Origin of the sequence: Streptomyces sp. NPDC001852 (genome assembly GCF_042891825.1) — a bacterium.
In the GTDB taxonomy this organism is placed as follows: Bacteria; Actinomycetota; Actinomycetes; order Streptomycetales; family Streptomycetaceae; genus Streptomyces.
The window spans coordinates 225,175-336,115 of sequence record NZ_JBIATN010000004.1 but is presented as its reverse complement, the minus strand read 5'-3'; the positions used below and the strand labels follow the sequence as shown (position 1 = coordinate 336,115).

The following is a 110,941-nucleotide window of genomic DNA, read 5'->3' as shown; positions in this document are numbered from 1 at the left end:
ATGGAGACGCCGTACCAGATCTTGCGCTTGCCGACGAAGTCGTACGAGATCTCGCCGCGGTGCAGTCGAGCGCCGAGGTTGCCGAGTTTCGACATCGCTCAGGCCTCCTTCGGGTCGACAGGGCCGGCGGCGGGACCGGCGGGACGGCGGGTGCGGCGCAGCGGTGGCTTGGCACCCAGGCTCTGCGGGTCGAGACCGGACCACTTGTGGCCGTTCGCGAAGAACTTGCGGCGGGCGAGGAGCGTCATCAGCGGCTTGGTGAACAGGAAGACGACGACGACGTCGAGCAGGGTGGTCAGGCCGAGCGTGAACGCGAAGCCCTGGACCTTGCCGACGGTCACGATGAACAGGACGGCGGCGGCCAGGAACGACACGAAGTCGGAGACGAGGACGGTGCGCCGGGCGCGCGGCCAGGCCCGCTCGACGGCGGGGCGCAGCGAGCGGCCCTCGCGGATCTCGTCCCGGATGCGCTCGAAGTACACGATGAACGAGTCCGCGGTGATACCGATGGCGACGATGGCACCGCAGACGGCCGGCAGGTTCAGCGCGAAGCCGATGGCCGGACCGAGCAGCGACATGATCACGTAGGTGAGGATCGCCGAGACGACCAGGGAGGCCATGGCGACGACCGACAGGCCGCGGTAGTAGGCGACCAGGTAGATCACGACCAGGGCGAGTCCGATCGCACCGGCCAGCAGACCGGCGTGCAGCTGCTCGCCGCCGAGCGCGGCGGTGACGGTGGTGACGGACTGCTCCTGGAAGGAGAGCGGCAGGGCGCCGTACGACAGCATGTTGGCGAGGCTCTGGGCGTCCTGCTGGGTGAAGCTGCCGGAGATCTCCGCCTGGCCGCCGGTGATGGCCGACTGCACGAACGGGCTGGAGACGACCTCGCCGTCGAGCACGATGCCGAACTCGTTCTGCGGGGACTGGTTCTTCGCCAGCTCACCGGTGATGTCCGCGAACTTCTTGGCACCGCTGGAGCTGAAGGTCATCTGGACCTGCCAGCCGGAGGCGCCCTGGGTGTCGAAGACGGCCTGCGCCTTCTTCACCTCGGTGCCGTCGACGGCGGCCGGGCCGAGCACGTACTTGTACCAGACCTTGTGGATCTGGCCGCAGGCGATGGTGGGCTCGCCGGGCTTGGCGGCGCCTCCGACCTTGGCCCGCTCGGCGGGCTTGGTGCAGTCCAGGGCGGCGTACTGGGCCTGCAGCTTGGCGGCGGCCGCGCCGGCGCCGGAGGAGGCCGACGGGGTGGCCGAGGGGGTGGCCGACGCCTTGGGGCTGCCGGAGGCGGACGTGCTCGGCGTCGGGGTGGAGCCCGCCTTCAGCGCGTCGGTGACGGCGCGGCCCTGGGAGGTCGCCGAGGCCTTGGGGGACGCGGTGGAGGACCCCGAGGAGGACGACGCCTTCTCCTTGGGGGAGGAAGAGGCGGAGGGGCTCGTGCTCGGCTTGGAGCTGCCGCTCGGGGAGGCGCTCGGCGACGGGCTCTGCGTGGCGCCCACGCTGGGCTGGCTGGCCAGGACCGGGCGGAAGTACAGCTTGGCGGTGGTGCCGACCTGCTGCTGGGCTTCCTTGGAGTTGGTGCCCTTGGGGATGTTGACAATGATGTTGTCGGTCCCCTGGGTCTGCACCTCCGCCTCGGAGACGCCGAGGCCGTTGACACGGCGGTTCATGATGTCGACCGCGGTGTCCATGTTGGCCTTGTTGACCGCGGACCCCTGGTCGGCCTTCGCCTTGAGTGTGATGCTCGTGCCACCGGCGAGGTCGATGCCGAGACGCGGAGTCTTGTTCCCGGACAGGAACATGCCTCCGGTGAGCGCCACGATGGCGATCAGGATGAGGGCCAGCGAGCGCCCTGGCTTGCTCTGGGCGCTCGCGCTCCGGCCCCTCTTAGGTGCTGCCACCTTCTCGTACTCCCTCTCGGGCCGCCCCACGCGGTCGGCGCGGTCGGCCATGACATGGTGTCGGGCTGTTCCGTACGGGAAACAGACGCCCGGTGGTGCGCGGGGCGCGATTATGCCGCGCGGCGCACCACCGGGGCGTGACTACTTCGCGTCGGAGTCGCCGTCGGTCTTCTTCGGCTCGGCGTCCGCCTCGGCCTCGGCGGCCTCGGCCGTGTCGGCGCCGTCCTCGTCGGCGTCCTTCTTACCGAGGTCGACGGCCTTGTCGTCGGAGGCGGCGGCAGCGGGCGAGTCGGACTCGTCGGTCTCGGTGAGGGAGGAGGCGTCGTCCGGGACGATGTCGGCGTCGGACTTCAGGTCGTGCTCGATGCCGTGGACGATGCGGTTGTACTCGTCGTCGGTGAGGACGGCGCCGATCGCGTTCTTGGCGAAGAGGAGCTCGACGCCCGGGCCGGCGTCGAGGAGGACCGTGTCCTCGTTGACCTCCTTGACCGTCGCGTACATCCCCCCGATCGTGCGGACACCGGAGCCGGGCTGCATCTCGTTCCGCATGTTGGCAGCCTGCTGCTGCTTCTTCTTGGCCGAGCGCGTCATGAGGAACATGGCCGCGATGAGCACGATGAAGGGGAGAAGGGTAAAGGCATTCACGGGACGGGGTTTCCTTCGCGCGACCGCGACGGAGAGCGGCCTGTTGATGGGGGTGTGGGTCGGCGCCGCCCGCAAAGGCGGCATCGGCGGAGTCTAAGCGAGTCCGCGTGCATGGAACAACGCTCAGCATGGCACCTGAGTTCCTGCCCGGGCCAATGCCCTCGCCGTCCCAGGACATCATCGCGCCGTCAGCCCCCGAACAGGTCCTGTTGTCCGTTTCCTCCGGTCGTCCCCCCGCTCGCCGAGGGCGGCGGGGTCAGACCGAGGTGAGCCCAGGCGGCCGGCGTGGCGACCCGGCCGCGCGGGGTACGGGCCAGCAGTCCCTCCCGGACGAGGAACGGTTCGGCGACTTCCTCGACGGTCTCCCGCTCCTCCCCCACCGCGACGGCGAGCGTGGACAGGCCGACCGGGCCGCCGCCGAAGAGCTTCAGCAGGGCCTGGAGGACGGCGCGGTCGAGGCGGTCGAGACCGCGCGCGTCGACCTCGTAGACGGCGAGGGCCGCCCCGGCGATCTCACGGGTGATCACGCCGTCCGCCTTGACCTGCGCATAGTCGCGGACGCGGCGCAGCAGGCGGTTGGCGATGCGGGGCGTGCCCCGGGAGCGGCCGGCGATCTCGGCGGCGCCGTCCGGCTCGATCTCCACGTCCAGCAGGCTCGCCGAGCGGTGCACGACCCGCTCCAGCTCGTGCGGCTCGTAGAACTCCATGTGCGCGGTGAAGCCGAAGCGGTCGCGCAGCGGGGGCGGCAGCAGGCCCGCGCGCGTGGTGGCGCCGACCAGGGTGAACGGCGGCAGCTCCAGCGGGATCGCGGTGGCGCCGGGGCCCTTGCCGACGATGACGTCGACACGGAAGTCCTCCATCGCCATGTACAGCATCTCCTCGGCGGGCCGGGACATGCGGTGGATCTCGTCGAGGAAGAGGACCTCGCCCTCCTGGAGGGAGGAGAGGATCGCGGCGAGGTCGCCGGCGTGCTGGATGGCGGGGCCGGAGGTGATGCGGATGGGGGCACCCATCTCGGCTGCGATGATCATCGACAGGGTGGTCTTGCCGAGACCGGGCGCGCCGGAGAGCAGCACGTGGTCGGCGGTGGCGCCACGCGCGCGTGCGGCCCGCAGGACGAGGTCGAGCTGTTCGCGGACCTTCTCCTGGCCGATGAACTCGCCGAGGTCCTTGGGGCGCAGCGCGGCCTCGACGGCCTGGTCCTCCCGGTCGGCGGACGCACCGACGAGCCGCTCGGAGGCGGGGGTGTCGGTCGAGTCGTCCCGGTTCATGTGCATGTGCCTCGATCGTCGTGGGGTCAGCGGGCGCGGTTCAGGGTCTGGAGGGCGGCCCTCAGCAGCTGTCCGACCTGCGGGGTGCCGCCCGCGGCCTCGGCCTGGGGAGCCACCGCGGCAACGGCCTCGTCGGCCTCGCGGGTGGCGTAGCCGAGGCCGATGAGGGCCGCGTGCAGCTGGTCGCGCCAGCCCTGGGTGACCGGGGCGCCGACCGCGGGTGCGCCGATGGGCTCGCCGAGCCGGTCCTTGAGCTCCAGCAGCAGCTTCTGCGCGCCCTTCTTGCCGATGCCGGGGACGGCGGTGAGGGCCTTCTCGTCACCGGTGGCGACGGCGCGGCGCAGCGCGTCCGGGGTGTGCACGGCGAGCATGGCCTGGGCCAGGCGCGGGCCGACTCCGCTCGCGGTCTGGAGCAGTTCGAAGACCTGGCGCTCGTCGTCGTCGGCGAAGCCGTACAGGGTCAGCGAGTCCTCGCGGACGACGAGCGAGGTGTGCAGCTTGGCGGGCCGGCCCATGCGGAGCGTGGACAGCGTGTTCGGCGTGCACTGGACGGCCATGCCGACGCCGCCGACCTCGACGACCGCGGCGTCGGGGGCGAGCGCGGCGACCGTGCCGCTGACGAAGGCGATCATGCCGTACGGCCTTTCGTTGCGTGGACTGTGTGGCGGGCGACCGCCTGCTGGAGCCGGTTCTGGGCGGGGGCGCGCCAGATGTGGCAGATGGCGAGCGCGAGGGCGTCGGCGGCGTCGGCCGGCTTCGGGGGCGCGGAGAGCCGGAGCAGCCGGGTGACCATGGCGCCGACCTGGGCCTTGTCGGCGCGTCCGGAGCCGGTGACGGCGGCCTTGACCTCGCTCGGGGTGTGCAGTGCGACGGGGATGCCGCGCCGGGCCGCGCACAGCATGGCCACGGCGCTGGCCTGGGCGGTGCCCATCACGGTGCGCACGTTGTGCTGGCTGAAGACGCGCTCGACGGCGACGAACTCGGGGCGGTGCTCGTCCAGCCACTGCTCGATGCCCTGCTCGACCGCGAGCAGGCGGTGGCTGAGATCGGCGTCCGCGGGCGTGCGCACGACGCCGACGCCGAGCATGGTCAGCGGGCGGCCCGCGACCCCCTCGACGACGCCGACACCGCACCGGGTCAGCCCGGGGTCCACCCCCAGTACGCGCACCGCGCCCCCTCCCTTCGCCGACTCGCTCAGCTGTTTGTGCAGGCTATCGGTTGCCACTGACAACGCCGCGCACCGGCGCCCGGCACGGCGACGGGCCGACGGGTTGTCCCGTCGGCCCGTGAGACCTGCGAAGCCCGCGGCAGCGTCAGGCGTCGACCTTCTCCATGATCTCGTCGCTCACGTCGAAGTTCGCGAAGACGTTCTGCACGTCGTCGCTGTCCTCGAGCGCGTCGATCAGCTTGAAGATCTTCTTGGCGCCCTCCTCGTCCAGCTCGACCTGCATGGTCGGGACGAAGTTGGCCTCGGCGGACTCGTAGTCGATGCCGGCCTCCTGGAGGGCGGTGCGGACCGCGACCAGGTCGGTGGCCTCGCTGATCACCTCGAAGTTCTCGCCGAGGTCGTTGACTTCCTCGGCACCGGCGTCCAGGACGGCGCCGAGCACGTCGTCCTCGGTCAGCTCGCCCTTGGGGACGATGACGACGCCCTTGCGGTTGAACAGGTAGGACACCGAGCCCGGGTCGGCCATGGAGCCGCCGTTGCGGGTCATGGCGACGCGGACGTCGGAGGCGGCGCGGTTGCGGTTGTCGGTGAGGCACTCGATGAGCACCGCGACACCGTTCGGGCCGTAGCCCTCGTACATGATCGTCTCGTAGTCGGCGCCGCCGGCCTCGAGACCGCCGCCGCGCTTGATCGCGGAGTCGATGTTCTTGTTGGGCACCGACTGCTTCTTGGCCTTCTGGACGGCGTCGTAGAGCGTCGGGTTGCCGTCGAGGTCGACGCCGCCCATACGCGCCGCGACCTCGATGTTCTTGATCAGCTTCGCGAAGAGCTTGCCGCGCTTGGCATCGATCACGGCCTTCTTGTGCTTCGTCGTGGCCCATTTAGAGTGGCCGGACATCTGCCTGTCTCCTTCGCGTAACCAATCTCTGTACGAACGTCAGAGATCCTACAAGGACTCTCACGCCCGGTCGGCGCGCACCATGTCGACGAAGAGGGAGTGCACGCGGTGGTCGCCGGTCAGTTCCGGGTGGAACGACGTGGCGAGCGCGTTGCCCTGGCGGACGGCGACGATGTGGCCGTCGTGCTCGGCGAGCACTTCGGCCTCGGCGCCCACGGACTCCACCCAGGGGGCGCGGATGAAGACGCCCTCCACAGGATCGCCCGTGATGCCCTGCACGTCGACCGCGGCCTCGAACGACTCGTTCTGCCGGCCGAAGGCGTTGCGGCGCACGATCATGTCGATGCCGCCGATCGTCTCCTGGCCCGAGCGCGGGTCGAGGATCTTGTCGGCGAGCATGATCATGCCCGCGCAGGTGCCGTAGACGGGCATGCCGTCGGCCACGCGCGCGCGGAGGGGCTCCATCACGCCGAAGAGGACGGCCAGCTTGGAGATGGTGGTGGACTCGCCGCCGGGCAGGACGAGGCCGTCGACCTCGGCGAGTTCCTCGGGGCGCCGCACCGGCCTGGCCACGGCGTCGGCCGCGGCCAGGGCGATGAGGTGCTCCCGTACGTCGCCCTGGAGGGCCAGGACGCCTATGACGGGTGCGTCAGTCATGTGTTTCGTGCAGTCCTCTGGGGTGGGATTACCAGCCGCGGTTCGCGTAGCGCTCGGTCTCGGGGAGGGTGTCGCAGTTGATGCCGACCATGGCCTCGCCGAGGTTGCGGGACGCGTCCGCGATGATCTTCGGGTCGTCGTAGAAGGTGGTGGCCTTCACGATGGCGGCGGCGCGCTTGGCCGGGTCGCCGGACTTGAAGATGCCGGAGCCGACGAAGACGCCCTCGGCGCCGAGCTGGCGCATCAGGGCCGCGTCGGCCGGGGTGGCCACGCCGCCGGCGGAGAACAGCACCACCGGGAGCTTGCCCAGCTCGGCGACCTCCTTGACCAGCTCGTACGGGGCGCGCAGCTCCTTGGCGGCGGCGTACAGCTCGTGGTTGTCGAAGCCGCGCAGGCGGGCGATCTCGTTCTTGATCTGGCGCAGGTGGCGGACGGCCTCGACCACGTTGCCGGTGCCGGCCTCGCCCTTGGAGCGGATCATCGCGGCGCCCTCGGCGATGCGGCGCAGAGCCTCGCCCAGGTTGGTGGCACCACACACGAACGGCGTGGTGAAGGCCCACTTGTCGGAGTGGTTGACCTCGTCGGCCGGGGTGAGGACCTCGGACTCGTCGATGTAGTCGACGCCGAGGGACTGCAGCACCTGGGCCTCGACGAAGTGGCCGATGCGGGACTTGGCCATGACCGGGATCGAGACGGCGTTGATGATGCCCTCGATCATGTCCGGGTCGGACATACGGGCCACGCCGCCGTCCTTGCGGATGTCGGCCGGGACCCGCTCCAGGGCCATGACGGCGACGGCGCCCGCGTCCTCGGCGATCTTCGCCTGCTCCGGCGTGACGACGTCCATGATCACGCCGCCCTTGAGCTGCTCGGCCATGCCGCGCTTCACGCGCGCGGTGCCGGTCTCGGGAGCCTGGTTCTCGATGGTGGACACGGGTGACCTCACTGATGGGAAAGAGGGTTTTCTGCACCGACGAGGAAACGCGAGTGGACCAGGCCACAGCAAGGGCCAATGGCAAGCCGGTGGATCCTTTTGGTCCAGGGAGGGTTCCCCCGGGGTTCAGGAGGCCCGCTCCACCAGGGCAGCGGGAGGCTCGTCGTCCATCTCGAAGGCCAGCGGGAACGGGGCGTGGCCGGCCAGCCGGAACCAGCGGACCTTGCGGTGTTCGCGGAGCCTGCGGGCGGCCCCCACGGCGTCGTTGTGGAAGCGGCGGGCCATCGGGACCCGGCGGACGGCCTCGGCCAGCTCACGGGCCGCCTCCTCGCCTCCGGGGGCCTCGCGTACGGCCTCCACCTGGGCCGGGTCCGCGAAGACCGCGCGCAGCGCCTGGCTCAGCTCGCTCTCGGCGACCTCCCGCTGCTCCTCCTCGGCCTGCCGGGCGGCGTGTGCGGCCTCGTACAGCACGATCGAGGCGGCCGGGTCCAGCACGCCCGAGGTGGCCAGTTCCTGCGCGACGGAGGCCCGGCGCAGCAGCTGCGCGTCGAGCGCGGCCCGCGCGGCGTCCATCCGCACGTGCAGCCGGTCCAGCCGCCCGGCGGTCCAGCTCAGGTACACGCCGATCGCGACGAGTGCGACGAGGATCCAGATGAGGGTTGCGGTCACGGCCGAAGGCTATCGGCTGGGGCATGCGCCCCCTGAGCCGGCCGAAGGCCATCGACCGGGGTGCGCACCCCTCCGAGACGGCCGAGGGCCGTGGGCATGCCCTGCGCCGGACGGCGGCTCAGTCCCGCGCCAGCCCGAAGCGCGCGCGCAGTCCGGTCCGCTCGTCCGTGGCCACCGCCGCCGTACCGGTCGTGACGGTCTCGTACACCGAGAGGATGTCCGCGCCGACCGTCGACCAGTCGAAGCGCCGTACGTGGGAGCTGCCGCGGTCGCGCAGCTCGGCGCGGCGCTCCGGGTCCGCCAGGAGCCGTACGGCGGCCTCGGCGAGCGCGCCGGCGTCCTCGTTGGCGAAGACCTCGCCCGCCTCGCCCTGGTCGAGGACCTGTACGAAGGCGTCCAGGTCGGAGGCGAGGACGGGGACGCCCGCCGACATCGCCTCGACCAGGATGATGCCGAAGCTCTCGCCGCCGGTGTTGGGCGCGACGTACAGGTCGACGCTGCGCAGGAAGCGCGCCTTGTCCTCGTCGCTGATCATGCCGAGGAACTCGACGCGGGCGCGGAGCTCCCGCGGCAGCTCCTCGACGGCCGCCTCCTCGTCGCCGCGGCCCGCGACCAGCAGCCGGGTCTGCGGGCGGGCCGCCAGGATCTTCGGCAGGGCCCTCATCAGCACGGGCAGGCCCTTGCGGGGCTCGTCGATCCGGCCCATGAAGCCGATGGTGTCGCCCTGCCACTCCGGCTTCGGCTCGGCCTTGGCGAAGAAGTCCACGTCGACGCCGTTGGGGATGACCACCGCGTCCCCGCCGAGGTGCTCGACCAGCGTCCGGCGGGCGTACTCGCTGACCGCGATCCGGGCGCTGATCTTCTCCAGGGCGGCCTGGAGGATGGAGTACGCGGCGATCATCGCGCGCGAGCGGGGGTTGGAGGTGTGGAAGGTGGCCACGATCGGACCGGAGGCCGCCCAGCAGGTCAGCAGGCCCAGCGAGGGCGAGGTCGGCTCGTGGATGTGGACCACGTCGAAGGCGCCCTCGTGCAGCCAGCGCCGTACCCGCGCGGCCGACAGGAAACCGAAGTTCAGGCGGGCCACCGAGCCGTTGTACGGCACCGGGACCGCGCGGCCGGCCGAGACGACGTACGGCGGCAGCGGAGTGTCGTCGTCGGCCGGGGCGAGCACGGAGACGTCGTGGCCGAGCCGGAGGAAGTACTCGGCGAGGTCGCGGATGTGGAACTGGACGCCGCCGGGCACGTCCCAGGAGTACGGGCAGACGATCCCGATTCTCACGAGGGTCCCTTCGCGGGGTCGAGGTCGGCGAGCCACAGCCGCTGCAGCATGTGCCAGTCCTCCGGATGGTCGGCGATCCCGGTGGCGAAGGCGTCGGCCAGCGCCTGTGTCATGACAGACGTCTTCTCGGCCCGGGTACCTGACTCGGGTACCTCGACCGGGGGGTGGACCCGGCCCTGCATGACGGGCGAGTCGTCGTACCAGAGCGTGACGGGGAGCAGCAGCGCCCCGGTCTGCTGGGCGAGCAGGGCCGGGCCCGCGGGCATCCGGGTCTTCTCGCCGAAGAAGTCGACCTCGACGCCGGAGGCGGACAGGTCCCGGTCGGCGACCAGGCAGACCAGGCCGCCGTCGCGCAGCCTGCGGGCCAGGGTGCCGAAGGCGGAGCCACCACTGTGCGGCAGGACCTCCATGCCGAGGCCCTCGCGGTAGGCGACGAAACGGTCGTACAGCGTCTCGGGCTTGAGCCGCTCGGCGACCGTCGTGAACGGCGTCTCCAGCTTGGTCGTGACCCAGGCGCCGGCCAGGTCGTAGTTGGCCATGTGCGGCAGCGCGAGGATCACGCCCTCGCCGGCGGCCAGTCCGTCGGTCAGGAAGTGGATGTCCTTGGCGTCGAAGCCCGACTTCACGCGCTCCCGGCTCCAGGCGGGCAGCCGGAACGACTCCATCCAGTAGCGCAGGTAGGAGCGCATGCCCGCGCGCGAGAGCTCGGCCAGGCGCTCCGGGCCGGCGCCGGGCAGCACGCGCGCGTAGTTCGACTCCAGGCGCTGTACGCCCTTGCCGCGCTGCTTCCAGGTGACGTCGGCGATGGTCCGCCCGAGCCGGACCGCGACCGGCTCGGGGAGCTTCTTGACGGTGCTCCAGCCGAGCCCGTACAGCGCGTCCGTGAGCCGTTCCCCGGCGCTCACTTCGCGGCCTCGGCGTTCTGCTGGGCCGCCGCCTCCGCCTCCGCGGACTCTCGGCGGACGGTGACGACCCGCTGGATGAGCGTGACGAGGCTGCCGACGGCGACGATCCACAGGGCGATCGGCAGCAGCCACTGGATGCCGGGCACACCGAACGTGTGCAGGCCCGCCAAGCCGGCCGCGACCAGCGAGATCACCAGCCGCTCGGCGCGCTCGACAAGGCCGTTGACGGCGACGGGAAGCCCGATCGACTCGCCGCGCGCCTTGGTGTACGACACCACCTGGCCGCTCGCCAGGCAGAAGATCGAGACGGCGCACAGCGCGTTGTCGTCGCCGTTGCCCGCGTACCAGAGGGCGAACCCGCCGAAGATCGCACCGTCGGCGACCCGGTCGAGGGTGGAGTCCAGGAAGGCGCCCCAGCGGCTGGAGCGGCCCAGCTGACGGGCCATGTTGCCGTCGACCAGGTCGGAGAAGACGAACAGGGTGATCACGACCGTGCCCCAGAAGAACTCGCCCCGGGGGTAGAAGACCAGTGCGCCCGCGACCACACCGGCCGTGCCGATGAGGGTGACCGTGTCGGGGCTGACGCCCCGCCGGATGAGAAACGCGGCGAACGGTGTGAGGACACGCGTGAAGAATGCACGCGCGTACTTGTTCAGCATGGCCTTCCCGACGGTCGGTGTCGCCGCGGCCCTGGTGGCCTCCGGCTGGCCCATCGTAGCCACGCGCGCGTGCGCGTGGCGGGCGGGCACCCGCAGCCCGTGGTGCGAACCGGCGCGCGCCGCCGTGCGCGGGGCGTGCGTGGCGCGTTCGGCGTGCGCGGTTGTCGTTCGTATGGACGCAGCGTGACGGGAGTGGAAAGCTCGAATAACCGCGGGCGTCGCCGGAGCCGCCAGTGCACGCGGGTCCCGCGTGTCCGCGCCCACAGTGACCTCACCGTGCACGGGAGGCAGGATCATGGGCGACAAGACTCAGACACACCACCCCGGGGCCGCCGGCAGGGCTCTTGAGGCCGACCAGCCCGCATCCGTACGGAACGTGGTGCTGGTCGGCCACTCCGGTTCGGGCAAGACGACCCTGGTGGAGGCCCTCGCGCTGACCGCGGGGGCGGTGAACCGGGCGGGCCGCAAGGAAGACGGCGGCACCGTCTCGGACTACGACGAGATCGAGCACCGGCAGCAGCGCTCCGTACAGCTCTCCCTGGTGCCGGTCGCATGGGACGGCATCAAGATCAACCTGCTCGACACCCCCGGATACGCCGACTTCGTCGGGGAGCTCAGGGCCGGTCTGCGCGCCGCGGACGCGGCCCTCTTCGTCGTCTCGGCCTCGGACGGCGTGGACGGCTCCACCCGGATGGTCTGGGAGGAGTGCGCGGCCGTCGGCATGCCGCGCGCGATCGTGATCACGCACCTGGAGGCCGCGCGCGCGGACTTCGAGGAGATGACCCGGATCTGCGCGGAGGCCTTCGGCGGCGACGACCCCGACGCGGTACTGCCGCTGTACCTGCCGCTGCGCGGCCCCGAGGGTCCCGACGGGCACGCGCCCGTGACCGGGCTGGTCGGGCTGCTGTCGCAGAAGCTGTTCGACTACTCGACCGGGGAGCGCAAGGAGTCCGAGCCCGGCGAGGACCAGCTGCCGGACATCGAGGAGGCCCGCAACCGGCTCATCGAGGGGATCATCGCCGAGAGCGAGGACGAAACCCTCATGGACCGCTATCTCGGCGGCGAGCAGGTCGACGTCAAGACCCTGATCCAGGACCTGGAGCGGGCCGTCGCCCGCGGCACGTTCTTCCCCGTCCTGGCCGCCGCCCCCGCCGCCGAGGGCGCCAAACACGGCCTCGGCACGGTCGAGCTGCTGGAGCTGGTCACGGGCGGCTTCCCGACCCCGTTCGAGCACCCGCTGCCCGACGTCACCACGATCGACGGCAAGGCCCGCGAGCTGAAGCCGTGCGACACCGGTGGCCCGCTGGTCGCCGAGGTCGTCAAGACCTCCTCCGACCCCTACGTCGGCCGCGTCTCCCTGGTCCGCGTCTTCTCCGGCACCCTGCGACCCGACCAGACGGTGCACGTCTCCGGGCACGGGCTGACCGACCGCGGACACGAGGACCACGACGTCGACGAGAAGGTCGGGGCCCTGTCCATGCCGTTCGGCAAGCAGCAGCGGCCGGTGACGCACGCCGTCGCCGGCGACCTGGTGTGCGTGGCCAAGCTCGGCCGGGCCGAGACCGGGGACACGCTCTCCGCGAAGGACGACCCGCTGCTGATGGAGCCCTGGCGGATGCCCGACCCGCTGCTGCCGCTCGCCATCCAGGCGCACAGCAAGGCCGACGAGGACAAGCTCTCGCAGGGCCTGTCCCGGCTGGTGGCCGAGGACCCCACCATGCGGCTGGAGCAGAACCAGGACACCCACCAGGTGGTCCTGTGGTGCCTGGGCGAGGCCCACGCGGACGTCGCCCTGGAGCGGCTGCGCAGCCGCTACGGCGTCCAGGTCGACGTCGTCCCGCACAAGGTCTCCCTGCGGGAGACGTTCGCGGGCAGGGCCTCCGGGCGCGGGCGGCACGTGAAGCAGTCCGGCGGGCACGGGCAGTACGCCATCTGCGAGATCGAGGTGGAGCCGCTGCCCGGCGGCTCGGGCATCGAGTTCGTGGACAAGGTGGTCGGCGGGGCCGTACCCCGCCAGTTCATCCCGTCCGTGGAGAAGGGCGTACGCGCGCAGGCCGCCAAGGGCGTCGCCGCCGGATATCCGCTGGTGGACGTGCGGGTCACACTGCTGGACGGCAAGGCGCACTCGGTGGACTCCTCGGACGCCGCCTTCCAGACCGCGGGCGCGCTCGCGCTGCGCGAGGCCGCGGCCGACGCGAGGATCCATCTGCTGGAGCCGGTGGCCGAGGTGTCCGTGCTGGTCGGCGACGACTACGTGGGCGCCGTCATGAGCGACCTGTCCAGCCGGCGCGGCCGGGTGCTCGGCACCGAACAGGTGGGCTCGGGGCGGACCGTGATCAAGGCGGAGGTGCCCGAGTTCGAGATCGGCCGGTACGCGGTCGACCTGCGCTCGCTGTCGCACGGCACGGCACGGTTCGACCGCGTCTACGCCCGGCACGAGCCGATGCCGCCGCAGATCGCCGAACGGATTCGCGAACAGGCGGGTGACAACGCGTAGTTCGGCACCCGCGAGCCGGGTGCGCGGGCGGACGGCTTCGGCCGTCCGCCCGCCGGTTGTCGGTGGCGGCGGATACGCTGATCACCTGATCGCGTCGTGCCGCAGTCGTCCGGTTGTGACGGGTAGTCGGCGCGACGGCCTGTTCAACAGGTGTGCGGAGCAGGGAAGTCGGGAAGGCCGCAGAAGCGACACCGGCGGTGATGGGGGCGGTAATGTCGTTGGGAACGGAGTGGGACGGGCCCCAGGTGCCCGTCTCGGGCGACGCGAGTCAGGCGGCGACCGCCGCGCTGGCCTCCGCGGCGTACCGGGACAGCCCGATGGAGGAGATCAAGAAGGCCGACAACGAGTGGCACGAGTCGACCCTCAAGCCCGGCAGGATCGCGCTGCTGCGGCCCAATCTGGGTGAGGCGTTCTCGCGGGCCGTGGTCGCCCGGATGCTCGCTCCCGGCCGCAAGCCGCTCATCCAGTCCTTCGGGTCCGAGCCGCAGTTCGTCGTCGAGCACTGCCTCGCGGCCAACAACATCCGCCGGGAGCGCGACAACCGCCTGACCACCGTGACGGTCCTGTGCGGTGTGCTCTTCCTGCCCGGGCTGATCGCCTGGCTGCTCGTCTTCCAGCTGCGCACGTTCGTCGCCACCCGCGAGGACAGGCGGGCGGGTGCGCTCGCCACCGCCCTGCTCCTGGGGGTCGGCCTGCTCGCCGCGCTGTTCCTGATCAAGATGCCGTTCACCGGCTTCTGGGCGTGGTACGCCCGGGCGTGCGTCGCGCTCCCGGTGCTCGGCTGGTTCTGGGCCAAGCAGATCTGCGAGCGCACGGCCAAGGACCTGCGGGCCCGCTGGGCCGGCCTGCTCTCGGGCACCAGCGTCGGTGCCAAGGTCCCCGAGGCCGTGCCGCGCGGACCCAACCAGACGGCGGCCGAGGAGCTGCGCCAGTCGCTGGCCCGGCTCAGCGCCGAGCAGCAGTCCAACTCGGTCTTCTACGCCGGCCCCAAGGGCATACTCGGCATGGGCACCCGCTGGGGCGCCTGGCAGCTCGCCGAGGACCTGGTGCCCGCCGACCCGACGCGGGAGATCCACCCGTTCCGCAGCTGGGACGTCATACGCGCGATCCACGACCAGCTCGCCCTGCTGGAGCGCGGCCCGCTGAACACCGGCGGTTTCCCCAAGCCGTCCATCAAGCACTGGATCGTCACGCCGATCGGTGAGAAGGCCGCGGAGGTGTCCCGGCCCGAGGGCACCGACGTCGAGGCCTTCCAGGTCAAGCCGCACGCGATACAGGAGATCTGCAACAAGCAGCAGTTCGGCAGCGGCGACCGGCACTATCTGGGCGTGCAGTGGACGCTGTGGGACGGACAGCTGGTGCTCACCATGCTGATCACGGTGACGGTGCTGCACGAGACGCTGCGCATCGAGGTGACCGGGCACGCGCTGGGGCCGGTGAACTCTCTGTTCACCTCCAAGCCGGAGCCGCCGAGCAAGGAGGTCGCCAAGTCCCTCAAGCCCTGGGAGACCAGGAAGATCATGCTGCCGCTGGTCACCACGGACGAGGTGGTCCGGCTCGCCACGCGCGCACCGCTGAGCTGGTACCCGCCGCTGCTCAACTGGCTCGGCGGCTCGCTCGTCCTGCCCGAGCCGTTCGGTCTGCGGCACGCCTGGGCCGACCAGCCCTGGCGGCACCGCTTCATGGCCGACGACGCGCTGCGTGCGGCCACACCGGTGCTGCGGGTGGTGCACTCGGCGGCGATCAGAGTGCTGGAGGAGAACGGCGTGGACACGGAGAAGTTCGGCACCCGGTCGGGCGTCCTCAGCGGCTTGGTGCAGGACCCCACGCCGAAGAAGGCCGATCTGTACGACGCGTGAGCGGTGCCCTCGGCAGAGGGCACCCCGCGGCTACGCCGGCCAGGCCTCCGCCAGCATCTTCCGGGTGTCGGCCAGCAGCTGCGGCAGCACCTTCGTGTGGCCGACCACCGGCATGAAGTTCGTGTCGCCACCCCAGCGCGGCACGATGTGCTGGTGCAGGTGGGCGGCGATACCGGCGCCCGCGACCGTGCCCTGGTTCATGCCGATGTTGAAGCCGTGGGCGCCGGACGCGGTGCGCAGGGCCGTCATCGCCTGCTTGGTCAGCTCGGCGAGCTCCGCGGTCTCCGGGCCGGTCAGGTCCGTGTAGTCGGCCACATGGCGGTACGGGACGGTCATGAGATGGCCGCCGTTGTACGGGTAGAGGTTGAGGACCGCGTACACGTGCTCACCGCGCCGGACGATCAGTCCGTCCTCGTCGGACTTGGCCGGGATCGCGCAGAAGGGACAGCCGTCCTCGGCCCCGGGACCGCTCGGCTTGCCCTCGCCCTGGATGTAGGCCATCCGGTGGGGCGTCCACAAGCGCTGGAACGCGTCCTGCGTCCCCACTCCGATCTGCTGCTCCGGCTCACTCGTCATGCTAGGCAGCATATGGCTTCGCCCGTTCGCGGCGTGTCGCCGGGGCGGCGGGAAGAAGGCCACCGGCCAAGCTTGGCCGGTGGACGACGACAGCCGGTCGGCGCGCTGGACGCAGCGCACCGAGATCCCCCTCTTCGTGGCGTCGCTGGTCTTCCTGGCCGCGTATGCCACGCATGTCCTGGCCACGGACATGCCCGCGTTCTGGCATGTCGTGTGCCGGTGCGTGATGCTCGGCCTCTGGCTGGTGTTCGCCGCGGACTACGCGGTGCGCTGGCGGCTCAGCGGACAGGGCGTCCGGTTCGTCCCCACGCACATGCTGCACACGGTGGTGGTCATCCTGCCCCTGCTGCGCCCGCTGCGGATGGTCCCGCTGTACGACGCCATCCAGCGGAAGGCCGGACAGCCCCGGCTCGCGCTGCACGCGCGGGTGATCTCCTACGCCGGCCTGTCCACCGTGCTGCTCGGCTTCTCCGGCGCGCTCGCGGTCTACCAGGCGGAACGCGGGGCGCCCGGCGCCACCATGCGCACGTTCGGGGACGCCGTGTGGTGGGCCGCGTCGACCCTCACCACGGTCGGCTACGGGGACATCACCCCGGTCACCGCCCTGGGCCGGACGATCGCCACCGGGATGATGATCGGCGGCCTGGCCCTGCTCGGCGCGGTGACGGGCTCGTTCTCGTCCTGGCTGATGCAGACCTTCACCCGCGAGGGAGACGAGAGGCCCCCGGGAAGCTGAGTCTCCCGGGGGCCTTCGTACGCTGCGGGGCGCCGGATCAGACCTGGGCCCGCTCCTGGACGACCTGCGCGATCTTCGCGATGGCCTCGTCGAACGGGATGCCGTTCTCCTGGGAGCCGTCGCGGTAGCGGAAGGACACCGAGTTGTTCGACATGTCCTCGTCGCCCGCGATGACCATGAAGGGCACCTTCTGCTTCTGGGCGTTGCGGATCTTCTTCTGCATGCGGTCCGAGGAGGAGTCCACCTCGACGCGCAGGCCCTTCTTCCGGGCCGCCGCGGCGAACTTCTCCAGGTACTCCACGTGTGCGTCGCCGATCGGGATGCCGAGCGCCTGGACCGGGGCCAGCCAGGCCGGGAAGGCACCGGCGTAGTGCTCCAGGAGGACGGCGAAGAACCGCTCGATGGAGCCGAACAGCGCGCGGTGGATCATGACGGGGCGCTGCTTGGAGCCGTCGGGGCCCGTGTACTCCAGGTTGAAGCGCTCGGGCAGGTTGAAGTCGAGCTGGATGGTCGACATCTGCCAGGTGCGGCCGATGGCGTCCTTGGCCTGGACGGAGATCTTCGGGCCGTAGAAGGCGGCGCCGCCCGGGTCCGGGACCAGGGGCAGGCCCTGCTTCTCGGCGACCTGGCGCAGGGTCTCGGTCGCCTCCTCCCAGACCTCGTCGGAGCCGACGAACTTCTCCGGGTCCTTGGTGGACAGCTCCAGGTAGAAGTCGGTCAGGCCGTAGTCGCGCAGCAGGCCGAGGACGAAGGTGAGCGTCTTGTCCAGCTCCTCGGACATCTGCTCACGGGTGCAGTAGATGTGCGCGTCGTCCTGCGTGAAGCCGCGGGCACGGGTCAGGCCGTGCACGACGCCCGACTTCTCGTACCGGTACACGGTCCCGAACTCGAAGAGGCGCAGCGGCAGTTCGCGGTAGGAGCGGCCGCGCGCGTCGAAGATCAGGTTGTGCATCGGGCAGTTCATGGGCTTGAGGTAGTAGTCCACGCCCTCGTCGAGCTGCATGGGCGGGTACATGCCCTCGGCGTACCAGTCCAGGTGCCCGGACGTCTCGAAGAGCTTCCCCTTCGTCGCGTGCGGGGTGTAGACGAACTCGTAGCCCTCTTCCTCGTGGCGGCGGCGCGAGTAGTCCTCCATCACCCGGCGGATGATGCCGCCCTTGGGGTGGAAGACCGCGAGGCCGGAGCCGATCTGCTCCGGGATGGAGAAGAGGTCCAGCTCGGTGCCGAGCTTGCGGTGGTCGCGCTTCTCGGCCTCGGCGAGGAAGTCCAGGTACGCCTTCAGCTCCTCCTTGGAGGGCCAGGCGGTGCCGTAGATGCGCTGGAGCATCGGGTTCTTCTCGCTGCCGCGCCAGTAGGCGGCCGCGTTGCGCATCAGCTTGAACGCCGGGATGAGCCGGGTGGAGGGCAGGTGGGGACCGCGGCAGAGGTCCTTCCAGCACAGCTCGCCGGTCTTGGCGTCCAGGTTGTCGTAGATCGTCAGCTCGCCGGCGCCGACCTCGACGTCCGCTCCGTCGTCGTGCGACGCCGAGCCCTTGAGGCCGATCAGCTCCAGCTTGTACGGCTCGGCGGCCAGCTCCTCACGGGCGGCCTCGTCGGTGACCACACGGCGGGAGAAGCGCTGCCCGCGCTTCTGGATCTCCTGCATCTTCTTCTCGATGGCCTTGAGATCCTCAGGCGTGAACGGCTTCTCCACGTCGAAGTCGTAGTAGAAGCCGTCCTTGACGGGCGGGCCGATGCCCAGCTTGGCCTCGGGGAACAGCTCCTGCACGGCCTGCGCCATGACGTGCGCGGTGGAGTGGCGCAGGATGTTCAGGCCGTCCTCGGACGAGATCTCGACGCCCTCGACCTCGTCACCGTCGGACAGCGCGTACGCGAGGTCCTTCAGCTCACCGCCCACGCGCGCGGCGATGATCGAGCGCTCGCCCGCGAAGAGGTCGGCGGCCGTAGTGCCCGTCGTCACCACGCGTTCTTCCCGCTCGGAATCGCGTTGGATGATCACACGGACGTCTGACACCGGTCTCTCCTGACTGAAGGTGGGGTGCGGCGCCATACCAGGAGCGCGCGCACAGGCGATCGTACCGACCTCACGGCACCGACCGCGAAACGGTCACCCTCGGTCCCCTGTCCGACACTCCTCAGTCCTCGTCCCCGTACGCCTCCCCGCAGGCCTCCTCGAAGAAGTCGAGGTTCTCCTGCAGGGACTTCAGCAGCCGGTCCCGCTCACCCTCGTCCACCTGCACGGGTACGACCCCGGAGGCGCCGGTGAGCCGGCGGAAACCGCCCCGGCGCTCCAGCCGGCCGTGCACGCGCACCGGGAGCCCGACGAGGTGGGCGTGGCCGGCGATGCGGTAGTCCTCCTCGTCCAGGGTGACGCGGACGTGCGGGACGTCGGCGCCGGCGAGGACACGCAGCCGTACGGCGCCCTCGCCGCCGGGTCCGGAGCGGCGCATGCGGACGACGGCGCCGGTGATGCGGACCGGTACGGAGGGTTCCTCGCGCAGGTAGCGGGCGGCGGCCTCGCGCAGCACGGGCAGGTCGCCGGGTGAGAACTCGACGGGTTCGGCGCAGGGGGCGCAGCCCTCGGGGACGCCGGCGCCGGGCGCCCAGGCGACGGCGATCCGGGCGCCCTCGGTGCCCCGCACGAGCGCGGCCAGCGCCTCGGTCAGTTCGCGGCTGACGCCGGCCTCGATCGCCCCGTCGAAGGCGTCCATCCCGCCGGTGGCCCGCTGGTAGTCGACGGCCTCGCGGGCGGCGCACAGGGCCTGGTGCAGGCGGACGGCGAGCGGGCGGCCGAGGGGCACGGGCACGAAGGCGGTGAGGTGCCGGTCCTCGGCGGCGGGCCCGATGAGGACGTCCTCCAGCAGCGCGGCGGCGGCGCGGCGGTGGCGGGCGCCGTAGTAGCCGGCACGCGCGCGTGTGGCGAGCGCGGCGGCGAGCAGCATCTGCCGGGCGGCGCCGCGCAGTTGCTCGTCGGCCGTCCAGGGGGCGGAGCCGACGGGGCCGCCCGGGGTGTCGCGCCACCAGCGGATCTCGTCGCTGGGCACGGCGAGGGAGATCAGCACCTCGCGGGCGGCGGGCGTCCCGCTGCGTGCGAGGGCGTCCAGGGCCTCGCCGAGCAGGTCGTCGCTGTCGGGGAAGGCGCGGGTCTCCGGCACCAGCAGGCTGGTCCCGCCACCCCCGGGTCCCGGCGGGGTCCAGCGGCCGTAGCGTCCGGGGGCCCCGCCGCGCCGCTGCCAGCCGTGCCGGTGCAGCAGGGCGCCGAGCACGGCGGGGTCGACCTCGGTGGGCTCCGGGGGCCGGTTCCAGGGGAGGTCGTCGGGATGCGGCCGGACCTGGCGCGGCAGCTCCTCGTACGGACGGCTCCTCATGGCCTGCCTCCCGTTCCGACCCGCGTCATGATCTCGCAGAGCGCCCGGTCGTCGAAGATGCGCGTGGTCGGGATCCGCACGGTGGTCCGGTGCCGGCCGGTGATCGGGTGGCCGGCCAGGTTGACCCAGTAGCAGCAGTGCCTGAGGTCGAGCCGGTCGTGGCTGGCACGCAGCCAGTCGTCCTGCGAGCGCGGGACGAGCATGACGACCAGGATCTTGTGCACCGAGACGGGTGTGCGGGCGAGCTTGCGCAGATGGTCGTTGTCGAGGGTGAAGGAGAAGGTACGGCCCGGGGGGTTCGGCGCGACCTGGTACGTGGCCTTGAGCTGCACCTTGATGGTGACCTCGTCGTCGACGGTGTGTCCGGGCGCGCTGTGGCTGACGTGCCAGTCGATGCCGTTGTCCGGGAATGGCTGGGACAGCGAGCAGCCGGCCGCGGCGGCGACCGCGTGCAGATAGCCGACCTGCAGTGTCTCCATGCAGGCGGTGGTGGCGAGCGTGCCGCGAAGGGGGCCCGTGCGATCGGGCAGCAGCCCGCCCCGCTCGGGCTGCGCAATGGCCATGACCAACAGCCTTCCAAGCCAAGAGTTTCCCCGCTGCGGGCCGCTGAACAGCAAAGACCCGTACTCCTGTTGTCTCCTCCCGGCGTACGGCGCAAACGGCCCGGGTATCACCAAACGGGCAGAAGACGGAACGTCACCTGCCCCGGGTGAACGAGGAGTTGGGTTGGGATGACGTACTGGTACGAGGGGCCGCTGGCCGCCTTCGACACGGAGACGACGGGCGTGGACGTCGAGACCGACCGGATCGTGTCGGCCGCCGTCGTCGTCCAGGACGCGCCGGGCACCCGGCCGCGGGTCACCCGCTGGCTGGTGAACCCGGGGGTGCCGGTGCCCGAGGAGGCCACGGCGGTGCACGGGCTGACGGAGGAGCACCTGCAGCACAACGGCCGCTGGCCGGCGCCGGTGATGTACGAGATAGCCGAGCAGCTGGCGGAGCACGCGGCGATGGGCCGCCCGCTGGTGGTGATGAACGCGCCCTTCGATCTCACCTTGCTGGACCGGGAGTTGCGCCGGCACCGGGCGTCGTCGCTGGACCACTGGTTCGAGTCGACGCCGCTCAGGGTGCTGGACCCGCGCGTGCTGGACAAGCACCTGGACCGCTACCGCAAGGGCCGCCGCACGCTGACCGACCTGTGCGAGCACTACGGCGTGACGCTGCAGGGCGCGCACGACGCGGCGGCCGACGCACTGGCCGCGCTGGACGTCGTACGCGCCCTGGGCCGCCGTTTCGCGACCCGGCTGGAGCGCCTGTCCCCCGCCGAGCTGCACGCCCTCCAGGCGGGCTGGCACGCGGCGCAGGCCCGCGGGCTCCAGGCCTGGTTCGCACGCAGCGGCTCGGAGGAGATCGTCAGCACGGACTGGCCACTCAGGCCGGAGCTGCCGGCGGCGGCGTGAGCCCGCTGAGCACGCAGAAGGCCGGTCCGCTGCTGCGGACCGGCCTCTCCCGGTGGGCGATACTGGGTTCGAACCAGTGACCTCTTCGGTGTGAACGAAGCGCTCTCCCACTGAGCTAATCGCCCGGGAACGCACTGAACAATACAGGTCCCGGCGACGATCCTTCAAACCGCTTGCAGATGGCGCAGCAACCCGCGCCGCCCGGACCGCATCATCAGGCGGTGGTTGGCGCGGAAGACCGGGCGGCCGGGTACGGCGAGCCGGCGGAGCAGCGGCTTGTGCACGTGCACTTCCTGGTCGTAGCGGGCCAGGGTCCCGGAGCCCTCGGCGGTGACCGTCCAGCGCGCCCAGCCCTCGATGTCACCGGAGAGGGTGACCTCCAGCACACCGGCGTCGGCGTCGGGGTGGATCCGCCGTGCCGTGAAGGTCATGTCGTACGGCAGGACCGACCGGATGGTGATCACCCCGGTGTCCTCGTCGAGCCTCGTCACCGAGCGGACCTGCGGCCACCAGCCCGGATAGTCCTCGGGCCGCTCCAGCACCGCGTACACGGCGGCGGGCGGGGCGGGCAGGGACCACAGGCTGCGGAAGCGGTAGTGGGTCCAGTCCATGGGAGGAGTCTGCCCCGGCCGGGCGGGGATCTGAGTACGCGTACTCATGCACCGCGCCGTACGCCGGGGCAGACTCTGTGGGCGAGCGCCGCCGCCCGTGCGACGGCGCTCCCCCAGCTCGGCCTAGGGCATCCGGTCACCGAGCAGCGCCAGGTTCTCGATGGCCGCGAGGCCGTAGAGCGCGGTGTCGTTGCTGGACACCCAGCTCGCCACTCGATGGTGTCGGCACCGGAGGGGTGCGGGGTGATCTCGCCGAGGACGCCCGCCTTGGCGGTGTCGGCCTCGTACTGCGCGATCTCCTTGTTGACCGGGTCCGTCGGCTTGTACGCGTCGTACTGCTCGGTGCCGGCGAGGATGCCCCGGTCGTAGCCCATGATCTTGCCGACCTCGGGGTCGTGGACCATGAAGTCGATGAACCGGGCGACCTCCTTGGGGTGGGAGGTGTGGGCGGAGGCGCTGAGCATCAGGGAGGCGAGGTACTGGCCGGTGTGCTTGCCGTCCGTGGTGGGGATGGGGGCGAGGCCGTAGGTGCTGTTGCCCTCGCTCTCGTAGCGGACGGTGAAGTTGTCCCAGGTGAACTCCGAGGCGCCGTGGCCGGCGGAGAGCGAGGACTTGGGGCTGTCCTGCTGGACGACCTTCGGATCCGTGACGATGCCCGCCTTGACGCGGTTGTAGCCGTCGGTCCACCACTCCGTCAGATCGGCCTTGTCGAAGCCGAGTCCGTCCTTGGTGTAGAACGCCTTGCCGTTCTGGCGGAGGTAGAGGTCGTACAGGTACATGATGGTGAAGTAGCCGGTGTCCCCGGGGACCTTCGTCCTGTCGCGGACGGTCTTCAGATCCTTGAAGTAGTCGTCCCAGGTCCATCCCGTGTGCGGCTCGACGCCGGCCTTCTCGAACACCTTCTTGTCGACGACGAGCGCCATGGTGTTGGAACCGACGGGAATTCCGAGCTGTTTTCCGTCGACCTCGCCGACCTTCGTCACGCCGTCGCGGAAGTGATCCAGGGTCAGATTGCCTGCCTGCACCTGGGACTTGAGGTCGAGGAGAATTCCCCGCTTGTCGTACTTCCGGAGAAAGGTGACGGCATTTTGGAAAACATCCGGGGGATTTCCGCCGGCGGCCTGGGTCTGGAACTTCTCCCAGAAGGACGCGTAGGTCTGGAAGTCGGTCTTGACCTTGATCTTCGGGTACTTCTTCTCGAAGAGGGCGATGGTCCGGTTGATCTTCTCGGCCCGCTCCTCGGCGCCCCACCAGGAGTAACGGATCGTCACCATCCCATCCCCGGAACCGCTTCCGCCGTCACACCCGGTCGGCGCGGCGAGCCCGAGCGCGACCGCGGAGGCCCCGGCGGCCTTCAGGATCGTTCGCCTCTCCAGATTCCTGCTGGTTCCCATGGTGGGGCCCTCCCGCAGTGTCGTCGCCGCCTTCATGAATCGTTTCAAGTAAGCGCTTGCTGGCACAAGTGACGGAGGGGCTCGGGGTGCGTCAATGAGTCGGACAGGATTTTCTTCGGGGCGGGGCGGGCGGTGGAGCCGACCTGTCGGCCGTTCGCGCAGGTGAGCGGGGTACGACCGACGGACCGAACGGGACGGACACGGTGAGCGGGAGTCAGCCGGGCGGAGCGGCGAGCCGGTCGGGCGGCCATGCGGGTGCGTGCCAGGCCCTTCACGTTCGGGTCTCCGCGAAGACGGCCCGGTGCTCACCCCCGCCTGCGAGCGACACGCAGCCGCAGGTGCGGGGTGGCGGCGATGTGCGAGCCGTCGTGAGGACCACGAAGCGGGTCAGGGCCAGGTCGATGCCCTGGCCCCCGTGAACGGGCGGAAAGGCGTCCGGCGCGGCCGGGCACCACGACGAAGGCGACCCGATACCGGTCGGACCGGTCCTTGACCAGCGCACCGACGACGGTGCGGACGGCAGACCGCGGTCCACTTCACCCGCACGTCGCCCGATCTTCGGCGGCAGCCCCAGCCGCCCGTTGCCCAGCGGCTTGAACCGGTCCGAGGAGGGCGGACCGGGCGGTCTCCGGTCGCCCTTGCGGGAGGTGCGCCTCGCAGGTGTCGCCGCGGCGCCGCCCCGCGCGCTTGCCGGTGCTGGAGTCCTCGTGCGCCTTGCACGGCTTGTCGAAGTCCCGGAGGGTCTGCGTTCGCCGGCGCCTTGTTCCCCTGCTCGTGGGGCCACACCTCGGTCGAGCGGCCGCCGGAGCGGCGCCCGCCGCGATGCCCTGCGGGTGGCCTGTTGCGACAGGAGAGCCGCCGACGGTTCGCGCATGGGTGCGGGGGCGCATACGCCGACGGCCCACCTGCTGTCTCGCAGGTGGGCCGTCGGTCCGGGTGGGCGATACTGGGTTCGAACCAGTGACCTCTTCGGTGTGAACGAAGCGCTCTCCCACTGAGCTAATCGCCCGGGCGCAGGAAGAACATTACCCCATGTCAGGGGGTGCCTCCGACCACAGGCCGGCGCGGCGGGCGACCGGGCGGCGGGGCCGCGTCACTGATCCTTGATCTTCCACGGCATGACGAGGCCGAACTGCCCCACGTAGATCCCGACCAGCACGGCCACGATCACCAGCCCGATCGCGGTCAGTGTGATGTTGCGGCGGCGCACGCGGGGATCGAGGGCCCGCTGGGCGGCCTCGGTGACCTTGCGCTTGGTCCAGCGGAGCGCGAGCTGAGCCCAGACGAACTCGGTCGCCCAGATCGCCATGCCGCCGAAGATCACCACCCAGCCGGGTCCCGGCAGCGGCAGCATGACGATGCCGGCGACGACCACCGCGAGGCCGACCACGAAGACGCCGACCTGCCAGCTCAGGTGCAGCAGCCGGCGGGCCCTGACGAATTCCGGCGCCCGGGAGCCGAGCCCGTCACCGGTCCCACGCCCGTTGTTGTGCCCTGGTTCGCGCCGGTCCGTCCTCGCCCTGTCCGCCGCCATGACGACCTCACCCGGCTCGTCACTCCCCGTATTCATACAGACAAACCCTACCGGAGTGAATCCAGTCACCGGAATGGTCGTAGATCTCGTACGAGTTCTCGGCCGGAAGAGTTACGTAAAGACACGCAAAACCCTCAGAGGGGTTTACAACGGCATCGTAGGTGGCATGTCGATTTCGCCGACGTGCGAATCCCCGAGCGCACACTGAGCGAAAGGCCCTGGCGCTTATGAACACCACGGTCAGCTGCGAGCTGCACCTGCGCCTCGTTGTGTCGAGCGAGTCCTCCCTGCCTGTCCCCGCAGGCCTGCGGTACGACACGGCCGACCCCTACGCCGTGCACGCCACCTTCCACACCGGAGCCGAGGAGACCGTCGAGTGGGTGTTCGCCCGCGACCTCCTCGCCGAGGGGCTCCACCGGCCCACCGGAACCGGCGACGTCCGTGTCTGGCCGTCGCGCAGCCACGGTCAGGGCGTCGTGTGCATCGCCCTCAGCTCCCCGGAGGGGGAGGCCCTGCTCGAGGCCCCGGCGCGGGCCCTGGAGTCCTTCCTGAAGCGAACCGACGCCGCCGTGCCGCCCGGCACGGAGCACCGGCACTTCGATCTGGATCAGGAGCTCTCGCACATCCTGGCGGAGAGCTAGGTCGCGGCCGAAAGCAGCCCGGCGCCGTCCACTCGGGGAGACGGCTCGGGCCAAGACAACCGCATACGGCACAGCCCGGCGCCGTCACCGTGAGCGATTCACGCGCGACGGCGCCGGTCTGTGCCCGAAGGTTCGTCGTGGCCATGACCTACGCGCGCCGCCCCGGGCGGGAACCACCCCGGGCGCGGAGGCGTTCTACGGGCAGCGAGGTCCGGCGGAGGCCGGTGCGGTGGGCGGGGTTGTCGCTACCATCGGCCACCATCGGCGGGCGTCGGCCCGACCCCCAGGCCAGGGAGCGAAACGTGCTGATCACCCACGACACCCGGTGCGCCCTCGACACCGTGGTGGATCTGGTGAACACCGCGCCGGAGGACGACGCGGCGGCCGACGGACTGCCCGATGTCCCGGCGCTCGCGGATTTCGTACGAAACCACGAGATCAGCGATGTGGGTGTGCTGTCGGAGTTCGATCTCTCGGCGGTGCGCAGGGTCCGGGGGCGCTTCGCGGCGATCTTCGCCGCGCCCGACGCCCGCTCCGCCGCCGGGCTGATCAACGAACTGGTCGCCGCGGCGGGCACCACCCCGCGCCTGACGGACCACGACGGCTACGACTGGCATGTGCACTACTTCGCACCCGGCGCCTCCGTGGCCGACCATCTCGCCGCCGACTGCGGGATGGCGCTCGCGTTCTTCGTGGTGGCCGGGGAGCAGGAGCGACTGCGGCGCTGCGAGGCACCGGACTGCCGGCGCGCCTTCGTCGACCTCTCCCGCAACCGCTCGCGCCGTTACTGCGACAGCCGCACCTGCGGCAACCGGCTGCACGTGGCCGCGTACCGGGCGCGCCGCAAGGAAGCGACGGGGTGATCGCTCGGGAGAGCACCGCAGGGGTTGCTGCGGGCGCCGGGTGGGGGTGCGTTGCGGCTGGCCGCGCCCACGCTGCCGGCGCATCGCCGTCGGCCGGAGGCCTGGGCGACGTCGGTCCCGGCGGGTGGCGCCGGGACGGACGTGTACGGCTCACAGCAACAGCAGGTCGTGCAGCGCAGCCATGAGGAGCAGACACCCGATCACCGCAAGGAAGATCATCAGCGGTGGCTGGGATAGGGCGAAGAGGCACCCGCGCGGCTCGTCCTTCGGCGGCGCGGCCTCGCTCTGTCTCGTGTCCAGCATCTCGCCGCAGATCATGGCGCAGGAGAGGCCCCTTGCGCGATCAACACACCCGCGTTATGCGGGAGTTGCCGTATAACGCGCCGTACCGTCCGACTTGCTTCGGGTTGTGAACGCTTCCGGACGTCCGCACGACGCTCTGTGTCGTTTCAGTCCGAGAGGGTCACTCCGGGCACGGCGTCATATGCCGTGCTTCTTGAGGATGGCCTCGATGTCGCTGAAGTCCTCGGTGGAGCCCTTGGCACGCGGGGCGGCGGAGCCCGTCGCGGGCCGGGTGCCCGGGCCCAGGGAGGGCGCCGAGGCCCCCGGGGCCACGGCCTCGGACCGGTCGCCCCCGGCCGCCCTGCGCTCGGCGCGGGTGCCACCGCGCCGGCGTTCGACCGCCCGGGTGCCCGCGAACAGGAGCCAGGCCGCGCCCAGCACCCCGAAGCCCGCCCAGGCGGTGGGGCTGAAGGCGGTGTCGGCGAGCCAGCCGACGACCCCGGTCATCACCAGGCCGACCGGCACCAGCGAGTAGGCCGCGATGCGGGTCGCCGCGAGGAAACGCCTGCGGTAGGCCGTGACCACCGCGATGCCCAGGCCCGCCGCGGACACGGCGGAGCAGACGGTCTCGGCAATCATCCGGTCCTCCTGGCGGGCTCGGTCGGGTGGAAGGCAGGTCCGGCGAACGCGGCACACCGGCACGGCGCACCGCCTCCGTCCCCTCCATCCTGCCCCTACCCGTCCTCGCGATGCCACGCCCCCGCGGGACATCAGGGACATCTCCGGGTCGTCTCCTACCGGAGTGCCGGTGCGGTCCCGTACGGCCCGTGCCGTCCCGATTGGGTCGCCCGCGTCCGGCCTGGAAGACTGGTCGTCATGAGCGACTCCTCCCCTGCACGCACCGATGCCCTGGTCCTCGACGTCTGGTGCGAACTGCAGTGCCCCGACTGCCGCACCGCCCTGGACGACGTCCGCGCCCTGCGGGCACGCTACGGCGACCGGCTGGAGCTGCGGCTGCGGCACTTCCCGCTGGAGAAGCACCAGCACGCCTTCGCCGCCGCGCAGGCCGCCGAGGAGGCGCTGGCGCAGGGCAAGGGCTGGCCGTACGTGGAGGCCGTGCTGGGGCGGGTCGAGGAGCTGGACCGCAGGGGCGAGCCCCTCCTGGTCGAGGTGGCCCGTGAACTCGGCCTGGACGCCGAGGAGTTCGACACCGCGCTGATCGACGGCCGGCACATCCTGATCGTGGACGCCGACCAGGCCGAGGGCAAGGCGATCGGGGTGACCGGCACGCCGACGTACGTCATCGGCGGCGAACGCCTCGACGGCGGCAAGAGCCAGGAGGGGCTGCGGACGCGCATCGAGGAGATCGCCGACCGGCTGCTGGGCGAGCAGGACGCCTGACCCTTCGGGGACTCCTACAGCAGGGGCTTGGCGAGGACGCGGACCGTGGTCTCGTAGCCGAGCGACTCGTACAGCCGCTCGGCCGGGGCGTTGCCCGCGAACACATTGAGGCCGAGGACCGGCCGGCCGGCCTCGATCGCCTGGCGCTCGGCGAGGAGCATGAGCGTACGGCCGTGTCCCCGGCCGCGGTGGGCCGCGTCGGCCTCGACGTCGAACACATGGGCCCGGCCGTCCTGCAGGGCGACCCACAGGATGCCCACCCGGACTCCCGCGTGCTCCAGGACACTGAACAGCATGCCCTCGGTGTGCAGCCCGTCCGGAAGCATCCTCGCGTGGCCCTCGCGGACCCTGGCGCGGGTGTCCGCCTCCGGGAGTCCCAGGTCGATCCACACCCGGGCGTAGCGCTCGCTCTCGTAGTGACGCCACGCCTCGAACTCCGCCTCGGTCATCGGCCGCGCACTGCTGCCCGGCGGCAGCGCGGGCGGGGTGGCGCCGAGGCGCTTCTCCATGCCGCGGTTGCGCAGGGTGTAGCCGAGGGTGCCGAAGAGCCGCAGGGCGATGTCGGCCGAGGCGGGCACGCGGGCCTCGATCTGCGTGCAGCCCCAGCCGCGCGCGACCTCCTCGGCGGCGAGTGCGGCCACCGTGCCCCGGCCGCGCCGCCGGTCGGGCTCGTCGATCCGCAGGTCGATGACGCGGGCCACCGACTCGCCGAGGGACGGCGAGGTGCCGAGGTGGATCTCGCCGACGGGGCGGCTGTTCACGCACACCTGGTAGCGGCGGGAACGGGTGCCGTCGGGATGCTGCTGGAGCGGCTCGGCCGGCCGCAGGGTCGTGGTCATCAGGGGTGTTCTACCCGTTCGGACGACTCACGTCAGCCCGGTTTTCCCGGCCGTCACGGGTCCAGGTCCTGCCCGGAACGCTCGTCGAAGATCTGCATCGCCTTGGCGGTCACCGGGCCCGGGGTGTCGGACAGCTCGCGGTCGTCCACCCGGTGGACGGCCTGGATGTCGCGCAGGGTCGAGGTGAGGAAGACCTCGTCGGCGCGCTGCAGGACGTCCAGGGGCAGGTCGGTCTCCCTGGCGCCGGTCCACTCGACGGTGAGCGCGCGGGTGATGCCGGCAAGGCAGCCGGAGGCGACCGGCGGGGTGTGGATCTCGCCGTCGAGGACGACGAAGACGTTCGACCCGGTGCCCTCGCAGAGCTGTCCGACCGTGTTGCCGAACAGGGCCTCGGAGGCGCCGTGTTCATGGGCGCGGGCGAGGGCGACGACGTTCTCGGCGTACGAGGTGGTCTTCAGGCCGGTGAGGGCGCCGCGCTCGTTGCGGGTCCACGGGACGGTGATCACGGCGGTGGAGTCCGGGCGGCGGGTGGTCTCGCCGACGGCGACCACGAGGGTCGGGCCGTGCTCGCCGCGGTCGGAGCCGAGCGGGCCGTGGCCGCCGGTGTAGGTGATCCGCAGCCTGCCGAGCGGCATCGGGTTCGCCTCCAGGACCGCCGCGCAGGCCTCGCGGACCTCGTCCTGATCGGGGTCGGGCAGGCCGAGGCCCCGGGCCGAGCGGGTCAGCCGGTCCAGGTGCCGGGTGAGGGCGAACGGCCTGCCGTGGACCGCCTTCACCGTCTCGAAGATGCCGTCGCCGACGGTCAGCCCGTGGTCGAAGACGGAGACACGGGCGGACTCCAGGTCCCGCAGCCCGCCGTCCAGCCAGATCCTCATGCCAACACCCCTCCGCTTGCGTCGTACACCCCCGACGCTACCGCGAGCAGCCGGGACGCCTTCAGCTCGGTCTCCCGCCACTCGCCCTCGGGGTCCGAGCCCCAGGTGATGCCGGCGCCGGTACCGAAGCGCAGGGCGGCCTGGGCGCGGTCGATCCAGAAGGTGCGGATGCCGACGGCCAGCTCGCCCGTGCCCCGGTCGGCGTCGACCCAGCCGATGCCGCCGCAGTACGGGCCGCGCGGGGCGGTCTCCAGGGCCTCGATGATCCGCAGGGCGCTCGACTTGGGCGCGCCGGTGACCGAGCCGGGCGGGAAGGCGGCGGCCAGCAGGTCCGGCCAGCCGGCCCCGTCCCGGAGCTCGCCGCGGACCGTGGAGACCAGGTGGACCAGGCCGGGGTGCTTCTCCACCGCGCACAGGTCGGGGACGGTCACGCTGCCGGTCGCGCAGACGCGCCCGATGTCGTTGCGGACCAGGTCCACGATCATCACGTTCTCGGCGTAGTCCTTCTCCAGCAGGTCCGCCTCGGTGCGTCCGGTGCCCTTGATCGGCCCCGACTCCACGACACGTCCGTGCCGGCGCAGGAACAGCTCGGGCGAGGCGGTGGCGATCTCCACGCCGTGCTCGGGCAGCCGGATCGTCCCGGCGTACGGCGCCGGGTTCCCGCGGGCCAGCAGGGCGGTCAGGGCGTCGACGTCGGCGTCCGGGACGACCGGCGCGCTGAGCACGCGGCAGAGGTTGGCCTGGTAGACCTCGCCGGCCGCGATGTGCTCGCGTATCCGGCGGACGGCGGCCGTGTACGCGGCCCGGTCCAGGGAGGAGGTCCAGTCCTCCACCGCCGGGCCCCGCCAGCCGCCCGGCACCGGGGCGGGCACCGGCTCCTCGCGTACGTCGGCGAAGCGGGCGCAGGTCAGCCGCCCCTCGAAGTCCGCGCAGACGGCCCAGAAGCCCGCGGAGTCCAGGGCGGCCGGGTCGCTGGTCACGTCGAGCAGGCCGGTCGCGACGCGGTCGCCGAAACGGGCCAGGGCAGGGAGACCGGAAGGGTGGGAGAGCACGTGGTCGAGTCTAGGTCGGGTGTCCGACAGGTGGCCCCGGGATGTCCCGGAGCGGACTGTGACCACGGGGTCCGCCGGGGGCAGCGCAGCACGCTGCGCAAACGCGTTTTTGTACTGGCCCGGGAATCCGCTAGAGTTCAACACGTCGCCGGGACGCGGAAGCGGACCGAAACGACAAGCGGACGTAGCTCAGTTGGTAGAGCGCAACCTTGCCAAGGTTGAGGTCGCGAGTTCGAGCCTCGTCGTCCGCTCGAAGGAAGGGGTCGTCCCGATCCCCTACACTCCTGGTGGAGTGGCCGAGAGGCGAGGCAACGGCCTGCAAAGCCGTCTACACGGGTTCAAATCCCGTCTCCACCTCCAAGGACGATTAGCTCAGCGGGAGAGCGCTTCCCTGACACGGAAGAGGTCACTGGTTCAATCCCAGTATCGTCCACTGGATCTTCTCGCAGGATCCACGGGTCTTTTCGAAGATCCCCACCCGCGCGATTAGCTCAGCGGGAGAGCGCTTCCCTGACACGGAAGAGGTCACTGGTTCAATCCCAGTATCGCGCACTGTCCGTGACCCTCGGGTCACGGCCTGCGGACGATTAGCTCAGCGGGAGAGCGCTTCCCTGACACGGAAGAGGTCACTGGTTCAATCCCAGTATCGTCCACACACCAGAACGCCCCCGGTCGCGCGACCGGGGGCTTCTCCGTGTCCTCAGCTGGAGAAGAGCATGTGCGCCCAGCTCTTGTGGTGGCCGTGATGGTCGTAGTGTCCGTGGCCGCCGTGGTGGCCGCCGTGATGCCCTCCGTGCGGGGCGCCCCAGGCGGGCGCGGGCGGCGCCGGGTAGGCCTGCGGGGCGGGCTGGGACCACTGGGCCTCCAGCTGGGTCAGGGCCTCCAGCTCGCCGTAGTCGAGGAAGATGCCGCGGCAGCCGCTGCACTGTTCGATCTGGACGCCGCTGCGGTTGTAGGTGTGCATCGGCGCGTGGCACTTCGGACAATGCATGGTCGGCTCAACTCCTCGCCGGTCGGTCCCGCTTCGTGTTCTCCCAGGACAGACTCCGTCCGCCCCCGGTCGGTTGCAGCCTAGTACGTGGTTTCGGGCGCCAACTGGTGCGGAATCGGGGCCATTCGGGCACATGCGTCGACGACCGCCTGTTCCACCTCGTCCAGCCGCCGGCCGGCCGCGAGGGCCTTGGTGAGGGCGAGGGCGGCCGTCTGCACGGTCAGCGCGCGGGCGGGGACGTCCAGGGCGGGCCAGGGGTCCCCGGCGGCGGGCACGGCCGGGCCGCGGGCCCGCTGGTACGCACCGAGGAAGCGGGTCCAGTCGCCGGGCGGGAGGAGTCCGCAGGCGTACCAGGCGGCCGGGCGGGCGAGGTCCCAGGCCGGCACGCCGGTTCCCAGGTCGTCGACGTCGATCAGGCGCCACGGGCCGTCCGGTGCCGGATGGCGGACGAGCTGGCCGAGGTGCAGGTCGCCGTGGCAGAGGGCGGGGGTGCCGGGCATGGGGGCCTCGGCGCGGGCCCAGGCGGGGAGCGCGCCCCAGGCGGCGAGTACCGGGCCGGCCGCCGGAGGGGGGCCGGCCGCGGAGCGCAGGGCCGAGTGCAGCCGGGCGACCGCGCGGGCGGCCTTGACCGGGCCGCGCATCGGGGGCAGGCCCTCGGGCGGGGGCGTGCGGTGCAGACGGGCGAGGAGGGCGCCGGTGGCCTCCCAGGGGGCCGCGTCCGGGGCGTCGGGGTCCACGGGGGCGCCGTACGGCCAGAAGGTCACCAGGCGGTCCAGCACGGGGACGGGGTCCGGGGAGAGCGGGGCCAGGAACACGTCCGGGAGGCGGGCGGCCACGGCGAGGCGCCGGGTCAGCCCGGCGGAGTCGATCCGGGGCGCGTGGGCCTTGGCGACGGTGTCGGCGTGCCGTACGACGGTGGCGTCGGGGCGGTCGGCGAGGGGGGTGCTGCCGCAGGCACAGGGCGCGTCGCCGGTGCGGTCCGGGTGGGCGACGGCTGTGGCCTCCGCGCTGAGCGCGGGTATGAGGGCGCGGGTGTCTGCGGTCAACGGTGCCTCGGGAAGGTGGGGTGCGCACGTGAGCGTACCGGCGCGTGGCCGGGGGGACGCCTGCCCGCGCCGGCGGCGGTGCTTCGCAGGTGCCGGCACTGCGGCTCCCCGGCGGGCGCGGGGTGCGCGACCAGCCACGACGGACCCGCGGTCGCGAGACGGGCCGCAGGCCGAGACGGCGACAAGGCGCCCGGTGCAGCGTGGGGGCGCCCGAAAACGGCGCATGCCGGCGCAGCTCCCCAGCTGCGCCGGCATTTGTGCCGTCCGCCGCACCCCCGTCCCCACGGGGTTTCCTGGATGGATGTCCCCGCCCGGACCGCTCTTCCGGGCCTGGGGTCGCCGCTCAGCGCCCCAGCATCGCACCCACGGACGACGCCTGTGTGGCCACCGTCTCCCAGCCGTCGAAGACGAGCAGGAGCAGGGCCGCCAGGGGAAGGGCCATGAGCGTCGCCACCAGGGGGTGGCGGCGGCCCGTGCGGCGCGGTGCGAACGCCGGGCGTCGCGGTGCCGTGTGGGCCATGGTTCCTCTCCTGACCGTTCGGTTGTCATCGGCAGCGGCGGGTGTCTGACCTCGGGGGACGAGTGCTGCACCCGCCGCTTGACCTCAAATCTAGGCGCGGGGCGGCTGCCGGGCGTCATGCCTTCGTACCGATTGCCGGGCCTCCCCGAGGATGAGCGGCGACTCAGGACGTACTCCCCTGGGTGGAGACGCCGGTCGGGGTCTCGGGGTCTTCCCGGAAGGGGTGCCCGCTGTGTCCGCTCGTTTCCGAAGCGTCCGACGGTCACGGCGAGTGACTTCGATCACTCCGGACGGGTGTGGGAGCTGCGTCGTGCCCGGCGCCCGGCCCGTCCCGCGCCCGGCTCCGCGGCCGTTCCGCGGTGGGTGCCGGACGGCTGCCCGGACCGGCACCACCTGCCGTCCCGTGACCTCAACACCCGGACGCCGACGCCGCGTTGGCGGTGCCGACGGCTCAAGGCCCCCGTTTCGGCCTGCTTCCTGACCGTGTTTCATGCCGTACGGGCGGTCGGCGCAATCCGTCCGGCCCGGAGGGCGCGGCCTCTGCGCGCAGGCGGCCGTGGAAACGTAAGCTGTGCCACGTCACAGGGACCGGGCAGCGGGGATGAACATGGCGATGATGCGCCTGAGGCGCGAGGACCCGCGCGTCGTCGGCTCGTTCAGGCTTCACCGACGGCTCGGCGCGGGCGGGATGGGCGTGGTCTACCTCGGCTCCGACAAGAAGGGGCAACGGGTCGCGCTGAAGGTGATCCGGCCCGATCTCGCGGAGGACCAGGAGTTCCGGTCGCGGTTCGCCCGTGAGGTCTCGGCGGCCCGGCGGATCAGGGGCGGCTGCACGGCCCGGCTGGTCGCCGCGGACCTGGACGCCGAGCGGCCCTGGTTCGCCACGCAGTACGTGCCCGGACCCTCCCTGCACGACAAGGTCGCGGACGAGGGCCCGCTGAGCGCGGCCGACACCGCGGCGGTCGGCGCGGCGCTCTCCGAGGGCCTGGTCGCCGTGCACGAGGCCGGGGTGGTCCACCGGGACCTGAAGCCGTCCAACATCCTGCTGTCCCCCAAGGGGCCGCGGATCATCGACTTCGGCATCGCCTGGGCCACCGGCGCCTCCACGCTCACCCATGTCGGCACGGCGGTCGGCTCCCCCGGGTTCCTCGCGCCCGAGCAGGTGCGCGGCGCGGCCGTCACCCCGGCGACGGACGTGTTCTCCCTGGGCGCGACCCTCGCCTACGCCTCCACCGGCGACTCGCCCTTCGGGCACGGCAGTTCCGAGGTGATGCTGTACCGGGTGGTGCACGAGGAACCGCAGCTGTACGGCGTACCGGACGCGCTCGCCCCCCTGGTGCGGGCCTGCCTGGCGAAGGATCCCGAGGACCGGCCCAGCACGCTGCAGCTGTCACTGCGGCTCAAGGAGATCGCGGCCCGCGAGGCGCAGGGCCTGGGCGACCCACGGCCGCCGGCGCCCCGCGCCGCGGAGGCGGACAGGCCCACCGGGCGGCTCGTCGACACCTACCCCGAGCAGCAGCGCACCCAGCGGCGCACCGCCCCCGGCACTCCGCCGCCGCGCGGTGGTGCCTCCGCCCGGGGCGGCGCGCCGGCGCGCGGCGGAGCGTCCGCGCGCACCGGCAGCGGGCCGCGCGGCAACGGTGCGGGGGCCCCCGCACGGCAGGGCTCGGCGCGCCCGACCCCACCGCCGCGCGGCGGCCGGGGCTCGGGCAACGGGAGCCGTCCGGCCCAGCGCGGGGGTTCCGGGCGGCCGGGGCAGCGTACGACGGGCACCGGACTGCGGCCGGCCAATCCCCGGCTGCTGCGCCAGCGGCTGTTCGTGTTCGTCGTGGTGACGCTGCTGGTGGCGCTCGGCATCGCGGTAGCCCAGGGCTGCCAGGGTCCGGCCCGCGGCCTCGGCGGCGACGGCGGCCCGCGCCGGCAGCACGCGCAGTCGAGCCGTCCGCCGGCGGACGCCGACCGGCCGACGGCCGACCGGTACGGGCCGACGCCGGGCCAGGACTTCCGGGGGCGGCCGGCGGTCGGGAAACCGGCCGGGGAGGGTCAGGCCTCCGGGCGGCCGGCGGTCACCGCGTAGAAGGCGACCGCCGCGGCCGCGCCCACGTTGAGCGAGTCGACGCCGTGGGACATCGGGATGCGCACCCATTCGTCGGCGGCGACCAGGGCCTGGGTGGACAGCCCGTCGCCCTCGGCGCCGAGCATCAGCGCCACCCGGTCCATCCGGTGCGGGGCGGCGTCGTCCAGGCTGCGGGCCTTGTCGTCCGGGGTGAGCGCGAGCAGCGTGAAGCCGGCCTCGCGGACCGAGTCCAGGCCCTTCGGCCAGGTCTCCAGGCGGGCGTACGGCACCGAGAACACCGCGCCCATGGAGACCTTGACGCTCCGGCGGTACAGCGGGTCGGCACAGTCGGGCGACAGCAGGACCGCGTCCATGCCGAGGGCGGCGGCCGAGCGGAAGATCGCGCCGATGTTGGTGTGGTCGTTGACCGACTCCATGACCACGACCCGGCGTGCGGAGCGCAGCAGTTCACCGGCCGTGGGCAGCGGCTTGCGCTGCATGGAGGCGAGCGCGCCGCGGTGCACGTGGTAGCCGGTGACCTGCTCGGCGAGCTCGGGGCTCACGGCGTAGACCGGGGCGGGGAGTTCGTCGATGACGTCGCGCATGACGTCGATCCACTTGGCCGAGAGCAGCATGGAGCGCATCTCGTAGCCGGCTTCCTTGGCCCTGCGGATGACCTTCTCGCCCTCCGCGATGAACAGGCCTTCGGCGGGCTCGCGCTTGCGGCGCAGCTCGACGTCGGTCAGGCCTGTGTAGTCGGAGAGGCGCGGGTCGTCGGGATCCTCGACGGTGATGAGATCGGCCACAGGGTGATACTGCCTTGTCCTGGGTGTGCTGCCAACGGCTGGGAACGAGTAGGTTACCCCGGGTTACGCGTGATCAAGCGGTGGATGATCAGGCACCGGGCTGCGGGCCGACGGTCACGACCCGGCCGACGACGATGACCGCCGGGGGCTTCACTTCCTCGGTCCGTACCGTCTCGGCGACCGTGGCGAGGGTGGCGTCGACGCGGCGCTGCGCGGCCGTCGTACCCTCCTGCACCAGCGCGACCGGGGTGTTGGGGGACTTGCCGTGCGCGACGAGCGTCTCGGCGATCTTCCCGATCTTGTCGACGCCCATCAGGATCACGAGCGTGCCGGTGAGCTTCGCCAGCGACGGCCAGTCGACCAGCGAGCGCTCGTCGTCCGGGGCGACATGGCCGCTGACGACCGTGAACTCGTGCGCGACGCCCCGGTGGGTGACCGGGATGCCGGCCGCGCCCGGCACCGAGATCGAGCTGGAGATGCCAGGGACCACGGTGCAGGGGATGCCGGCCTCGGCGAGCGCCTGGATCTCCTCCATGCCCCGGCCGAACACGAACGGGTCGCCGCCCTTGAGCCGTACGACCGACTTGCCCTGCTTGGCGTGCTCGATGAGCGCGTTGTTGATGGCCTCCTGGGCCATGAACCGGCCGTACGGGATCTTCGCCGCGTCGATCACCTCGACGTGCGGCGGGAGTTCGGCGAGCAGGTCGCGCGGGCCGAGCCGGTCGGCGATGACGACGTCCGCCTCGGCGAGCAGCCGACGGCCGCGGACCGTGATCAGGTCGGGGTCGCCGGGACCGCCGCCGACCAGGGCGACGCCGGGGGTGCGGGTGCGGTGGTGCGGCGCCACCAGGGTGCCGTCGCGCAGGCCCTCCACCACCGCGTCCCGGATGGCGGCGGTGTGCCGGGGGTCGCGGCCGCGCGCGTCCGTGGTGAGCACGGCCACGGTGACCCCCTCGCTGTGACCGGTCGCCGGGGTCCAGGCGGTCGCCTGGTCCGCGTCGTCCGAGCGCACGCACCAGACCCGGTGGCGCTCCGCCTCGGCGGAGGCGGCGGCGTTGGTCCCGGGGTCGCTGGTGGCGATGAGGGCGTACCAGGCCTCGGCGAGGTCGCCGTCCTGGTACGGGCGCCCGACCCAGGTGATCTCGCCCGCTTCCGCCATGGCCTCGACGGAGGGGGTCGCCTCGGGTGACACGACGACGATGTCCGCACCGGCCGCGATGAGTGCCGGGAGACGGCGCTGGACCACCGTGCCGGCCCCGAGGACGACCACGCGGCGGCCGGAGAGGCGGAGGCCTACGGGGTAGGCGGGGTGTTCGGCCATGAGGGACGGCTCCTCGTGCAGGGCGGTGCGGTGGGCGCGCTGCGGCGGCGGAGCGGCCCTGACGTGCGGATTTTAGCTGTGTACGGGGGTGGGGGCACGGGGTGGTCCGGCTGCTGGAACGCCGGAGCCACCCCTCCTGTGACCTCGGTGACCCCTACTTCTCGGTGACCCCGGCCGAATCGAACGTGGCCACCTCGTGCATCGCCCGGGCCGTGCTCTGCACCAGCGGCAGCGCCAGCAGGGCACCCGTGCCCTCGCCCAGGCGCAGGTCGAGGTCGACCAGCGGGCGCAGACCGAGCTTGTTGAGGGCGGCCACGTGGCCGGGTTCGGCGCTGCGGTGGCCCGCGATGCAGGCCGCCAGCACCTCGGGGGCGATGGCGCGGGCGACCAGGGCCGCGGCGCCGGCACTGACGCCGTCCAGGATGACCGGCGTCCGCAGGGAGGCGCCACCGAGGAGCAGGCCGACCATGGCCGCGTGCTCGAAGCCGCCGATCGCGGCCAGGACACCGATCGGGTCGGCCGGGTCCGGCTGGTGGACCTCCAGGGCGCGGCGGACGACCTCGGTCTTGCGGGCCAGCGTCTCGTCGTTGATGCCGGTGCCACGGCCGGTCACCTCGGCCGGGTCGGCGCCGGTGAAGACGGAGATCAGCGCCGCGGACGCCGTGGTGTTGGCGATGCCCATCTCGCCGGTGAGCAGCGCCTTGTTGCCGGCCGCCACCAGGTCGCGGGCGGTCTCGATGCCGACCTCGATGGCCGCCTTGGCCTCCTCGCGGGTCATCGCGGGGCCGGTGGTCATGTCGGACGTGCCGCCGCGGATCTTGCGGGGCAGCAGGCCGGGGGTGGCCGGGAGGTCGGCGGCGACACCGACGTCCACGACGCACACCTCGGCGCCGACCTGGCCCGCGAAGGCGTTGCAGACCGCTCCCCCGCCGAGGAAGTTGGCCACCATCTGGGCGGTGACCTCCTGCGGCCAGGGGGTGACGCCCTGGGCGTGGACGCCGTGGTCACCCGCGAAGATGGCGACGGCGGCGGGCTCCGGGATCGGCGGCGGGCACTGCCGGGACAGCCCGGACAGCTGCGCGGAGATGATCTCCAGCATGCCCAGCGCCCCGGCCGGCTTGGTCATGCGCTTCTGGCGCTCCCAGGCCTCACCGAGGGCCTTGGCGTCGAGCGGGCGGATCTGTGCGACGGTCTCGGCAAGCAGGTCGTGGGGTTCCTCTCCGGGCAGGGCGCGGCGGCCGTACGTCTCCTCGTGCACCACCCAGGACAGGGGGCGTCGCTTGGACCAGCCGGCCTGCATCAGCTCGGGCTCGTCCGGGAACTCGTCGACGTACCCGACGCACAGGTAGGCGATGACCTCCAGATGCTCGGGCAGGCCGAGCGCGCGGACCATCTCGCGCTCGTCGAAGAAGCTGACCCAGCCGACGCCGAGGCCTTCGGCGCGGGCGGCGAGCCAGAGGTTCTCGACGGCGAGAGCGGCGGAGTACGGCGCCATCTGCGGCTGGGTGTGCCGGCCGAGGGTGTGCCGGCCCCCTCGGGTGGGGTCGGCGGTGACGACGATGTTGACCGGGGTGTCGAGGATGGCCTCGATCTTCAGTTCCTTGAACTGCTTGGCCCGGCCCTTCGGCAGCGACTTGGCGTAGGCCTCACGCTGACGCATCGCCAGTTCGTGCATCGTCCGCCGGGTGTCGGCGGAGCGGATGACGACGAAGTCCCAGGGCTGCGAGTGGCCCACGGAGGGCGCCGTGTGGGCGGCCTCCAGGACGCGGAGCAGCACCTCGTGCGGGATGGGGTCGCCCCGGAAGCCGTTGCGGATGTCGCGGCGCTCGCGCATGACCTTCAGGACGGCCTCGCGCTCGGCGTCGTTGTAGCCGGGCGCGGCGGGGCCGGTGGACTGGGGTGCTTCCGCCACTTCGGCCGTGCTCTCCTCCTCCTGGTCGGCGGCCCTGGTCTGCAGGTCCTCCGCGTGCTGTACGACCTCGGGGGCCGCCACGGGCTCGGGCTCGGCCTCGCGGGGTGCCGGCACCATGGCCACCGGCTCCGGCGCGTCCTCGGCGGCGAGGACCAGGGGCTGCGGCGGGGTCGGCGCCAGGTGCGGGGTGGTGGGCACATGGCCCTCGACCTGCACGAACTGCCCCATCGGCTGCTCCGGATGCGCCGCCGGCGAAACACCGGACGGCAGCGGCCCGGCCTGGCCGGCGGTCTCCGGGTGCGCGGGGGCACCCTCGACGCGGTCGGCCGGCACGGTCACGGACTCGGCGGCGGCCGGCGCCGGGGCGCCGTCGGCGACCGGTGCCCCGACGGCCTCGGCGGGCCGCGTCTGCGGGCCGGCGGGCGCGTCCGGGGCGTTCACGGCGGCCGTCTCGGCGGCGGCGTCCGGAGCGACCGCGTGGACCGCGTCCTGCGCGACCGGCTCGGCCCGGTCCGGAGCCTGCTGCTGCGGTACGGCGGCGGGCTGCGCCGTGCCGGGCGCGGCCCCGGCGGTGACCGCGACGGGCTCCGCCAACTGGGGGCCCTGCGCGGGGTAGGGCTGCGGCTCGGGTGCGCCGTCGGCGGCGGCCGCTGCCGGTGCGGCGTCCTGTGCCGGGGCGGGGGCCGGGGTCTCCGCCCGGGCGGGCTCCGCGGCCTCACCCGGAGTGCCGGGCTCGGGCAGGGCCGCCGGTTCGGGCGCCGTCACGACGTCGGCGGCGGGCGCCGGATGGGCGGGGGCGTCCTGCGCAGTGGAGGACGCGTCCTGGACGGCGGAGGGCTGACCGTCCACCATGCCGGGCTGACCCTGCATCGCGCCGGGGGCCTCCACCACTGCGGGGACCTCCACCGCGCCGGGCTGACTTTCCATCACGCCAGGCTGCGGCTCCACGGCACCGGGCATGTTCGGGTCCGGCTGTGCCGGGGCGGCGGCCTCGCTCTGGGCGGGGACGGCCTCCTCGGCGGTCTGGGCCGCGCCCGGCGCCTGCTGTGCGGGGACGGGGTCCGCGGTCTCAGCACTGCCCTGTACGACGACCGGCTCGGCGGCAGCCGTGTCGGCCTGCCCGGCGTCGGCGACCGGCGCGCCCTCGCCCTGCTCCGCGGCCTCGCCGTTCCGAGCGGGGCCCGGGGGCTGAGCCGGCGCGGACGGCTCGGCGCCGACGGCTGCCAGGGCGTCCTGGGGCATCCCACCGGGCACGGGCCCGTCCGGCACCGCCGGGACCTGTGCCGCATGAGCGGCACCCGGATCGGCGGGGCTCACCAGCGCCGTCTCCGGCGCGGGGGCGGCGTCGGCCATCGGGGCGGCCGCGGCCGGATCGCCGGCGTCGGCCACCACAGCGGCCTGCTCGGCGGCCTCGGGCGCCACCACGGCACCCTCGGCAACGAGGCCGGCCTCCGCTTCGGCCCTGGGCACACCAGCACCAGCGGCGCCCTCCGCGTCCCCGAGGACACCGTCCACGGCGGTCGTGGCGTCCACGGGCTGCGCACCGGCCATGCCCTGACCGGGCTCGTCGGAGAGCTGCTGGACGCCCTCGGGCATCGCGCCCGCGGGAGCCGCGTACACGCCGTCGTGTCCGTGCACCGGCTGCACGCCGTCATGGCCGTGGACCACCTGCGCGGTGCCGGGTGCCGGTGCGGCCGCCTGGTTGGCGAGGCGGGCGACGGCGGCCTGGGCGGCGCCGGACGGGTCGGCCTCGGCGGCGACGTCGGCGGAGACGGGGGCCGGGTCAACCGTTTCGGCGGCCGGCGCCTGCGTGCCGACGTGGGCCGGCACGGCCGGTGCCGGTGTGCCGGCCTCGGCCACCACGGCGGCGGGCACCGCACCCCAGGGCGCCGCACTCGGCGGCGCCATGTCGCGCAGCGGCTGGGCGTCGGGGTACTCGGCGCCGGTCGCGGGCGGACCGGGCTGGCGTACCGGCGCTCCGGCCGGGCCGCGGTCGGCGAGGGAGCGGACCGGGCTGGCGGAGGCGTCGGGGATCGGCGGGCCGAGGTGCAGCGGACGGCGCGGCGCCTGCGCGGCGGCCGGCTGCTCCTGCGGGGCCGAGAGGGCCGGCGACGGCGGCACGGCCGCCGGGGACGGATTCGGCAGGCGGACACCGCTGAGGTCGACGGAGCCGCTGTCACGGCCGGCCGTCTCGTGCGGGCCCGGCTCGTGGACGGCCTCGACGACCGGTTCCGGAGCGGGTGGCGCAACCTCGTTGCCCCACGCGCCCTGGGCACCCGGCAGCAGCAGCTCTTCGTCCTCGGCGGGTGCCTCGGAGAGGTAGGTGTACGCACCGTGCGCGGCGACGCCCGGCTGCTCCACCATGCCTGCGCTCTCCGGCTGCCCCTCGGCCGGGACCTGGCCGGTGTCGGTCATGCGTACCCCTCGCCCATCGGTTTAGTGCTCCTACGACCAGCTCACCCGGAACGGCGCACCGACCGCCCGTAGTGAAGAACGAGCGTCCGTGCCCAGCGGCACGAACGACCCGCCGAAAAAGGCGACAAAGCCATTCAGTGGCATTGTCCCGGCCGTCGCGCCGTCGCGACAGCATGATCCGCGACAGCCCGCTGTGGACTGCGCCACGTTGCGCGTCCTCCGGTTCCGCAGTACCACACCCACCCCAAAACGGGCGTGCTTTCCGGACATTGACGAACGAAGTTCCGGGCCGCCCGGTGTGGCACAACGATCGGCCAGCCTACCGCGCGCAGTACGACAACAGGATCACGGGGCGCGATCCGGAAGAACGCCGCTGAGCAGGAACGCGACACTCCGCTCGGTCTCGGTCCAGGCGCGGGTGTCGAGTGCGACGGACTGCACCAGCGCGCACTCGACTTGGTATCCGTGCTCGGTCAGGTCGCGCCCGACGAGTTCGGCCGCGTCGCGGGTCGCGGCGTGCGTGACGATGCGCTGCGGGCGCCGGTCGGCGACCGCGGAGACCACGGCCGCTCCCCCGCCGCCGACCCGGACGACGTCCGGTTCGGGGAGGTTCTCCAGGACGTGCGGAGCGGTGCCCTGGACCACTTGGAGCTGGACGCCGTACCGGCGCGCGGCCGCCTCGGTGCGGACGCAGGCGCCCGGGTCCCGGTCGACGGCGATGACGGCCGCTCCGGCGCGCGCGGCCTCGGCCGCGAACGCGCCGGAGCCGCAGCCGATGTCCCAGACCAGGTCGCCGACCCGGGGCCCGAGGCGGGCGAGTTGGGCGGCGCGCAGCAGCTCCCTCTCGCCCTCGCCGAGGCCGCCACCGGGTCCGTCGCCGTACGACGCGTCGGGCTGCACCCAGCCGCGCGGGCCGGCGCCCGGGTCGCGCCCGGCGATCCAGCCGCCGCTGTCACCGGCTCCCACGGGGCCGCCGATGACGATGACCACGTTGGGGTCGCGCCAGGTGTGGTCGGCGGCCTTGTCGGAGGTGACGACGGTGACCTGCTCGCGTTCGGTGCCCAGTTCCTCGCAGATGACGAAGGTCCGGTGCACGCCCTCCAGCAGGAGCCCGAGTTCGGCGGGTCCCGCGCCGGGTGCGGTGAGGACGGCGACCTTGGTGTGGGCGCGGCACACGTTCACGGCCCGGCGCAGGGTGCGGGGGTGGGCGACGACCACCTGGGCGTCGTCCCAGGGCATGCCGGCGCGGGCGAAGGCGGCGGCCACGGAGGACACGGCGGGGACGACCTCGACCTCCAGGCCGAACTCCGGGGCGCGCAGGGTGCGTACGACGCCGAAGAAGCCGGGGTCGCCGTCGGCGAGCACGACGGCGGTACCGCGGTGGGCGGCGATCCGGCGGGCGGCGAGCGCGACGCTGCCCAGGCGGACGCGTTCGGCCGTGGGCGGGACCTCGGGCAGCGCCAGATGGTGGGCCGCGCCCGCCACGAGCGTGGCGGCGCCGAGGGCGGCGCGCGCCGCGTCGGTCAGCGGCGAGCCGTCCCAGCCGATCACCGTGACCCGGTCGGCCATCGTCGTCTCTCTCCAGGTCTTCGCAGCTCGTCAGAGGGGAGGGGCCCGTGTGCGGGCTCCGTGAGGGTACCTGGTGAGGCGCGGAAGGATCAGTTCCAGTCCGAGTAGGACGTGAAACCGCCCGTGTCGGCCAGCTGCTCGCCGGCCCCGGCCAGGTCCTCCGGCAGCAGGCTCCAGACGATGACGTCGGTGCGGACATCCGCCCAGGTGCCCTCGCCGGACCTGCTGCGGGCTATCCAGGCGCCGCGCAGGACACCCTCGCTGATGCAGCCGATCTTCTGGGCGACCTGCTGGGAGGCGGTGTTGTCGGCGGCGGTGCGCAGCTCCAGGCGTTCGAAATTCTGGTCGTGGAACAGCCACTGCGCGGTCGCCAGGGCGGCCTCGGAGGCATAGCCCTCGCCGCGGGCCCATGGCGCGATGACGTAGGCGATCTCCGTCGCACGCACCCGCCAGTCGGTGTTCTGCAGATGGACGATGCCGACGAGGCGCTGGGTGAGGAACTCGTCGACGGCGAACACGATGCCGCGGCCCTCGGTGCGTTCGGCCGGGGCGAGTTCGGTGATCCAGTGCCGGGCGTCGGCCTCGGTGTAGGGCTGGGGGACGGAGGTCCAGGCGGTGACCAGTTCGTCGTTCATCATCTCGGCGAAGGCCTCGATGTCGGACTCCTCGAAGGGGCGCAGCACCAACCGCTCCGTGCTGATGGAGACGTTGGGAAAGGTGCCAGTCATGCGCCGCTCCGTAACTTCGGAAAACCTTCAGGGCCTGCGAACTGCCCAGCATGCAGCATGAAACCACTGAACCGCACGACGGGGTCCACCCCGGGTGAGGGAGTGGACCCCGTGCGTCACGAAACGCCGTATACGTGCCGTCGGACCTACGGGGCGGTTCAGAAGGACGGGATGACCGAGCCCTGGTACTTGTCCTCGATGAACTTCTTGACCTCGGGCGAGACGAGGAGCTTGGCGAGCTTCTCGACCCGCGGGTCCTTCTCGTTGCCCTTCTTCACGGCGAGGAAGTTGCCGTACGGATTGTTCTTGGCGGACTCGAGGACGATCGCGTCCTTGGCGGGCTTCAGACCGGCCGAGATGGCGTAGTTGCCGTTGACGACGGCGGCGTCCACGTCGTCCAGGGAACGCGGGGTCTGGGCCGCCTCGACCTCCTTGAACGTGAGGTTCTTGGGGTTCTTGGCGATGTCCTGCGGGGTGGCCTCGTTGCCGGCGCCGGGCTTGAGGGTGATGAGCCCGTTGGCAGCGAGCAGCTTCAGGGCACGGGCCTCGTTGACCGCGTCGTTCGGGACGGCGATGGTCGCACCGCTCTTCAGGGCGTCGGCCTTCTTGACCTTGTGGGAGTACAGGCCGAGCGGCTCCAGGTGCACCGTGACGACGGGCACGATGTGGGTGCCGCGCTTGGCGTTGAAGTCGTCCAGGTACGGCTGGTTCTGGAAGTAGTTGGCGTCCACCGAGCCGTCCTCGGTCGCCGTGTTCGGCGTGATGTAGTCCGTGAACTCCTTGACCTCCAGGTCGAGGCCCGCCTTCTTCGCCAGCTTGTCCTTGACGAAGTTCAGGATCTCGGCGTGCGGGGTGGGGCTCGCGGCGACGACCAGCGGGCCGCTGTAGTCGGCGGAGGCAGAGGACTTGCCGGAGCCGCAGGCGGTCAGCCCGAAGGTGAGGGCTCCGGCGGCGAGGACGGCGGTGGTGAGCTTGGCGGTGTTACGCACGAAAAGTGCCTTTCCTTAAGGGTGGTGCGACCCCGTGTATGGGTCCACGGGGAGTCCTGGGGAGCGGGTCAGCTCTTCTTGGCGGCGTCGGCGGCGACCGTGCCGGGGAAGATGCCGCTCAGCGGCTTGAAGAGGAGCAGTCCGCCGGTCCTGCCGCTACGGCGGTGCAGCGAACGGGCGGCGAAGTCGCCGACGAACTGGAGCAGGGCGATGACGACGGCCAGGATGGCGACGGTGATCCACATCATGCCGGTCTCGAAGCGCTGGTAGCCGTAGCGGACGGCGACGTCACCGAGGCCGCCGGCGCCGACCGTGCCCGCCATGGCCGAGTAGCCGATGAGGGCGACGATCGTGGTGGTGGCGCCGGAGATGAGAGAGGGGAGCGCTTCGGGCACGAGGACGCTGCGGACGACCTTCCATGTGCTGCCGCCCATGGACTGCACCGCCTCGACGAGACCGTTGTCCACTTCGCGGACGGACATCTCGACCAGCCGCGCGAAGAACGGGATCGCCCCGATCGCCAGCGGCACGATGGCGGCCTCGCGGCCGATGGTCGTACCGGTGATCCAGCGGGTGAAGGTCATCAGCGCGACCATCAGGATGATGAACGGCATCGAGCGGGCGACGTTCACGACCTGGCCGATGACCTTGTTCACGACGACGTTCTGGAGCAGGCCGCCCCGGTCCGTGAGGACGAGGAGCAGGCCGAGCGGAAGCCCGCCGACGACGGCGATCGCCGTGGACCAGCCGACCATGTAGAGCGTGTCCCAACACGCCTGCGACAGCAGCGGCTGCATCTCGGACCAGGTCACTTGGCACCTTCCTTCACCAGCACGGAGTTCTGGCCCTCCTGGCCCACCACGTCGATCTGCAGGCCCTGTTCGCGCAGGAACCCGATCGGCACCACGTTGTCCTCGTAGCGGCCGGGCAGTTCGATGCGCATCCGGCCGATCTGGAGGCCGCCGACGGTGTCGATGGCGGCGCCGAGGATCGAGATGTCGATGTTGTAGGTGCGCGCGAGCTGGGAGATGACCGGCTGGGTCGCGGCCTCGCCGTGGAAGGTGACGTCGATGACGGTGCGGTCGGAGTCCGTGCGCTCGCCGCTCACCGGGAACAGCGCGGCGGCCAGCTCGGAGCCGGGGGTGGCCAGCAGCTCGCTGACCGTGCCGGACTCCACGATCCGGCCCCTCTCCATGAGGGCGGCGGAGTCGCAGACCGCCTTCACGACGTCCATCTCGTGGGTGATGAGCAGGACCGTCAGCCCCAGCTGCCGGTTCAGGTCGCGCAGCAGCTTCAGGATGGAGCGGGTGGTCTCGGGGTCGAGCGCGCTGGTGGCCTCGTCGGAGAGGAGCACCTTGGGGTCGCCGGCCAGGGCGCGGGCGATGCCGACGCGCTGCTTCTGGCCGCCGGAGAGCTGGGCCGGGTAGGCCTTCGCCTTGTCGGCGAGGCCGACCAGGTCGAGCAGCTCCAGCGCCTTGCGGGACCGTTCCCTGCCTGACGTGCCGAGGATCTCCAGCGGCAGCTCGACGTTGTCCTGCACGGTCCGCGAGGAGAGCAGGTTGAAGTGCTGGAAGACCATGCCGATGCGGCTGCGCGCCCGGCGCAGCTCCTTGCCGGCGCGCGGGCCGCGGCCGGCGAGGGCGGTGAGGTCCTGCCCGGCGACGGACACGGTGCCGGAGGTGGGGCGCTCCAGCAGGTTGACGCAGCGGATGAGGGAGGACTTGCCGGCGCCGGACTGGCCGATGACGCCGTAGACCTCGCCTTCGCGGACGTGGAGATCGACGCCGTCGAGGGCGGTGACCTCACGGCCGCGGGAGCGGTAGACCTTGGTCAGGCCCGAGGTGGTGATCACAGGATTTCCGTCACTGTCGGTTGCGCGGGCGTGGGTGTGCCCGGGCACGGGTGCATGCGGTCAGGCATGAGGAGTGGATGTGCGTCTCGTACGGAGCGTGTCGTACGGATACGGCGCACGGACATGCCACGGCTCTCGCTTCGGGGCGCGAGGCTCAGCTGATGCGGGGGCCCTCTGGAAGGCTCACATTCGGCACATCAGGCGACACATACAACGAGCACCGGGCGTCATGGTCGCCTCGGTCGCAAGGGTGCGGCAGCTCGTCGTGGTCATGCGATCAGTAAACCAGACCTACGGTCCTGACCGGTCGCCGCTGTCCGGATAGTGGACAGCGGCGGACAGCCCGGACCTGGGGCTCAGCCGCGGACGGAGATCTCCACGCCCCCGTCGGTGACCAGTGCGGACAGGGCCGACAGGGCCGACAGGTCCTGCACCGCGAGATCGGCGTCGAGTTCGTCCGCGCGGTGGGTTGTGGCCAACGCCACGGTGGTCATTCCGGCGGCGCGGCCTGCCGGGAGTCCGGCCGGGGCGTCTGCGCGTGGATCGGCATGCCGGGACCCTGCGGCGCGGTCCGGACCCCATGCCCTTCGGGCGGGGTCGGCGGCCGGCGTCCGTTTCCGCCGTAATAAGGTCACCGCATGCTCAATGCCCTGACGCTGGCGACCGGGGTCGCCGCGCTGCTGCTCGCCGCCTGGTGCGGCTGGGCCGCCTACCGGGACCAGCCGACCAAGGACTGGCACTTCATCGGCATGGCCGTGGTGTCGGTGCTGGCCGTGGTCCAGCTGGTGGTCGGGATCGTGCAGCTGGCGCGGGGCGAGAAGCCGGCGCAGGGCACGACGATCTTCGTGGCGTATCTGCTGGGCGCGTTCGCGTGTGTTCCGGCGGCGGGGTTCATGTCCCTGGCCGAGCGGACCAAGTGGGGGTCGGTGACCGTCGCCGCGGGCGGTGTGGTGCTGGCCGTGCTGGAGGTGCGGCTCTATGACATCTGGGGAGGCTGAGGCCGAGATGACGGCGGTGGAGGAGAAGCCGGCCCGGTTGATCAGCGGGCCGGGCATGCTGCTCGTCTGGTTCTACGGCGTGATGGTGGTGGGCGCGGTGTCGCGTTCCGCGTACCAGATCAGCACGGAGTTCGACCGGGCGCCGCTCGCCTATGCGCTGTCCGCGGTGGCCGGTGTCGTGTACGGGTTCATCACCTACACCCTCATCCGGGGCGGGGAGACGGCCCGGCGGGCGGCGTTGGTGTGCTGCGCCGCCGAGCTCGCGGGCGTGCTGATCGTCGGTACGTGGACGTTGGCCGACCGCTCGGCGTTCCCGGACGCGACCGTGTGGTCGTACTACGGAGCCGGTTACGTCTTCATCCCGGTGCTGCTGCCGATCTCCGCCATGTACTGGTTGCGGAAGGCCCGCAACGCCGTCACGCCGTAGCCGCGTACGTCCCCGCCTGCTTCTCGAGGACGATCAGCTCGACTCCGTCGGCACCCTTCGACCTGCCCACCGTCTCGTAGCCCGAGCGGCGGTACAGACGGAGGTTGCCCTCGCTGCGGTGGCCGGTGAAGAGGCGGAAGCGGGTGGCGCCGCGCTCCTCGGCCAGCGCCGCCTCGGCCGCGCGCAGCAGCCGCGCGCCGATGCCGTGGCCCTGCAGGCGCGGGTGGACGCAGAGCTTGCCGATGGCGGCGGCGCCGCCCTCGGTGACCTTGCCGCGCACCGAGCCGACCACCTCCTCGCCGAGCCGGGCGACGAAGACGCAGTCGGAGGCGACCTCCTGGCGGACGGAGTCCAGGGTCTGGACGAGCGGGTCGATGCGGTAGTTGCCGTACAGCGCCGCCTCGCTCTGGAAGCACAGGTACTGGAGCCTGAAGATCTGCTCCGCGTCCTGCTCGGTCGCCACCGAGATGGTCACGCTCATGCCCATGTGCGCACGCCTCCCGCTCACCTGATCACCTGTCGTTCCTCACTCCTATCCCCGCACTTCGCGGGCCGCAACCTCCGGCGTCAGCAATCGGCGCAGACATCCCAGACATCTGGAGCGTTCCGGGCCGAGACTGCCCTGTGAGATACCCAACTCCCCCGCGATCTCCCGGTATGTGAGGTCCCTCGGGGACAACAGGGCCTCGATGAGCCGGGGGCAACGGCCGGGCAGCCGGCGCACGGCGTCGCGCAGCGCGCGGTACCGGGCGGCGGCGAGGACGTGACTCTCGGGATCGGCGCGGGCTTCGTCGGCCGGCTCGGTGCCGTACGGGCGCTCCCGGCGGGTGGTACGGCGGCTGCGGCGGGCCTCGGCCCGGACGGCCCTGCGCAGCCAGCCCTGCGGGTCCGGCGGCGGCCCGTCGGTCTGCAGCCGCTCCAGGAGGCGGAGCCAGACGGCCTGCTCCAGGTCGCCCGGTTCGCTCCCGGCGGCATATGCCTCGGCCGAGGCCTCGGCGGTGAGCAGCGGACCCAGGGCGGCCACCAAGTCGTACGTCATATGCGGAACGACGCGCCGCCCCGGGAGCGGGTTTCCGGGGCGGCGCACAGTCACCCCGAACGAGGTGACTGTAGGACTGTCGGTTGACGTGGTCAGCCGGCCAGGAAGTCGGCGCGGGCGAGCAGGCCGGTGTCGGCGTTGTCGGTGAAGACACCGTCGATACCGGTCGCGAAGTACGTCCTGAAGGCGCCGAAGGGGTCGCCGTAGCCGTCGGCCGTGCTGCCCTTGCGGTACTCGGCCGGGAGGAAGGGGTTCTCGTTGCGCATGGTGTAGGGGTGCAGGACCAGGCCCACCTTGTGCGCGTCGGAGACCAGGGTCGTCGGCCGGGTGAGGTTGCCGTTCGCGTCCTTCGGGATGACCAGGTCCAGGGTCGGGCCGATGCCCTGGGCGTAGCCGGCGATCTCCCTGAGGCCCTTGGGCGTGATCAGGTCGGCGACCGTGCGCGGGTCGCCCGCCTCGACGAAGTCGTAGGGGCGGCTGTCCGCCGAGGAGAGCAGCACGACCAGCGGGTTGTCCACCAGCTGGTTCAGCTTCTGGATGCTGCTGGGCTCGAAGGACTGCAGGATCACGGGCGAGTTCCGGCCGTCCTTGCCGTACTTGTGCAACAGCTTCGCCACCCGCTCCTCCAGGCCCAGGCCCAGCTTGCGGAAGTAGGTGGGGTGCTTGGTCTCGGGGTAGATCCAGACCTGCTTGCCGCGCTTGCGGGTCTGCTCGTCCTGCCACTTCAGGACCTCTTCGAACGTGGGTATCTCCCAGCGCCCGTTGTACAGGGTGTTGTGCGGCCGGTTGGCCGGGATGCGCTCGACCGCGCGCAGGGTCTTCAGCTCGGCGAGGGTGAAGTCCTCGGTGAACCAGCCGGTGGTGGCGACCCCGTCCAGCATCTTCGTGGTCTTGCGGTCGGCGAACTCCGGGTGCGCGGCGACGTCCGTGGTGCCGCCGATCTCCGGCTCGTGCCGGCACACCAGATGGCCGTCCTTGGTGGCCACCAGGTCACCGGCCTCGACGACGTCTGCACCCAGGTCCAGGGCCAGGTCGTACGAGCCGAAGGTGTGCTCGGGGCGGTAGCCGGCGGCGCCGCGGTGACCGATGATCGTCGGCACCGGCAGGCTCTTCAGGCCCCGGCCGCCCTGTCCGGCCGGCCGGGTCCCGGCGGCCTCGGCCGCGCCCGGCAGCCCGAGGACCGCTCCGCCCGCGCCGAACACCGCCGCGCCGAGGATCGCCCGCCGCCCGGTGCCCTGGGTCTTCTGGTTCTCCTGGTCGCTGCCCATCAGCGCCCTCCTGCCGTCCGCTCGTGGATGCGGGCCGATCGTAGGGGCGTGCACATGGCCGAAGGGAGTCCCCCGCCGGAACGCCCGGGTGACGCCGTATGTCCTGTGGGTACCGGATGGTGACGGCCCGTCGTGTCCGCGGGCGGGGCCTGGCGGCCGACCGGGTGAGGGCTTCGCGCGATCTCCGTCACACCGTCTCCGGGGTGTTACGGCCCGTCCCCGAGGCGTCACCGCAGGTAAACCCGCGTCAACACTTCGTAAGACCTCGGTGAACCGGCCGCACCCGATGTGCGCCACGCCCGGGGCCGCGAGTAATGTCCTCACCTGCACAGACTCATATCGACCCCTCGGCATCGGAGGACCCGTTGTCCCGCTTCGCGCTCATCAAGGCAGTGCTCGGACCGATCATGCGCCTGATGTTCCGCCCACAGGTGGAGGGCGTGGAGCACATCCCGGGGGACGGCCCGGTCATCCTGGCCGGCAATCACCTCACCTTCATCGACTCGATGATCCTGCCGCTCGTGTGCGACCGGCAGGTCTTCTTCATCGGCAAGGACGAGTACGTCACCGGCAAGAGCCTCAAGGGACGGCTGATGGCGTGGTTCTTCACGGGCGTCGGCATGATCCCGGTGGACCGGGACGGCGGGCGCGGCGGTGTGGCGGCGCTGATGACCGGGCGGCGCGTCCTCGAAGAGGGCAAGATCTTCGGCATCTACCCGGAGGGCACGCGCTCTCCCGACGGCCGCCTCTACCGTGGCCGTACCGGCATCGCCCGCCTCACGCTGATGACGGGCGCGCCTGTGGTCCCCTTCGCGATGATCGGCACGGACAAGCTGCAGCCGGGCGGGGCGGGGATGCCGCGGCCCGGCCGCGTGACCGTGCGGTTCGGTGAGGCGATGGAGTTCTCCCGGTACGAGGGCATGGACCGGGACCGGTACGTGCTGCGGGCGGTGACCGACTCGGTGATGGCCGAGGTCATGCGGTTGTCCGGTCAGGAGTACGTGGACATGTATGCGACGAAGGCCAAGGCCGCCTAGTCGCTTGCGGCCTCACCTCACCCGGCGTTTTCCAGTTCCTGTCCCCTCAACAGGAACCACGCCGCCGCTGCCGTTCCCAGCAGGACCGCCGCTCCCGCCCCCGACGCCAGCTGCAAACCGTGGATGAAGGACTCCCGGGACGCGTTCAGGAGTGCCTCCGCCGTGTGCGGGGGCATTCTTGTTGCCGCCTCCACCGCCGCGCCCAGTGATTCGTGTGCCTGGGGCGGGGTGCCGGCCGGGCCCGTGAAGTCGCGGTAGGTGCCCGTGACGATGGAGCCGAGCAGGGCGATACCGAGGGCCGCGCCCAGTTCGTACGCCGTCTCGGAGACCGCCGAGGCAGCGCCCGCCTGTTCCCTGGGCACGCTGGAGAGGATCACGTCGGCGGTGACCGTGAAGGAGAAGCCCGCGCCGATGCCCACGACCAGGAGCGCGGCGCCGAGGACCGGGTAGCCGGTGGACCGGCCGAGTGCCGTCAGCACAGCCAGGGCCAGGCCGACGGCCGCGAGGCCGCCCGAGACCACGGCGCGGACCGAGAAGCGCCGGGCCGCGCGGCCCGCGACCAGGCCTGCCGCCACCGCGCCCACCGCGGCGGGCAGTTCGGCCAGGCCCGCCTCGAACGGGCGCCTGCCCTGGACGAGTTGCAGGTACTGGGAGAGGAAGAACACCAGGCCGGACATGCCGAGCACCGTCAGCAGGTCGGCGAGGACCGCCCCGCTGAAGCCACGGCGCCGGAACAGCCGCATGTCCAGCAGCGGGGTCGGCATGGTGAGCTGGCGGTGGACGAACCCGTACAGGGCCGCCGCGCCGAGCAGTGCGGTGGCGAGCACCGGCCGGGTGAACCCGTGCGTGGCGGCCTCCTTGACCGCGTACACCACGGCGATCATGCCGACCAGCGACAGGACGACGCTGATCAGGTCCCAGGGGCCGGGGTCGGGGTTGCGGGACTCGGGCAGGGTGCGGATGCCGACCAGGACCAGGACGGCCATCACCGGCAGGTTGATCAGGAAGACCGAGCCCCACCAGAAGTGCTCGAGGAGGAAGCCGCCGGTGATCGGGCCGACGGCCGTGCCGGCGGAGGCGGTCGCACCCCAGATGCCCACCGCGAGGCTGCGCTCGCGCGGGTCGTGGAAGAGGTTGCGGATCAGAGCGAGGGTGGCGGGCATCAGGGTCGCGCCCGCGACACCGAGCAGTGCCCGCGCCAGGATCATCAGTTCGGGTGTCGTGGCGTAGGCGTTGAGCACGGATATCGCGCCGAACGCGGTGGCACCGCCGAGCAGGATCCGCTTGCGGCCGATGCGGTCGCCGAGGCTGCCCATGGAGACCAGCAGACCGGCGATGACGAAGGAGTAGACGTCGCCGATCCACAGGAGCTGGGTGCCGGAGGGGTTGAGGTCCTCGCTGATGTAAGGGGTCGCCAGGCCGAGGACGGTGGCGTCGACGGCCACCAGCAGCACGGCCAGGACGAGGACGGACAGCGCGAGCCAGCGGCCCGGGCGTGTCACCGCCTCCGTCGTCGCGGCCGGCTGCAGGGTGCTGGTCATGATTCCTCTCTTCGTAGCGCGCCGCCGAGCAGCAGCTCGGCGACCATCGTCGGGAAGTCCCGGGCGGCCACGCGGCCGTCCAGGGTGGCCCAGGCGCAGGAGGCCGTCAGGCCGTACAGCGCCTCGGTGAGCCAGACCGGGGTGAGGTCGATACGGAACTCCCCCGCCTGCTGTCCGCGCTGGAACAGCGCTCCGATGCGGGCGTCCAGGCGGAGCCAGCCCTCGTTCTGCCGGTCGCCCTCCCATAGCTGGCTCTCGCCGTACAGGAAGGCGAGCAGTCCGGCGGCGGGCTGGATCTCGCGCACCAGCCTGCGTACGGCCTCGCTCGCGGGCCCCTCGTCCGGCCGGGCCCGGTCGACCGCCGCCTCGCACTCCTCGATGCCGAGGGCCTCCAGCGCCCGTACGAGGGCGTCGCGCCCGGCGAAGTGACGGTGCAGGGTGGCCCGGCTGATCCCGGCGGCCTTGGCGACCTCGTCCATGGTCGCGGTGGATTTGCGGGTCAGCAGGGCGGCCGCACTGCGCAGCACCTGGTCACGATCGAGAGCCATGAGACAAGGATAAACCAGATGAGACAATCTTGTCTCACATTGGGCGCACGTGACTCATCTTCGCTGGTCGGAGCGGTGACCGTCAGTGCCAGGGCAGCCGGCCGCGCCGCTCCCAGTAGGCGCGCGGGTCCTCGGCGAGCGTGGCGAGGCGGGTCAACTGGTCCGCGTCGAGGTCGACGGCGGGAGCGTGGAGGTTGGAGACGAGCTGGGTGACCGTCGCGGCACCGGAGAGCACGACGCCCGCCCAGGGCCGGCACAGGATCCAGGCGAGCGCCACCGCGTCGCAGCCGAGGCCGGTCTCCTCGGCGACGGCCCTGAGCGGCTCCGGGGCGTTCTGCGTGGCCAGCCGGCCGTTGGCCATGCCCTCCTTGACGATCACGGTGAGGCCGGCGTCGTGCGCCTCGGCGAGCGCGGGCGCCGCCGAGGTCTCCAGCACGTTGTACGTCGACTGGACGGTGCGGAAGAGGGGTTCGCCGCCGGTGGTCACCTGCAGAGCGGCGCGGATCGCGTCCGCCTGGGCGGGACCGCTGGTGGAGAAGCCGATGGTCAGGCCCTGGGCGGCGGCCTCGGCGAGCCGGGCGTGCAGGTCCTTGTCGGTGAGGGCCGGGCTGTCCGGGGTCACCGAGTGGATCTGGTAGAGGTCGAGCCGGTCGCCGAGCACGGCGTCGGTCTCGGCGCGCTGCCGCTCGTAAGCGGCGAGGCTGTGGTCCTTGACCTCGTGCGTCTCGGCGTCCGCCGACCAGCCGGCGGTGTAGGTGTAGCCCCATTTGCTGCCGATGACCACGTCGTCGATGTCGGGGCGGGAGTTCAGCCAGTCCGCCAGGAACTCCTCGGAGCGGCCGTAGGAGCGGGCCACGTCGAAGTAGCGGACGCCCTGGGCGTAGGCGGCGTCGAGGAGTTCGTGGGTGCGCCCGCGCAGGGCCTCCACCGTGCGCTCGGCCGGAAGGTCGTCCTCCCGGCCGAGGTTGATGTAGCCCGGACGGCCGACGGCGGCGAGACCGAGTCCGAGGTGCGCGGTGGGCGTCGTCGTGGCGGCCAGGCGGCTGAACGGCATGGGGGCTCCCTGCACGATCGGCTGAGGGCCTCCAATGTACCCAGCCGCGGGCGGTTCAGCCCGCGGTGACGCAGCGTGGCACGAAGGCGGGGTCGGCCGGCCCCTTCCGCCCCAGGGCGTTGAGGACCCACTGCTCGACCAACGGGGACTTGGGCGCCTGGTCGTGCTCGGTGGTGTCGAGCGGGCAGCGGTCCTGGAGCAGCACGTTGGTCACGTACGAGGCCGGCCCGCCCAGGAAGGCGCTGGTGTACGGCAGCACGACCTCGTCGTACTTGGTGGCGATCGCCGTGTAGTCCGGGCCGACCGGCGTCTCCGGGTCGGTGTTGAGCTTCTGCAGGAAGTCCGAGCCGGCGGTCTGGTCGACGCAGGAGGGGCAGACGGTGGCACCGGCCGCGAGGGCGAGCGGGTTGGTGGTGCCGTGGTTGGAGGGGACGATGCCGACGAGGTCGTCCACCTTGGTCGCGCCGCCCAGGAACTTCACGTAGTAGCGGGGCATCATGCCGCCCTGGCTGTGGCCGACGATGTCGACCTTCTTGGCGCCGGTCGCGCCGAGCACGGCGTCCACGAAGTCGCGCAGTTCGGCGGCCGAGTCGGGGATCGGGGCGGTCTCCAGGTCGCCGTAGTCGAAGGAGAAGACGCAGTATCCGGCGCTGACGAGGTCGGGCGAGAGGGTCAGCCAGTTCTCGTACGAGGTCTTGAAGGTGCCGTCGACCAGGACCACGGGCTGAGGATGGGCCGAGTCCGGCTTGCAGGACCAGTTGTTCGCGCCGGGCGGTGGGGTGTCGGCGGCGCTCGCGGAGGTGGTGAGGCCGAGGGCGCAGAGCGCGGCCGCCGCGGTGACGGCGAGGAGGCGGGCTGTCCGTCGTGTACGTCTGGCGCGCATGACGTCCCTTTCATGCTCGACACTGATCGACCGGTGTTCGGCAATGCCGACCGGTAACCGGAATGCTCACCTCCGAGTAGACCCGCGTCAAGGTTTCGGCCAGTGGCCGAATCTCATCTGTTATCGAGCGGTCCCGGGCAGCACGGAGGGCCCGGACATGGCTGTCCGGGCCCTCCGTGCTGTGCTACGGGTGCTCAGTCCTGCCTGGCCGTCGCCCACGCGTGCTGCGCCGCCACGTCCGCCCTGACCTCCGCCAGCTGTACGGCGACCGCGCTCGGTGCCGTGCCGCCGCGGCCGTTGCGGGAGGCGAGGGCGCCGGGGACGTTGAGGACCGTGCGGACCTCGGGGGTGAGATGCGCGGAGATCTTCGCGAACTGCTCGTCCGTGAGGTCGTCCAGCTCCTTGCCCTCGGCCTCGGCGACCTTGACGCACTCGCCCGCGACCTCGTGGGCCACGCGGAACGGCACGCCCTGCTTGACCAGCCACTCGGCGATGTCGGTGGCGAGCGAGAAGCCGGCCGGGGCCAGCTCCTCCATGCGCTCGCGGTTGACCGTGAGGGTGGCGATCATGCCGGTGAAGGCGGGGAGCAGGACCTCCAGCTGGTCGCAGGAGTCGAAGACCGGCTCCTTGTCCTCCTGCAGGTCGCGGTTGTAGGCCAGCGGGAGGGCCTTGAGGGTCGCCAGCAGGCCGGTCAGGTTGCCGATCAGGCGGCCGGACTTGCCGCGCGCCAGCTCGGCGATGTCCGGGTTCTTCTTCTGCGGCATGATCGACGAGCCCGTGGAGAACGCGTCGTGCAGGGTCACGAAGGAGAACTCCTTCGTGTTCCAGATGATGATCTCCTCCGCGATCCGGGAGAGGTTCACGCCGATCATCGCGGTGATGAAGGCGAACTCGGCGACGAAGTCACGGGACGCCGTGCCGTCGATGGAGTTGCCGACGCTGCCGTGCTCGAAGCCGAGGTCCTGCGCGACCGCTTCCGGGTCCAGCCCCAGGGAGGAACCGGCGAGGGCGCCGGAGCCGTACGGGGAGACCGCCGTGCGGTCGTCCCACTGGCGCAGCCGCTCGGCGTCCCGGGACAGCGACTGCACATGCGCGAGGACGTGGTGGGCGAAGAGCACCGGCTGGGCGTGCTGGAGGTGGGTGCGGCCCGGCATCGCGACGTCGGGGTGGGCCTCGGCCAGGCCGATCAGGGCGTCCTGGAGGTCGGCGATCAGGCCGCCGATCGTCCGGGCGTGATCCCTCAGGTACATCCGGAAGAGGGTCGCGACCTGGTCGTTGCGGGAGCGGCCGGCGCGGAGTTTGCCTCCGAGGTCCGGGCCGAGGCGCTCCAGGAGGCCGCGCTCCAGGGCCGTGTGGACGTCCTCGTCGGCGATGGTGCCCACGAACGCGCCGGAGGCGACGTCGGCCTCCAGGTGGTCCAGCCCGGCGATCATGCGCTGCAGCTCGTCCTCGGTGAGGAGGCCGGCCTTGTGCAGCACGCGCGCGTGGGCACGCGAACCGGCGATGTCGTACGGCGCGAGCCGCCAGTCGAAGTGGACGGACGCGGACAGCTTCGCCAGGGCCTCGGCGGGACCGTCGGCGAAACGGCCGCCCCAGAGCCGTACGTCACCGCTGTTGCTGCTCACTTGCGCTGCTCCTAGAGAGAGGGTGGATGGACGAACCGTACTCAGGCCAGGTCCCGCCGGGCGGCGATCTTCGACGACAGGCCGTAGATGTCGATGAAGCCCCTGGCCGCGGACTGGTCGAACGTGTCGCCCGTGTCGTAGGTCGCGAGGTTGAAGTCGTACAGCGACTCCTGGGACCGGCGCCCGGTGACGACCGCCCGGCCGCCGTGCAGGGTCATCCGGATGTCGCCGGTCACGTGCCGGCTGGCCTCGTCGACGAAACCGTCCAGGGCGCGCTTGAGCGGGGAGAACCACTGGCCGTCGTAGACGAGTTCGCCCCAGCGCTGCTCGACCTGCCGCTTGTAGCGGGCGAGTTCGCGCTCGACGGTGACGTTCTCCAGCTCCTGGTGGGCGGTGATCAGGGCGATCGCACCCGGGGCCTCGTACACCTCGCGGGACTTGATGCCGACGAGGCGGTCCTCGACCATGTCGATCCGGCCGATGCCCTGGGCGCCGGCGCGCTCGTTGAGCTGCTGGATCGCCTGCAGGACGGTGACGGGCCTGCCGTCGACGGCGACCGGGACGCCCTCCTTGAAGGTGATGATCACCTCGTCGGCCTCGCGGGGCTGCGCCGGGTCGGCGGTGTACTCGTAGATGTCCTCGATCGGGGCGTTCCAGATGTCCTCCAGGAAGCCCGTCTCGACCGCGCGCCCGAAGACGTTCTGGTCGATGGAGTACGGGGACTTCCTGGTGGTGGCGATCGGGAGCTGCTTGGCCTCGCAGAAGGCGATCGCCTTGTCCCGGGTCATCGCGTAGTCGCGGACCGGGGCGATGCACTTCAGGTCGGGGGCCAGGGCGACGATGCCGGCCTCGAAGCGGACCTGGTCGTTGCCCTTGCCGGTGCAGCCGTGGGCGACCGTGGTGGCGCCGTGCTTCTCGGCGGCGGCGACGAGGTGCTTGACGATCGCCGGCCGGGAGAGGGCGGAGACCAGCGGGTAGCGGTCCATGTAGAGGGCGTTGGCCTTGATCGCGGGGAGGCAGTACTCCTCGGCGAACTCGTCCTTGGCGTCGGCCACTTCGGCTTCCACGGCACCGCAGGCGAGGGCGCGCTTGCGGATGACGTCCAGGTCCTCGCCGCCCTGGCCGACGTCCACCGCGACGGCGATGACCTCGGCGCCCGTCGCCTCGGCGATCCAGCCGATGGCGACGGAGGTGTCCAGACCGCCCGAATAGGCGAGTACGACGCGCTCGGTCACGGGTTTCTCCTCACACTGCACCTGCTGTCATGCATGAGTATGCAGAGCTCTGCATGATTCGTCAATCCGCTGCGCGCTTGAACGCCTGCAACCGCTTTCTCGTACTTCCCGCCGAGCGCAGGCGCCGCGTTCACCCGATGACGACACTCCTGACCCAAGTGAGGCATCCGTATGTCCAGGGCTCTTCCGAAGTACAACAAGCGTCGTGTGGCGGTCATCGGCGGCGCGGCGGCCGTGGCGCTGTCCGGCGCGGTGATCGCGGGCTCGGCCCTCGCGGGAACCCCCGCCAGGAGCGGCGCCACGACGCAGGCCCGCACCCTTTCCGGCCCCGGCACCATCACCTGCCCGGACGTCGCCTCCAGACTCCCCGCCGTCCCCGCCTCCGCCAAGGCCGAGGTCGACCGCAACCTCACCCTCCTGCAGACCCAGATCCAGGAAGCCGACAAGCGCCTGCAGACCACCGTCGGCCAAGGCGGCCCCAACTTCGTCAACAACGCCATCCTCGGCCCCCTCAAGGACAAACGCGTCTCCACCATCGACCGCATCGCCACCGCCATCGGCCGCACCACCACCAAACCCACCGGGCTGGACACCCTGGCCGCCTGCACCCTGAACGCCGGCGGCACCGGCGCGGCGGGCGGCGGGGCCGCCACACCGAGCGCGACCGCGACCCGGCAGTCCGGTGCCGGTACGACGGCCGCAGGCGCCGCCGGAGCCGGCACCATCACCTGCCCGGACGTCGCCTCCAGACTCCCCGCCGTCCCCGCCTCCGCCAAGGCCGAGGTCGACCGCAACCTCACCCTCCTGCAGACCCAGATCCAGGAAGCCGACAAGCGCCTGCAGACCACCGTCGGCCAAGGCGGCCCCAACTTCGTCAACAACGCCATCCTCGGCCCCCTCAAGGACAAACGCGTCTCCACCATCGACCGCATCGCCACCGCCATCGGCCGCACCACCACCAAACCCACCGGGCTGGACACCCTGGCCGCCTGCACGCTCGACAAGTGACGTAGCAGGCAGCCGTGGCCGCCCCGACGAGCGCCGGCCGGGGCGGCCACGGTGAGGTCGGTGCGCGGGTCCGGATGGCGGACTCCTCCGCTTTTTCCTTAGACAGCCGAAGGAATCGCGTCGATACTCGTCAGACATGGGAAAGACCTATGAGCGCATCGACGGCAGGCTCCGGACCTTCATCGAGGAGCAGCCCCTCTTCTTCACCGCGACCGCCCCGCTGTCCGGCGACGGCACGGTCAACCTCTCGCCCAAGGGCCTCAAGGGCTCGTTCGCGGTGCTCGACGAACTGACCGTGGCCTACCTGGACTTCGCCGGGTCCAACGCCGAGACCGTCGCGCACCTCAGGGAGAACGGCCGGATCACCCTGATGTGGTGCGCCTTCCAGGGCCCGCCGAACATCGTGCGCGTGCACGGCCGGGGCGAGCCGGTCTTCCGGGACGATCCGCGCTTCGCGGAACTGCTCGCCCATTTCCCGGACATCGACCCGAGCCGACACGGGCTGCGCGCGGTCATCGTCGTCCATGCGGAGCTGGTCCGGGACACCTGCGGGTACGCCGTCCCCTACATGGCCTACGAGAGCGACCGCGACCTGCACGGGAAGCGGTTCGCGCGCGAGGACGACGCCTCGCTGAGCGCCTACTTCGAGAAGAAGGAGCACGTCGCGACGAGCCTGGACGGACTACCCGGGCTGCCGCTGCCGCTGCCCCCGTCTACCGTCTGAGCCATGCGCCCCGGTGTCGTGCTCGCCCTCGTGTCCGCCTCCTCGCTCGCCGTGCTCGGTTTCACACCGGGTCCCGGATCCGAGCCGCTGCCCACGCGGATGGCGGACACCGGCGGAGGCAGCCAGCTGATCACGGCCCAGGCACCGGTCATCGGCTCGACCTCGGGGACGGTCACCTGGTGGGACCTGCGGGACGGACAGTGGGTGCAGGCCGGTTCCGCGCCGGCGCGGTTCGGGTCGAAGGGACTCACCGAGGGCAGCTCGCGCCAGCAGGGCACGGACACCACGCCGACCGGGCTGTACGACCTGCCGTTCGCCTTCGGGATCAAGGCGGCGCCGGAGGGGACGAAGGTCATGTACCGCCCCGTGCGGGAGAGCTCCTGGTGGTGCCAGGACAACGACTCCGCGGCGTACAACCGTTGGGTGGATCCGCTGCCCGCCGACTGCCGCGCCTCGGAGTCCGAGCACCTGATCACCTACAGCACCCAGTACGCATACGGCCTCGTCATCGGCTTCAACTACGACCAGCCGGTGCGGGGACGCGGGGCCGGGATCTTCCTGCATGTGAACGGGCAGGCGGCGACGGCCGGTTGTGTCTCGGTGCCGGAGGACGCGATGCAGCAGATCCTTCAGTGGGCGGAGCCGGACCGGAAGCCGCACATCGCCATCGGGACGGTGGACGGAGCCACGGCCCTGACCCGGTACTGAAGGGCTCAGCTCGCCGGAAGCCGCACGGTGAACGTCGTGGATCCCGGTCCGCTCTCCAGCTTCACACTTCCCCCGTGCGCCTCCGCCACCGCCGCCACGATCGACAGGCCGAGTCCCGCGCCGGAGCCCGAGGCGCCGGTCGGGCGGCGGTGTTCGGCTCGGGTGAAGCGTTCGAAGACGCCGGGCTGGACCTCCTCGGGGACGCCGGGGCCGTCGTCGTGGACGGACAGGAGGGCCGCGTCGGCATCGGCCTCCAGAGTGACCGTCACCTTGGTGTCGACGGGCGTATGCGAACGAGCGTTGGCCAACAGGTTGGCCAACACCTGCTGGAGACGGTGGGCGTCGCCCGGGACCGTGACCGGGTCCTCGGGCAGGTCCAGGGTCCAGCGGTGGCCGGGACCCGCGGCGCGGGCGTCGGCGACCGCGTCCAGGACCAGGTGGGTCAGGTCGACGGGCCGGCGTTCCAGGGGGCGGCCCGCGTCGAGGCGGGCGAGCAGGAGAAGGTCGTCGACCATCAGGCCCATGCGGGCGGACTCGGCCGTGATGCGCTGCAGGGCGCGGGTGACCTCCGGCGGCACCGGGCCGGGATGCAGCAGGGCCAGCTCGGCGTGGCCGCGCACCGAGGCGACCGGGGTGCGCAGCTCGTGGCTGGCGTCGGCGGCGAAGCCGCGCAGCCGCTCCTCGCTCGCGTGCCGCTTGGTCAGCGCGTCCTCGACGTGGCCGAGCATGCGGTTGAAGGCCGCGGCGACCCGGCCGACCTCGGTGCCGGGGTCGGCGTCCGGGGCGCGTGGCGGCAGCGCGACCTCGCCGCTGGCCAGCGGGAGCTCGCTGACCCGGGTGGCGGTGGCGGCGACCCGGCTGAGGGGGCGCAGGGACCAGCGGACCCAGAAGGCGCCGGCCACGCCGGTGGCGGTCAGGGCCAGGCCGAAGACGATCACGGAGACCAGTTCGAGGCGCTGCACGGCGGACCGTACCGGCTCGGTCGGCAGCCCGGTGATCAGCACGTCTCCGTCCCGGCCCTGCCAGGCCATCAGCCGGTAGTGCTGCAGGTGGGACAGGCACACGGTGTGGCCCGTGCCGTCCACCGGGACCGCGGCCAGGGCGGCGCGATCGGAGGCGGTCAGTTCGACCCCGAGGTCGGGGTTCTCGCCCGAGGGCACGACCGCGGCGCTGGTGACCTGGCCCTTCACCAGGCGGGCGCCGAACGTCTCGGCGGCCTGTCGGCGGGTGTCCCCGTGCTCGTCGCCGTCGCCGTCGGAGGGCTTGTAGGTGCCGTGCTCCAGGCTCTGCGGGAAGGTCGGCCCGGTCTGTGCCAGTTGCTGGTCGAGCCGGCGGGTGAGGAAGCCGTTCAGTTCCACGACCGCGGCCACGCCGACCGCGGCGCAGCTGACGGCGAGCAGGACGACCAGGCCCGCGATGAGCCGCCCGCGCAGGGTGCGGGGGCGGGGCAGCCGCCGCGTACCGCCGAAGCGGGAGAGACGGCTCACTTGGTCACCGGTTTCAGGACATAGCCCGCCCCGCGCACGGTGTGGATCATGGGCTCGCGGCCCGCGTCGACCTTCTTGCGCAGGTAGGAGATGTACAGCTCGACCACGTGGGCCCGGCCGCCGAAGTCGTAGGACCAGACCCGGTCGAGGATCTGCGCCTTGCTGAGCACGCGGCGCGGGTTGCGCATGAGGAAGCGGAGGAGCTCGAACTCGGTGGGTGAGAGTTCGATCAGTTCGCCGGCCCGGGTGACCTCGCGGGCCTCCTCGTCCATCACCAGGTCGCCCACGACCAGCCGCGGCCCGTCCTCCTGCTGCCGGGCCATGCCCGCCCGGCGCAGCAGGCCGCGCAGCCGGGCCACGACCTCCTCCAGGCTGAAGGGCTTGGTGACGTAGTCGTCGCCGCCCGCCGTGATGCCCGCGATCCGGTCCTCGACCGCGTCCCGTGCCGTGAGGAAGAGCACACAGACGTCCGGCTTCACCTCGTGCAGCCGGCGCAGCACGGCGAAGCCGTCGGTGTCCGGGAGCATCACGTCCAGTACGACGGCGTCGGGCAGCAGCTCGCGCGCGGTGGTGAGCGCCGCGGCGCCGTCGCCGGCGGCCCGCACCTCCCAGCCCTCGTAGCGCAGGGCGCCGGTGAGGACCTCGGCGAGGTCGGGGTCGTCGTCGACGACGAGGACGCGCAGCGGGGTGCCGTCGGGTCGGGTGAGGGCCGGGCGGCCGGAACGGGTCGTGTTCATCGCGCCTTCCAGCATCACCCATGTGGCGGGGTGCGAGGCACCGCCTCCGCTCTGAGTTTTCTCTGAGGGCTCTCGGCTCCGCTGAACCCGGTCTGAGAACCACCTCTGAGTCTGCTCTCAAAAGGCCTGGTCAGGGCCTCGCTCAGAGGTCCCTCAGAGCTTTGCGCCGCACAGTGGCCCGGTACGACGGACGAAGGGACAGCGACTGATGACCACCGTGGAGGTGCGGCGGGCGGCCCCGCCCCCGACCGCACGGCGCTCCCCCGCGGGGCCTGTGCTGGCCGCGCTGTGGGCCGGGGCGGCGGCCGTGGTCGCGCTCTGGTGGGCGGACACCGGGTCCGTGGTCGGCACGGCCGGGTGGCTGACCGGCGCCGGTCGGATCGCCGGACTGCTGTGCGGGTACGCCTGCGCGGTGCTGGTCGGCCTGATGGCGCGGGTGCCGCTGCTGGAGCGACGGATCGGCTCGGACCGGGTGGCGCGCTGGCACGCGATGGCCGGCCGGTACACGGTGTGCCTGCTCGTGGCGCACATCGCGCTGATCCTCACCGGGTACGCCGCCCAGGACCGGGCCTCGCTCTGGCACGAGGCGGTGACCGTCGTGCTGGACTACCCGGACATGCTCAAGGCCACCGCCGGCACGCTGATCCTCTTCGCGGTCGGCGTCACCTCGGCCCGCGCGGTGCGCCGCCGGACCAGCCACGAGTTCTGGTACTACGTCCACCTGCTGACGTACGCGGCCGTCTTCCTGGCCTTCTTCCACCAGCTGACCCTGGGGAACGAGTTCAACGGCAAGCCAGTGGCGACCGCCGCCTGGTACGTGCTGTACGGCGGGGTGGCGGCCCTGGTGCTGCGGTACCGGATCCTCGCCCCGGTCCGCCTCAACCGGCGTCACCAGCTGCGTGTGGACTCGGTCGCCAAGGAGGCGCCGGGTGTGTACTCGGTCGTCGTGCGCGGGCGGCACCTGGACGAGCTGGGGGCGCGGCCGGGGCAGTTCTTCCGCTGGCGGTTCCTCGGCGAGGGACTGGGCTGGACGTCGACGCCGTACTCCCTGTCGGCGCCGCCGCGCCCGGATCTGATGCGCATCACGGTCAAGGCGCTCGGCGACCACAGCGCGGCCGTCGCCCTGCTGCGGCCCGGCACCCGGGTGTGGGCGGAGGGCCCGTACGGCGCCATGACCGCCGACCGGGCCACCAGCCACCACTCCCTGCTGATCGCGGCCGGCGTCGGCATCACCCCGCTGCGCGCCCTGTTCGAGACGCTGCCCGGCGAGGTCACCCTGCTGTACCGGGCGCGCAGTGCCGAGGACCTGGCGCTCGGCGGCGAGCTGGAGGCGATCGCCCGCTGGCGCGGCGCACGGGTGCTGTACGCGCTGAACGGTCCCCGGGGCGAGCGTCCGGCCATCACGGCGGACTCCCTGCGCGCGACCTTCCCGGGCCTCGCCGGCCACGACGTCTACATCTGCGGGCCGCACGGGTTCGCGCAGGACGTGTACCGGGCGCTGCGGGCGGCCGGGGTGCCGGACCGCCGTATCCACCACGAGTCGTTCGAGCTGTGAGGTCGTACACGTGCACGCGTTGAAGAAGAGCCGTCCCCTGCGCCGTATCGTGCTCGCGAGCGCCGCCACCGTCTCCGGCATGGTGCTGCTGCTCTCGCTGAAGCCGCACACGAGCCCCGCGCTGGCCACGGCCGAGACCAAGTCGCCCACGGCGTCGAGCAGTTCGGCCCCTTCGAGCGGATCGAGCGGATCGAGTGGATCCAGCGGGTCGTCGGGCGGATCGAGCGGCTCCGCCTCGGGCCCGAAGGGCGGCGTCTCCAAGACCGCCACCGGCGACACCGTCCAGACCCGCTGGGGTCCGGTCCAGGTGCGGGTGACGATCAAGAGCGGCAAGCTGACGGACGTGACGGCCGTGCAGTACCCGTCGGACAACCCGCGCGACCAGGAGATCAACAGCTACGCGCTGCCCCAGCTGCGGCGTGAGGCGCTGGCCGCGCAGAGCGCGGACATCGACATGGTGTCCGGCGCCTCGTACACGAGCACCGGCTACAAGCAGTCCCTGCAGTCCGCGCTGGACTCGGCCGGACTGTGACGCCCGGACTCTGAACACTCGGCACATGCGGCACGTATCTGTGGGCCAAGGGTCAAGTCCCCACGGAGGAACCGTGTCCACCACGCTCGCAGGCGGACGTGCCGCCCGCCGACAGACGATGCGCCGCATCCGCCCGCGCCGCTCCCCGGCCGTACCGCTGCTGCTCGCCGTCTGGGCGGGCGCGGCAGCCGTGCTGTGGCTCTGGTGGCACAACACGCCGTCCATCGCCGACGACACCGGCAGAATCCTCAACGCGGGCCGGATCACCGGCCTGTTGGCCGGCTATCTGATGGCGCTGGTCGTGCTCCAGATGGCGCGCGTGCCGGCGCTGGAGCGGCGGGTCGGCTCCGACCGGGTGGCCCGCTGGCACGCGATGAGCGGCCGCTACACGCTCTGCCTGATCGTGGCGCACGTCTTCCTCACCATGTGGGGGTACGCGCGCCAGGCGGGCAAGTCGCTCGGCGACATCGTCCAGCAGACCATCGACTCCATCAACCAGCTGCCCGACGTGGGCAAGGCCGCCATCGGCACGGGCCTGTTCGTGCTGATCGGCCTGACCTCGATCGGCGGGATCCGCCGCCGGATGCCGTACGACACCTGGTACCACGTGCACCTGATGACGTACGCGGCGGTGTTCCTGACGTTCTGGCACCAGATCACCACCGGCAACGACTTCGCGGTCGAGCCGGCCGCCAAGACCTTCTGGTACGCCCTGTACGGCACGGTCACCGCGCTGGTGATCTGGTACCGGATCCTCACCCCGATCCGGCTGAACCTCCGGCACCGGATGCGGGTGGAGGCGGTCATCGAGGAGACGCCGGGCATCGTGTCGGTGCTGATCGGCGGGCAGAAGCTGCACCGGATGGGCGCGGAGGCGGGCCAGTTCTTCCGCTGGCGGTTCCTCGCTCCGGGCATGCGGTTCAGCTCGCACCCGTACTCGCTGTCGGCGGCGCCCCGCCCGGACATGCTGCGGATCACCGTGAAGGCGATCGGCGACCACAGCGAGCGGCTGCGCGAGCTGACGCCCGGCACCCGGGTGTGGGCCGAGGGTCCGTACGGCGCGCTCACCGCGCAGCGCCGCAGCCGGGGCAAGGTGCTGCTGGTCGCGGGCGGGGTCGGCATCACGCCGATGCGGGCGCTGTTCGAGACGCTGCCCGGCGCGGCCGGTGACATCACGCTGCTGTACCGGGCCAACAGCACCCAGGACCTGGCGCTGTGGGACGAGCTGGCGAAGATCGCCGACGAGCGGGGCGCCCGGCTGATGTACGCGGTGAACAGCCCCGACGGGGAGCGGCCGGACATCTCCGCGGAGAACCTCGAGCGGAAGATCCCGGACATCGACCGGCACGACGTCTTCATGTGCGGCCCGCCCGGGTTCGCGCAGTCGGTGTACGAGGCACTGCGCGGCGCGGGGGTCCCCGCCCGCCGCATCCATCACGAGTCGTTCGAGATGTGAGCGGGAGCTACGAAAGCGATGAGGAAGAGCCACCCCATTCGACGGGTCGTACTGGCCACCGCCGCGACCGTGTCCGGTGTCGTGCTGCTGCTGGCGCTGAAGCCGGCGTCCGATCCGGCCGCGGCGTCGGCGGCGGGCGCGGCCCCGCAGGCGACGGCGGGGCAGCAGTCACCGCAGGGCGGCACACAGCCGGTCGGCGCCTCCGGTTCGAGCGCCGGCACGGTGACCGGTGACGCGACGCAGACGCAGTACGGGACGGTGCAGGTGCGGCTGACCGTCGCGGGCGGCAGGATCACCAGGGCGGAGGCCGTCCAGGCGCCCAAGGGCGGACTGAGCGACCAGAAGACCGCGTTGGCCATCCCCAAGCTCAACCAGGAGGCCGTCGCGGCGCAGAGCGCGCAGATCGACGCGGTCTCCGGGGCGACGTACACGAGCAACGGTTACAAGAAGTCGCTGCAGTCGGCGCTGGACAGGATGAAGACGGCCGGCTCCTCAGGCTCCGGCTCCGCCGGTTCCGGAACGTCCGGCTCCTCCGGTACGGCACAGGCCCGCACGGTCACCGGCAAGGTCGCGCAGACGCAGTACGGCCCGGTCCAGGTGCGGATCACGGTCAGCGGTGGCAAGATCACGAAGGCGGACGCCGTCCAGGCGCCCAAGGGCGGACTCAGCGACCAGAAGACGGCCATGGCCGTCCCCAAGCTCAACCAGGAGGCCGTCACGGCCGGCAACGCGAACATCGACGCCGTCTCCGGCGCGACCTACACCAGCACCGGCTACAAGAAGTCGCTGCAGTCGGCGTTGGACCAGGCCGGTGGCTGACACGGTGGCCGAGTCGGCCGATGCTCCCGCCGCGGTGCGTCATGCGGAGGAGGTCATGGGGACCGTCTTCTCCTTCGACGTCCGCGGCGGGGAACCCGCCGCGGTGCGTGCGGCGCTGGCCGAAGCCGTCGCCGGTCTGCACCGCGCGGACGCGGTGTTCAGCACCTACCGCGAGGACAGCGAGGTCTCCCGGCTGGCCCGGGGTGAGCTGACCGTGGCGCAGTGCGCGCCGGAGGTGGCCGAGGTGCTGGACCTCGCGGCCGAGGCGGAGCAGGTGAGCGAGGGCTGGTTCAGCACGCGCTACCGGGGCTCCCTCGATCCCACCGGCATCGTCAAGGGCTGGGCCGCCGAGCGGGCCGCGCGGCTGCTGGCGGGGGTGGCCGGGGTGCGCGGCGTGAGCGTCAACGGGGGCGGTGACGTCCAGCTCCTCGGCACACCGGAGCCGCACCGGCCGTGGCGGGTGGGGGTGGCGGACCCGCTGCGGCCCGGTGGGCTGGCGGCGGTCGTCTCGTCGGCCGGCCTGGCCGAACTGTCCGTGGCGACCTCGGGTACGGCCGAGCGGGGCGCGCACATCGTGGATCCGCGCACGGGGAAGTCCGCGGTGTCGGACCTGGTGGCCGTGACGGTGGTCGGTCCCCGTCTGACCTGGGTCGACTGCTGGGCCACGGCGGCCTTCGCGATGGGCTCCCGGGCGGGTCTGGCGTGGCTGGAGTCGCTGCCCGGCGTGGAGGCCCTGCTGATCACGGCCGGGGACGAGGTGCGCTGCACCGGGGGGCTGGCCGAGCGGCTGGGCTGACGCTCGGTTTCCTCCGGAAATTTCTGCCGGAACGCCATCCGACTCCCGTCCTGGGACGTATCTCAGGTACCGGATGTTTAAGGAGAAACCAGATGGCCATCTTCAGCAGTCTCATGCCCGCCAAGCGCCGTGACCACGGCCGCGACGAGACGTCACGTCACTTCACCTCGCGGCATGGGCACCGGCACGACCACGGCGACCGCCACGGCGACTTCGGCCGTCACGACCACGGCGACCGCCACGACCACGGCGACCACGGCGACCACGGCTACTGATCGCCCGAGAAGGCCGAGCGGATCGGAGACCACAGGACCCGGTCCGCTCCGCCGATCCGCGAGGGACCCTCCCATGGCGCATGTCCTGCGGCGTCTGCTGTCGGTTGCCGAGGCGTCCGACGCCGTGGTGGCGGCCGCGCCCCCGGTGTCGCCGCGCGCGGTGTTCCGGCGGTTCTGGCCCTACACCCGCGGCGGCCGGCGCTGGCTGCTCCCCGTCCTCCTCTTCAGCCTGGTCGGCCCGGCCGTCGACGCCGCCGAACTGTGGCTCTTCAAGATCCTGGTGGACGAGGTTCTCGTTCCCCGGGACCTGCGGCCCTTCGCCTGGATCGCACCGGCCTATCTGGGCCTCATCCTGTGCTCCGGCATCCTGCGCTTCGCCGACGACATGACCTCGACCTGGGTCGGCGAGCGCTTCCTGCTCTCTCTTCGCTGCGATGTCTTCCGGCACGTCCAGGGGCTGTCGCTCGGCTTCTTCGAACGCCGGCGGCTCGGTGATGTGCTCTCCCGCGTCACGGGCGACGTCGACGCGGTCGAGACCTTCCTGCTCTCCGGCGTGGCGGACGCCCTGTACTACGTCGTCCGCATGGCCCTCTTCCTCGGCCTGCTCCTCTACATTCGCTGGGACCTGACCCTGCTCGCGCTGGCCATCGTGCCGCTGTTCTGGGGTGCCGCCCGGCACTTCGCGCGGCTGACCAAGGCGGCGTCCCGGGAGCGCAGGCGCCGCAGCGGCTCGCTCAGCGCGATCGCCGAGGAGGTGCTGGGCAACGTCGCCCTGGTGCAGGCGTACAACCGGCAGGGGTGGGAGGAGCGCCGGTTCGAGCGGGAGAGCGTCGGCAGGTTCCGGGCCGTGATGGCCTCCGCCCGGATCCGGGCCGTCTACTCTCCCGTCGTCGAGATCATCGAGGTGACCGGCGGCCTCGCGGTGATGGGCCTCGGCACCTGGAAGCTGGCCCAGGGACAGCTCACTCTGGGCGGACTGCTGGTGTTCCTGGCCCTGATCGGCAAGCTCTACGGTCCGGTCCACGGCTTGTCCCGGCTCGGCACCACCTTCTACGCGGCCTCCGCCTCGGCCGAGCGGATCATCGAGCTGCTCGACCAGCGGCCACAGGTCACCGAGCGGGCCGACGCCCGGCGGACCGGCCGGGCGCGGGGGGCGGTGGAGTTCGACGGTGTCTGGTTCCGTTACCCCGGCACCGCCTGCTGGGCGCTGTCGGACGTGTCCTTCCAGGTGGCCCCGGGCGAGACCCTCGCACTGGTCGGTGCCAGCGGGGCCGGCAAGTCCACCGTCGCCAAGCTCCAGTTGCGGTTCTACGACCCCGAGCGGGGAGCGGTCCGGCTCGACGGGACCGATCTGCGGGCGCTGCGGCTGGCCGACGTACGGGAGAGCGTCGCCGTGGTGCTGCAGGAGACGCTCGTCTTCCACGGCACCGTCCGGGAGAACATCGCCTACGGGCGGCCCGGGGCGAGCGAGGCGGACATCGTCGCGGCGGCGCGCGCGGCCGACGCCCACGAGTTCGTCGAGCGGCTCCCCGAGGGGTACGACACCCTGGTCGGACAGCGCGGCCGGACCCTCTCGGGCGGGCAGTGCCAGCGTCTGGCGATCGCCCGCGCGATGCTCAGGGACGCGCCCGTGCTGCTGCTGGACGAGCCGACCACCGGGCTCGACGTACGGTCGGCCCGGCGGATCATGGATCCGCTGCGCCGGCTCATGGCGGGGCGGACGACCGTGGTCATCTCCCACAACCTGCTGACCGTCCGCGACGCCTCGTGGATCGTGGTGCTCGACCACGGCCGGGTCGTGGAGCACGGCGCCCACGAGGACCTGCTGCGCGGCCGGGGACCGTACGCCCGGCTGCACCGGCTGAGCACGGGCCCGGTGCTGTCATGAACGGCCCCGTGGCGGACGGCAGTTGCCCCGCACCCCTCGTACCGGGGACGAAACCGGCGCCGGGCTACGGGATCCTGGCGCATCTGACCCGCACCGGCTGGCTCGACGTGTACGACGCGTGGAGCGAGGACCGGGCCTGCCGGTGTGTGATCAAGGTGGTACGACCGGACCGGCGGGGCGAGGAGGGGCTGGGCGAGCGGCTGCTGCGGGAGGGCCGGTGGCTGCGGGAGTTCAGCCATCCGCATCTGGTCCGGGGCTACGAGACCGTCGAGTCGCCCCAGCCGCTCGTCGTCCTGGAGACGCTGACCGGCGAGACCCTGTCCCACCTCGTGCACCGGTTGCGGCGGCGGCCGGCCGCCGCCGATGTGGCGCTGCTCGGCGTGCAGGTGTGTTCCGCCGTCCACTACCTGAACGGCCGGGGGCTGCTGCACCTGGACCTCAAGCCGTCCAACGTGGTGGTGGACCGCGGCCATGCCAAGGTGCTGGACCTGAGCGTCGCCCGGCCGCCCGGACCGGCGCCCGCCGGTGTGGGCACGTTCCAGTACTTCGCTCCGGAGCAGGCCCGGGGCGGTCCGCTCACGGCCGCGGCCGACGTGTGGGGCATCGGTGTCACGTTGTACGAGGTCGCGTGCGGCGACCTCCCCTTCGGCCGCGGCGGACCCGAGGCCGGGCCCGAGGACGGCGAGGTCGGGCCCGAGGACGGCAGCGAGGGCACGGAGGACCGGTACCCGCAGGTCGAGGAGGCGGCCGCGCCGATCGCGTCCCGGAGGAGGCTGCCGCCCGCGCTCGCCGCCGCCGTCGACGCCTGCCTGCGGGCCGACCCGGCGCAGCGGCCCACGGTCGACGAGCTGGCCGCGGCCCTGGAGGAGACCCTGCGCCAGCACCCCTGATTCGGCCGGGCCCCGGTTCAGACCTGCGGTTGCACGACGTGCCCCATCTCCAGACGGGCGGTGGCGAGGACGGTCCCACCGGGGGTCGTCAGCCGGGCGCCGGAGAGGGTCGACAGGTCACCGGGAGCGGCCACGCCCCACTCACCGCGTCCGGCGGTCAGGGGGAAGTCGCCGACCCGGGCGGTCGTGCCGTCGGAGTGCTCCAGGAGACAGGTGACCTTGCCGGTGTACGAGCCGCGGGGCCCGGCGGAGTCGACGGAGACGAAGATCCAGCCGGGAGCCCCGGGATGGGCGTAGACCTCGCCGATCTTCCCGCCGCCGACGGCCGAGTTCATGTCGCCGACCAGCATGGGCTCGGACTCGGTGGCGGGCGCGGTCGAGGCGACGACCTCCTCCACGGCGGTGCCGATCCCCCAGCCGGCGAACCCGACGGCGACGGTGAGCGCGGTGGCGACGGCCGCGAGGCGCAGCCGGGCCCGCCGGGCCCGCCCGCGCAGGTCCCGCGACGCACGGCCGGAGGCGGCTGCGGCGGCCTCGGGCGCCGCGGCCTGCTCCGCCAGCCTGCGCGCCACCCGGGTCTCGAACCCGCCCGGGGGCTCGCTGTCCGGCAGCAGGCCGATCAGCCGGTCGCCGACCAGGGTGAGTTGGCGGACGTACTCCCGGCAGTCCGCGCACCGGTCCAGATGGGCGACCGCCTCGGCGCGCTCCCGGCCGGGCAGCACGCCCAGCGCCAGCTCGGCGCCGATCTCCCGCAGCTTGTCGCACTTCGGGTCACTGGACATGGTCGCCTCGCTTCGAAGGCGCGAGCGTGGTGCGCAGTTTCGCCATGGCGGCCCTGATCCGCGTCTTGGCGGTGCCCAGCGGGATGCGCTCCACGTCGGCGATCTGCTGGGCCGTCATTCCGTAGATGCCGGCCATCACCAGGGCCCTGGCCTGCTCCCGGGGCAGCCGCGCCACGGCGGCCCGCAGCTGGGCGGAGGCCTCGTCGGCCAGCGCCCACTGCTCGGGAGTCTCGGTGACGACGCCGATGAGACCGTCCAGGTCCTCCGGTGCCATCGGCTCGGTCCGCCGGGCCCTCACGGCGTCGACGGCGAGGTTGTGCGCGATGGTGGTCAGCCAGGTGGTGACCGAGCCGCGGCGCGAGTCGTAGATCTGGGCATGCCGCCACGCGCGCTCGAACGTCAACTGAGCGACGTCCTCGGCGAGTTGCTCATCCCCGGTGACGGCCATGGCGACCCCGAAGACCCGGTGCTGGAATCTGCGTACGAAGATCACCGCGAGTTCCGGATCACCGGTGGCAAGCCCGGACAGCAGGGCCTCGTCCGGGAGGCGGCCCACGGGGAACCGGGAACCCGACACACCCCTGTATACGGCCGACGGCCGCCAGGGGATTGCCCGCCCGCCTGCCCGCCCGCCGCGGAAGATCACACTGTCATTCTCCGCCGACGGACGGGGCGCCGCATGCGGGCTCAGTGGCCGTTCTGGGCCAGCCGGAGAAGATGATCCGCCAGGGCCTGCCCGCCGCTCGGGTCCCGGCTGATCAGCAGCAACGTGTCGTCACCGGCGATCGTGCCCAGGATGTCGTGCAGCTCCGCCTGGTCGATGGCCGAGGCGAGGAACTGGGCGGCCCCCGGCGGGGTGCGCAGGACGACCAGGTTGGCGGAGGCCTCCGCGGAGATCAACAGCTCCTGGGAGAGCCGCCGCATCCGCTCCTCCTTGGCCGACTCCCCCAGCGGCGCGCGCGGGGTGCGGAAGCCGCCCTCGCTCGGCACCGCGTAGATCAGCTCGCCGTCGGTGTTGCGGATCTTCACCGCGTTCAGCTCGTCGAGGTCCCGGGAGAGCGTCGCCTGGGTGACGTTCAGCCCGTCGTCGGCGAGCAGCTTGGCCAGCTGGCTCTGCGACCGCACCGGCTGCCGGTTGAGGATGTCCACGATCCGGCGGTGCCGCGCGGTACGGGTCTGCGGCACGGCCGGCCCGGCACCCGCCCCCTGCTCGTGGTCCTGCGCCTGGCTCATCGTCGTCCTATTCTCCGGATCGTCCGTCCCCATCCACTGGGTTCGCTGCGTCGAGGATGCCGGGCAGCGCCTGGAGGAAGGCACCCACCTCGGCGTCGGAGAGGTTCAGCGGCGGCATGAGCCGTACGACGTCGGGAGCGGGCGCGTTCACCAGGAACCCGGCCTCCTGGGCCGCCTGCTGCACCTGTGGCGCGTGCGGCCCGGTGAGCACGATACCCAGGAGCAGGCCGGCACCCCGCACATAATCGATCAACGGGTGGCCGAGGCCCTCGATTACCTCGCGCAGTTTCTCGCCCTGCCGCTTGACGTTCTCCAGCAGGCCCTCGTTCGCGATGGTGTCGAGTACGGCGAGTCCGGCGGCGCAGGCGACCGGGTTGCCGCCGAAGGTGGTGCCGTGCTGGCCGGGCCGGAGCAGTTCGGCGGCCCGGCCGAAGGCCACGGTGGCGCCGAGCGGCAGCCCGCCGCCGAGTTGCTTGGCGAGGGTGACGACATCGGGCAGGACACCCTCGTGGGCCTGGTACTCGAACCAGGTGCCGGTGCGGCCGATGCCGGTCTGCACCTCGTCCAGGACCAGCAGGGCGCCGGTGGCGGCGGTGATCGCGCGGGCGGCCTTCAGATAGCCGGCCGGGGGCACCACCACCCCGTTCTCGCCCTGGACCGGCTCGATGATCACCAGAGCGGTCTCCTCGGTGACCGCCGCCGCGAGGGCCTGCGCGTCGCCGTAGGGCACGTGGGTGACCTCGCCGGGCAGTGGCAGGAAGGGGTCCTGCTTGGCGGGCTGACCGGTGAGCGCGAGGGCGCCCATCGTCCGGCCGTGGAAGCCGCCGGTGGTGGCGACCATGTGGGTGCGCCCGGTCAGCCGGCCGATCTTGAAGGCGGCCTCGTTGGCCTCGGCGCCGGAGTTGCAGAAGAAGACGCGGCCCTCCCGGCCGAAGAGCTGCAGCAGCCGTTCGGCGAGGGCGACGGTGGGCTCGGCCATGAAGAAGTTGGAGATGTGGCCGAGCTGCCCGATCTGCCTGCTGACGGCCTCGACGATCGCCGGGTGGGCGTGACCGAGGGCGTTGGTGGCGATGCCTCCGACGAAGTCGTGGTACTCCCGGCCCTCGGCGTCCCACACCTTGACGCCCGCGCCGCGGACGAGCGGCAGGCGGGGGGTGCCGTAGTTGTTCATGAGCGCGCCCTGCCAGCGCTCGGTCAGCTCCTGGTTGCTCATGACTCCCCCTGTTCGCCCTGTACGCCGGGCTTCTCGTCGGGCACGACCATCGTGCCGATGCCTTCGTCGGTGAAGATCTCCAGCAGGATCGAGTGCTGGACCCGGCCGTCGATGACCCGGGCGGTGTGCACACCGTTGCGCACGGCGTGCAGGCAGCCCTCCATCTTCGGGACCATGCCGGAGCTCAACTCCGGCAGCAGCTTCTCCAGTTGGGAGGCGGTGAGGCGGCTGATCACCTCGTCGGAGTTCGGCCAGTCCTCGTAGAGGCCCTCGACGTCGGTGAGGACCATGAGGGTCTCGGCGCCGAGAGCGGCGGCCAGTGCGGCGGCCGCCGTGTCGGCGTTGACGTTGTAGACATGTCCGTCGTCCTGACTGCGGGCGATGGAGGAGACGACCGGGATGCGGCCGTCGGCGAGCAGCGCCTCGATCGCGCCCGTGTCGATCGCGGTGATCTCGCCGACCCGCCCGATGTCGACCAGTTCGCCGTCGATCTCGGGCTGGTGCCTGGTGGCGGTGATGGTGTGCGCGTCCTCGCCGGTCAGGCCGACGGCGAGCGGCCCGTGCTGGTTGAGCAGACCGACCAGCTCCCGCTGCACCTGTCCTGCCAGCACCATCCGTACGACGTCCATGGCGTCCTCGGTGGTGACGCGCAGGCCCGCCTTGAACTCGCTGACGATGCCGTGCTTGTCGAGGGCGGCGCTGATCTGCGGGCCGCCGCCGTGGACGACGACCGGCTTGAGGCCGGCGTGGTGCAGGAACACGACGTCCTGCGCGAAGGCGGCCTTCAGCTCCTCGTCGATCATGGCGTTGCCGCCGAACTTGATGACGACGGTCCTGCCGTTGTGCTTGACCAGCCAGGGCAGCGCCTCGATGAGGATCTGGGCCTTGGGCAAGGCGGTGTGCTTGCGGGTCGGGGACTTTCCCTCTTCTGAGTGATTGACCGTCATAACCGACTTTCGGAAAGATCTCGGATCAGCCGCCGGGCGGGCGGTGTTGGCCTGCGGAGGCGATGTAAGACTCACCCCGGACTCGTCCGAGGGCGAGCGGTCGCCCGCGAAACAGGAACCCTCGTCGGCGACGACGAGGACCCGCGACAACCAAGCGGGCACGTCAAGACGAGTAGGCGCTGTTCTCGTGGACATAGTCGGCCGTGAGGTCGTTCGTCCAGATCGTCGCAGACTCATTGCCTGCCGCGAGGTCCGCCACGATGTGGACCTCGCGGTAGCGCATGTCGACCTTCTCGCGGTCCTCGCCGACGGAGCCGTTCTTGCACACCCACACGCCGTTGATGGCGACGTTGAGCCGGTCCGGCTCGAAGGCGGCCCCGGTCGTGCCGATCGCGGAGAGCACGCGGCCCCAGTTGGGGTCCTCGCCGTGGATAGCGCACTTGAGGAGGTTGTTGCGGGCGATGGAGCGGCCCACCTCGACGGCGTCCGCCTCGCTCGCCGCGTTGACCACCTCGACCTTGATGTCCTTGCTCGCGCCCTCGGCGTCGCCGATGAGCTGCCGGCCGAGGTCGTCGCAGACCTGCGTCACGGCCTGGGCGAACTCCTCGTACGCCGGGGTGATGCCGGAGGCGCCGGAGGCGAGCAGCAGCACGGTGTCGTTGGTGGACATGCAGCCGTCGGAGTCGACCCGGTCGAAGGTGACCCTGGTGGCGGCGCGCAGGGCCTTGTCCAGGGTCTCGTTGTCGAGGTCGGCGTCGGTGGTGAGGACGACCAGCATGGTGGCGAGGCCGGGGGCGAGCATGCCCGCGCCCTTGGCCATGCCGCCGACGGTCCAGCCGTCCTTCGACACGACGGAGGTCTTGTGGACGGTGTCGGTGGTCTTGATGGCGATGGCGGCCTTCTCACCGCCGTGCTCGGACAGCTGCGCGGCGGCCGTCTCCACACCGGGGAGCAGCTTGTCCATGGGCAGCAGGACGCCGATGAGGCCGGTGGAGCAGACGGCGACCTCGATGGCGCCGCGGCCGAGGACCTCGGCGGCCTTCTCGGCGGTGGCGTGCGTGTCCTGGAAGCCCTTGGGGCCGGTGCAGGCGTTGGCGCCACCGGAGTTGAGCACGACCGCGGAGACCTGGCCGCTCTTGAGGACCTGCTCGGACCACAGCACCGGCGCGGCCTTCACCCGGTTGGAGGTGAAGACGCCCGCGGCGGCACGGCGGGGCCCGTTGTTGACCACGAGGGCCAGGTCGGGGTTGCCGTTCTCCTTGATCCCGGCGGCGATCCCCGCCGCCGTGAATCCCTTGGCTGCCGTGACACTCACGGTGCGACTCCGATCATGGAAAGCCCGGTGGTCTCGTCGAACCCCAGGGCGATGTTCATGCTCTGAACGGCACCGCCCGCGGTGCCCTTGGTCAGGTTGTCGATGGCGCTGATCGCGATGATGCGGCCCACGGACTCGTCGTACGCGACCTGCACCTGAACGGCGTTGGAACCGTAGACGGACGCCGTCGTGGGCCACTGGCCCTCGGGGAGCAGGTGGACGAAGGGCTCGTCGGCGTAGGCCTTCTCGTAGGCGGCGCGGACGGAGTCCGCCGTCACGCCCGCGACGGCGGCGGCGCTGCAGGTGGCGAGGATCCCGCGCGGCATCGGCGCCAGGGTCGGTGTGAAGGAGACCCGTACGGACTCGCCGGCGGCCCCGCTGAGGTTCTGGATCATCTCGGGGGTGTGCCGGTGGCCGCCGCCGACGCCGTACGGCGACATGGAGCCCATGACCTCGCTGCCGAGCAGGTGCGGCTTGGGTGCCTTGCCTGCGCCGGAGGTGCCGGACGCGGCCACGATCACCGCCTCCGGCTCGGCGATCTGGGCGGCGTAGGCCGGGAACAGGGCGAGGGTCACGGCGGTGGGGTAGCAACCGGGCACCGCGATGCGCTTGGACCCCTCCAGCGCGGCGCGGGCGCCCGGAAGTTCGGGGAGGCCGTACGGCCAGGTGCCGGCGTGTGCGGAGCCGTAGAACCTCTCCCAGTCGGCCGGGTCCTTCAGCCGGAAGTCGGCGCCCATGTCGACCACGAGGACATCGGGTCCGAGCTGCTCGGCGACGGCGGCGGACTGCCCGTGCGGCAGCGCGAGGAAGACCACGTCGTGCCCGGCGAGCGCCTCGGCCGTGGTCTCGGTGAGCACGCGGTCGGCCAGCGGCAGCAGATGCGGCTGCAGCGCACCGAGCCGCTGGCCGGCGTTGGAGTTCCCGGTCAGGGCACCGATCTCGACCTCGGGGTGCGCGAGGAGCAGGCGCAGGACCTCGCCGCCCGCGTATCCGCTCGCTCCGGCCACCGCCGCACGTACCGCCATGTCCATCCTCCTCTTGATGGCATGACTATACGTATCGCTGCACGTTTATGCAATGGCTTTCAGGGTGAGCCGGACTTCCGGGCGGCGTAGGCGCGGGCGGCCCGGACCCGGTTGCCGCACTTGGTGGTGCACCAGCGGCGGGCGCCGTGGGAGCGCAGGAACCAGCGGGCGCAGCCCTGGGCGGCGCACTCCGTGAGCTGGCCGGCGTCGGCACCGGTGAGCAGGTCGGCGGCGTCTTCGGCGAGCAGGGAGAGCGCGGCGGCGGCCGGATTTCCGGCGTCGGGGAGGTCGGCGCGGTGGGGGCCGTCCGCGGTCCAGGCGAGCCGGGGGGTGGCGGGTGCGGCGGCGAGCGCGGTGTTGAGGGCGTCGAGGGCGTCGGCGGGCGGGTGTGCCGCGGTGGCGCGGGCCTCGAAGAGCGCGCGCAGCGCCTCGCGCAGGGTGCGCAGCCGGCCGGAGTGCCTGCCGTTGATCACCACCCGGTCGGGCAGCAGCCGGTGCCGGACGAGCCAGAGATGCGCGGCCTCGGTGTCGTCGAGCAGGTCGACCAGGCCGTGGCTGACGGTGAAGCGCGTGTTGACCAGCGCCAGCGAGACATACCGGTCCTCGCCCGGGACCGGGAGCTGGTGCAGGTAGACGGGGGACTCGTGATCCACGGCTCTCATGGTAATCCTTGCGGTTCTCCGTGAGGAGGGCTTAGCGTGCCTCACGGAGAACCATCGCCGAACCCGTGAGACGAAACCGTGAGAGGTGAGCCGCCGTGACCTTCGACGTGGACCTGCTGCGCAAGGACTTCCCGATCCTGGAGCGAACCCTGGACGGCGGCGCGCCGCTCGTCTACCTGGACTCCGGCGCCACCACCCAGAAGCCGCTCCAGGTCCTCGACGCCGAGCGGGACTTCTATCTGCACCACAACGCGGCCGTGCACCGCGGTGCGCACCAGCTGGCCGGCGAGGCGACGGAGGCCTACGAGCAGGCCCGGCACACGGTCGCCCGGTTCATCGGCGCCGCCGCCGACGAGGTGGTCTTCACCCGGAACACCACCGAGGGCATCAACCTCGTCGCCTACGCGCTGGGCAACGCCGGCCGGCTCGGCCCGGGAGACCGGATCGTGGTGACGGAGATGGAGCACCACGCGAACCTGGTCCCCTGGCAGCAGCTCGCCGAGCGGACCGGGGCCCGGCTCGACTGGTTCGGTCTCACCGACGACGGCCGGCTCGACCTGTCCCGGGCCGGGCAGCTGCTGGACGAGCGCACCAAGGTGCTCGCCCTCTCCCACCAGTCCAACGTGCTCGGCACGCTCAACCCGGTGCGCGAACTCGCCGACCGCGCGCACGCGTCCGGCACCCTGGTGGTCGTGGACGGCGCCCAGTCCGTGCCGCACCGCCCGGTCGACGTGACGGAACTGGGCGCGGACTTCCTCGCCTTCTCCGGGCACAAGATGCTCGGCCCGAACGGCGTCGGCGTGCTGTGGGGCCGCGCGGACCTGCTCGCCGGACTGCCGCCGTTCCTCACCGGCGGCTCGATGATCGAGATCGTGGAGATGGACCGCACCACCTTCCTGCCACCGCCGCAGCGCTTCGAGGCGGGCGTGCCGATGACCTCGCAGGCGGTGGGGCTCGCGGCGGCGGTGGAGTACCTGGAGCGGCTCGGCATGGCGGAGGTGGCGGCGCACGAGGAGCAGCTCACCGCCCGCGCGCTGGGTCTGCTCGCCGAGGTCCCGGGCGTCCGGATCGTCGGGCCCACCGAGCTCACCGACCGGGGCTCGGCGGTCTCCTTCACGGTCGACGGCATCCATCCGCACGACGTGGGCCAGGTGCTGGACGAGCGGGGCGTGGCCGTCCGCGTGGGCCACCACTGCGCCCGGCCGATCGTGAGGCGGTACGGCATCCCGGCGACGACCCGGGCGAGCTTCTACGTCTACAACACGCCCGCCGAGGTGGACGCGCTGGTGGAGGGGGTCCGGGCGGCACAGCGGTACTTCGGGGTCTGACCGTGGCCGGCACTTCGAACGGCACCATGTCGAACGGCACAATGAGTAGGAGGTTTCCGGGAAGGGGCGAGCGATGGGCGGGTTCTGGCCGGTGGCCGATGTGCTGGCCCATCTCACCGGGCGCTGGCGCGTCGAGCGTGGCGTGCGGGATCTGGCGAGCGGGGACGAAGGGCACTTCTCGGGGACGACCGTCTTCACCGCGCTGCAAACCGGCGGGCTCCTGCACGAGGAGTCCGGCGACTTCACCTGGCAGGGCGTGACCCGGCCCGCCAGCCGCACGCTGCGCTTCCTGCCGGGGCCCACGCCGGGCACGGCGGACGTGCGGTTCGCGGACGGGCGGCCGTTCCATGAGCTGGACCTGAGCTCGGGGCGGTGGGTCGCCGAGCACCCGTGCGCGGCCGATCTCTACCGCGGCGAGTTCACCGTCCAGGACGCCGACCGCTGGCGTTCGGTGTGGCGGGTCGGCGGCCCGGCGAAGGCGCTGGTGCTGACCACGGACTATGTGCGCGAGGGCTGAACCGGGACGGCGTCGAGGCGGAGGTTCCAGCGGCCCGCGCGGCCGGTGACGCTGGACGTGGACAGCGGGCGCACGTCGATGTTCCAGTAGGTCGACGGCGGCGCCTTCAGGGCGTAGACCAGGGCCGCGCGGATCACGGCGGGCTCGGCGACGGCGACGATCCGGCCGCCGTCCTCCACCGGCCGGGTGTCCAGCCAGCCGCCCACCCGGGAGATGAAGGCCAGCAGGGACTCGCCGCCGTGCGGGGTGGCGCGCGGGTCGGCGAGCCAGGCGTCCACCGCTTCCGGCTCGCGGGCCATCGCCTCGCCCAGGGTCATGCCACGCCAGCGGCCCATGTCGCAGTCCCGCAAGGCCAGTTGGACCAGCGGCGCGTACCCCAGGGCGTCACCGGTGGCCCGGCTGCGCGGGGTCGGCGAGCAGTACCGCAGTTCGGCGGCCGCCAGCGGCAGCAGGTCCCCGGCGGCGCGCTGCACCTCGTCCCAGCCGGCCTGGTCCAGCGGCCGGTCGTCCTCGAAGCGCTCCGCGAGCAGCGGGGCGCTGCGCGCGGCGGCGACGAACGTCACCCTCAGTGGCATGCGGTGATGGTGAGCCGCCGGTGAGTGCAGGTCAAGGGGTGTCGCCTGTGAGTTACGAGGTGTGTGCGCTCGGTCACTCGTCAAGGGCGGCCTCCTCGAAGGCGTGGACCATCCACTGATCGGGGCGGTCCAGCGGCCGGAAGCCGATCTTCTCGTATACCCCGTGCGCGTCCTCGGTGGCGAGCAGGATACGGCGCAGCCCGTACGGCTTCAGGTGGTCGCGGATCCGGCCCACGAACGCCGTGCCGACGCCCCTGCCGCGCACCGAGGGGTCCACGTACACATCGGCGAGCCAGGCGAACAGCGCCTGGTCGGTGACCACGCGGGCGTACGCCACCTGCTCCCCCGAGGCCGGCTCGTACACCCCGAAGTTCAGCGAGCCCGCCATCGCCCGCTCATGCTTCTCGCGGGGCCGGCCGATCGCCCAGTAGGCGTCGGCAGACAGCCAGCCGTGGACGCGGTCCACGTCGATGCGGGCGGGGTCGGCGGAGAACTCGTAGCCGTGGGGAAGGGCGGGTGTGTCACTCATGTTCCGGATCCTCACCGCACGAGGGCGCGGACGTCGAGTCGATTACTCCTGGAACACCTCGTCGCAGGCCGTCCGCAGCCGCCGCACGCCCTCCGCGATCTCCCCGGTGTCGGCGACCGCGGCGAAGCTGAGGCGGAGGTGGGCCGCGGGGGGTTCGGCGCTGAAGTAGGGGCGGCCGGGGGTGAGGGCGACGCCCGCGCGGAGGCCGGCCGCGGTGAGGGCCGATTCGTCGGTACCCTCGGGCAGCCGGAGCCAGAGGTGGTAGCCGCCGGACGGGATGTGCGGCAGGGCGAGTTCGGGCAGGTGCAGGGCGAGCGCGGCCGTCATCGCGTCGCGGCGGGTCTTCAACTCGGCCGACAGCGTCCGCAGATGGCGGGGCCAGGCCGGGGAGCCGACCAGTTCCAGGGCCGCCTCCTGCAGCGGCCGGGGGACGAAGAAGCTGTCCACGACCTGGATGGCGCGCAGGCGTTCCAGCACCGGACCGCGCGCGGCCAGGGCGCTCACCCGGAAGCTGGGCGAGGTCGCCTTGGTCAGCGAGCCGACGTGCACGACCACGCCGTCCGGGTCGTCGGCGGCCAGTGGCCGCGGCAGCGGGCCGGCATCGGCGTGCACCAGGCGCCGTACGAAGTCGTCCTCGATGACGAAGGCGCCGGCCTCGCGGGCGATGCGCAGCACCTCGGCGCGCCGGCCGGGGGCCAGCACGGCACCGGTGGGGTTCTGGAACAGCGGCTGGCAGACGAACACCCGGGCGCCGCTGGCCCGGAAGGCGTCGGCGAGCAGCTCGGGGCGTACGCCGTCGGGGTCCACGGGCACCGGGACGGGCCGGAGGCCGGCCGCGCGGGCGAGCGCCAGCATGCCCGGGTAGGTGGGCGACTCCACGAGGACCGGGGCGCCCGGCTGGGCGAGCGCGCGCAGGGCGGTGGCCAGGGCGGACTGGCCGCCGGCCGCGATCAGCACCTCGGCCGCGGTGACGGCCCCGCCGATCCCGCGCGCGAACCACTCCCGCAGCTCCGGCAGGCCCTCCAGCGGCGGCCTCCCCCAGGCGCCCGGCCGCCGCCCGGCGCGGGCGAGGGCCGCCGCCATGGCCCGCTCGGGCTGGAGGGAGGGATGCAGATAGCCACCGTTGAACTCCAGCACTCCGGGCGGCGGCGCGGCCAGGGAGACCGTGACCCCGGAGGCGTCCACCGTGCGCGGTACGAGCTCGGCGGCGCCGTCGGCGCTCAGCGCGACCGCCTGCCAGGAGGTGTCCCCGGCCGGAGTCTGTGCCGAGTGCGGCCGGGCCCGGAAGGCACCGGCACCGGGCCGGGTGACGACCAGTCCCTCGGCGGCCAGCTGGGCGAGGGCGCGCGAGACGGTCACCGGGCTCACGCGGAACCGCTCGACCAGCGCCCGGCTTGACGGGAGCTTTCCACCCGGCGAGTAGCGGTCAAGTTCTCGCCGGAGCTGTTCCGCCAGTTCAGCCGCACTGCTACTCTGCTGCATGAGAACACAGAGTAGCGCTACTACGGCGACGTCGATAGCAGTCAGCGCTCCCCACGAGCGCCGCGGCCTCGGCACCGGTCTCGCCGCCCTCGGCGTCGCGTCCTTCTCCCTGACCTTCCCGGCCACCGCCTGGGGCCTGCAGGGATTCGGGCCCTGGTCGCTGGTGGCCGTGCGCAGCGTGCTCGCCGCGCTCGTCGCGGGCGGCTGCCTCCTCGTTCTGCGGGTGCCCCTGCCCGAGCGCCGGCATCTGCCCGGTCTCGCCGTCGTCGCGGCCGGTGTCGTGCTGGGCTTCCCGATGCTGACCACGCTCGCGCTGCAGACCTCCACCACCGCGCATGCCGCCGTCGTGGTGGGGCTGCTGCCGCTGACCACCGCCGTGTTCTCGGCGCTGCGCACCGGCAGCCGCCCCTCGCGACGGTTCTGGCTGGCCACAATGGCGGGCGCCGCGGCCGTGGTCGCCTTCACCGTCGGGCAGAGCGGCGGCGCGCTCACGGCCGCCGACGGCCTCCTGTTCGCGGCCCTGCTGGTGTGCGCGGCCGGCTACACCGAGGGCGGCCGGCTGGCCCGGATCATGCCGGGCTGGCAGGTGATCGGCTGGGCGCTGGTGCTGTGCCTGCCGCTGAGCGTGCCGGCCGCCGCGGTGGCGCTGACGTACGAGCCCGTCCACCTCGTCCGGCACGGCATCGCGGGTCTGCTGTGGGTGGCGCTGGGCTCGCAGTTCCTCGGCCTGGTCGTCTGGTACCGGGGGATGGCGGTCATCGGCATCCCCCGGGCCAGCCAGTTGCAGTTGGCTCAGCCCCTGCTCACACTGGTGTGGTCGGCGCTGCTGCTGGGCGAGCACTTCACGGCGGCCGCTCCGGTGACCGCCGTCGCCGTGCTCGTGTGCATCGCCGTCACCCAGCGGTCGTGATCATGAGGAGGGCCTGCGAGATGCGTGCATCCAAGGGCGACCGTCTTGTCCAGCACGGCAGGGTGGTCGGCCAACACGACCAGGAATCGGAAGTAGTCGAAGTACTGGGTACCGAGGGCAGCCCGCCCTACCGCGTGAAGTTCAAGGACGGACACGAGGCGATCATGTCGCCGGGACCCGACTGCCAGGTCAAGCATCCGGACGACAGGAATCAGCGGGGTGGCTTCGCCGATCGCCCGTAGTGGTCGGTGATCACGCGTGACATCGCCCCGATGGGATCGGCCGCCACGTCCGCGGCGGCGAAGAACACGTGCCCGCGCACCTGCGGGTAGCCGGCGGCGAGGGTGAGGTGCCGGGACAGTTCGGCCGGGTCCTGCCAGGCCGGGGGCTGTCCGGCGGCCCCGGCCCTGTACAGGGCCTCGCCGATGTACAGGCGTGTCTTCGTGCCCTTCGCGACCCCCGCCCACCAGTCGACCAGCTTCGCGTAGTCGGCGGCGGCGAAGCCGATGTTCCAGTAGAGCTGCGGGACGATGTAGTCGATCCAGTGGCTGCGCACCCAGGTGCGGGTGTCCGCGTGCAGGTCGTCGTACGTCTGCACGCCCGCCCGCGTGTCCGAGCCGCGCGGGTCGGTCGAGGCGTTGCGCCAGACCCCGAAGGGGCTGATCCCGAACCGGGTGCCGGGACGGACCTTCCTGATGCCGGCGGCCATCTCCTTCACCAGTCTGTCGATGTTGTCCCGCCGCCAGGCGGCCCGGCTGGAGAAGCCACCGCCGTATCGGTCGTAGGCGTCATCGTCGCCGAAGGTCTGCCCGGCGACCGGATACGGGTAGAAGTAGTCGTCGAAGTGGACGGCGTCGACCGGGTACCGGGCGACCGCGTCGAGCATCGCCCGCTGGACGAAGGCGCGGACCTCGGGCAGGCCGGGGTTGTAGTAGAGCTTCCCGCCGTAGGGCACCGCCCAGTCGGGGTGCCTGCGGACCGGGTGGGAGGCGGCGAGCCTGCTGAGGTCGGTGTGGTTCGCGATCCGGTACGGATTGAACCAGGCGTGCAGCTCCAGGCCCCGGCGGTGGGCCTCCCGCACCGCGGTGCCCAGCGGGTCCCAGCCGGGGCTGCGGCCCTGGGTGCCGGTCAGGTACTCGGACCAGGGCTCGTACGGTGACGGCCACAGGGCGTCGGCGGTGGGCCGCACCTGGAAGATCACCGTATTGAGGCGGTCACGGGCCGCCCGGTCGAGGTGGGCGACCAGCTCCGCCCGCTGCGCGTCGGCCGTGAGGCCGGGGCGGGAGGGCCAGTCCCGGTTGGACACGGTCGCGAGCCACACCCCCCGCATCTCGGCGGCCGCACGCGGCCGATGACCCGCGGCCGCGGCCGCACCCTGCGCCGTGGCCAGCGTCGACAGCGCCGCCAGTGTGAAGGCCCGCCGTGACAGATGCCCCATGTGCACAACCCCCATACGCTCCGGATCCGCGCCCTCACGGATCGTTCCGCGCCACAGAATGCACCCACCCGGGCGATCGATCATCGATACTTGGCGGTAACGTGCTCGATCGGAGCAGGCGCCGAAACCCGGAGGTCCTGCCAGCGAGCCGGAGAACCAGCGAAGGGGACGATGTGACGGGCATCCCAGCGGGAGACATTGCGCGCGTCGGAGTCGTGGGCTGCGGCCAGATGGGCGCGGGCATCGCCGAGGTGTGCGCCCGCGCAGGACTGGACGTGAAGGTCGCCGAGACCACCGGCGAGGCCCTGGAGATCGGCCGTACCCGGCTGTTCAACTCCCTGGCCAAGGCCGCCGAGCGCGGCAAGATCACCGAGGAGGAGCTGGACGTCACGCAGGCGCGGCTCACCTTCACCACCGACCTCGGCGAGTTCGCGGACCGCGACCTCGTGATCGAGGCCGTCGTGGAGAGCGAGCCGGTGAAGACGGAGATCTTCCAGGTCCTCGACCAGGTGGTGACCCGCCCGGACGCGATCCTCGCCTCCAACACCTCCTCGATCCCGCTGGTGAAGCTGGCGGTCGCCACCTCCCGCCCGGACCACGTGGTCGGCATCCACTTCTTCAACCCGGCCCCGGTGCAGAAGCTGGTCGAGCTGATCCCGGCGCTCACCACCTCCGAGGGCACCCTCAGCCGCGCCCAGGTCTTCGCCGAGAAGGTGCTCGGCAAGCACGCCATCCGTGCCCAGGACCGCTCCGGCTTCGTGGTGAACGCGCTGCTCGTGCCCTATCTGCTCTCCGCGATCCGGATGTTCGAGTCGGGCATCGCGAGCCGCGAGGACATCGACAACGGCATGGAGATGGGCTGCGCCCACCCGATGGGTCCGCTGAAGCTGTCCGACCTGATCGGCCTGGACACCATCGTCTCCATCGCCAACAGCATGTACGCCGAGTACAAGGAGCCCCTGTACGCCGCTCCCCCCCTGCTGCAGCGCATGGTCGAGGCGGGCCGGCTGGGGCGGAAGACCGGGTCGGGCTTCTACACCTACGGCTGATCACGGACGACGGCGCTTCACACTCCGTGTGTGCGACGGGCACGCATATGCCCGTCGCACACGCTCCCCTCCTGTCCGCCAGGCGAGTTGACTCCTCATGCGTTGCAAGGGATGCAACAACGTCCGATGAATGGAAAGGAGTGGACACGTGACCGCCCATCCGGAGCATCCCGTGGTCCAGGGAGAACTCGCAGAGTTACGGCGCCGCCTCGACGTGGCCTACGCGCGCGTCGAGGGAGGGCTGGCGCTGCTGCGGCACCGGACCGAGGAGACCGCCAAGGAACTGGAGGAGCTGGACACCCGCCTGAACTCGCTGGAACACGCACGCTGGCCACTGCCCTCGCTCGCCGCGCTCACCTCCCTGGGCGCGCTCCTCGTGACGGTCTGGCAGGCGCTGGCCCACTAGGCCCTGTCGTCGGCGAGCCTGAGGTGGTGCAGCAGGAGTAACGCGGCCGCCATGTTGGCGGCCGGGACCTCCCCACGGGCGATCAGGTCGGGAACGAGTTTGAGGGGGACCCATTCCCGGCGGTCCGACTCGAAGTCGTCCACGGGATGCCCGATGTACTCGCCCCGGTCGGACCAGTAGATGTGGTGCCGGGCGTCGGTGAGGCCGTTGGACGGCTCCACGCTCATCAGGTGGTGCAGGGGCCCCGGTCGCCAGCCGGTCTCCTCCTCCAGTTCGCGGGCGGCCGCGCTCGCCACGTCCTCGCCGTCCTCGACGACGCCCGCGGCCAGTTCCCAGCCCCAGCTGTCGGTGATGAAGCGGTGCCGCCACAGCAGCAGCACCTCGTTCGCCTCGTTGACCACGGTGGCCACGGCCACCGGCCGCAGCCGGATCAGGAAGTGGTCCAGGTGCCGGCCGTCCGGCAGCTCGACATCTGCGAGATTGACGCTGAACCAGCGGTTTGCATACACAGTTTGTTCGTTCTGTTTCGTCCACTGCACGGTTCTGCCACCTTCCGACGAGTAAGTGGCAATATCGCAGCAGGGACTGTGCACCTACAGGGGACCTACAGCGGTACGCGCAGTGCCCCGTCGATGAGTTCGGCGGCCTCGGCGGTGCCGGCCGAGCCACAGCGCACCAGGTGTTCGCGTACCGCGCGGAGTCTGTCGCGCAGCCGCTGGGACTCCATTCCGCGTGCCTGCTCGGCCATCTGCACGGCGGTGGCCACCGCCTTGTCGGCGTTGCCCTGGCGCAGTTCGATGGTGCTGAGCATGGCGAGCCGGTGCACCCGACCGCGGTCGTGGGCCGGGTTGTCGACCGCCGCCGCCGCGTGCTCCCGGGCGGCGGCCAGCTCGCCGAGGCTCAGCAGCGCCTCGGCCACCTGCACATTGACCAGGCCCGGCTGGACATAGCCGGTCTCGTCGGGCTCGTAACCGCGCCGGATCCGGTCGGCCGCCGCCTCCGCCCGGCGGATGCAGGACAGCGCCCCCGCGGAGTCGCCGAGATGGGCGTACGCCTTGGCCTGCATCGCGTACAGGTCGGAGGCGAGCGCCGGGGTGATGTGCTTGCCGGCCGCCCGCAGCGCGGCCTCGGCGAACGCCACGGCCTGCCGGTACTCCCGCATGAACAGCGACTGGTTGACCAGCAGAGCTATGACGTACGCGCCAAGTCCCCGGTCGCCGCTCGCCTTTGCGAGCCTCAGCGCCTGGTGGAAGTAGCGCTGGGCGAGACCGTGGGCGTCGGAGTCGTAGGCGCAGATGCCCGCGATGGCCACCAACCCGCCGGTGGCGCGGTGCAGTTGGCGTCCGGTGGCGTCGGTGTAGCTGCCGCGCAGCAGCGGCGCCGCCTCGGCGTTGAGGAAGCCGACGATGCGGCTGCGGGTCGCGATGCCGCCGGCCTTGCGGTACATCTGCTCGTAGTGCGTGCGCGCGGCGCGCAGCATCCCGATGTCGGCCTCGGTGACCCGGTGCCGGCCGCCGCGGGAGACATCGACGTCCTCGGGCGGGTTCTCCCACTCCCAGACCGGCATCACGGCCGGGGTCCCGGTGACGGCCGGGGCGCCCAGGACATGCGGCCGCTGCTGTTCGTCGGAGCGCCACAGGGCGGTCGCCCGCTCCACGAAGCCGTTCAGCGAGCCGGCGTGCGGGGTGCTCGGCTCACCGGGCACCCCGAGGCCGATGTCGTCCAGGGTGACCGGCCGGTGCAGGCGTGCGGCCAGCACCTCGCAGATCAGGTCGGGGACCTGCCCGCGCGGTCGCTGGCCCTTCAACCACCGTGCCACGGCGGTGTGTTCGTACCGGAGCGCGAGGCCCCGTCGCCGGCCCGCCTGGTTGACGTGGGCGGCAAGACCGGCGTGCGAGATCCCCGCCTCGTCCAGGATCGCGTCGAGCAGAGTGTTGGGCTGCATGGGATGCCCCCCGAGTGGCCTGGTGCGGTTCAGCGTAGTGCGCTCGCCTTCACACGGGGTGTGAACGGAACACGTGCATCCGGGCTGTACACGCGGTGTCGCTCAGCGTGCTGTACCGATTGACTTAGGTGCCGGCCAAGCCGCCGGCTCCCCCTCGAAAAGCGGTGGCTTGGCCGGGCCGACCCCTGGGGTGCCGCCAGAGGTCTTCACGGTCGTTCCGCAGGACCAGGAGCGCTATGTCGTCCGTGGGGCGGCCGGTGGTGTGCCGCAGGAGCGCCGTGACGACCGTACGCAGGACCCGCTGGGGTGACACCGGCTGGTCGCGTACGGCCTCGCGCAGGGCGTCCGGCAGCGAGAAGAAGCGGCCGCGGGCGTCCCGGGCGTCCTCCACGCCGTCGGTGAAGAGAACCAGGGAGTCGCCGGGAGACAGCTGCCCGCAGTCGTGGGCTTCCAGGGCCGTCGGCAGGGGGAACGGGCCCAGCGGCGGCAGCGGGTCGACGCGCGTCAACGGTTCGACTCTCGTGCCGCTGAGCAGATACGGCCACGGGTGACCGCAGTTGAGGGCGCTCATCCGGCCGTCACGGTCGATCTCCAGCAGCAGGACGGTGACGAACTCCTCGGCGACCGGGTGGTCGGGGTCCCGGCTGCCGTTCGCGGGGTGTTCGGCACGGGCACGCTCGCGCAGGTGCCGGGCGAGGGCGCGATCCAACCGGCCGAGTACACCGTCGAGTCCGGGTTCGTCGTGGGCGGCCTCGCGGAAGCTGCCCAGTACGGCGGCGACCGTGCCGAGGGCGGCGAGACCGTGCCCGCGCACGTCGCCCATCACCACCCGCACCCCGTGCTCGGTGGCGATCGCCTCGTACAGGTCGCCGCCCACGCTCGCGCCCCGGTCCGCGGACAGCTGGGCGGCGGCGACGTTCAGCCCGTCGAGGCGTGGCGGCAGGGGACGCAGTACGACGCTCTGCGCGGCCCGCGCCACCCGGCGGACCTGCCGCAACTCCCGCAGCAGCGCGCGGCGGACATGGACTATCAGTCCCGTGCCGACGGCGAGGAAGACGGCGCTGGTGACGATGCGCGCGCCGAGGTCGTTCTGCTGGGCGAGCGGGCAGCCGAATTTGTAGGCGACCGCCACGGCTCCCCAGGCCGTGGGCAGTACGGCTCCCCGCGCGGTGGGCGCCCGTGCCTTGATGCGGATCATGCCTCTGGTCCCCCATGTGGGCCCTGAAAGAGCAGACGGACCGACCCCGAAAGGCCGGTCCGATTCTGTCGAGGGCATGGCCCGGGAGGACCCGATCACCTGAAGTTCCCACCCGAACGAGTGAGCCCGCGCCGGTCAACCCGCATTTATGCAGCTCGCCGAAGGGGTGAACCCCTACCGGCCCCTCCCCGGCGCTCAGCCGACGGCCCTCCCCACGAGCTCCCCGATCCTCGCCTCGTCGACGGCCGTCAGCTCCTTCAGGGCGTAGGAGCCCGGCCACATGGTGCCTTCGCCGAGGTTCGCCCGGTCGCTGAAGCCGAGGGCCGCACAGCGCGCCCTGAACTTCTCCGCGCTCTGGAAGAAGCAGACGACCTTGCCGTCCAGGGCGTAGGCCGGCATCCCGTACCAGAGCTTCGGGGCGAGCTCGGGCGCCGCGGCCCCGACGTCGGAGGAGTCGGCGGAGCACCTGGGCCGGGCCCTGGCACCGGCCCGCGAGGACGGCCACCTCAACAACCAGGCGTGGTGCCTCAACTGCAGGGGCGTGGCGCTGCGGCAGATGGGCCGGCACGAGGAGGCGCTGGCCCTGGAGGGCATTCGAGAGCTCAGCACCCGCTGACCGTCCAGGGGGTGGGTCGCTCACCCGCGCGTGCGGGGTGCCATGAAGCAGACGGCGCTGCAGCGCCCCCGCAGGGGCGCGGGGCTGTGTCCGACATGCGGCTCCGCCGCATGGGTGCGGCCGGCCACGGAATACCCGCAGCCGGCCGCGCACAGTCCCCCTGGCGATCAGCCCCTCAGAACTGCACCCGTACGCTCGCCCGCGAGGGCAACCGCCGCATCCCGAGCCGCCGACGCCTCATCCACCGTCAGTGTGCGGTCCGCGGCGCGGAACCGCAGCGCATACGCCAGCGACTTCCGGCCCTCACCCAGCTGCTCCGCGTTCTCGTACACGTCGAACAGCCGGATGGACTCGAGGAGTTCACCCGCACCCTCGCGCAGCGCCGCCTCGACCTCCCCGGAGGGGACGGGCTTGTCGACCACGAGGGCGACGTCCTGCGTGGCGACCGGGAACGTGGAGATCCGCGGTGCCTGCGGGGCGCCGTCGCCCACCGCCTCCAGGGCGTCCAGGTTCAGCTCCATCGCACAGGTGCGCTCGGGCAGCCCCAGCGCCTTCAGCACGCGCGGGTGCAGCTCGCCCGCGTGGCCGACGACCTGCTCGGCGCCGTCGGCGACGATCACCAGCTCGGCACAGCGGCCGGGGTGCCACGGGCCGTACTGGCCCTTGCGGACGATCAGCTCGGCACCGGCTTCCCGCGCCACGGCGCGCCCGGCCTCCACCGCGTCGGCCCAGTCCGCCGGACGGTCCTTGCCCCACCAGCCGGCCTGCTCACGGGCGCCGGTGAGGACGACGGCCACGTGCCGCGGCTGCTCGGGCAGCGCGGCGTTCAGCGCGGCGATCTCCTCGTCGGTGGGACGCCGGTCGACGGGCAGGTGCGTGGCGACACGCCGTTCCTCGCGCGGGTGGAACACCAGCCCGGTCTCGAACAGCGCCAGGTCGTGCGAGCCCCGGCCGTCGTTGCGCCGCAGGGCGCCGAGGAGGCCCGGCAGCAGCGTCGTACGCAGCGCGGGCTCCTCGTCGCTGAGCGGGTTGACCAGCTTGACGACACGGCGGGCCGGGTCGTCGGCCGCCAGGCCGAGCTGGTCGAAGACCTGCTCGCCGACGAAGGGGTAGTTCGGCGCCTCGACGTACCCCGCGCCGGCCAGCGCGCGGCCGACCCGGCGGTGCAGCCGCTGGCGGTGGGTCAGGCCACGGCCCGAGGGCAGCTTGGGCAGCGTGGAGGGCAGGTTCTCGTAGCCCTCGAGGCGGATGACCTCCTCGGCCAGGTCGTTCGGGTCGACCAGGTCGGGCCGCCAGGACGGGACGGTGACGATCAGCTCGTCCTGCCCGTAGACGTCGCAGCCGACCTGCTGGAGGCGGCGGACGACCGTCTCACGGCCGTAGACGACACCCGCGACCTTGTCCGGGTGGTCGGCCGGGATGGTGATGGTGTGCGGCGCCGAGGGCGCGATGACCTCGGTGACGCCGGCCTCCGCCGTACCGCCCGCGAGCAGCACCAGCAGGTCCACGGTGCGCTGCGCGGCGGCCGCGGCGGCCTGCGGGTCGACGCCGCGCTCGAAGCGGCGGGACGCCTCGGACAGCAGCTTCTGGCGGCGGGACGCACGGGCGATCGCGACGGCGTCGAAGTGGGCCGCCTCGATGACCACGTCGGTGGTCCCGTTCACCCCGTCCTCGGTGACCTCGTGATCGGCGATCTCGGTGTTGGCGCCGCCCATCACACCGGCGAGGCCGATCGGGCCGCGGTCGTCGGTGATGACCAGGTCCTCGGCGTGCAGCTTGCGCTCGACGCCGTCGAGGGTGACGAGCTTCTCGCCCTCCTGGGCCCGGCGCACGCCGATGGTGCCCTGGACCAGGGACCGGTCGTAGGCGTGCAGGGGCTGGCCCAGCTCCATCATCACGTAGTTCGTGACGTCGACGGCGAGCGAGATCGGGCGCATGCCGACCTTCTGCAGCCGGCGCTGCAGCCAGATCGGGGAGCGGGCCTCGGGGCGCAGGCCGGTGACCGTGCGGGCGACGAACCGGTCGCAGCCGAAGGGGTCGGCGACCTGGACGGGGTAGCCGTAGGCGTTCGGGGCCGGTACGTCGATCAGGGCCGGGTCGCGCAGCGGCAGACCGTAGGCGATGGCGGTCTCGCGGGCGACGCCGCGGATGGACAGGCAGTCACCGCGGTTGGCGGTGACGGCGATGTCCAGGACCTCGTCGACCAGCTCCAGCAGCTCGATGGCGTCCTTGCCGACCTCGGTCTCCGGCGGCAGCACGATGATGCCGTGGGTGCCGTCGTCGCCCATACCCAGCTCGTCGGTGGAGCAGATCATGCCGTGGGACGTCTTGCCGTAGGTCTTGCGGGCGGCGATGGAGAAGCCGCCGGGCAGGGTGGCGCCGGGGAGGACGACCACGACCTTGTCGCCGACGGCGAAGTTGCGGGCGCCGCAGACGATCTCCTGCGGCTCACCGGTGCCGTTGGCCTGGCCGACGTCGACGGTGCAGAAGCGGATCGGCTTCTTGAACTCCGTCAGTTCCTCGATCGTCAGGACCTGACCGACGACCAGCGGGCCCTTGAGGTCGGCGCCGAGCTGTTCGACGGTCTCGACCTCCAGGCCGGCCGAAATGAGCTTGGCCTGGACGTCGCGGCCGGTCTCGGTGGCCGGCAGGTCGACGTACTCCCGCAGCCAAGAAAGCGGGACCCGCATCAGATCTCCATCCCGAACGGCCGGGTGAACCGGACGTCACCCTCGACCATGTCTCGCATGTCTTCGACGTTGTGGCGGAACATCAGCATCCGCTCGATGCCGAACCCGAAGGCGAAGCCGCTGTACTTCTCCGGGTCGACGCCGCAGGCGGTGAGCACCCGCGGGTTGACCATGCCGCAGCCGCCGAGCTCGATCCAGCCCTCGGACGAGCAGGTGCGGCAGGGCCGGTCGGGGTTGCCGACGGACTCGCCCTTGCAGACGTAGCAGAGCATGTCCATCTCGGCGCTCGGCTCGGTGAAGGGGAAGAAGTTCGGCCGCAGCCGGGTCTTCATGCCCTCGCCGAACAGGGACTGGACCATGTGGTCCAGGGTGCCCTTGAGGTCGGCCATGGTCAGGCCCTCGTCCACGGCGAGCAGCTCGACCTGGCGGAAGACCGGGGTGTGGGTGGCGTCCAGCTCGTCGGTGCGGTAGACGACGCCGGGGCAGATCACGTACACCGGCAGCTCGCGGTCGAGCAGCGAGCGGATCTGCACGGGCGAGGTGTGGGTGCGCAGCACCACGCCGGACTCGGCGCCGCCGTCCGGGGCCTGCACGAAGAAGGTGTCGGCCTCGCCGCGCGCGGGATGGTCCGGGCCGATGTTCAGGGCGTCGAAGTTGAACCACTCCGCCTCGACCTGCGGGCCCTCGGCGACCTCGTAGCCCATGGCCACGAAGATGTCCTCGATGCGCTCCGACAGCGTGGTCAGCGGGTGGCGGGCGCCGGCCGGGACGCGGTCGTACGGCAGCGTGACGTCGACGTCCTCCTCGACGAGCACGCGGGCGTCCCGCTCGGCCTCCAGTTCGGCCTGGCGGGCGGCGAGGGCCTTGTTGACGGCGCCGCGGGCCATGCCGACGCGCTTGCCGGCCTCGGCCTTGGCGTGCGGGGGCAGGGCGCCGATCTCGCGGTTGGCGAGGGCCAGCGGGGAGGCGGGGCCGGTGTGGGCGACCTTGGCCTCGTGGAGCGCGTCGAGGGAGTCCGCGGCGGCGAAGGCGGCGAGCGCCTCGTCCCGCATGCGCTCGATCTCTTCCGGTTTCAACGCCTCGACCTCGACAGGGTCGTACGACTTATTGGGTGCCGACATCTCTTCCCGTGCTTCCGATTGCTGGCGGATGGTCCCCGTCACCGACTCACAGCTCTTTGATCGCCGCGTGAAGGACACAAAGGTGCCAAAGGCCGAGTCTAACGGGGTGGAGGTATGCGAATGCGCCCGTGGGCCACTACGCGAGATACGCGGGGGCCGCCACGGGCAACGTAAATCGGAACTCGGCGCCGCCGCCGGGGGCGCGGCCGACCGTGATGGTGCCGCCGTGGGCCTCGACGATGCCCTTGACGATGTACAGCCCGAGACCGGTGCCGCCGCGCTTGCTGCCCCGCCAGAAGCGGGTGAAGACGCGGTTCATGGACTCCTCCGGGATGCCGGGCCCTTCGTCGCTCACCGTGACCGACGTGCCATTCTCCTCGCCCTCCCGCGGGGACGCGGTGGGCGTGACGTCAATGGTGACGGTTCCCTCGCCGTGCCGCACGGCATTTTCGATGAGGTTGCTGAGCACCTGGTCGATCTTGTCGGGGTCGGCCCACAGGCCGGGCAGGGGCTGCTCGATGCGCAGCAGGAAGCGGTCGGCGGGCTGGCCGGCGGCGACATAGGCCTGGATGTGCCGGGAGACGGCGGCCCCGATGTCGACGGGCTGCCGGCGCACCTCCAGGCGTCCACTGTCGATCCTGGAGATGTCCAGCAGCTCGGCGATGAGCCGGGTGACCCGGTCGGCGTCGGCGTCGACGGTCTCCAGCATCAGCCGCTTCTGGTCGTCGGTGAAGCGTTCCCACTTGGCGAGGAGCGTGGCGGTGAAGCCCTTCACGGAGGTGAGGGGCGAGCGCAGCTCATGGGCGACCGTCGCTATCAGCTCGGCGTGGCTGCGCTCGGTACGGCGGCGGGCCTCGGTGTCCCGCAGGGAGACGACGACCCGCCGTACGGGCCCCAGGGGGCGCTCCCGTACATACCGGGCGGAGACCAGCACCTCCCGCCCACCGGGCAGCAGCAGATTGCGCTCCGGCTGCCGCGCCCGGATGGCGAGGCCCCCGTAGGGGTCGGTGAGCTGCCACCAGCGGCGGCCCTCCAGATCCTCCAACGGCAGGGCCTTCTCCAGCGGCTGCCCGAGGGCGTCGCCGGGGCGTACGGCGGTGATGCGTGCGGCGGCGGCGTTGAAGCAGGCGACGCGGCCGTGCTCGTCGGCGATGACGAGCCCGTCGGGCAGCTGGTCGGGGTCGAGCCCCCAGCCGTGGTCACCCTGCCGGGGCGCGGGTGTACGTCGCGGGTCCCGCCCCTCCGGCGCGGCGCTCGTGCCGGCCACACTCATCCCCGTACCCCACCTCTCAGACCGCGCAGGGCCCCGAGCTGGTCACCCTACTAGCTCTGGGTGACGGAGCGGCACCCTCCGGAGGCGCGCTGTGCACGAGCCGACGCGTAGAGACATACGGCGGCGGCGGTGGCGAGGTTCAGGCTCTCGGCCTTCCCGTGGATGGGCACGCGCACGACGGCGTCGGCGAGTGCGCGGGTCTCCTCCGGCAGCCCCCAGGCCTCGTTGCCGAACACCCACGCGGTCGGGCCGCCCATGGTGCCCTTGTCGAGCTCCTCGTCGAGGTCGCGGTCCCCCGCGCCGTCGGCGGCGAGAATGCGCACTCCGGCGTCCTGGAGCCCGTCGACGGCGCGCTCGACGGGCACGCCGACGGCGACGGGCAGGTGGAAGTGGGAACCCACGGAGGCGCGTACGGCCTTGGGGTTGTACAGGTCCACGGAGGCGTCGGTGAGGATCACCGCCTCGGCACCGGCGGCGTCGGCGCAGCGCAGCACGGTCCCGGCGTTCCCGGGATCGCGCACATGGGCGAGCACGGCGACCAGTTTCGGCCGGGCGGCGAGGATCTCCTCGAAGGGCGTGTCGAGGAACCGGCACACCCCGACGAGCCCCTGCGGGGTGACGGTCGTGGAGATGTCGGCGATGACGTCCTCGGAGGCCAGGTGCACCCGGGCCGCGGCGCCACGTGCGGCCCCGATGATGTCGGCGTACCGCTCGGCTGCGTCCAGGGTGGCGAACAGCTCGACGAGGGTGGGACTGCCGTCCGCACCCCGGTGCCCGGCGGCCTCCCTGGCGGCCTGCGGCCCCTCCGCGAGAAACAGCCGGTCCTTGCCCCGGAAGTTCCGCTTGGCGAGCCGACGGGCGGCACTCACGCGGGCGGAGCGGGGGGAGATCAGCTCGGGGGTGGCGGGGGGCATCCTCTTGGTCACCTTCGGGAGAGTTCCAACGGGCAGCGTGTCCTGGGCTGCGGCAAGCAACAGGACCCGCACGCCACGAAGGCCTGCGGGTCCTGCGGTGAACGTCGGCCTAGAGCCGGCGCAGCGTCACGCCGCCTTCGGGGCGTTGACGTCCGACGGCAGCGCCTTCTGCGCGACCTCGACGAGCGCGGCGAACGCGTTCGCGTCGTTGACGGCCAGCTCGGCCAGGATCTTGCGGTCGACCTCGACGTTCGCGGCCTTCAGACCCTGGATGAAGCGGTTGTAGGTCATGCCGTTGGCGCGGGCAGCGGCGTTGATGCGCTGGATCCACAGCTGACGGAAGTCGCCCTTGCGCTTCTTGCGGTCGTTGTAGTTGTAGACCAGCGAGTGGGTGACCTGCTCCTTGGCCTTGCGGTACAGGCGCGAACGCTGACCGCGGTAGCCGGAGGCCTGCTCGAGGATCGCCCGGCGCTTCTTGTGGGCGTTGACTGCCCGCTTGACGCGTGCCACTTGTTAACTCCTTGTAGCGGGGTCGTGGTGGTCCTCACACGACCCGGAAACGATTCGGTCCCGGTCCAGACGCACGGCGCTCGGTCGGCGCCGCCGCGTCACTTGCCGAGAAGCTTCTTGATCTTCGCGGCGTCGCCCGGGGCCATCTCGGCGTTGCCGGTGAGGCGACGCGTGACGCGGGACGACTTGTGCTCGAGCAGGTGGCGCTTGCCGGCGCGCTCGCGGAGCACCTTGCCGGAGCCGGTGATCTTGAAGCGCTTGCTGGCACCGCTGTGCGACTTGTTCTTCGGCATAGCGCCGTTATCTCCTCGTCGGTGGCGCTCCGGTGCCCGGTCGCGAAAACCGGGCACGGTGGAGCGTCGCTCTCTTCTGTCGGTTACATCCTCGGGGACGTACGGAACCGCACATCCCCCGGGATCACGCCTCGGCGGGCTCCTCGGCGGACGCCTCAGCCTCGGCAGGGTTCTGCGACTTGCCGGGGTTCGCCTTCGCTTCGGCCTTGCGGGCCTCCTGCGCCTGGCGGGCCTCGGCCATGGCCTCGGTCTTCTTCTTGTGCGGACCGAGGACCATGATCATGTTGCGGCCGTCCTGCTTCGGGTTCGACTCGACGAAACCGAGGTCCTGGACGTCCTCCGCGAGGCGCTGCAGCAGTCGGTAGCCCAGCTCGGGACGGGACTGCTCGCGACCACGGAACATGATCGTGATCTTGACCTTGTCGCCCTGCTTGAGGAACCGGACGACGTGACCCTTCTTGGTGTCATAGTCGTGCGGGTCGATCTTCGGCCGGAGCTTCATCTCCTTGATGACCGTGTGCGCCTGGTTCTTGCGCGCCTCACGGGCCTTCATGGCCGACTCGTACTTGAACTTCCCGTAGTCCATGAGCTTGCACACGGGCGGACGGGCGTTCGCCGCGACCTCGACCAGGTCCAGGTCGTACTCCTGCGCAAGCTCCAGTGCCTTCGCGAGCGGCACGATGCCGACCTGCTCGCCACTGGGACCGACAAGTCGCACCTCGGGAACGCGAATCCGGTCGTTGATGCGGGGCTCGGCGCTGATGGATCCTCCTCGGTAGCACCACACGGTTGTCTGGCGGACAGCCGCGTATGTCTCTTTTCGTGAGACCTAACCGCGCCGAAGCACAAAAAATGCCCCGGACGATCACAGGCGGGGCTCCGCAACACTACCGGAGCACCGCCGCGATGCCGCGGGGCGCGCTTTCGGGCGACTCCATCGTCCGTACGGAACGATGGTGGCCGCCTGACCGGGTGACCCGCCGTCCCTGAGGACGGTCAGGTGGGAGATCGGAGCCTCCACTTGTGGGCTGGGCAATCTGCTGTTCGCAGGGATGTCCAGCCGGTCGTCACACAAGGTTAGCAGCACCGACGGCGAAGGGCTAATCGAAGGTCTCCCCGGCGCTCTCCCGCGCACCGCTTATCGTGTGGGGCATGAGTGAGACCCCTCCTGAGAACCCCGACTTCGACGCGATGACCCGGGACATCGCCGAGGTCCCCGCCGTCGAGGTGATCGTGACGGTCGCCGTCAACCTGATGAGCGCCGCCGCCGTGAAGCTCGGGCTGAGCGAGGAGGGCGAGAAGTACAAGGACCTGGACGAGGCCCGCAAGCTGATCACCGCGCTCGCCGGCCTGCTGGACGCGAGCGCGACCGAGGTCAGCTCCTTCCACGCGGCGCCGCTGCGCGACGGTCTGAAGTCGCTGCAGCTGGCGTTCCGCGAGGCGTCGATCGTCCCGGACGAGCCGGGCCAGGGGCCGGGCGAGAAGTACACCGGTCCCGTCTACAGCTGACCTACTCCTTCACATACAGGGGCTCGCCCGGAGGCGTGGTCCCGGCCGGCAGCAGTGCCAGGTCGAGGCCGCGCACCAGGCGGGCCCTCAGTGTCTCGTCGGCGGCGAGCCGCTCGGCGACCGCGCGGGCGGCCTCGGCGGGCGCCGCGGCCGGGTCGAGGACCAGGGCGAGGGTGCCGTCGGACTGCCCGGGCCCGAGATGGGCGCGCAGCACGGCGGGCTCCGCCGCCACGGCCGTACGCACCGCCTCGGTCACGGCCGGGTCGGCGAGCGGATCGGCGCTGGCACGGCCCTCGGCGAGCGCGAGCAGCGCCGGGCCGGTCAGCTCGAAGGGCACCGGTCCGGCGAGATCCAGCACGACCGTGTCGGCCTTCTCGTGCGCGGCGGCCTGCAGCGCCTGGTGCAGGGGTACGGCCACCGGGCGGGCCGCGGGGTCCCAGCGGGCGAGGGAGTCGGTGGAGGTGAAGGCGGGCAGGGCGGTGCGGTGGCCGGCCTTCAGGGTGGGTACGGCCATGTCGCTGGTCTTCTCGCGGCGCAGACCCTTCTCGTCCTCCTCGACCTCGCCGAGCACGGCGACGACCGGGACCAGCAGGCGGGCGCCCCTGAGCGCCTCGAGGACGGGCCCGAGGGCGCTCCTGTCCTCGGCCCAGGCGGCGAGCGCGGCGCTCAGCCGGGGGTCGGCGGAGCCGTCGTCGTCGGAGAAGCCGGGGTCGGGAATGTTCTTGTTCGCCACGGTCACCGACCCTATAGGGGGGAGGTCGCAGGCCTTGTGCGGGGCCGGGCACGCCGTCGTCGTCGCTCTCACGGGATCTCCGTCGGGAATCTCAGCCGTCCCTGACGGAGATCTCACACCCGTCCGAGGGGGCGCACGGTCCGCGCCCCGAGCATCGCGGGCATGGAGTCCCCCAGAGCCGGCCGTGGGCGGGGTCACGGCCGGGGGCACGGTGTATGTGAAGGCGCGGGCGCACCCGGGGACGGCGGTCGTATCGTCGGCGGCGACGCCCTCGGCCTCTTCCTCGGCCGGGGCGGGCGAGGAGGCCTCGGTGGAACCCGTGACGGAGCCGGCGGTGGACCGGACGGCGCTGCTGGGCAAGGCGATGGCGGCGGTGGAGGTGCCGTCGGGCGCGCAGGTGTCGGCGGCGGTGCTGGCGGTGGACTCAGGGGAGAGCGCCGCGTACGGGGACGCGGCGTTCGACACGGCGAGCATCGTGAAGGTCGACATCCTGGCCACGCTGCTGCTCCAGGCGCAGGACACGGGCCGGCACCTGACGGCGGCCGAGAAGGCGTACGCCACGAAGATGATCGAGAACAGCGACAACGCGTCGGCGACGGCGCTGTGGCACACCATCGGGCGCGCCGAGGGCCTGGACGCGGCGAACAAGCGCTTCGGGCTGGCCTCGACCTCCGGCGGCGAGGGCGAGCTGTGGGGGCTGACGCAGACCACGGCCGCCGACCAACTCGTCCTGCTCCAGCAGGTGTTCGGGGAGGATTCCCGGCTGAGCGCGGCCTCCCGGACCTATGTGCAGGGGCTGATGGGGTCGGTCGAGGCGGACCAGCAGTGGGGGGTGTCGGCCGCCGCGGAGGGCAACTCCTGGGCGCTGAAGAACGGTTGGCTGGCGCGCAGTACGACGGGCCTGTGGGACGTGAACAGCATCGGGCGGGTGACGGTGGACGGCACCGACCGTCTCGTGGCGGTGCTGTCGAAGGGCACGGAGACACGGGCGAAGGGCATCGCGCTGGTCGAGGCGGCGGCGAAGGCGGCGGTGTCGGCGTTCGCCGGTGGGTGATCCGGCTCCCGTGCCGGGTGATCCGGGGTGCGCCTCAGAGCCGCTGCCTGCGCCCCCGCCACAGCACCACGCCGGCCACCAGGAGGACCCCTCCGGTGCCACCGGCCAGGGGGCCCGCCCAGTCGGCGGTCGAGGACGTGGTCGTGGGGGCGTCCGGACCGCCGCCGAAGTACTTCTTCCCGTACGACGCCGCGCGCAGGCGCTGCGGGCTGAGCCGCCCGGCCGCCCGCAGCGCCGCCGCCGGGTCGATCATCCCGAAGCCGCGGGAGTCGTCGCGGCCGCCGACCGGGGCGTCGCGGGCGGTGTCCTCCAGGAGCTTCTTGATCTGGGCCGGGCTCAGCTCGGGGTGGGCCGCCTTGACCAGGGCCGCGGCGCCGGAGACGAAGGCGGAGGCGGCCGAGGTGCCCCAGCCCTCGTAGTACTTGTGGTCGGGGTCGGCGATGACCACGTCGACGCCGGGCGCGCTGACCGCCGCGTACCAGCGGCGGGTGGAGAAGGAGGCGCGGGTGCCGTAGCGGTCGACGGCGGTGGCGGCGATGACGCCGGGGTAGGCGGCCGGGTAGGAGACGTGGTCGCCCTTGTCCCCGCCGTTGCCCGCCGAGGCGACGACCACCACGCCCTTCTGCAGGGCGTACTGCACGGCCTCGTCCTCGCTGGGCTCGGGGTGCGCGGAGTCGGAGTCGTCGCCGAGGGAGAGGTTGATGACGTCGGCGCCGTGGTCGGCGGCCCAGCGGATGCCGTCGGCGAGGGCGTCGCCCCGGCTGGTACGGGCCTTGGTGCGGGCGGGGTCGTTGTCCTCCAGGATCACCCGCACGGGCAGGATCTTCGCCTCCGGGGCGACGCCCATGACACCGGCGCTGTCGCCCGGGCCGTGGCCGTGCCCGGCGATGATGCCGGCCATGGCGGTGCCGTGCCGGGCCCAGTCGCGGTCGCCCTGGTGGGCGCCGAAGCCGATCATGTCCTTGGCGGGCAGGACGTTTCCGGCGAGGTCCGGGTGGTCGGCCTCGACGCCGGTGTCCAGGACGGCGACGGTGACGCCGCGGCCCTTGGTGGTCCGCCAGGCCTCGTCCAGGTGCAGCGCCGACAGGCCCCACTGCTGGGCACGGATGCCGTCGGCGTGGGCCGTGGCGGCCGGTGCCAGGGTGAGGGCACCGGCGAGCAGCAGGCTCAGCGCCGCCCCGGCGGGTTCCACGCGGTGGCGGCCGCGTATCGATCGCCTCATGAAGGTTTCTCCGTGGGCGTGCCGATGCTCTGGCGCAGGCGCCGTTCGATGCGGTCGGCCAGGCCCTGGGCCTCGTTGCCGAGCCCGGCCTGGGCCGGTGCGGTGGTGGCACCGGCGCTGACGGCGTCGGCGGCGGGCTGGGGCACATCGACGCTGCGGCCGTCGGCCCAGCCGGAGACGGCGTAGGCGACGACGGGGGCGTCGGTGAGCACGGAGATGGTCCAGGACGCGCGCTGCTGGTCGCCGAAGCCGGCCGCCTCGGTGCCCTTGGCCGCGTAGGGCCGGGGCATGAGGTCGGCGCGCCGGTCCAGGCGCTGGGTGCGGAACAGGTGGGCGAGCGCGGACATGGCGGCGGGGTCGGCCTTGGTGAACAGCAGGCCGACGGTGGTGACGTAGCTCTGGGTGGCATCGGTGTAGGTGGCGCGCAGGAGCCGCTGGCAGCCGACCGGGGCGAGCACCTTGGACAGCAGCGGGTCGAAGGCCTGCGCGCAGCCGGTGTCCGGGGCCACGGCGATCCTGGTCCAGGTGCGGTCGGCGCCGCCGGGTCCGGCGCCCGGGCCCTGGACGGTGGGCGGGAACAGCTGGTCCACAGGCGCGTTGTGCCAGAGTGCCCCCGCGGTGGCGAAGTGGTCGCCGGAGGCGTCGTCCCCGCCGTCGTCGGTCAGCCAACTCCCGGTCACGGCACCGCCGATGAGACCGAGACCGAGCACGAGACAGGCGGCAGCGGCGGCGGTCCGGGGCCCCAGCCGGTACCAGATCCGCCCACCGAGCGCCCACGGCTCCCCGCCGCCCATCACGGGCCGCGCGGCCGCCATGGCGCTCCAGGACAGCGCGGGGTCCGGCCCGGCGGCGCCGCCCGGCGGCGGGCCGACGGGGTGCGCCGGGGCCATGGGACTCCAGGCACCCGCCTCCGGGCGCGGGGCGGACACCGTGGAGGGGGACGCAGAAACGCCACGCCGCTCCCCGCCCGGCCGACCGGCCGCGTCGGCAACCGGGCGCAGCCGGGCGGTGGTCTCCGACGCGGTGACCGGGCGGGCCGGGGCAGTCGTCTCCGGCGCGCTGACCGGGCGCAGCCGGGCCGTCGTCTCCGAGGGGGTCTCCACCGGGGCTGCCGGCTGCCGGGCCTCGCGTGCCGGGCGACGCCCCGTGCTCGGCGGCGCATCGGGGAACCGGGCAGAGGCCGGCGGCGGAGGCGGGCTCACGGGGGCACCGGCGGCGGGTACGACAGGGCGCGGCGCGCCGGGCCGATCCCCCTCCCCGGCACGGGCACCGACTCCCGCACGGGAAACCTGACCATCACGCCCGACGGCCTCACCACCGCCCGCGGACCGACCGGCCGAAGGGGAAGCGCTACCCGAGGACCCCGCCGCCGAAGCCGGGCCGCCGACCGCCGGCCCCGCGGCCGATGGCGAACCATCGCGCACGGACTGCCGAGCCGAGGCCGAGCCGCTTCCCGCGGACCGCCCGATCGAGGGCGAGGGGTTACCCCCGGACCCCGCAGACGACGCCGAGCCGTTACCCGCGGATCCCACGGCCGAAGGCGAACCGTCACGCACGGACCCCCAGGCCGAGGACGAGCCACCGTCCGCCGACCGACCAGCCGAAGACGAGCCACCCGGCGCAGACCGACCAGCCGAAGCCGACCCGCCACCCGTCGGCCGCCCGATCGAGCTCGAGGTATCGCCCCCGGAGGCCGCGGCAGAAGGCGAACCCTTTCGCGGGAAGGCTCCGGCGGACGGCCGTCCCTCGCTCGGCCCGGCCGCGGCCGTAGGCGCGCCACCACGGCCGAAGCCCTCGACCGTGGCCGGGCCGGCCGACGACCCGCCGCTGCCGGCGAAAGCCCCGGCCGGCGCACGTCCCTCGGCCGCGACCGCCGCACCGGAGGGCTCGCCGCCACCGGCGGGCCCTCCGGTCGGCGCACGTCCCTCGCTCGCGGCTGTCCCGGGGGAGGCGCCCGCCTCGCCTGCCGTACCCCTGTGGGACACGCGGCCGGCGGGCGGCGTGAAGACCGACGGTTCGTCGTCGGGGTCGTCGGGCGGGGTGGACGGGCGCGGAGGGATGGTCGGGCGGGGCGGGGTCGAGGGGCGCGGCGGGATGGGAGCGTGGCGCGCTTCCGTGGTCATGCACCCCCCGTTTCCTCGTGCCCGGGCCGTCCTCACGTACGCGGGCCGCTGCGCTGCTCGGCCGCGCCCGGTGCGGAAGCTCCGTCCGGGCACGCATACCCGTACGGCCGGACCGGCATCCCGGTTCAGGTGAAGCGGCCGGGCGGGTTCCGCCGTACGTGCGCGTCACTCTACGGGTTGTCCGGGGCAGAGACAGAACCAGTCCGGAGCGCCGGGGCATCTGCCCGGAACGTCCCCCTACCCTGCGGTAATCCTGTCTGGCAGGCTTCCGTCATGACTGCGCGCGCCGCCGACCGGGCCCGTTACGACCGGGCCACCGCCCATCTCGACGCCCCTCTCGCGATCGTGGACCTGGACGCCTTCGACGCCAACGCGGCCGATCTCGTCCGCCGGGCCGCCGGCAAGCCGGTCCGGGTCGCCAGCAAGTCCGTGCGCTGCCGGTCCCTGCTGGAGCGCGTCCTGGCGAAGGACGGTTTTCAGGGGATCATGTCGTTCACCCTGGCCGAGTCCCTGTGGCTCGCCCGCTCCGGGTTCGACGACGTCCTGCTGGCCTATCCGTCCGCCGACCGGGCCGCCTTCGCGGAGCTGGCCGCCGATCCCAAGCTCGCCGGTGCGGTGACCGTGATGGTGGACGATCCGGCGCACCTCGACCTCATCGACGCGGCCCGTGACGGCGGGCGCGAACTCATCCGTGTCTGCCTGGAGTTGGACACCTCGCTGAAGCTGCTGGGCGGCCGGGTCCGGGTCGGCGCGCGGCGCAGCCCCCTGCACTCCCCCGCCCAACTCGCCGAGCTGGCCCGGTCGGTGGCCCGGCGGCCGGGATTCCGGCTGGTGGGGATCATGGCGTACGAGGGGCACATCGCGGGTGTCGGGGACGCGGTGGCCGGGCGGCCGCTGCGGTCCCGGGCGATCCGGCTGATGCAGGCCGCCGCCCGGCGGGAACTGGCCGAGCGGCGGGCCGCGGTGGTGCGCGCCGTACGGGCCGTCGTACCCGATCTGGAGTTCGTCAACGGCGGCGGCACCGGCAGTGTGCAGCACACCGCCGCCGAGGACGCGGTGACCGAGATAGCGGCCGGTTCGGGCCTGTACGTGCCCCGGCTCTTCGACAACTACACGTCGTTCACCGGCCGTCCGGCGGCCCTGTTCGCCCAGCCCGTGGTACGACGGCCGGGGGTCGGCGTCGTCACCGTGCTCGGCGGTGGCTATCCGGCCTCCGGCGCCGCCGGCCCCGACCGGCTGCCGGTGCCGTACCTGCCGGAGGGTCTGGCGTACGACCCCCAGGAGGGCCCCGGCGAGGTGCAGACCCCGCTGCTCGGCTCGCCCGCCGACGACCTCCTCATCGGCGACAAGGTGTGGTTCCGGCACGCCAAGGCGGGCGAGCTGTGCGAGCGGTTCGACGCCCTCCACCTGATCGAGGGGGACACGGTCACCGCGACCGTGCCCACCTACCGGGGCGAGGGACACACGTTCCTCTGAGGCCGCCTACAGCGGCGTGACGTACGCGCCCGCGATTCCGCCGTCGACCAGGAAGTCGGTGGCGTTGACGAAGGAGGAGTCGTCGCTGGCCAGGAAGGCGACGGCGGCGGCGATCTCCTCGGCCTCGGCGAACCGGCCGACCGGGATGTGCACCAGCCGGCGGGCGGCTCGCTCGGGGTCCTTGGCGAACAGCTCCTGAAGGAGCGGGGTGTTGACCGGCCCGGGGCACAGGGCGTTGACGCGGATGCCCTCCCGGGCGAACTGCACGCCCAGTTCCCGGGACATGGCCAGCACGCCGCCCTTGGAGGCCGTGTACGAGATCTGCGAGGTCGCCGCGCCCATCCGTGCCACGAAGGACGCGGTGTTGATGATGGAGCCCTTGCCCTGGCGCCGCATGTAGGGAATCGCGGCCTTGCAGCACAGGTAGACGGAGGTGAGGTTGACCTCCTGGACGCGCTTCCAGGCCTCCAGGCCGGTCTCCAGGATGGAGTCGTCGTCGGGCGGGGAGATGCCGGCGTTGTTGAAGGCGACGTCGACGCTGCCGTAGGTGTCGTACGCCGTCCTGAACAGCGCCTCGACCTGCTCGGGGTCGGTGACGTCGACCTTCACGAAGAGCCCGCCGACCTCGTCGGCGACGGCCTTTCCGCGGGCTTCGTCGACGTCCGCGCAGACGACGTGGGCGCCTTCGGAGGCGAGCCGGCGGGCGGTGGCGAGGCCGATGCCGCTGCCGGCTCCGGTCACGACGGCGGTACGGCCGACCAGGCGGCGGCAAACACTGTTGTCGGTCACTGTGCGGGGCCCTCCGTGCTGGGGGAGACGTTGCTGATGAAGACGTTCTTGGTTTCGGTGAAGGCGGTCAGGGCGTCGGGGCCCAGCTCACGGCCGAGGCCGGACTGCTTGTAGCCGCCGAACGGGGTCCAGTAGCGGACGCTGGAGTGGGAGTTGACGGACAGGTTGCCCGCGCGGACGGCCTGGGAGACGCGCAGGGCGCGGCCGAGGTCCTGGGTCCACAGGGAGCCGGAGAGGCCGTAGGGGGTGTCGTTGGCGAGGCGGATCGCGTCCTCCTCGTCGGTGAAGGGGAGCAGGACGGCGACGGGGCCGAAGATCTCCTCGCGGGCCGCCCGGCTGTCCGGCCGCTCCCCCGTCAGGACGGTCGGCGGGAACCAGAAGCCGGGGCCGTCGGGGGCGCTGCCGCGCAGCGCGGGGGCGTCCTCGGGGACGTACGACCGTACGCGGTCCAGCTGTTGACGGGAGATCAGCGGGCCCATCCGGGTCTTCTCGTCGGCCGGATCGCCCACCACCACGGAGGCGAGCGCGTCGGCGAGGAACTCGCGGGCCTCCTCCAGCACCGGCTGCTGCACGAGGATGCGGGTGCGGGCGCAGCAGTCCTGGCCGGAGTTGTCGAGGAAGGAGAAGGGGTCGAGGGCGGCGGTGAGGTCGGCGTCGGCGAAGACGATGTTGGGGCTCTTGCCGCCGAGTTCGAGGGTGACCGGCTTGACGAGCCGCGCGCAGCGCTCCATGACCTCGCGGCCGGTGCGGGTGGAGCCGGTGAACACGATCTTGGCGACGTCCGGGTGGTCCACCAGGGCGCGTCCGGCGGTGTGGCCGTGGCCGGGCAGCACCTGGAAGACGTGCTCGGGCAGGCCCGCCTCCAGGGCGAGTTCGGCGAGGCGGAGTGCGGTGAGCGGGGTGGTCTCGGCGGGCTTGAGGACGACCGCGTTGCCGGCCGCGAGCGCCGGGAAGGAGCCCCAGGCGGCGATCGGCATGGGGAAGTTCCAGGGGGCGATCACGCCGACGACCCCGAGGGGTTCCAGGAAGGTGACGTTCCAGCCGCCGGGTACCGGGATCTGCCTGCCGAGGAGGCGTTCGGCGCCGCCGGCGGCGTACAGCAGCAGGTCACGGGCGTTGCCGGCCTCCCAGCGGGCGTTGCCGACGGTGTGCCCGGCCTCGCGGACCTCCAGCTGGGCGAGTTCCTCGAGGTGCGCGTCGACCACGTCCGCGAACCGGCGGAGCAGCCGGGCCCGGTCGGCGGGGGCGAGGGCGGCCCACTTCCGCTGGGCGCGCACGGCCCGTGCGACGGCGGCGGCCACGTCCTGCTCGCTCGCGGCGGGGACGGTGGCGACGACCTCTTCCGTGGCGGGGTTGAGGACCTTCAACTCGTATGAGTCGGACACGAATTGACCTTTCACAGGCGTTCGAAGGAGCGGCGCAGCTCCCAGTCGGTGACCGCGGCGTCGAAGGCCTCCAGCTCGACGCGCGCCATGTTGCGGTAGTGCGCGACGACCTCGTCGCCGAAGGCGGCCTTGGCGATCGGGCTGTTCTCCCAGAGCTCGGCGGCTTCGCGGAGGGTGGTCGGGACGTGCGCGAAGTCTGCGGTGTAGGCGTTGCCCGGGCAGGGCTCGGGGAGTTCGAGTTTCTGCTCGATGCCGTACAGGCCGGCCGCGACCAGCCCCGCCACGGCGAGGTAGGGGTTGACGTCGCCGCCGGGGAGTCGGTTCTCGAAGCGCAGGGAGCGGCCGTGTCCGACCACGCGCAGGGCGCAGGTGCGGTTGTCGTGGCCCCAGGCGACGGCGGTCGGCGCGAAGGAACCCGGCTGGAACCGCTTGTAGGAGTTGATGTTCGGGGCGTAGAGGAGCGAGAAGTCGCGCATTGCGGCGAGCTGTCCGGCGAGGAAGTGCCGCATGACGTCGGACATTCCGTCGCCGTCGGCCATCGTGTTGTTTCCGTCGGCGTCGGCGAGCGAGAGGTGGATGTGACAGGAGTTGCCCTCGCGCTCGTTGTACTTGGCCATGAAGGTGATCGAGACGCCCTCCTGGGCGGCGATCTCCTTGGCGCCGGTCTTGTACAACGCGTGCTGGTCGCAGGTGACCAGGGCCTCGTCGTAGCGGAAGGCGATCTCGTGCTGGCCGGGGTTGCACTCGCCCTTGGCGGACTCGACGGTCAGGCCCGCGCCGGCCATGTCGTTGCGCAGCCGGCGCAGCAGGGGCTCGATGCGGCCGGTGCCGAGGATGGAGTAGTCGATGTTGTACTGGTTGGCCGGGGTCAGCCCCCGGTAGCCCGCGTCCCACGCCTCCTCGTAGCTGTCCTTGAAGACGATGAACTCCAGCTCGGTTCCGACCTGGGCGGTGTGGCCGAGCTCGGCGAGCCGCTCCAGCTGGCGGCGCAGGATCTGGCGGGGCGCCGCGACGACCGGGGAGCCGTCGTTCCAGGCGAGGTCGGCGACGAGCAGGGCGGTGCCGGGGTGCCAGGGGATGCGGCGCAGGGTGGCGAGGTCGGGGTGCAGGGCGAAGTCGCCGTAGCCGCGGTCCCAGGAGGACATCGCGTAGCCGTCGACGGTGTTCATCTCGGTGTCGACGGCGAGGAGGTAGTTGCACCCCTCGGTGCCGTGGTGCAGGACCTCGTCGAGGAAGAACCGGGCGGCGAACCGCTTGCCCTGCAGCCGCCCTTGCATATCGGGGAAGGCCAGGACGACAGTGTCGATCTCACCGCTCGCGACGAGGGCGTGCAGTTCCTCGACGCTGAGCGGGGGTGTGCGGTCTGCCACGGGAGAGCCTCCTTCGGCGCCTTCGCGCTTTTTCGGCCGGGCCGGGAGCCATAAGGTATTGCTCAGAACCATTGCTTGGGAAGGGGGTACGGCCGGATGTCCTGGGAGAGTGACGCTCAGGGGGTGGGTGACCGGCTCGCTCCGGTGTTGCGGCCGGTGCGGGCGGGCAACGGCTTCGAGGAGGCACTGGAGCAGATCCTCCAGGTCGTGCGGCTCGGCCTGGTGCCGGGCGGGGAACGGCTGCCGGCCGAGCGGGAGCTGGCGGAGCGGCTCGGGATCAGCCGGGTGACGCTGCGCGAGGTGCTGAAGGTGCTGCAGGACCAGGGGCTGGTGGAGGCGCGGCGGGGGCGCTACGGCGGAACGTTCGTGCTGCCGCGCACGGACGCGGGCGGCGAGGACGAGCTGCGGCGCCGGATCGCCGAGGTCGACATCGAGGACGTGCTGCGCTTCCGCGAGGTGCTGGAGGTGGGTGCGGCCGGGCTGTGCGCGGCGCACGGACTTGACGACGAGCAGGCGGACCGGCTGCGCGAGGCGCTGGCCCGCACGCACGACGCCCCGCTGGCGGACTACCGCCGCCTGGACACCCTGCTCCACCTGACCCTCGCCGAGCTGTGCGGATCCCCTTCCCTGACCGCGCAGTACGCGGCGGTGAGGGCCACGGTGAACGACCTGCTCGACTGCATCCCGCTGCTGGTGCGCAACCTGGAGCACTCGCAGCGCCAGCACACCGCGCTGGTGGAGGCGGTGCTGGACGGGGACGCGGACGGCGCGCGGGAGATGATGCGCGAGCACTGCGGGGGCACGGCGGCGCTGCTGCGGGGCTTCCTGGCGTGAGGTGGCTCTGGAAAGGTATCGGGGTGAACCTTTGACTTCCCTGGAGGGCGGCATGACCGTACGACCGCTGATCGGGATCAGCACCTATCTGGAGTCCGGCGCACGCTGGGGGGTGTGGGAGCTGGACGCCGTGCTGCTGCCGGCCGGCTATCCACGGCTGGTGCAGCGGGCCGGCGGGCTGGCCGCGATGCTGCCGCCGGACACGCCCGAGCGCGCGGCGGAGACGGTGGCCCGGCTGGACGGGCTGGTGATCGCCGGCGGCCCGGACGTGGACCCGGCCCGGTACGGCGCCGAGCGCGAGCCCCGTACGGGTCCGCCCGCCCTGGCCCGCGACGCCTGGGAACTGGCCCTCATCGAGGCCGCGCTGGACGCCGGCATGCCGGTGCTGGGCATCTGCCGGGGCATGCAGCTGCTGAACGTGGCGCTCGGCGGGACGCTGGTCCAGCACCTGGAGGGGCACGCGGAGGTCGTCGGCGTGTTCGGCGGCCACCCGGTCAAGCCGGTTCCGGGGAGCCTGTACGCCGGGATCGTCCCGGAGGAGACCACCGTGCCCACCTACCACCACCAGGCCGTGGACCGGCTCGGCACGGGACTGGTGCCGTCGGCCTACGCGGCGGACGGCACGGTGGAGGCGGTCGAGCTGCCCGCGGACCGGGGCTGGGTGCTGGGCGTGCAGTGGCACCCCGAGATGGGCGAGGACCTGCGGGTGATGCGGGCGCTGGTCACAGCCGCTTCCTGAGCCATTCCAGGGCCGCGTCGCCCTGGGCGC

109 protein-coding genes, 7 tRNA genes and 2 pseudogenes (2 of these 118 running past the window's edge) are annotated in these 110,941 nt (G+C 72.2%); 38 read left to right on the top strand and 80 right to left on the bottom strand.

The features are described from left to right. From secF to pgsA, 13 genes are all read right to left on the bottom strand, one after another. Positions 1-95: the start of a protein translocase subunit SecF gene (secF, locus tag ACFYZB_RS09560; protein WP_388756245.1), read on the bottom strand. 1,006 nt of this gene lie to the left of the window's left edge; only the first 95 of its 1,101 coding nucleotides appear in the window; it begins with the start codon at positions 93-95; its stop codon lies beyond the left edge, outside the window. Between the two features lie 3 nt (positions 96-98). Continuing rightward, entirely contained in the window at positions 99-1,901 is a 1,803-nt protein-coding gene (gene secD / locus ACFYZB_RS09555) for a protein translocase subunit SecD (RefSeq protein ID WP_388756531.1), read from the bottom strand. A 141-nt stretch (positions 1,902-2,042) separates the two neighbouring features. After that, entirely contained in the window at positions 2,043-2,546 is a 504-nt protein-coding gene (gene yajC, locus ACFYZB_RS09550; protein WP_388756242.1) for a preprotein translocase subunit YajC, read from the bottom strand. Between the two features lie 188 nt (positions 2,547-2,734). Continuing rightward, complete coding sequence (ruvB, locus tag ACFYZB_RS09545; RefSeq protein WP_388756529.1) at positions 2,735-3,817, bottom strand: Holliday junction branch migration DNA helicase RuvB; 1,083 nt, start codon at positions 3,815-3,817, stop codon at positions 2,735-2,737. 26 nt (positions 3,818-3,843) lie between these two features. After that, entirely contained in the window at positions 3,844-4,449 is a 606-nt protein-coding gene (gene ruvA / locus ACFYZB_RS09540) for a Holliday junction branch migration protein RuvA (protein ID WP_351211638.1), read from the bottom strand. After that, positions 4,446-4,985: a crossover junction endodeoxyribonuclease RuvC gene (ruvC, locus tag ACFYZB_RS09535; RefSeq protein WP_323376788.1), complete on the bottom strand. Its 540-nt coding sequence runs from the start codon at positions 4,983-4,985 to the stop codon at positions 4,446-4,448. The genes ruvA and ruvC overlap by 4 nt, the downstream gene beginning before the upstream one ends. A 145-nt stretch (positions 4,986-5,130) precedes the next feature. Then, positions 5,131-5,883 carry a YebC/PmpR family DNA-binding transcriptional regulator gene (locus ACFYZB_RS09530; protein ID WP_228618861.1) on the bottom strand — a complete coding sequence of 251 codons (753 nt, stop codon included), beginning with the start codon at positions 5,881-5,883 and terminating at the stop codon, positions 5,131-5,133. 60 nt (positions 5,884-5,943) lie between these two features. Continuing rightward, complete coding sequence (gene pdxT, locus ACFYZB_RS09525) at positions 5,944-6,540, bottom strand: pyridoxal 5'-phosphate synthase glutaminase subunit PdxT (protein WP_388756237.1); 597 nt, start codon at positions 6,538-6,540, stop codon at positions 5,944-5,946. 28 nt (positions 6,541-6,568) lie between these two features. Next, positions 6,569-7,474, bottom strand: a complete 906-nt coding sequence (gene pdxS, locus ACFYZB_RS09520; protein ID WP_351559350.1) for a pyridoxal 5'-phosphate synthase lyase subunit PdxS — start codon at positions 7,472-7,474, stop codon at positions 6,569-6,571. A gap of 126 nt (positions 7,475-7,600) precedes the next feature. After that, the gene (locus ACFYZB_RS09515) at positions 7,601-8,143 is read right to left on the bottom strand and encodes a hypothetical protein (RefSeq protein ID WP_388756233.1); all 543 of its coding nucleotides are present in this window, start codon (positions 8,141-8,143) and stop codon (positions 7,601-7,603) included. 118 nt (positions 8,144-8,261) lie between these two features. Then, a complete protein-coding gene (locus ACFYZB_RS09510) occupies positions 8,262-9,422 on the bottom strand; it encodes a glycosyltransferase family 4 protein (RefSeq protein ID WP_388756231.1) in 1,161 nt (386 codons plus the stop codon). Continuing rightward, on the bottom strand, positions 9,419-10,327 hold the full coding sequence (locus ACFYZB_RS09505) for a phosphatidylinositol mannoside acyltransferase (protein ID WP_388756228.1): 909 nt from the start codon (positions 10,325-10,327) through the stop codon (positions 9,419-9,421). Before ACFYZB_RS09505 ends, ACFYZB_RS09510 begins: the two co-directional genes overlap by 4 nt. Further along, positions 10,324-11,040 (bottom strand): phosphatidylinositol phosphate synthase, encoded by a 717-nt coding sequence (gene pgsA, locus ACFYZB_RS09500; RefSeq protein ID WP_351211707.1) that lies wholly within the window; start codon positions 11,038-11,040, stop codon positions 10,324-10,326. The genes ACFYZB_RS09505 and pgsA overlap by 4 nt, the downstream gene beginning before the upstream one ends. A gap of 241 nt (positions 11,041-11,281) precedes the next feature. Here pgsA and ACFYZB_RS09495 point away from each other — a divergent pair, with 241 nt between their 5' ends. Both ACFYZB_RS09495 and ACFYZB_RS09490 read left to right on the top strand, forming a co-directional pair. Next, positions 11,282-13,483 (top strand): elongation factor G-like protein EF-G2, encoded by a 2,202-nt coding sequence (locus ACFYZB_RS09495; protein ID WP_351211651.1) that lies wholly within the window; start codon positions 11,282-11,284, stop codon positions 13,481-13,483. 212 nt (positions 13,484-13,695) lie between these two features. Then, positions 13,696-15,342: a hypothetical protein gene (locus tag ACFYZB_RS09490; protein WP_351211653.1), complete on the top strand. Its 1,647-nt coding sequence runs from the start codon at positions 13,696-13,698 to the stop codon at positions 15,340-15,342. Between the two features lie 30 nt (positions 15,343-15,372). Here ACFYZB_RS09490 and ACFYZB_RS09485 read toward each other — a convergent pair whose 3' ends face one another. Next, on the bottom strand, positions 15,373-15,930 hold the full coding sequence (locus tag ACFYZB_RS09485; protein ID WP_351211655.1) for an HIT domain-containing protein: 558 nt from the start codon (positions 15,928-15,930) through the stop codon (positions 15,373-15,375). A 67-nt stretch (positions 15,931-15,997) separates the two neighbouring features. Here ACFYZB_RS09485 and ACFYZB_RS09480 point away from each other — a divergent pair, with 67 nt between their 5' ends. Next, positions 15,998-16,654 carry a potassium channel family protein gene (locus ACFYZB_RS09480; RefSeq protein ID WP_388756224.1) on the top strand — a complete coding sequence of 219 codons (657 nt, stop codon included), beginning with the start codon at positions 15,998-16,000 and terminating at the stop codon, positions 16,652-16,654. Positions 16,655-16,691: 37 nt separating this feature from the next. On the opposite strand, the gene thrS is transcribed toward ACFYZB_RS09480, so the two are convergent. The 3 genes from thrS to ACFYZB_RS09465 all read right to left on the bottom strand — a co-directional run bounded on the left by thrS (position 16,692) and on the right by ACFYZB_RS09465 (position 20,585). After that, entirely contained in the window at positions 16,692-18,668 is a 1,977-nt protein-coding gene (gene thrS, locus ACFYZB_RS09475; RefSeq protein WP_388756221.1) for a threonine--tRNA ligase, read from the bottom strand. Positions 18,669-18,789: 121 nt separating this feature from the next. Further along, entirely contained in the window at positions 18,790-20,022 is a 1,233-nt protein-coding gene (locus ACFYZB_RS09470; protein ID WP_388756218.1) for a hypothetical protein, read from the bottom strand. Beyond that, entirely contained in the window at positions 20,019-20,585 is a 567-nt protein-coding gene (locus tag ACFYZB_RS09465; RefSeq protein WP_055708375.1) for a DUF4365 domain-containing protein, read from the bottom strand. Before ACFYZB_RS09465 ends, ACFYZB_RS09470 begins: the two co-directional genes overlap by 4 nt. Before the next feature lie 168 nt (positions 20,586-20,753). On the opposite strand from ACFYZB_RS09465, the gene ACFYZB_RS09460 reads away from it, so the two are divergent. Further along, entirely contained in the window at positions 20,754-21,479 is a 726-nt protein-coding gene (locus ACFYZB_RS09460) for a 3'-5' exonuclease (RefSeq protein ID WP_388756215.1), read from the top strand. 53 nt (positions 21,480-21,532) lie between these two features. Here the strand turns inward: ACFYZB_RS09460 and ACFYZB_RS09455 are convergent. The 5 genes from ACFYZB_RS09455 to ACFYZB_RS09435 form a co-directional block, all read right to left on the bottom strand. Next, positions 21,533-21,604 (bottom strand) — tRNA-Val (locus ACFYZB_RS09455). A 39-nt stretch (positions 21,605-21,643) separates the two neighbouring features. After that, positions 21,644-22,090, bottom strand: coding sequence for an SRPBCC family protein (locus ACFYZB_RS09450; RefSeq protein WP_388756213.1), 447 nt, complete (start codon positions 22,088-22,090; stop codon positions 21,644-21,646). A gap of 44 nt (positions 22,091-22,134) precedes the next feature. After that, positions 22,135-23,484 (bottom strand): ABC transporter substrate-binding protein, encoded by a 1,350-nt coding sequence (locus ACFYZB_RS09445; RefSeq protein WP_388756210.1) that lies wholly within the window; start codon positions 23,482-23,484, stop codon positions 22,135-22,137. Between the two features lie 937 nt (positions 23,485-24,421). Beyond that, positions 24,422-24,493, bottom strand: a tRNA-Val gene (locus ACFYZB_RS09440). A gap of 84 nt (positions 24,494-24,577) precedes the next feature. Beyond that, complete coding sequence (locus tag ACFYZB_RS09435; RefSeq protein WP_388756207.1) at positions 24,578-25,054, bottom strand: TIGR02611 family protein; 477 nt, start codon at positions 25,052-25,054, stop codon at positions 24,578-24,580. Between the two features lie 191 nt (positions 25,055-25,245). On the opposite strand from ACFYZB_RS09435, the gene ACFYZB_RS09430 reads away from it, so the two are divergent. Next, complete coding sequence (locus ACFYZB_RS09430; RefSeq protein ID WP_004002642.1) at positions 25,246-25,659, top strand: SsgA family sporulation/cell division regulator; 414 nt, start codon at positions 25,246-25,248, stop codon at positions 25,657-25,659. Between the two features lie 302 nt (positions 25,660-25,961). Next, positions 25,962-26,522, top strand: a complete 561-nt coding sequence (locus ACFYZB_RS09425; protein WP_351804428.1) for a CGNR zinc finger domain-containing protein — start codon at positions 25,962-25,964, stop codon at positions 26,520-26,522. 150 nt (positions 26,523-26,672) lie between these two features. Here ACFYZB_RS09425 and ACFYZB_RS09420 read toward each other — a convergent pair whose 3' ends face one another. Both ACFYZB_RS09420 and ACFYZB_RS09415 read right to left on the bottom strand, forming a co-directional pair. Continuing rightward, positions 26,673-26,825, bottom strand: coding sequence for a hypothetical protein (locus tag ACFYZB_RS09420; protein ID WP_165289388.1), 153 nt, complete (start codon positions 26,823-26,825; stop codon positions 26,673-26,675). A 177-nt stretch (positions 26,826-27,002) separates the two neighbouring features. Then, complete coding sequence (locus tag ACFYZB_RS09415) at positions 27,003-27,443, bottom strand: hypothetical protein (protein WP_351211681.1); 441 nt, start codon at positions 27,441-27,443, stop codon at positions 27,003-27,005. Positions 27,444-27,680: 237 nt separating this feature from the next. Here ACFYZB_RS09415 and ACFYZB_RS09410 point away from each other — a divergent pair, with 237 nt between their 5' ends. Next, positions 27,681-28,205: a DsbA family protein gene (locus ACFYZB_RS09410; protein ID WP_351211683.1), complete on the top strand. Its 525-nt coding sequence runs from the start codon at positions 27,681-27,683 to the stop codon at positions 28,203-28,205. 14 nt (positions 28,206-28,219) lie between these two features. Here the strand turns inward: ACFYZB_RS09410 and ACFYZB_RS09405 are convergent, their stop codons facing one another. From ACFYZB_RS09405 to ACFYZB_RS09395, 3 genes are read right to left on the bottom strand one after another with little or no spacing between them, the layout of a single operon-like run. Beyond that, positions 28,220-29,044 (bottom strand): GNAT family N-acetyltransferase, encoded by an 825-nt coding sequence (locus tag ACFYZB_RS09405; protein WP_388756203.1) that lies wholly within the window; start codon positions 29,042-29,044, stop codon positions 28,220-28,222. Positions 29,045-29,097: 53 nt separating this feature from the next. Next, entirely contained in the window at positions 29,098-29,919 is an 822-nt protein-coding gene (locus ACFYZB_RS09400; protein WP_388756200.1) for an aminotransferase class IV, read from the bottom strand. Further along, entirely contained in the window at positions 29,916-30,971 is a 1,056-nt protein-coding gene (locus ACFYZB_RS09395) for a chorismate-binding protein (RefSeq protein ID WP_388756198.1), read from the bottom strand. The genes ACFYZB_RS09400 and ACFYZB_RS09395 overlap by 4 nt, the downstream gene beginning before the upstream one ends. Before the next feature lie 178 nt (positions 30,972-31,149). Here ACFYZB_RS09395 and ACFYZB_RS09390 point away from each other — a divergent pair. The 5 genes from ACFYZB_RS09390 (at position 31,150) to ACFYZB_RS09370 (ending at position 31,624) form a co-directional block, all read left to right on the top strand. Beyond that, positions 31,150-31,222: transfer RNA gene (locus tag ACFYZB_RS09390), tRNA-Gly, on the top strand. A 35-nt stretch (positions 31,223-31,257) separates the two neighbouring features. Further along, a tRNA-Cys gene (locus tag ACFYZB_RS09385) sits at positions 31,258-31,331 on the top strand. Position 31,332: 1 nt separating this feature from the next. Continuing rightward, positions 31,333-31,404, top strand: a tRNA-Val gene (locus ACFYZB_RS09380). 47 nt (positions 31,405-31,451) lie between these two features. Further along, positions 31,452-31,523: transfer RNA gene (locus ACFYZB_RS09375), tRNA-Val, on the top strand. Positions 31,524-31,552: 29 nt separating this feature from the next. Next, a tRNA-Val gene (locus ACFYZB_RS09370) sits at positions 31,553-31,624 on the top strand. Positions 31,625-31,671: 47 nt separating this feature from the next. Here ACFYZB_RS09370 and ACFYZB_RS09365 read toward each other — a convergent pair. From ACFYZB_RS09365 to ACFYZB_RS09355, 3 genes are all read right to left on the bottom strand, one after another. Then, positions 31,672-31,962: a zf-TFIIB domain-containing protein gene (locus tag ACFYZB_RS09365; protein ID WP_351211691.1), complete on the bottom strand. Its 291-nt coding sequence runs from the start codon at positions 31,960-31,962 to the stop codon at positions 31,672-31,674. Positions 31,963-32,042: 80 nt separating this feature from the next. Continuing rightward, positions 32,043-33,008: a phosphotransferase family protein gene (locus ACFYZB_RS09360; RefSeq protein WP_388756195.1), complete on the bottom strand. Its 966-nt coding sequence runs from the start codon at positions 33,006-33,008 to the stop codon at positions 32,043-32,045. A gap of 343 nt (positions 33,009-33,351) precedes the next feature. Then, the gene (locus ACFYZB_RS09355; RefSeq protein ID WP_030343942.1) at positions 33,352-33,528 is read right to left on the bottom strand and encodes a hypothetical protein; all 177 of its coding nucleotides are present in this window, start codon (positions 33,526-33,528) and stop codon (positions 33,352-33,354) included. Between the two features lie 601 nt (positions 33,529-34,129). Between ACFYZB_RS09355 and ACFYZB_RS09350 the strand changes: the two genes are divergently transcribed. Further along, entirely contained in the window at positions 34,130-35,605 is a 1,476-nt protein-coding gene (locus ACFYZB_RS09350; RefSeq protein WP_388756192.1) for a protein kinase, read from the top strand. On the opposite strand, the gene ACFYZB_RS09345 is transcribed toward ACFYZB_RS09350, so the two are convergent. The 9 genes and pseudogenes from ACFYZB_RS09345 to ACFYZB_RS09305 all read right to left on the bottom strand — a co-directional run. Then, positions 35,572-36,390, bottom strand: coding sequence for an RNA methyltransferase (locus ACFYZB_RS09345; protein ID WP_351206437.1), 819 nt, complete (start codon positions 36,388-36,390; stop codon positions 35,572-35,574). The two genes, ACFYZB_RS09350 and ACFYZB_RS09345, sit on opposite strands and share 34 nt — an antisense overlap. 88 nt (positions 36,391-36,478) lie before the next feature. Beyond that, positions 36,479-37,711 carry a uroporphyrinogen-III C-methyltransferase gene (gene cobA, locus ACFYZB_RS09340; protein ID WP_388756190.1) on the bottom strand — a complete coding sequence of 411 codons (1,233 nt, stop codon included), beginning with the start codon at positions 37,709-37,711 and terminating at the stop codon, positions 36,479-36,481. Positions 37,712-37,865: 154 nt separating this feature from the next. Then, complete coding sequence (gene cobT, locus ACFYZB_RS09335; RefSeq protein WP_388756188.1) at positions 37,866-42,038, bottom strand: nicotinate-nucleotide--dimethylbenzimidazole phosphoribosyltransferase; 4,173 nt, start codon at positions 42,036-42,038, stop codon at positions 37,866-37,868. 345 nt (positions 42,039-42,383) lie between these two features. Beyond that, positions 42,384-43,607, bottom strand: a complete 1,224-nt coding sequence (gene cbiE, locus ACFYZB_RS09330; RefSeq protein ID WP_388756185.1) for a precorrin-6y C5,15-methyltransferase (decarboxylating) subunit CbiE — start codon at positions 43,605-43,607, stop codon at positions 42,384-42,386. 89 nt (positions 43,608-43,696) lie between these two features. After that, the gene (locus ACFYZB_RS09325; RefSeq protein ID WP_351206445.1) at positions 43,697-44,335 is read right to left on the bottom strand and encodes a GNAT family N-acetyltransferase; all 639 of its coding nucleotides are present in this window, start codon (positions 44,333-44,335) and stop codon (positions 43,697-43,699) included. 158 nt (positions 44,336-44,493) lie between these two features. After that, entirely contained in the window at positions 44,494-45,324 is an 831-nt protein-coding gene (locus ACFYZB_RS09320; RefSeq protein WP_388756182.1) for a MetQ/NlpA family ABC transporter substrate-binding protein, read from the bottom strand. A 68-nt stretch (positions 45,325-45,392) separates the two neighbouring features. Then, the gene (locus ACFYZB_RS09315; protein WP_351206449.1) at positions 45,393-46,136 is read right to left on the bottom strand and encodes a methionine ABC transporter permease; all 744 of its coding nucleotides are present in this window, start codon (positions 46,134-46,136) and stop codon (positions 45,393-45,395) included. Then, positions 46,133-47,176 carry a methionine ABC transporter ATP-binding protein gene (locus tag ACFYZB_RS09310; protein ID WP_388756178.1) on the bottom strand — a complete coding sequence of 348 codons (1,044 nt, stop codon included), beginning with the start codon at positions 47,174-47,176 and terminating at the stop codon, positions 46,133-46,135. Before ACFYZB_RS09310 ends, ACFYZB_RS09315 begins: the two co-directional genes overlap by 4 nt. Positions 47,177-47,532: 356 nt before the next feature. Next, positions 47,533-47,709: pseudogene (locus ACFYZB_RS09305) on the bottom strand (HAD family hydrolase); the annotation flags it as partial. Positions 47,710-47,814: 105 nt separating this feature from the next. On the opposite strand from ACFYZB_RS09305, the gene ACFYZB_RS09300 reads away from it, so the two are divergent. Together ACFYZB_RS09300 and ACFYZB_RS09295 are read left to right on the top strand one after the other, a co-directional pair. Further along, on the top strand, positions 47,815-48,174 hold the full coding sequence (locus tag ACFYZB_RS09300) for a hypothetical protein (RefSeq protein ID WP_351206453.1): 360 nt from the start codon (positions 47,815-47,817) through the stop codon (positions 48,172-48,174). A gap of 7 nt (positions 48,175-48,181) precedes the next feature. After that, positions 48,182-48,601, top strand: coding sequence for a hypothetical protein (locus tag ACFYZB_RS09295; protein ID WP_388756527.1), 420 nt, complete (start codon positions 48,182-48,184; stop codon positions 48,599-48,601). On the opposite strand, the gene ACFYZB_RS09290 is transcribed toward ACFYZB_RS09295, so the two are convergent. The 3 genes from ACFYZB_RS09290 to ACFYZB_RS09280 all read right to left on the bottom strand — a co-directional run bounded on the left by ACFYZB_RS09290 (position 48,591) and on the right by ACFYZB_RS09280 (position 50,908). Continuing rightward, positions 48,591-49,088, bottom strand: coding sequence for a GNAT family N-acetyltransferase (locus tag ACFYZB_RS09290; protein ID WP_388756525.1), 498 nt, complete (start codon positions 49,086-49,088; stop codon positions 48,591-48,593). The genes ACFYZB_RS09295 and ACFYZB_RS09290 overlap by 11 nt on opposite strands. 45 nt (positions 49,089-49,133) lie before the next feature. Then, complete coding sequence (locus tag ACFYZB_RS09285) at positions 49,134-49,640, bottom strand: RNA polymerase sigma factor (RefSeq protein WP_388756175.1); 507 nt, start codon at positions 49,638-49,640, stop codon at positions 49,134-49,136. Positions 49,641-49,732: 92 nt separating this feature from the next. Then, positions 49,733-50,908 (bottom strand): glycerophosphodiester phosphodiesterase, encoded by a 1,176-nt coding sequence (locus ACFYZB_RS09280; RefSeq protein ID WP_388756173.1) that lies wholly within the window; start codon positions 50,906-50,908, stop codon positions 49,733-49,735. Positions 50,909-51,273: 365 nt separating this feature from the next. On the opposite strand from ACFYZB_RS09280, the gene ACFYZB_RS09275 reads away from it, so the two are divergent. Beyond that, positions 51,274-51,945 carry a 1-acyl-sn-glycerol-3-phosphate acyltransferase gene (locus ACFYZB_RS09275; protein WP_055706281.1) on the top strand — a complete coding sequence of 224 codons (672 nt, stop codon included), beginning with the start codon at positions 51,274-51,276 and terminating at the stop codon, positions 51,943-51,945. Between the two features lie 17 nt (positions 51,946-51,962). On the opposite strand, the gene ACFYZB_RS09270 is transcribed toward ACFYZB_RS09275, so the two are convergent. The 6 genes from ACFYZB_RS09270 to ACFYZB_RS09245 form a co-directional block, all read right to left on the bottom strand. Further along, entirely contained in the window at positions 51,963-53,486 is a 1,524-nt protein-coding gene (locus ACFYZB_RS09270) for an MFS transporter (protein ID WP_388756170.1), read from the bottom strand. Continuing rightward, positions 53,483-54,034: a TetR/AcrR family transcriptional regulator gene (locus ACFYZB_RS09265; RefSeq protein WP_388756167.1), complete on the bottom strand. Its 552-nt coding sequence runs from the start codon at positions 54,032-54,034 to the stop codon at positions 53,483-53,485. Before ACFYZB_RS09265 ends, ACFYZB_RS09270 begins: the two co-directional genes overlap by 4 nt. An 82-nt stretch (positions 54,035-54,116) precedes the next feature. Beyond that, on the bottom strand, positions 54,117-55,088 hold the full coding sequence (locus tag ACFYZB_RS09260) for an aldo/keto reductase (RefSeq protein WP_388756164.1): 972 nt from the start codon (positions 55,086-55,088) through the stop codon (positions 54,117-54,119). A gap of 55 nt (positions 55,089-55,143) precedes the next feature. Beyond that, positions 55,144-55,971 carry an alpha/beta fold hydrolase gene (locus ACFYZB_RS09255; RefSeq protein WP_388756161.1) on the bottom strand — a complete coding sequence of 276 codons (828 nt, stop codon included), beginning with the start codon at positions 55,969-55,971 and terminating at the stop codon, positions 55,144-55,146. A gap of 194 nt (positions 55,972-56,165) precedes the next feature. Next, positions 56,166-57,596, bottom strand: a complete 1,431-nt coding sequence (gene argH / locus ACFYZB_RS09250; RefSeq protein WP_388756158.1) for an argininosuccinate lyase — start codon at positions 57,594-57,596, stop codon at positions 56,166-56,168. 41 nt (positions 57,597-57,637) lie between these two features. Next, positions 57,638-58,831, bottom strand: coding sequence for an argininosuccinate synthase (locus ACFYZB_RS09245; RefSeq protein ID WP_388756155.1), 1,194 nt, complete (start codon positions 58,829-58,831; stop codon positions 57,638-57,640). A gap of 171 nt (positions 58,832-59,002) precedes the next feature. Between ACFYZB_RS09245 and ACFYZB_RS09240 the strand changes: the two genes are divergently transcribed. The 3 genes from ACFYZB_RS09240 (at position 59,003) to ACFYZB_RS09230 (ending at position 61,271) form a co-directional block, all read left to right on the top strand. Beyond that, complete coding sequence (locus ACFYZB_RS09240; protein ID WP_388756152.1) at positions 59,003-59,839, top strand: hypothetical protein; 837 nt, start codon at positions 59,003-59,005, stop codon at positions 59,837-59,839. Between the two features lie 136 nt (positions 59,840-59,975). Further along, the gene (locus ACFYZB_RS09235) at positions 59,976-60,563 is read left to right on the top strand and encodes a pyridoxamine 5'-phosphate oxidase family protein (protein WP_388756150.1); all 588 of its coding nucleotides are present in this window, start codon (positions 59,976-59,978) and stop codon (positions 60,561-60,563) included. A 3-nt stretch (positions 60,564-60,566) separates the two neighbouring features. Continuing rightward, complete coding sequence (locus ACFYZB_RS09230; RefSeq protein WP_388756148.1) at positions 60,567-61,271, top strand: L,D-transpeptidase; 705 nt, start codon at positions 60,567-60,569, stop codon at positions 61,269-61,271. Positions 61,272-61,276: 5 nt separating this feature from the next. On the opposite strand, the gene ACFYZB_RS09225 is transcribed toward ACFYZB_RS09230, so the two are convergent. Together ACFYZB_RS09225 and ACFYZB_RS09220 are read right to left on the bottom strand one after the other, a co-directional pair. Further along, positions 61,277-62,758, bottom strand: a complete 1,482-nt coding sequence (locus ACFYZB_RS09225; protein WP_388756145.1) for a sensor histidine kinase — start codon at positions 62,756-62,758, stop codon at positions 61,277-61,279. Beyond that, the gene (locus ACFYZB_RS09220) at positions 62,755-63,495 is read right to left on the bottom strand and encodes a response regulator transcription factor (RefSeq protein ID WP_351206479.1); all 741 of its coding nucleotides are present in this window, start codon (positions 63,493-63,495) and stop codon (positions 62,755-62,757) included. The genes ACFYZB_RS09225 and ACFYZB_RS09220 overlap by 4 nt, the downstream gene beginning before the upstream one ends. Before the next feature lie 208 nt (positions 63,496-63,703). On the opposite strand from ACFYZB_RS09220, the gene ACFYZB_RS09215 reads away from it, so the two are divergent. From ACFYZB_RS09215 to ACFYZB_RS09180, 8 genes are all read left to right on the top strand, one after another. Continuing rightward, positions 63,704-65,050: a ferric reductase-like transmembrane domain-containing protein gene (locus tag ACFYZB_RS09215; protein WP_388756142.1), complete on the top strand. Its 1,347-nt coding sequence runs from the start codon at positions 63,704-63,706 to the stop codon at positions 65,048-65,050. Positions 65,051-65,060: 10 nt separating this feature from the next. Further along, the gene (locus ACFYZB_RS09210; protein WP_388756140.1) at positions 65,061-65,582 is read left to right on the top strand and encodes an FMN-binding protein; all 522 of its coding nucleotides are present in this window, start codon (positions 65,061-65,063) and stop codon (positions 65,580-65,582) included. Positions 65,583-65,655: 73 nt separating this feature from the next. Beyond that, positions 65,656-67,038, top strand: a complete 1,383-nt coding sequence (locus ACFYZB_RS09205; RefSeq protein WP_388756138.1) for a ferric reductase-like transmembrane domain-containing protein — start codon at positions 65,656-65,658, stop codon at positions 67,036-67,038. An 18-nt stretch (positions 67,039-67,056) separates the two neighbouring features. Beyond that, positions 67,057-67,857: an FMN-binding protein gene (locus tag ACFYZB_RS09200; RefSeq protein WP_388756135.1), complete on the top strand. Its 801-nt coding sequence runs from the start codon at positions 67,057-67,059 to the stop codon at positions 67,855-67,857. Beyond that, positions 67,850-68,653, top strand: a complete 804-nt coding sequence (locus ACFYZB_RS09195) for an FAD:protein FMN transferase (protein ID WP_351206489.1) — start codon at positions 67,850-67,852, stop codon at positions 68,651-68,653. Before ACFYZB_RS09200 ends, ACFYZB_RS09195 begins: the two co-directional genes overlap by 8 nt. A 92-nt stretch (positions 68,654-68,745) precedes the next feature. Next, positions 68,746-68,928 carry a hypothetical protein gene (locus ACFYZB_RS09190; protein WP_351206491.1) on the top strand — a complete coding sequence of 61 codons (183 nt, stop codon included), beginning with the start codon at positions 68,746-68,748 and terminating at the stop codon, positions 68,926-68,928. A gap of 73 nt (positions 68,929-69,001) precedes the next feature. Then, on the top strand, positions 69,002-70,816 hold the full coding sequence (locus ACFYZB_RS09185) for an ABC transporter ATP-binding protein (protein ID WP_388756132.1): 1,815 nt from the start codon (positions 69,002-69,004) through the stop codon (positions 70,814-70,816). Then, the gene (locus ACFYZB_RS09180; protein WP_388756129.1) at positions 70,813-71,706 is read left to right on the top strand and encodes a serine/threonine-protein kinase; all 894 of its coding nucleotides are present in this window, start codon (positions 70,813-70,815) and stop codon (positions 71,704-71,706) included. The genes ACFYZB_RS09185 and ACFYZB_RS09180 overlap by 4 nt, the downstream gene beginning before the upstream one ends. Before the next feature lie 17 nt (positions 71,707-71,723). Here ACFYZB_RS09180 and ACFYZB_RS09175 read toward each other — a convergent pair whose 3' ends face one another. The 8 genes from ACFYZB_RS09175 to ACFYZB_RS09140 all read right to left on the bottom strand — a co-directional run bounded on the left by ACFYZB_RS09175 (position 71,724) and on the right by ACFYZB_RS09140 (position 78,883). Beyond that, complete coding sequence (locus ACFYZB_RS09175; RefSeq protein ID WP_388756127.1) at positions 71,724-72,488, bottom strand: hypothetical protein; 765 nt, start codon at positions 72,486-72,488, stop codon at positions 71,724-71,726. Continuing rightward, on the bottom strand, positions 72,478-73,065 hold the full coding sequence (locus tag ACFYZB_RS09170) for an RNA polymerase sigma factor (protein WP_388756124.1): 588 nt from the start codon (positions 73,063-73,065) through the stop codon (positions 72,478-72,480). Before ACFYZB_RS09170 ends, ACFYZB_RS09175 begins: the two co-directional genes overlap by 11 nt. Before the next feature lie 110 nt (positions 73,066-73,175). Then, on the bottom strand, positions 73,176-73,721 hold the full coding sequence (locus ACFYZB_RS09165; protein ID WP_351206497.1) for an arginine repressor: 546 nt from the start codon (positions 73,719-73,721) through the stop codon (positions 73,176-73,178). Positions 73,722-73,728: 7 nt separating this feature from the next. Then, on the bottom strand, positions 73,729-74,934 hold the full coding sequence (locus tag ACFYZB_RS09160) for an acetylornithine transaminase (protein WP_388756121.1): 1,206 nt from the start codon (positions 74,932-74,934) through the stop codon (positions 73,729-73,731). Then, complete coding sequence (gene argB / locus ACFYZB_RS09155) at positions 74,931-75,881, bottom strand: acetylglutamate kinase (RefSeq protein ID WP_388756118.1); 951 nt, start codon at positions 75,879-75,881, stop codon at positions 74,931-74,933. Before argB ends, ACFYZB_RS09160 begins: the two co-directional genes overlap by 4 nt. A 163-nt stretch (positions 75,882-76,044) precedes the next feature. Continuing rightward, positions 76,045-77,196: a bifunctional glutamate N-acetyltransferase/amino-acid acetyltransferase ArgJ gene (gene argJ, locus ACFYZB_RS09150; protein WP_388756116.1), complete on the bottom strand. Its 1,152-nt coding sequence runs from the start codon at positions 77,194-77,196 to the stop codon at positions 76,045-76,047. Then, positions 77,193-78,221, bottom strand: coding sequence for an N-acetyl-gamma-glutamyl-phosphate reductase (gene argC / locus ACFYZB_RS09145; protein ID WP_351206505.1), 1,029 nt, complete (start codon positions 78,219-78,221; stop codon positions 77,193-77,195). Before argC ends, argJ begins: the two co-directional genes overlap by 4 nt. Positions 78,222-78,280: 59 nt before the next feature. Beyond that, positions 78,281-78,883 (bottom strand): ABATE domain-containing protein, encoded by a 603-nt coding sequence (locus tag ACFYZB_RS09140; RefSeq protein ID WP_388756113.1) that lies wholly within the window; start codon positions 78,881-78,883, stop codon positions 78,281-78,283. Between the two features lie 95 nt (positions 78,884-78,978). Here ACFYZB_RS09140 and ACFYZB_RS09135 point away from each other — a divergent pair, with 95 nt between their 5' ends. Next, the gene (locus ACFYZB_RS09135) at positions 78,979-80,211 is read left to right on the top strand and encodes a cysteine desulfurase (protein ID WP_388756110.1); all 1,233 of its coding nucleotides are present in this window, start codon (positions 78,979-78,981) and stop codon (positions 80,209-80,211) included. Positions 80,212-80,284: 73 nt separating this feature from the next. Continuing rightward, positions 80,285-80,728 (top strand): DUF6314 family protein, encoded by a 444-nt coding sequence (locus tag ACFYZB_RS09130; RefSeq protein ID WP_388756107.1) that lies wholly within the window; start codon positions 80,285-80,287, stop codon positions 80,726-80,728. Here ACFYZB_RS09130 and ACFYZB_RS09125 read toward each other — a convergent pair. From ACFYZB_RS09125 to ACFYZB_RS09115, 3 genes are all read right to left on the bottom strand, one after another. Beyond that, positions 80,710-81,303: a histidine phosphatase family protein gene (locus ACFYZB_RS09125; RefSeq protein ID WP_351206513.1), complete on the bottom strand. Its 594-nt coding sequence runs from the start codon at positions 81,301-81,303 to the stop codon at positions 80,710-80,712. The genes ACFYZB_RS09130 and ACFYZB_RS09125 overlap by 19 nt on opposite strands. Positions 81,304-81,376: 73 nt before the next feature. After that, positions 81,377-81,832 (bottom strand): GNAT family N-acetyltransferase, encoded by a 456-nt coding sequence (locus ACFYZB_RS09120; protein WP_388756104.1) that lies wholly within the window; start codon positions 81,830-81,832, stop codon positions 81,377-81,379. A gap of 42 nt (positions 81,833-81,874) precedes the next feature. Beyond that, the gene (locus tag ACFYZB_RS09115) at positions 81,875-83,314 is read right to left on the bottom strand and encodes a PLP-dependent aminotransferase family protein (protein WP_388756102.1); all 1,440 of its coding nucleotides are present in this window, start codon (positions 83,312-83,314) and stop codon (positions 81,875-81,877) included. Here ACFYZB_RS09115 and ACFYZB_RS09110 point away from each other — a divergent pair. Beyond that, positions 83,313-84,224 (top strand): DMT family transporter, encoded by a 912-nt coding sequence (locus tag ACFYZB_RS09110; RefSeq protein WP_388756099.1) that lies wholly within the window; start codon positions 83,313-83,315, stop codon positions 84,222-84,224. The genes ACFYZB_RS09115 and ACFYZB_RS09110 overlap by 2 nt on opposite strands. A 20-nt stretch (positions 84,225-84,244) precedes the next feature. Then, complete coding sequence (locus ACFYZB_RS09105; RefSeq protein WP_351206520.1) at positions 84,245-84,466, top strand: DUF1918 domain-containing protein; 222 nt, start codon at positions 84,245-84,247, stop codon at positions 84,464-84,466. Here the strand turns inward: ACFYZB_RS09105 and ACFYZB_RS09100 are convergent. After that, positions 84,436-85,662, bottom strand: coding sequence for a glycoside hydrolase family 10 protein (locus tag ACFYZB_RS09100; protein ID WP_388756098.1), 1,227 nt, complete (start codon positions 85,660-85,662; stop codon positions 84,436-84,438). The genes ACFYZB_RS09105 and ACFYZB_RS09100 overlap by 31 nt on opposite strands. A gap of 173 nt (positions 85,663-85,835) precedes the next feature. Here ACFYZB_RS09100 and ACFYZB_RS09095 point away from each other — a divergent pair, with 173 nt between their 5' ends. Continuing rightward, positions 85,836-86,711, top strand: coding sequence for a 3-hydroxybutyryl-CoA dehydrogenase (locus ACFYZB_RS09095; protein ID WP_351206524.1), 876 nt, complete (start codon positions 85,836-85,838; stop codon positions 86,709-86,711). A 148-nt stretch (positions 86,712-86,859) separates the two neighbouring features. Beyond that, positions 86,860-87,117 (top strand): hypothetical protein, encoded by a 258-nt coding sequence (locus ACFYZB_RS09090; RefSeq protein ID WP_388756095.1) that lies wholly within the window; start codon positions 86,860-86,862, stop codon positions 87,115-87,117. Here the strand turns inward: ACFYZB_RS09090 and ACFYZB_RS09085 are convergent. The 11 genes and pseudogenes from ACFYZB_RS09085 to infC form a co-directional block, all read right to left on the bottom strand. After that, complete coding sequence (locus tag ACFYZB_RS09085; RefSeq protein ID WP_351206528.1) at positions 87,114-87,656, bottom strand: NUDIX hydrolase; 543 nt, start codon at positions 87,654-87,656, stop codon at positions 87,114-87,116. The two genes, ACFYZB_RS09090 and ACFYZB_RS09085, sit on opposite strands and share 4 nt — an antisense overlap. 65 nt (positions 87,657-87,721) lie before the next feature. Continuing rightward, positions 87,722-89,062 (bottom strand): transcriptional regulator, encoded by a 1,341-nt coding sequence (locus ACFYZB_RS09080; RefSeq protein ID WP_388756092.1) that lies wholly within the window; start codon positions 89,060-89,062, stop codon positions 87,722-87,724. Positions 89,063-89,186: 124 nt separating this feature from the next. Further along, on the bottom strand, positions 89,187-90,260 hold the full coding sequence (locus ACFYZB_RS09075; RefSeq protein ID WP_388756089.1) for a PP2C family protein-serine/threonine phosphatase: 1,074 nt from the start codon (positions 90,258-90,260) through the stop codon (positions 89,187-89,189). Between the two features lie 195 nt (positions 90,261-90,455). Next, positions 90,456-90,704 (bottom strand): annotated as a pseudogene (locus tag ACFYZB_RS09070) (hypothetical protein); the annotation flags it as partial. Positions 90,705-91,043: 339 nt separating this feature from the next. Continuing rightward, positions 91,044-93,566, bottom strand: a complete 2,523-nt coding sequence (pheT, locus tag ACFYZB_RS09065; protein ID WP_388756087.1) for a phenylalanine--tRNA ligase subunit beta — start codon at positions 93,564-93,566, stop codon at positions 91,044-91,046. Further along, positions 93,566-94,687 carry a phenylalanine--tRNA ligase subunit alpha gene (pheS, locus tag ACFYZB_RS09060; protein WP_351206536.1) on the bottom strand — a complete coding sequence of 374 codons (1,122 nt, stop codon included), beginning with the start codon at positions 94,685-94,687 and terminating at the stop codon, positions 93,566-93,568. Before pheS ends, pheT begins: the two co-directional genes overlap by 1 nt. 136 nt (positions 94,688-94,823) lie before the next feature. Next, on the bottom strand, positions 94,824-95,960 hold the full coding sequence (locus ACFYZB_RS09055) for an ATP-binding protein (protein ID WP_388756084.1): 1,137 nt from the start codon (positions 95,958-95,960) through the stop codon (positions 94,824-94,826). 50 nt (positions 95,961-96,010) lie between these two features. Then, a complete protein-coding gene (locus ACFYZB_RS09050) occupies positions 96,011-96,874 on the bottom strand; it encodes a TrmH family RNA methyltransferase (protein ID WP_388756081.1) in 864 nt (287 codons plus the stop codon). Positions 96,875-97,000: 126 nt separating this feature from the next. Further along, positions 97,001-97,384: a 50S ribosomal protein L20 gene (gene rplT, locus ACFYZB_RS09045; RefSeq protein ID WP_030381833.1), complete on the bottom strand. Its 384-nt coding sequence runs from the start codon at positions 97,382-97,384 to the stop codon at positions 97,001-97,003. 98 nt (positions 97,385-97,482) lie between these two features. Next, complete coding sequence (gene rpmI, locus ACFYZB_RS09040) at positions 97,483-97,677, bottom strand: 50S ribosomal protein L35 (RefSeq protein ID WP_003977225.1); 195 nt, start codon at positions 97,675-97,677, stop codon at positions 97,483-97,485. A gap of 124 nt (positions 97,678-97,801) precedes the next feature. Beyond that, positions 97,802-98,464: a translation initiation factor IF-3 gene (gene infC, locus ACFYZB_RS09035; protein ID WP_228618720.1), complete on the bottom strand. Its 663-nt coding sequence runs from the start codon at positions 98,462-98,464 to the stop codon at positions 97,802-97,804. Positions 98,465-98,829: 365 nt separating this feature from the next. Between infC and ACFYZB_RS09030 the strand changes: the two genes are divergently transcribed. Continuing rightward, the gene (locus tag ACFYZB_RS09030) at positions 98,830-99,186 is read left to right on the top strand and encodes a DUF1844 domain-containing protein (RefSeq protein WP_351206544.1); all 357 of its coding nucleotides are present in this window, start codon (positions 98,830-98,832) and stop codon (positions 99,184-99,186) included. A 1-nt stretch (position 99,187) separates the two neighbouring features. On the opposite strand, the gene ACFYZB_RS09025 is transcribed toward ACFYZB_RS09030, so the two are convergent. After that, positions 99,188-99,919: an SseB family protein gene (locus ACFYZB_RS09025; RefSeq protein ID WP_388756077.1), complete on the bottom strand. Its 732-nt coding sequence runs from the start codon at positions 99,917-99,919 to the stop codon at positions 99,188-99,190. Between the two features lie 184 nt (positions 99,920-100,103). Between ACFYZB_RS09025 and ACFYZB_RS09020 the strand changes: the two genes are divergently transcribed. Then, on the top strand, positions 100,104-100,973 hold the full coding sequence (locus ACFYZB_RS09020; RefSeq protein WP_388756074.1) for a serine hydrolase: 870 nt from the start codon (positions 100,104-100,106) through the stop codon (positions 100,971-100,973). 34 nt (positions 100,974-101,007) lie between these two features. Here ACFYZB_RS09020 and mycP read toward each other — a convergent pair whose 3' ends face one another. Both mycP and ACFYZB_RS09010 read right to left on the bottom strand, forming a co-directional pair. Then, positions 101,008-102,195: a type VII secretion-associated serine protease mycosin gene (gene mycP / locus ACFYZB_RS09015; protein ID WP_388756072.1), complete on the bottom strand. Its 1,188-nt coding sequence runs from the start codon at positions 102,193-102,195 to the stop codon at positions 101,008-101,010. Continuing rightward, on the bottom strand, positions 102,192-103,298 hold the full coding sequence (locus ACFYZB_RS09010; protein WP_388756069.1) for a hypothetical protein: 1,107 nt from the start codon (positions 103,296-103,298) through the stop codon (positions 102,192-102,194). Before ACFYZB_RS09010 ends, mycP begins: the two co-directional genes overlap by 4 nt. 1,293 nt (positions 103,299-104,591) lie before the next feature. Between ACFYZB_RS09010 and ACFYZB_RS09005 the strand changes: the two genes are divergently transcribed. Beyond that, positions 104,592-105,794 carry an amino acid deaminase/aldolase gene (locus ACFYZB_RS09005; RefSeq protein ID WP_388756066.1) on the top strand — a complete coding sequence of 401 codons (1,203 nt, stop codon included), beginning with the start codon at positions 104,592-104,594 and terminating at the stop codon, positions 105,792-105,794. A gap of 6 nt (positions 105,795-105,800) precedes the next feature. Here the strand turns inward: ACFYZB_RS09005 and ACFYZB_RS09000 are convergent, their stop codons facing one another. The 3 genes from ACFYZB_RS09000 to ACFYZB_RS08990 are packed head-to-tail and all read right to left on the bottom strand — an operon-like array spanning position 105,801 to position 109,338. After that, positions 105,801-106,583: a 3-oxoacyl-ACP reductase gene (locus ACFYZB_RS09000; protein WP_351206556.1), complete on the bottom strand. Its 783-nt coding sequence runs from the start codon at positions 106,581-106,583 to the stop codon at positions 105,801-105,803. Then, a complete protein-coding gene (locus ACFYZB_RS08995; RefSeq protein WP_388756063.1) occupies positions 106,580-107,968 on the bottom strand; it encodes an aldehyde dehydrogenase family protein in 1,389 nt (462 codons plus the stop codon). Before ACFYZB_RS08995 ends, ACFYZB_RS09000 begins: the two co-directional genes overlap by 4 nt. An 11-nt stretch (positions 107,969-107,979) precedes the next feature. Then, on the bottom strand, positions 107,980-109,338 hold the full coding sequence (locus ACFYZB_RS08990; protein ID WP_388756061.1) for a glutamine synthetase family protein: 1,359 nt from the start codon (positions 109,336-109,338) through the stop codon (positions 107,980-107,982). Between the two features lie 96 nt (positions 109,339-109,434). Here ACFYZB_RS08990 and ACFYZB_RS08985 point away from each other — a divergent pair, with 96 nt between their 5' ends. After that, positions 109,435-110,172, top strand: a complete 738-nt coding sequence (locus ACFYZB_RS08985) for an FCD domain-containing protein (protein WP_351206562.1) — start codon at positions 109,435-109,437, stop codon at positions 110,170-110,172. A 52-nt stretch (positions 110,173-110,224) separates the two neighbouring features. After that, the gene (locus tag ACFYZB_RS08980; RefSeq protein ID WP_388756057.1) at positions 110,225-110,911 is read left to right on the top strand and encodes a gamma-glutamyl-gamma-aminobutyrate hydrolase family protein; all 687 of its coding nucleotides are present in this window, start codon (positions 110,225-110,227) and stop codon (positions 110,909-110,911) included. On the opposite strand, the gene ACFYZB_RS08975 is transcribed toward ACFYZB_RS08980, so the two are convergent. Further along, on the bottom strand, positions 110,895-110,941 hold the 3' portion of the coding sequence (locus tag ACFYZB_RS08975) for a phosphotransferase (protein ID WP_388756055.1). Its footprint extends 907 nt past the window's final position; the window shows 47 of its 954 coding nt (coding positions 908-954); its start codon lies off the right edge, out of view; it ends in the stop codon at positions 110,895-110,897. The two genes, ACFYZB_RS08980 and ACFYZB_RS08975, sit on opposite strands and share 17 nt — an antisense overlap.

Coding starts and splice junctions, on each gene's coding strand:
- rpmI (WP_003977225.1), bottom strand. CDS start 97,677: ATGCCGAAGAACAAGTCGCACAGCGGTGCCAGCAAGCGCTTCAAGATC.
- pdxT (WP_388756237.1), bottom strand. CDS start 6,540: ATGACTGACGCACCCGTCATAGGCGTCCTGGCCCTCCAGGGCGACGTA.
- ACFYZB_RS08985 (WP_351206562.1), top strand. CDS start 109,435: ATGTCCTGGGAGAGTGACGCTCAGGGGGTGGGTGACCGGCTCGCTCCG.
- ACFYZB_RS09055 (WP_388756084.1), bottom strand. CDS start 95,960: ATGAGTGTGGCCGGCACGAGCGCCGCGCCGGAGGGGCGGGACCCGCGA.
- ACFYZB_RS09050 (WP_388756081.1), bottom strand. CDS start 96,874: ATGCCCCCCGCCACCCCCGAGCTGATCTCCCCCCGCTCCGCCCGCGTG.
- ACFYZB_RS09435 (WP_388756207.1), bottom strand. CDS start 25,054: ATGAATACGGGGAGTGACGAGCCGGGTGAGGTCGTCATGGCGGCGGAC.
- ACFYZB_RS09080 (WP_388756092.1), bottom strand. CDS start 89,062: ATGCAGCCCAACACTCTGCTCGACGCGATCCTGGACGAGGCGGGGATC.
- ACFYZB_RS09130 (WP_388756107.1), top strand. CDS start 80,285: ATGGGCGGGTTCTGGCCGGTGGCCGATGTGCTGGCCCATCTCACCGGG.
- ACFYZB_RS09075 (WP_388756089.1), bottom strand. CDS start 90,260: ATGATCCGCATCAAGGCACGGGCGCCCACCGCGCGGGGAGCCGTACTG.
- ACFYZB_RS09300 (WP_351206453.1), top strand. CDS start 47,815: ATGCTCAATGCCCTGACGCTGGCGACCGGGGTCGCCGCGCTGCTGCTC.
- ACFYZB_RS09530 (WP_228618861.1), bottom strand. CDS start 5,883: ATGTCCGGCCACTCTAAATGGGCCACGACGAAGCACAAGAAGGCCGTG.
- ACFYZB_RS09410 (WP_351211683.1), top strand. CDS start 27,681: ATGAGCGACTCCTCCCCTGCACGCACCGATGCCCTGGTCCTCGACGTC.
- cbiE (WP_388756185.1), bottom strand. CDS start 43,607: ATGGCCGACCGGGTCACGGTGATCGGCTGGGACGGCTCGCCGCTGACC.
- ACFYZB_RS09445 (WP_388756210.1), bottom strand. CDS start 23,484: ATGGGAACCAGCAGGAATCTGGAGAGGCGAACGATCCTGAAGGCCGCC.
- ACFYZB_RS09495 (WP_351211651.1), top strand. CDS start 11,282: ATGGGCGACAAGACTCAGACACACCACCCCGGGGCCGCCGGCAGGGCT.
- ACFYZB_RS09280 (WP_388756173.1), bottom strand. CDS start 50,908: ATGGGCAGCGACCAGGAGAACCAGAAGACCCAGGGCACCGGGCGGCGG.
- ruvA (WP_351211638.1), bottom strand. CDS start 4,449: ATGATCGCCTTCGTCAGCGGCACGGTCGCCGCGCTCGCCCCCGACGCC.
- ACFYZB_RS09295 (WP_388756527.1), top strand. CDS start 48,182: ATGACGGCGGTGGAGGAGAAGCCGGCCCGGTTGATCAGCGGGCCGGGC.
- ACFYZB_RS09490 (WP_351211653.1), top strand. CDS start 13,696: ATGTCGTTGGGAACGGAGTGGGACGGGCCCCAGGTGCCCGTCTCGGGC.
- ACFYZB_RS09470 (WP_388756218.1), bottom strand. CDS start 20,022: ATGAGGAGCCGTCCGTACGAGGAGCTGCCGCGCCAGGTCCGGCCGCAT.
- ACFYZB_RS09160 (WP_388756121.1), bottom strand. CDS start 74,934: ATGAGCAACCAGGAGCTGACCGAGCGCTGGCAGGGCGCGCTCATGAAC.
- ACFYZB_RS09005 (WP_388756066.1), top strand. CDS start 104,592: ATGACTGCGCGCGCCGCCGACCGGGCCCGTTACGACCGGGCCACCGCC.
- ACFYZB_RS09270 (WP_388756170.1), bottom strand. CDS start 53,486: ATGACCAGCACCCTGCAGCCGGCCGCGACGACGGAGGCGGTGACACGC.
- pheT (WP_388756087.1), bottom strand. CDS start 93,566: ATGCGGGTCCCGCTTTCTTGGCTGCGGGAGTACGTCGACCTGCCGGCC.
- ACFYZB_RS09030 (WP_351206544.1), top strand. CDS start 98,830: ATGAGTGAGACCCCTCCTGAGAACCCCGACTTCGACGCGATGACCCGG.
- ACFYZB_RS09290 (WP_388756525.1), bottom strand. CDS start 49,088: ATGGGCATGAGCGTGACCATCTCGGTGGCGACCGAGCAGGACGCGGAG.
- ACFYZB_RS09430 (WP_004002642.1), top strand. CDS start 25,246: ATGAACACCACGGTCAGCTGCGAGCTGCACCTGCGCCTCGTTGTGTCG.
- ACFYZB_RS09465 (WP_055708375.1), bottom strand. CDS start 20,585: ATGGCCATTGCGCAGCCCGAGCGGGGCGGGCTGCTGCCCGATCGCACG.
- pgsA (WP_351211707.1), bottom strand. CDS start 11,040: ATGGGCCAGCCGGAGGCCACCAGGGCCGCGGCGACACCGACCGTCGGG.
- argB (WP_388756118.1), bottom strand. CDS start 75,881: ATGACGGTCAATCACTCAGAAGAGGGAAAGTCCCCGACCCGCAAGCAC.
- ACFYZB_RS09355 (WP_030343942.1), bottom strand. CDS start 33,528: ATGGCCCACACGGCACCGCGACGCCCGGCGTTCGCACCGCGCCGCACG.
- ACFYZB_RS09255 (WP_388756161.1), bottom strand. CDS start 55,971: ATGCGCGCCAGACGTACACGACGGACAGCCCGCCTCCTCGCCGTCACC.
- ACFYZB_RS09140 (WP_388756113.1), bottom strand. CDS start 78,883: ATGAGAGCCGTGGATCACGAGTCCCCCGTCTACCTGCACCAGCTCCCG.
- ACFYZB_RS09420 (WP_165289388.1), bottom strand. CDS start 26,825: ATGCTGGACACGAGACAGAGCGAGGCCGCGCCGCCGAAGGACGAGCCG.
- ACFYZB_RS09230 (WP_388756148.1), top strand. CDS start 60,567: ATGCGCCCCGGTGTCGTGCTCGCCCTCGTGTCCGCCTCCTCGCTCGCC.
- ACFYZB_RS09175 (WP_388756127.1), bottom strand. CDS start 72,488: ATGTCCAGTGACCCGAAGTGCGACAAGCTGCGGGAGATCGGCGCCGAG.
- ACFYZB_RS09240 (WP_388756152.1), top strand. CDS start 59,003: ATGTCCAGGGCTCTTCCGAAGTACAACAAGCGTCGTGTGGCGGTCATC.
- ACFYZB_RS09120 (WP_388756104.1), bottom strand. CDS start 81,832: ATGAGTGACACACCCGCCCTTCCCCACGGCTACGAGTTCTCCGCCGAC.
- ruvB (WP_388756529.1), bottom strand. CDS start 3,817: ATGAACCGGGACGACTCGACCGACACCCCCGCCTCCGAGCGGCTCGTC.
- ACFYZB_RS09415 (WP_351211681.1), bottom strand. CDS start 27,443: ATGATTGCCGAGACCGTCTGCTCCGCCGTGTCCGCGGCGGGCCTGGGC.
- cobA (WP_388756190.1), bottom strand. CDS start 37,711: ATGGCCGAACACCCCGCCTACCCCGTAGGCCTCCGCCTCTCCGGCCGC.
- ACFYZB_RS09460 (WP_388756215.1), top strand. CDS start 20,754: ATGACGTACTGGTACGAGGGGCCGCTGGCCGCCTTCGACACGGAGACG.
- ACFYZB_RS09185 (WP_388756132.1), top strand. CDS start 69,002: ATGGCGCATGTCCTGCGGCGTCTGCTGTCGGTTGCCGAGGCGTCCGAC.
- ACFYZB_RS09265 (WP_388756167.1), bottom strand. CDS start 54,034: ATGGCTCTCGATCGTGACCAGGTGCTGCGCAGTGCGGCCGCCCTGCTG.
- ACFYZB_RS09125 (WP_351206513.1), bottom strand. CDS start 81,303: ATGCCACTGAGGGTGACGTTCGTCGCCGCCGCGCGCAGCGCCCCGCTG.
- cobT (WP_388756188.1), bottom strand. CDS start 42,038: ATGACCGACACCGGCCAGGTCCCGGCCGAGGGGCAGCCGGAGAGCGCA.
- ACFYZB_RS09365 (WP_351211691.1), bottom strand. CDS start 31,962: ATGCATTGTCCGAAGTGCCACGCGCCGATGCACACCTACAACCGCAGC.
- ACFYZB_RS08980 (WP_388756057.1), top strand. CDS start 110,225: ATGACCGTACGACCGCTGATCGGGATCAGCACCTATCTGGAGTCCGGC.
- ACFYZB_RS09450 (WP_388756213.1), bottom strand. CDS start 22,090: ATGGACTGGACCCACTACCGCTTCCGCAGCCTGTGGTCCCTGCCCGCC.
- ACFYZB_RS09165 (WP_351206497.1), bottom strand. CDS start 73,721: ATGAGCCAGGCGCAGGACCACGAGCAGGGGGCGGGTGCCGGGCCGGCC.
- ACFYZB_RS09220 (WP_351206479.1), bottom strand. CDS start 63,495: ATGAACACGACCCGTTCCGGCCGCCCGGCCCTCACCCGACCCGACGGC.
- mycP (WP_388756072.1), bottom strand. CDS start 102,195: ATGAGGCGATCGATACGCGGCCGCCACCGCGTGGAACCCGCCGGGGCG.
- ACFYZB_RS09405 (WP_388756203.1), bottom strand. CDS start 29,044: ATGACCACGACCCTGCGGCCGGCCGAGCCGCTCCAGCAGCATCCCGAC.
- ACFYZB_RS09350 (WP_388756192.1), top strand. CDS start 34,130: ATGAACATGGCGATGATGCGCCTGAGGCGCGAGGACCCGCGCGTCGTC.
- ACFYZB_RS09110 (WP_388756099.1), top strand. CDS start 83,313: ATGAGAACACAGAGTAGCGCTACTACGGCGACGTCGATAGCAGTCAGC.
- ACFYZB_RS09100 (WP_388756098.1), bottom strand. CDS start 85,662: ATGGGGCATCTGTCACGGCGGGCCTTCACACTGGCGGCGCTGTCGACG.
- ACFYZB_RS09190 (WP_351206491.1), top strand. CDS start 68,746: ATGGCCATCTTCAGCAGTCTCATGCCCGCCAAGCGCCGTGACCACGGC.
- ACFYZB_RS09400 (WP_388756200.1), bottom strand. CDS start 29,919: ATGAGGATCTGGCTGGACGGCGGGCTGCGGGACCTGGAGTCCGCCCGT.
- ACFYZB_RS09235 (WP_388756150.1), top strand. CDS start 59,976: ATGGGAAAGACCTATGAGCGCATCGACGGCAGGCTCCGGACCTTCATC.
- ACFYZB_RS09485 (WP_351211655.1), bottom strand. CDS start 15,930: ATGCTGCCTAGCATGACGAGTGAGCCGGAGCAGCAGATCGGAGTGGGG.
- ACFYZB_RS09215 (WP_388756142.1), top strand. CDS start 63,704: ATGACCACCGTGGAGGTGCGGCGGGCGGCCCCGCCCCCGACCGCACGG.
- ACFYZB_RS09115 (WP_388756102.1), bottom strand. CDS start 83,314: ATGCAGCAGAGTAGCAGTGCGGCTGAACTGGCGGAACAGCTCCGGCGA.
- ACFYZB_RS09285 (WP_388756175.1), bottom strand. CDS start 49,640: ATGACGTACGACTTGGTGGCCGCCCTGGGTCCGCTGCTCACCGCCGAG.
- ACFYZB_RS09105 (WP_351206520.1), top strand. CDS start 84,245: ATGCGTGCATCCAAGGGCGACCGTCTTGTCCAGCACGGCAGGGTGGTC.
- ACFYZB_RS09325 (WP_351206445.1), bottom strand. CDS start 44,335: ATGACTGGCACCTTTCCCAACGTCTCCATCAGCACGGAGCGGTTGGTG.
- ACFYZB_RS09200 (WP_388756135.1), top strand. CDS start 67,057: ATGAGGAAGAGCCACCCCATTCGACGGGTCGTACTGGCCACCGCCGCG.
- argC (WP_351206505.1), bottom strand. CDS start 78,221: ATGGCGGTACGTGCGGCGGTGGCCGGAGCGAGCGGATACGCGGGCGGC.
- ACFYZB_RS09260 (WP_388756164.1), bottom strand. CDS start 55,088: ATGCCGTTCAGCCGCCTGGCCGCCACGACGACGCCCACCGCGCACCTC.
- pheS (WP_351206536.1), bottom strand. CDS start 94,687: ATGTCGGCACCCAATAAGTCGTACGACCCTGTCGAGGTCGAGGCGTTG.
- ACFYZB_RS09180 (WP_388756129.1), top strand. CDS start 70,813: ATGAACGGCCCCGTGGCGGACGGCAGTTGCCCCGCACCCCTCGTACCG.